This is a genomic window from Paenibacillus sp. ATY16 (assembly GCF_003399985.2).
GTDB lineage: Bacteria > Bacillota > Bacilli > Paenibacillales > Paenibacillaceae > Pristimantibacillus > Pristimantibacillus glycanilyticus.
The window spans coordinates 173,014-288,356 of sequence record NZ_NMOK02000014.1 but is presented as its reverse complement, the minus strand read 5'-3'; the positions used below and the strand labels follow the sequence as shown (position 1 = coordinate 288,356).

The following is a 115,343-nucleotide window of genomic DNA, read 5'->3' as shown; positions in this document are numbered from 1 at the left end:
GAGCGGCATCGTGGACCGGATGGTGAAGGCAGGCATCTTGGAGCGCGAACGAACGGAAGCGGATCGCAGGGCGATGACGATGAAGCTGACGGAGAAAGGCAAGGAGCTCTGGCGCGAGACCGATGCGACGCGCATGAATATGATGCGTCCCCTGCTGTCGATGACCGAGCAAGATCACCGCGAGCTGAGCCGGCTCCAGAACGAAGTATTGCGTTTACTAAAACAATCCAAGGAGGAAGCTTAAGCCATGACAACAGCTGTGTCCAATCAATTGCGCAAAGGGCCGATAATGGCCTCCTTGCTCATCGCGGCGTTCGTGGCTCTGTTGAGCCAAACCGTGCTTAACGTCGCGTTGCCGAAAATGATGGCAGATCTTGACGTCGGCGAAAGCACGATCCAATGGCTGTCCAACGGCTACATGCTGGTGAACGGCGTGCTGGTCCCAATCAGCGCTTATCTGATCAATCGGTTTACGACCCGGAAGTTGTTTCTGGTCGCCTCGTCCTTATTCGCGATCGGTACGATCGTATGCGCCCTGTCGGGCGACTTCAGCTCTTTGTTAGCCGGCCGTCTCGTACAGGCATGCGGCGCCGGCATTCTGATGCCGCTGATGACTATCGTCACCTTGACCATCTTCCCCGTCGAAGAGCGCGGCAAAGCGATGGGCCTGATGGGCGTTGCGATGATTTTCGCACCGGCCGTAGGACCAACGCTCTCCGGCTGGGTCGTCGAGCACTACGACTGGCATGTGCTGTTCTATATCGTATTGCCGCTCTCCATTCTCGCCGTTGTATTCGGCGCTTTCTCGATGAAGGACGTCATCAAGACGTCCCGGCCTAATCTAGACATTCTGAGCGTCGTGCTATCCACGCTTGGATTTGGCGGCCTGTTATACGGCTTCAGCGAAGCGGGTACGGAAGGCTGGGATTCCACCGAAGTCATCGTTTGCTTGGCCGTCGGCGCGATTGCGCTCATTCTGTTCATTGTCCGTTCGATATTGATGAAAGCTCCGCTGCTTGAGATGCGCGTATTCAAGTATCCGATGTTCTCGCTTACCGCGTTGATCAACGCCATTATTACCATGGCCATGTTCTCCGGGATGATTCTATTGCCGATCTTCCTGCAGAATATCCGCGGCTTTACGCCTCTCGAATCCGGATTGCTGCTGCTCCCGGGCGCTATTCTGATGGGTATCATGTCGCCCATCACCGGCATGGTGTTCGATAAAATCGGCGCACGCTGGCTGGCCGTCGTCGGCCTCGCCATTACTGCCGTTACGACGTACGAATTCAGTCATTTAGCAATCGATTCGTCATACAATCACATGATGCTCTTCTATACGCTTCGGATGTTCGGCATGTCCATGCTGATGATGCCCATCCAGACGGCTGGCCTCAACCAGCTGCCGCGCCGCCTGAATGCGCACGGCTCTGCCATGTCCCAAACGCTCCGGAACGTCTCCGGCGCGCTTGGCACCGCGATTCTCGTCACCATCATGACGAACAAAGCTGCGTCGCATGCGAAGGAGCTGATCATCGCCGGCAACATCGCGCCGTCCGACAAAGCCAAAATGGGCGAAATCACCATACAATCGACGATTTACGGCATTAACCAATCGTTCGTCGTTGCGACATGGTTGACGATTGCCGCGCTCGTGCTCGCCTTCTTCATCCGCAAAGTGAAGCCTGCCGAGGACGCGGTGCAGGTGCCGGACAAAGCGGCGGAGGCGGTGCAGATACCGGATAAGGCGGAGAAGGAAGCGGCGCCTGCCGCGGAATTGGCTAACAACGAAAATCGCACGAACCGGCAAAGCGCAGACGGCGAATTCCGCAACGCCATACGCGGGTTCCTTACGCCTGAACCGCCGAAAGACAAGAACAACGAACACTTTAACGATCAGGAATACCGGAAGGCGATTCTAAGGTTAAAAGGCACTCCCGAACAGGATGACCGCCAGGAAGAAGAAATGAACGATAAGGCATACCGGGAATCGCTTAAGAAGCTCAACAGACCGCAAAAAGAAAACGAGTGAGGAATCGCGCTTGATTTCAGAGCCAAGAGAGGAGATTAAACGATGAAAATTTATATTGTTTACGATAGCGAAGCAGGCCACACGGAACAGCTTGCCCGCTCCATTGCCAAAGGTGCCGAAAGCGTGGAAGGAGCAGAGGTCTTCATAAATCACGTCAAACAAGCGAGCGTCAAAGACCTCGCTCAGATGGATGCCATTATCTGGGGCTGTCCCGGGCACTTCGGCACGATCAGTTCCGGCATGAAAGAGTGGATCGACAAACTCGGCTATTTATGGGCCAACGGAACGCTGGTTGATAAAATCGGCGCCGTTTTCTGCACGACTGCTACCATCCACGGCGGGATAGAAGCCACCTTATTGAACTTGATTACGCCGATGCTGCACCAAGGGATGATCATCGTCGGCTTGCCGGCCAATATTCCCGCAAATGCGCTGTACGGCAGTTATTACGGGGTAGGCGTCACCTCGCCAGTTGAGGATACCCACGACCCGCTGAGCCAATCGCTCTTCTCGAAAGGGCTGGCGCTAGGCGAAGCTCTTGGAACACGCGTGGCTCATGCGGCGGGTACTTTTGCGGCGGGCAAGAAAACGCCGGGGACGACGGTTTAAGCAAGCGCGTTTAACGAGCTTACGAGGCATTCAGTACTGGCATTATGACAAGCGCGGCCCTTCCAGGGGTCGCGCTTTTATTGAATCGACTGGATTTTCCGCCCAGGCGTTTTCTGTTTCAATCACTGCCCTTCCTGAGGGTACAATCTTGGACCAAACCGCGAGAAGTCGATATCCTGCCAGCCAAGCCGGTAAGCCGGAGAAGCCGGCAGCAAGCGGTAGTCTCCCGCTGCTTCGTCTGCAAAACCGGCAGGTGCCAGAATCGTGTGCGCATCAAGCTTTCCATCCGCGAGCGAACGCCAGGAGTCCCAATGATACAGCTTCCCCCAGACCTTGCTCTCGCCAACCGCCGGAAACGGCAGCTCCTCGCTGGTCACAAGCGGAGGCTCGCCGCCTCGCCAGTATAAATTACAGTCAGCCGAGGCCAGCCGCTCTTCGCTCCAATTCACGTGAGCATACAAATAACCGGAGTTGGATACGATATTTGATCGGATAACAATATCCCTATTGCTCTCACCTACCATTTCCTGCGTGCCAAAGGCGCATTCCGATTCGTTATTCGCGATTAAGTTGTTGATAATCCGGTTGCCGATTCCTTTCGAGAATATAGCCATCCACAGCTTGCCTTCCCCCGTCTGGTACAAATGATCAAGGAGATTATGCGTCACCTCCACATCGCTAGAAGCATCATCCAGATAAATACCGAATCCGAAGGAAAAATGGATGCCGCTATGATGAAGGCGGTTGCCATGAATCGCGTTGCCCCGGCCGATTCCCCAAGATTCAATGATGCCTCCGTCCTGGCTGTCGGTCATGACATTGGACAGGTCGTTATGGCGAATGACATTGTTGCGGGTGAACAGAAACGAAGCATGATTATCCCAGGTTACGGGAACTCCCCAAAGCTCCTCCGGCATCCGCTGGTAGCGAAGACCCTTCATCGATATTCCGTAACGGGGCATGTTCGCTATCCGGTTATGGGCAATTTCGTTATCTCCGCTCTGATACAGCACAATGCCGCTGCCATGCCCAACAAGCTCGCCGCCATCCGTGATGATATTGTCCGTTATGCAATGCCCTTTGTTCCGATAAGCGGCAAGATGATCTTGAAAAGCTCCTTCTCCCGGCGCATAGCCCGAGGCATAGATGCCGGTATGCCCCATCCGCTCGATCCGGTTGCGAAGCAGCCGCACGCCTTCAACGCTGCGGTCGAGATAGACCCCGCATGTTCCGGAATTTCGAATAACGCAGTCCGAAATCTCGATTCCTTGGGCATTCCGCATGTATACGATGCCGTTCCGGTTCTCATCGGGCTCCGCGTTGTCCATGCCGGGCTCTTCCCGCATCATCCGAAAGTCCTCCGTAAAGTCCGTGCAGGCCAACGTCAGTCCCGAGAATGTAAGCCCCGACACTCTCTCCGCATCACTATCTCCTTGGATATGCAATATTCGGCCGACAGCCGGAGCAACCACCCGCTCATGAAGCGGCGACCCGCTTCGCGGCCGGTAATACAGCAAGCCTGCCGCCTCATCCAGATGGAATTGGCCATGCTCCCGCAGAAAGGCACGCGAGCCCTGCAAGTAATAACGGGAGCCTTCTCCAATCTCCCAGCAGCTAGGCCGTTTAAATAAAATCTTGCCCTCTTTCATTCCGTCCACCGGAATGGTCTCCGCGAACCAGTTCGCTTCGCCGCCGCCCGGCCATACATAAATCTGCAAGCTATCCGCGTCCTCCTTCGGAATATCCGGAAACTCCCCTTCCTCATAACGGATGCCGGCCCGTCCGTCTTCTTCGAGCGGAAGCGAGCGGTAATAACCGGAGGCAGGCATTCTCGCTTTCGAAATACGTCTGCCATCGGCGTACAAGGTATGAAACCGTACTCCCTTCGGCACCTGCGCGGTCCATACTCCATTCCCCGCATCCTTCCATTCGGACAGGACTTTCCCGCCAATCAACTCCGCTGTCCGCCCCTCCGCATTGCGGTATGTAACAAGGCAGCGTTCCCCTCCCGCGTCGCCGTTTCCAAAGCGGAGAGGTTCATCAAGCGTATAGGTCCCTTCTCCCACAATAACGGTTATTCCGCCGGTCACCCCTTTTTTCACCATAGAACGAACGGTCGCCTGAGCCTCCCGAATACTGCGAAACGGCTTCTCCCTGCTTCCGTCCCCATGATCATTTCCCAATGCGCTGACATAGATTTCAAGCATCTCCCCACCGCCTTTTGCCTGCTGTTTGACTTCACACTGCCACAGCATACGCCATACTGTAAACTGCACAAAACGCTAAAAAGCGTACGATATCCGGTTCACTGCTTTCTAAGGTGATTCCGGCCAAAATAACCCTTGCGCAACGGTTTGGCAGCGTTTACAACTATACATAGAGAGACTACATGCTGGATAAAGGGGCAGGATACTCATGAAAGCGTACGGCTACTTTACCTCGAAAAAATATTTCAAGCGCGTGTTATTTTCCATCATGCTGACGATGGCTCTCATCCTTACCGGCTTGTCCGCAGCCAATACTTACCTGCTCGAGCGGTCCGTCAAGCATGTCCAGGAGGACGCAAACCTCAAGGTGTTGACCCAAACCCAATATAACCTCTCTTATATGAACGAAATCATCGTTCACCTGTCTACCTTCGCTTTCCGCGATAACGCCTTGATTCCGTTGATGTTCAGCAACAACCTGCCCAAAATGGACTATATCCGCGGCTATCAGCAAATGTACAATATGCTGGAAAGCTCCTCGTTCCTGCATTCAATGGCAGTCTATAACGCTTCAACCCGGGAGTTGTACGGCTCCTCCAGCGATTTCCTGGTAGATGGCGGCACGACAAAAAGCAGCATCCTCGATTGGCTGCTCCATTCCTCGGAAGGTTCTTTGCCGGCATCCCGGCTCATCCCGTTCAGCTTCCAGCATTCCAACCAGATTGATGCCTTTGCGTTTATCGTCACGGATTCGTATGGTCCGTTCACCCCAAGCCAATCGGCTATTATATTGTTCATCAAGCCCGACTGGGTATTCGACAGCTTAAGCAAGCTGAACGGCATAAGCAGCGGGAGCAGCGGCGAGATTCTGATCCGAACGTCCGGCGGGCAGCTGTTCGACAGCGGCCATTCCGGGCAGACCCTGCCTCTCGATCAAGCAAGCATAGATAAGCTGATACAGGCTCCTAACGGGGAGACCGGAGCGGCGAACGATTCCGGCTTCGTGATCGGCAATTCCGGCGGGCAAAAGGTGATGGTTACGTACCTGCACGGCATTGGCGACTGGACGATTCTGTACATTCAGCCTTACAAGGAGATCATGAAGGCCGTCTCGGATATGCGGACCCGGAATTTCGTGCTGACCGGCGCTTTTATCCTGCTCTCCATCGGAATCTCCGTCTGGCTGAGCTACAAGCTGTACGGTCCAATCGAAGGGATGCTGAAGCGGATTCTCCCGCATATGAGGAATGCCGCCCCGGATTCGGGCAAGCGCAACGAATTGGATGCCATGGGCGATCTTTACGAGCAGCTCTCCGGACAGCTGCAGGAGATCAGCTCGGAGCAGATTGTTCGCAAATACTATATCCGCAAGTTTTTGACCGATAACCGCAGCCTTTCCGAGCTGGATATGAGGCAGCTGATCAGAAAGCACGAGCTGCAGCTGGCGCCAAGCGGGCCCTATATGGTTTGCACGCTCCGGTTCGACCGGTACGATGAATACGACCGAAGGACATCATCCGGCATGAAAAAGCTACATAGCTTTGCGGTTATGAATATCGCGAAGGAAGTGCTGTCGCGGGCTTTCCGCTGCGAGATGGTCGATATGCAGGAGGATCATTTCACCATCCTGCTGTCCGGCAAGGAAGAGTTGCTTGATCCGGCAGCGGTCAAACCCGCTATCTTCGATGTCCAGCAGATTCTGGAGCGTTATTACAATCTCTCTATCACCTGCGGGATCGGCGAGGCCGTTACCCAGCTGACCCAGCTGTCCGCAAGCTATTACCAGTCCTATCAGCTTAGCCAGTACAGTATTCTGATGGGCTACAAAGCGATTATAGAAGGGCAGGATATACGCGCAAATCTCGAGAACAAGCAAAAGTCTCTGCCAGGCGACGTGGAGAAAAAGCTGTCCGAGGCCATCAAGAAAGGCAAGCTGACCGAAGCCGGCAGCGAGCTGGAACGGGCCTTCGCCTTGCTGGCCGCGCTGCAGCTGGAGGATATGAGAAGAGCGATCGCCGATATGGCCTGGGTTATCAAAAACGCGGCAGCCGAGATTACGAGCAACCGCATTACCCAGCTGTCCGTCGACATCGAACGCATCCCGCTCCTGCCGCAGGATTACTACACGCTGGATGAGCTTCATCTCGCCTTTCTGTCCCTCTGCACTGCGATATGCGAGGAAGCGAAGCCCTCCAGCATGGAGCGCAACGAAATGATTATCGAAACCGTGAAGGAGCTCATCTGGCAAAAATACAGCGACTACAACTTGAGCCAGCAGTCCATCGCTTCCACCGTCAAGTTAAGCTCCGCTTACGTTGGCAAGCTGTTCAAGGATAGCTGCGGAATGACCATTACGGAATATCTCAACGACGTCCGCCTGCGCCGGGCGCAGGAGCTGCTGCTCAAAGAGGACGGCACCATTACCGAGATTATGGAGAAGGTCGGGTACGGCAACCAGAGCTATTTTTTCCGCTTATTCAAAAGCAAGTTCGGCACGACGCCTAAGGAATTCCGCATAAAAAAATCAATCTCCTGAAGCCAAGCCGCCTGCTTCCTCCCAAGGAAGCAGGCGTTTTTTTGCTGCCGCAAGCGGGATAAAACAGTAATTCGCAATAAGTACAGCACGCTTCTACAGTTATTCAAACAATGAACTCTACCCCGCCCGGTTCGGGTCATGGCATGCTGGACTCATCAAAGATTGGAGGAGATGCACTTGCCTAACATCCCGCCTGCCGGTCTACCAAGCAGCTACGAGCAGCCAGCAGCCCCTGTTCCCGTTAAACGCAAAAGCTGGCTTGCCAAAGAGCTCTGGCATATCCGGCGAAACCGCGAGCTGATCCTGCTTGCCCTCCCAGGCGTCTTATTCAAACTGGTCATTGCCTATTTGCCTATGGTCGGGCTAATCCTGGCCTTCAAATATTTCCGGTATGACCAAGGCATATTCGGCAGCAAATGGGTTGGCTTCGACAACTTCGAGTTTCTGTTCAAAGCGCAGGACGCCTTCCGCATTATACGCAATACGCTGCTGTACAACTTTACGTACATCCTGCTCACGATGGCGGTCTCGCTCCTCATGGCCCTTCTGCTTAACGAGCTGACCAGCAAGCTAATCAAGGTGTACCAGACGACCTTGTTCCTTCCTTATTTCATCTCCATGGTGCTGGTCGGCTATATCGGCAACGCTTTTCTCGACTTCCAGAACGGGTACTTGAACACGATCCTTGAATTGTTCGGCCAGAAGGGCCATAACTGGTACCTCGAGACAACGCCGTGGATCTTTATCCTTCCGCTTGTGGCCCTCTGGAAAGGAGTCGGCTTCTCCACGCTCGTCTACTTCGCCGGCATTACGGGAATCAGCACCGATTATTACGAAGCGGCCCGGCTGGACGGAGCCTCCCGCGTGCAGATGATGACCCGGATTACGCTGCCGCTTCTGAAGCCGCTCGTTATCATTTTGTTTATTTTAGGTCTCGGAAATATTTTCAGAGGAGATTTCGGGCTGCATTACTTTGTTCCGAATAACGTCGGGCCTAACTTCCCTACCACGGACATTATCGATACCTACGTCTACCGCGCCTTAACGAAGCTTGGGGACATCAACTCCGCCGCCGCGGTCGGATTCCTGCAATCCGTCGTTGGGCTTGTGACCGTCGTAACCGCGAACCTGATCGTCCGCCGCATTGACAAAGACAATGCGCTTTTCTGACCGAGGAGGCCTGCTTATCCATGAAAATCAAAATCGCCGATATCGTCATTAACCTGTATTTCCTGATTGTTTGTCTGCTTATTGCCATGCCTTTTGTTCTCGTTATCGCGATCTCGCTGAGCTCGGAGAACAGCCTGCATCAGTTCGGCTATCAATTCCTGCCCAAGGAATGGAGCCTTGAGGCTTACCGGATTGTGTTCGAGAAGCCCGAGCCTTTGCTTAGAGGGTACGGGGTGACGATTGCGATTACCGTCATTGGCACCGTGCTGTCGCTCTTCATGACCGCCTTGATGGCTTATCCGATCTCGCGCAGCGACTTCCGCTACCAGCGGCCACTTACGTTCTACGTCTTCTTCACGATGCTGTTCAACGGCGGACTTATTCCGTTCTATATTCTGATGACGCAATATTTGCATCTGAAAAACACGCTAGCCGCCCTGATCATTCCCGCCGTGATGAGCCCGTTCAACATCATGATTATGAAAGGCTTCCTCGACAAAATTTCGAGAGAAATCATCGAATCCGCGAAGGTGGACGGGGCAAAGGAATACCGGATTTTCTTCACCATCATTTTGCCGCTCTCCACGCCCGCCTTGGCCACGCTTGGCTTGTTCATTGCTTTCGGGTATTGGAACGAATGGTTTAACGCCCTGCTCTTCATCGACAACGACAAATACGTACCGCTTCAGCTGCTGCTCGTCCGGATCTTATCGCAAGCGGAGTTTCTGGCAAACTCTCCAATGGCCGAGGTGGCGGATAAGCTGAAATTTGCTCAGTTCCCTACGCTGACCGTTCGGATGGCGATGGCCATCGTGGCCAGCGGGCCGATGCTGGTGATCTTCCCCTTTTTCCAGAAGTATTTCGTCAAAGGGTTAACGGTTGGTTCTTTGAAGGGCTAAGCGCAGAGATTGTTAAGCTATTATCTGCTTATTCTTTTTAGGAGGTGATCCGCACTCTTTTGCGCGGCTTAAGCAGGTCTGCTTCACAAAGTGTAGTAATAATAAAACAGGAACGATAATTGGAGGGTTTACGGTGAACAACAACAAAAAAAGATTGTTCGCAACGCTGCTGTCCGTCATCTTATTGTGTGGCATTCTCGCAGCCTGTTCCAGCAACAATAACGGCAATAACAACAAAGCTCCAACGCCTTCGGCGGAACCGTCAACCGCGGCCAGCGATACGCCTGCCGAGTCAACGGAGCCGGCTCTGGACCCTGTTAAGCTTACGTTCCTTTATCCGGTAGCGGCCGATCCCGGTCCGGACCAAAAGCTCGTTAACGACGAGATTAACAAATACTTGAAGGAAAAGATCAACGCCACCGTCGAATTGAAACCGCTCACCTTCGACGAATACGAGCCAAAGCTGAACGCGATGCTCGCGGCGAACGAGAACTTTGACATTGCCTGGAGCTCCAAGGGCTGGCTTGGCAACTATCAGCCTTATATCGACCGCGGCGCTTATCATGAGATTACGGATGACATGATTGCCAAGTATGCTCCCGAAGCGCGCGCGAATATTCCGGATAAATTCTGGCCGGATATGCTTGCCGCCGACGGCAAGGTGTACGGCTTCCCGATCTATCAAGTAGCGGCGAAGCAAAAGAGCTTGATTATCCAGAAGCGTTTTATCGACAAATACAATCTTGACGTCTCCAGCATCCATACCTACAGCGATATCGAGCCGTTCCTGCAAACCTTGAAGGAAAACGAGCCGGATGTCGTGCCGCTTGGTCTCGCGCAAAACTCCAGAGGCATGTATATCGACCCAACCGTTGCAGGCACGGACGGCTCCCCTGTTTACTATAAAAAAGACGATTCGGCTTACACGCTATCGACGTTCCTGAACACGGCCAATGACCGTCTTCCATACTTCCAGAAGCTGCATGAATGGTACGAGAAGGGCTATATCAACCAGGACGCTCCCGTCCTCCAGAACATTAACGACTTGAAGGCAAAAGGCAACGTTGCGGTATCGATCGAGTTCACTTCAAAGCCGGGCGGCGAGATTGGCGAAAAAGCGATCAATGGCGGCAACGATGTCGTATATGTTCCAATCTCCGAGAGCTATTTCACGGGTATCGCAAGCGCCATGCATGTCATCAACAAAAACTCGAAAAATCCGGAACGCGCCCTTATGCTTATCAACCTATTGAATACGGATAAATACTTGTATAACCTGATCTGCAACGGGATTGAAGGCAAGCATTACAAAAAAGTCGACGACCAGTACATCGAGCCGATCGAAGGCTCCGGTTACGCGCCTAACGGCGACTGGGTATTCGGCAACCAATTTAACGCTTATCTGAAGCCGGGCATGGCTGCGGATACATGGCAGAAGACCATTGAGCTGAACGACAACGCCGTCGTTCTGGCGAGCAGCGGCTTTACGGTGAACGAGGAGAATTTCAAAGCGGAGGTTGCTAACATCAACGCGGTGAAGAACGAATACGAAACCGCGCTGGAGACCGGCGCCGTTGATCCTAACAAAGTGCTGCCGGAATATATCTCGAAGCTGAAAGCCTCCGGCGCGGAGAAGGTAGACGCGGAAGTGCAGAAGCAGTGGGATGCCTTCCTTGCGCAAAAAGGCCTGAAATAATAGAAACAGTCCCTCGGCATGCCGGGGGACTGTTTTTTGGGTCAGGCATGGTTGCCGAATCCTGTTTTGCGCTGTGCTGTGATTCTCTTTTAGCTGCAAAAGTTGTTTCTTACGGCTTCGACACGCTCTAGCGGAGCGCGCCATACTCCCGAAGCAGGCTCGCCACGTTCTCATGCCCCTGCTGAATAGCCAGCGACAACGGCGTGTCCCCGCCATCCGCCGAGGCGTTTATATCCGCTCCATGCTCCATTAACAGGCGAATCATCTCCAGATTGTCATCATGGAAAGCCGCCGAGTGCAGGCAGGTATGGCCATTGCTGTCCAGGATTGTTGGATTTGCCCCTTTTGCGAGCAGCAGCTTAATGACTTCGAGACTCCGTTCCCCCGCGATCGCCGCATGTAGGGCCGTATTCGAAGGAATAAACGAAATGCCGGAATGGGAGACGGCATTGACGTCCGCGCCTAACTCCAGCAATACACGAGCTACTTCCGCGTTGCCAAAATGCGCGGCATAGCCAAGCGGGGTAAGTCCGTCTCGATTCTCGGTATTGGCAAGCTGCGGATGGGCCTCAATCAGCTCTTGCGCTTTGGCTGCGTCGCCGCTCTGAGCCGCCTGGAACAGATCATTTATGTAAGATTGTAACTCCATTCGTATAACCTCCATCTGGAAGATAATGAGCCTATTTGAACTTCTCCCAAGAACCTTCCAATTCCTGCCTGATATTTGAGAAAGCCGGCCACTAAAGTGACCGGCCATTTCCCCTCACGACTTACGCATACCGGGCAATTGCCTGCTGGTACACATCCTTCGGACGGAGTCCGATATATTTGTCGACCGGCTCGCCGTTATGGAAGACGATAACCGTTGGCATCGACATCACGCCAAATTCGGAAGCAATCTCCGGCGATTCATCACAATCCACTTGAAGGATGGAGACACGCTCGCCTTCCTCCTGCTGAAGCTCATCCAGAATCGGCAGCAGCACCTTGCACGGCGGGCACCATGCGGCCCCGAACTCAACTAAAGTTGCTCCATTCGAGCGAACAGCCTGATGGAACGACTGCCCGTCTATTTTTCTAACGCTCATCTTCATTCCTCCGTTTCCTTCTGCTCTTCCAGAATCGACTGAATGCGGTCCTCCAGATTGCGTTTTATGCTGCTCAGGAGCTGAATCTGCGTCTCGATCTCCTCCAGCTTCTCGCGGTAGATCGGCAGCACCTCCTTGCAGAACGCCTCTTTGTTTTTCAAGACGCAGTGCAGGAAACCGGCGATTTGCTCCGTCGATAATCCAAGCTGGAGATACAGCTGAATCGTCCGTACCTGCTCCTCGGCAAGCGGCGAATATTCCCGGTACCCGTTCTCCAGCCGAATGGGAGTAAGCAGTCCCTGCTCCTCATAGTAACGAAGCGACCGCAGACTAACTCCCGTACGCGTCGCAAGCTCTCCGATTTTCATCCTTAACGCCTCCTGCATCGTCGATTCGAATCGATTATATACCCTCACACTAATGTGAGGGTCAAGATGAAACGGCTAAAGTAGACAAAAACCCTTCCTCGGTCGGAAGGGCTAGCTTCTATTATTGCTGGCGGTACGCCTGCGGGGTAACGCCGGTCATTTTCAGGAAAGCGCGGTGAAATTGGCTCGTGCTCGAGAAGCCGAGATCCACGCTGATCTGCCCGATCGTAGAATCGGAACGGCGCAGTCTGTTCATGGCCTCCGTAATGCGCAGCCGCAGCAAATATTGATATGGCGTCGTACCGGTTGCTTCGCGGAAGGAGCGGATAAAATGATAGCGGCTTTGAAGCGCGATTCCGGCAAGCTCCTCGATATTAATCGTATGGTCGTAGCAGTCATGGAGATAGGTCAACGCCCGCCGAATATGCGGATCGTTAATGCCCGGCGGCAGCAGCTCCTTCTGGCCAAGCTTAAGCATGCCGCCCAGATAGGCGAGCACATCCTGCTCCACCTCCTGCACCGCAATCGGATCGGCCAAAGCCTGCCCTTCCATCAGCGCCATCATCCATTGACGGAACCGGCCTATCATGTCTCCGGTATGGAATTCCTGCCGGATGTCCTGCCCAGCACCCGCCATGAAATGCGGCTGCAGGGATTCCATCCCGCCGTCTCCGCGTTCGCGGACTTTTATAATGATTACGGATGATTGCTCGCCCAGATAAAAATGATGTTCGGTCCCCGGCGGCTGGAGCAAGCCGTTGCCTTGCTTCAGCCCATAGCTCCGCTCTTCCTGCGTAAAGTGAACCGTGCCCTTGATCGGAAGCGTAACCTGCATCCAGTCCTCATGCTTATGGGGAACATTCTTGAAGCCATGGCTTCCTTGCCACAGCTCGATCCAGTTGGTCTCTGCTTTCATCTCCATGTCTCTTCACCTGCCATCATTATAGCAAAAGTTGCTCCATTTGCAGCACTTTTCGCAACGACCGTTTTCCGCCTCCCCCGCTATACTGAAAAAAATGAAAAGGGGGAACCGTTCCATGAATACGACCGCTGCTTTACAGGCGCAGCGCAATCCGGCGATCTGGATGCTGTTTGGCGTCAGCTTCGCCCATCTGCTGAATGACGCGATGCAGACTGCCGTGCCTTCCGCTTTTCCGCTGTTTCAATCCGAGATGCATCTGAGCTTCACCAAAATAGGCTGGGTAGCCTTTATGCTCAACATTACGGCATCCTTGCTCCAGCCGTTTATCGGATACGTATCAGACCGCAGGCCAATGCCCTTCCTGCTGCCGCTTGGCATGCTCTTCTCGCTGGCCGGCGTAGTTGGCTTCGCATATGCGGACAGCTTCTGGATGCTGCTCGTCTCTTCCGCCCTTATCGGGGTAGGCTCGTCCGTCCTGCATCCGGAATCCTCCCGGGTAGCCCGGATGGCAGCATCCGGCGGGAAAGGGATGGCGCAATCGGTATTCCAGGTCGGCGGCAACACCGGCCAGGCGCTGGCGCCGCTGCTGGTTGCTTTTCTGTTAATGCCGCATGGCCAAAAAGGCTTCCTGTGGTTTACGATTTTCGCCGTTGCCGGAATCGTCATACAACAAATCATCAGCCGCTGGTATGCCGGTCAATTAGCAGCTGCCTCATCGATTAAAAAAGCGGCTAACCGGATGCTGGATCAGCAATCGCCCCATTCCACGTTGTTCGTGACCGGCACGATGGCGCTCCTCATTATCCTGCTGTTCTCCAAGTTTGTGTATATTGCGGGCATGACCGGTTATTATTCGTTCTATTTCATCGATCATTACGGGTTGTCGTTCTCGCGCGCGCAAATTTGCTTGTTCGCTCTGCAATTCGCGGGCATGGTTGGCACGCTGCTTGGCGGACCGCTTGCCGACAAGTTCGGCCGCAAGACGATGATCTGGATTTCCATCGCCGGAACGGCGCCATTCTCGCTGCTGCTCCCTTACGCAAGCCCGGCAGTCGCCCTCGTGTTGTGCTGCGCGATTGGCCTGATTCTAATGTCCGGCTTCTCCGTTATCATCGTCTATGCGCAGGAGCTTATGCCAAGGCATATCGGCACCGTATCCGGTTTATTCTTCGGGCTCGCGTTCGGCATGGGCGGACTTGGCTCCGTTCTGCTCGGCTGGCTGACCGACGTGAAGGACGTTGCTTTTACGATCGAGCTGTGCTCCTTCCTCCCGCTGCTTGGACTTTGCGCGTTCTTCCTGCCGAAGGACTCGAAGCTGATGGGCAAGGGGTAGGTGAGGAGCTTCGCCAAGTTGATAGCTCCAGACCGAATAAGACCCTGTGAGGGTCTTATTTCGTTTATTGCCGCTCTGCTCGAATGCGATAAGACCCCGGCAGGGTCTTATTACTTGCTTTTTGTCCCTCAAGACACCAGTTCCCTGCACTACTAACAAAATAAGACCCTTGCGGGGACTTATTCGCTGCTTATCTACTCTACTAGAGCACAATAAGACCCCGCCAGGGTCTTATTCGCACTATCTATCTATCGTTCAAATCTCACCGGTGAACCAACGCAGGCCCCGTACTTTATTTATGTATCGTAACCTTTGTACCCGTAGGTACCGCATTATATAGCCACTCTACATCCTCATTCAGCATGCGGATGCAGCCCGCGCTTGCGTTCGTGCCGATGGATGAAGGGGCGTTGGTCCCGTGAATGCCGTACTTCGTTCCCAGGGTATTCGGGACGCTTAACCCCAGCCAGCGGCTGCCGAGCGGGTTCTTCGGATCCCCCCCGGGAATCCCTTTGGCGGAGTACCAAGGGTTCTCGATCTTTGTTAGAATCTCGAAAGTTCCGGTTGGCGTTAAACCCGCTTTTTTCCCGCTGGCGATATCGAATGTCTTCTTAATTGTCCCTCCGGATTTTACGTACAGCTTATTCTTCGTAATATCGATCTCTATGGAAAGCTTGGTCGAGGCCGTCGCAGCAGCAACCGTGCTGCCGGACTTCGCCGCCGCCATGTAATACGGATTAGGAATTTTCAGTTCTTGCCCCGCTTGAATGAGGCTTGTATCCGTGCCTACCCCGTTTGTCTGGGCAACCGCCTTCTGATAGTCCTGCGATTTGAAATATTTGACCGATAAGCCGTATAGGGTATCGCCCTTCACAACATGATGCCTGCCTTCACCCGACGGCAGCGGAATTCGAAGCGTCATTCCGATTTGCAGCTCGGTATTGGGATCGGTTATCCCGTTGTAGCTCATTAACGTGTCCATATAATGACCGCGGTTAAAATAACTTTTGGTAATCGAGAATAAAGTATCTCCAGGCAGTACCTCATAGTAGTCCAGAACAAGAGGGCTTTTCAGCTTGAGCACGGATCCGGCCTTCAAGGATACCTGCGGATTTAATCCGTTTACTTTCGCTACTTGCTCGTAATCGCCTGTAAGATAATATTTTTTCGAGATGCCAAACCACGTATCTCCCGGCTTAACGGTGTAAGGTACGGTAATGCCGGCAGCCTTCTCCGCCTCTGCCCCCAGATTCCCCGGATAACTCGCCAATGCCATCATAACCAAAATCATACAAAGGACCCACTTCGACAACCTGCTCAACGATGATCACACCTTCTGAAGGAATAATTGCGGCTCATCTGATTCGCTGTCATTCGTCGGGATTCCTTCTTATTCGGCAGCCTTCGGCAACAATTGGTGCGTACGTAGGAAACAAAAGCAAAAAGAACCGGCCGCTTCGGGTTCTTCCAGAACTACTATTTCCCAATGTGCCTAATAAACACAAGGATTCAAGAACTAGTCTTTATTTCATTCCCCAGCCAACTATACCTAGCATGACGGTTCGAATCGGCTCCATTCCCATGTTGATAAGCGCTACCGTTGTCCCAACGGCTACCCCCCGCCAATGGAGAACATAGCCCACCGCGATAACGGTACTCCAGGTCAGCAGAACCAGGTATACGGCAAAATCCTTGTACCATTTCTTGTGGATAAGCGGCTTTCCACCTGCAAACAACAGCACGATGTACGCCAGTACGATCACAATCGCGACGTATAACATAACTTACTTCTCCTTCTTTTCCGTCAAGTAATCAAAGGATTTGTTGCTTAATCCCATCCGAGCCATGCGGAACTTGACCTTCGGTTCTAGCGGAGCCTGCTTAAACACCCCGTCCCAATTCTTGCTCCATGCCTTCCACTGCTTCGGATATTTGCGATGGGTTTTCTCCGCCGCTCCGAATATGTCCGTATTTAACTGCTGCCCCTTCTTCCACGCCTCTTGCAGCAGAGAGCTAATCTGCGTTTGTCCTCCCTGTTCAAGCGACTGGATAATGCCGGGCTTATATAAGTCCTGCGCGCAAGTGGATTCCAGTAACGATCCGGTAACGTCGACCTCCGCCGTAAACGCGAGCTGATTGTTCTTCAGCTTAGGAGTAACCTTCGTGGAAGACTTCAAAATTTGAATGGTGTCATAGCCTTTCTTCCCTTTATCGTCTTCGCAAGGAACAACCACGTAGGATTGCTTCACGCTGTCCCGCAAATAGGATGCGCCTAGCGATTCCTTCCGGCTCATCCAGCCGATCATTTTATCATCCTTCATAACGGCGAGACGTCCCAGCTTCAGCTTGGAAGGAATGGAGGTGCTCCCGAACGAATCCAAGGAAGACGTATCCTCCGTTCCGGATACAAAAATCTCGGGAACAACGGCGCTCTTCGCATCCCCGGTCACTTCCATAGCCAGCTGATAGACCGGAATATTCGGCAATATAGAGGTGTTTTTCATCTCGGATAAAATAATTTCTTTCATACCCGCCCCCGAGATCGCCTGCAGCTGCATGAACTGCTCCAGAATCCTGCGCGCCGTGCCCGGTGTCGCAAGCACGCTTACGGTCTCCCTCGTGCCTGAATTACGGAAATACACGTCGATCAGCTCGTTTACGCCGTGCTGCAGCGCTTTTTCCCCAATTACGACAACGCGGTTATGCGCGAAAAACAGCTTGCGCGGGCTTTCCGAATAGCTATGCATAATCGCATCCCGGATGGTTTTTCCTTTCGTCGAATAAACAATGATTGGCGACTTTGGACCGCTGCCTCCCGATCCCCCCATTACCGAAGAGATTGCGGCAGGAATAACGACCTGGTAAGAAACAATCCAGCTGCTTCCGTCCCAATCGATGCCCGTTGCCGATGTGATGGCCACTTCGTTCAGCTCGATCCGGTTCCAGCAGCCGGTTGTCAGAGACGCAAACAGAAGAAGTAACACAGCACAGCAGATAGACTTAATCCGTAGTCTCATGGCTTCTGCATACCTCCTTGCCGCTTTCGTCTCCCACTCGTTACGAGAAGTCCCAACGCAATTAGAATAGGCAATACAATGTTGATAATGAGCAGCACCGGCATATTAACCATGGTTGCCATAAAGCTGCTTTCCATATTTTGCGGCCACTCGCCTGCTGACGTTACTATGGCCAGAATGCTGAGCCCGATCACCGTATGGCGCTCGCTGCGCAAACGAAGAGAATGAAAGATACAATGAACGGAGGCAAAAAGAAACAGCGCTAGTTTGACATACATAGTGAGGAACCAGACCGACACGGTAAAAACCTCGATACGCTCCAGAAATTCACCAACCTCGACGATGGCCATTACGTTAACGAAAGCGTAGGACATCAGCGGGACAAGCTGTTGCCCGAAAATGGTCAAGGCCAGCAATATGATAAGCACAAGCTGCGCGGAACCAAGGAGAGTACCGATTACGCTTGCCTTCATGCCGGATGCCGGATTTTTCATATACGGGCTTATCAGGAGCAGAATGGCAACCTCGGACATAAGACCAATGGGCGGAAAAGAAGCGATTGCCATTCTTAGCATGCTGGTATCGAACACCGGAATTAACCTCTCGAAGCCAATATCCGTATAAAGAACGAAGACAGATACAGGAATGACAACCAGAATCAAAATAAGTACTATAAAAGCCGATCGCGCAATTGCCTCAATTCCCTGCAAAACAATAAAAGCCGTAACGATCACCATCATGATCGTCAGCATATACAGCGGGGTAGCATCAAGAACGATATCGGATACAAAATCGGCAAACGCCCGGATAATGACGCAAAAGGTGTTGAAATAATAGATACCGATCAGCAATCCAACAGCCATGCCAATCGGTCTTCCAAAGCTGCTCTCCATCCATTCCACAAACAGCTGTCCTTTATTGGCATTGCAGATCATCGCGATTCCCAGAGCCATGATCATGCCGGCTATAGCCGCCATGATGCCTGAAATCCAAGCATCATGGTGAGCAATCGAGACCATTACGCTCGGTATGGCCAATACCAGCGTAGGCGTAATGGTACTTTGAATTAAGGCAACGGTCTGCAAGGTCGATATAGCCGGTTTCATGATTCTAGGCTCCTTCCTGATCAGGGCTGGGCTTCTGCCCCGCGCCTTCTCTTACTGTATTGTGGTCGCTTGCAATTTTTACCGGGCGTTTGCGCATCGCCCACCACGGCACGCGAATCAGAACATCCTTCAAATTGGAAGCTACAAAAGGCGAAAAGGGCATCATATACGGCTTGCCGAATGAGCGTAGTCCGCATAAATGGGCAAGCAGGATCATAAGCCCGGACATAATGCCAAACAGTCCGAAGGTACCTGCCAGAATCATTAAGACAAAGCGGATCAGCCGGGCGGCAATGCCCATATTGACAGCCGGAATTACGAAGCTGGCAATGGCCGTAAAAGACACCACAATTACCATGGCGGCGGATATAATCCCCGCCTGAACGGCTGCCTGTCCAAGCACGAGTGCTCCAACAATCGAGATGGCGGGCCCAATAATCCGCGGCATCCGGACGCCCGCTTCCCGTAAGATCTCGAAGGTAATCTCCATCAGGAACGCCTCGAGCAAAGCCGGGAACGGAATCCCTTCACGCTGGGCGGCCAGACTGATCAGCAGCGAGGTCGGCAGCATTTCCTGATGGAAGGTTGTGATAGCAATGTAGAGCGACGGCAGCAGCATCGATATAAAGAAGGAACCCATCCGAATAACACGCAGGAAGGTCGCAATATCGTAACGCTGGTAGTAATCCTCGCTCGATTGAAAGAACTTCACAAAGGTTACCGGTGCAATCAGGACAAACGGCGTTCCCGATACCATAATCACAACCTGGCCTTCCAGTAAAGCAGCGCTTGCGGCATCCGGGCGCTCGGTATTCTGCAGCAGCGGGAAAGGCGTAAATGCCCGGTCCTGAATAAACTCTTCGACGTACCCACTTTCCAGCACGCCGTCAATATCGATCTTATCTAACCGGCGGTGAACCTCCTTAACGATTTCCTCCTCCGCGATTCCCTCCATATAGACAACGGCTACATTGGTCCTTGTCTGACGCCCGATCATTTTGTAGTCAAACCGTATGTCCGGAGACTTGATAATTCTTCGGATTAGCGAGGTGTTGGTCCGCAGATTTTCGGTAAAGCCTTCCTTCGGCCCCCGAATCACCGTCTGGGTGCTTGGCTCCTCAACCGCCCGGCTTTTGCCTCCGGTTGTATCCATCACAATCGCCCGCAGGTTGCCATCCACCACAAGAATGGTGCTTCCTTCAAGTATGCTGTAGCCTGCTTGTTCGATCGTGCTGACTTCGCTAAGCTTGCCAATTGCGATGGACCGCTCGGTCAAATGATGATAGAGGCTGGACTCCTTGCCTCCCTCCTCATCCGTATGCGGATTATTGGCATCATCCAGAAGACTTAGCAGCAGCGTATTAATCGTTGTCCCTTCCACAATGCCGTCAATATAGAGAATCGCATACCGCGTATTGTCGAAAGATCGATGCTGAAGCGTACGGCATACGACGTCCTCCCCTCCGCCCAGGAAACGGTGCAGACGCTCAATATTGATATCCATATCCGGAAGCAGCACTTGCTCAGGCTGCCTGTCTTGCCCGGACGAAGAGGTCTGCTTGCCTGACTTAGATGAAGTCTTATCAATTAGCATGGTTGCTGTCCTCGCTAGATGGCTGGTTTTGACGCTTGCTGCGTGAGCGGACTCCGGATCGGAGAAGCATAACGATCAGCAGCAGGAGCGGAATGTACATCTGAAAGATGGGAAAATGATATTTGATATTTTGCTCGAAGCCGACGTTAACCTGGTGCATGTAGCTCTTAAACCAGAACGAGCCGAAAAATATGCCAATCCCGACCGGAATGGCCGCAATTCGAAGCGAAATGCGAAGCAAGTAGGCTAGGGCAAGCGATGCGCCAAGATAATAAGCCGTCAGCTTCACATATACCGCGGTGAAGAACAAGAGCGCGACAAACGGATCAAACCGCTCAAATACATCCCCGATTGTAACAAAGGTTGTGGCTTGCAGAAGCGGTACCGTACTCCACCCGGCTAACGAGCCTAGGCTCGCGATAATAATTACATTCATGACCGTAATAAACGCTCCGGCAAACAAATAGCTCTTCATGGTTACCCGCATTACCTGGCCAAAGCTGCTTTTGTCGATATAGCGCCAGAACATGAGAAATAGCACCATTTCGCCAAAAGGAAAGGAGATAATCTCCGGAATAGCGGCGTCCCAGACCGGCTTGAAGCCTTTTTCCAGCATCGGAAGAAGTCTTGCCAGATCAATAGTTCCTGTCATGATCAGCAGGAAATAGATTGCGACATAGATCAGAATAAGGAGCGGCAGCAGCACCTCCGCCATTCGGAAGAACACTCCCGGACCACCCATTACCGCATAACCGCCAATAATGCAAATGATGAGCATGATGACGGACAACGGCGTATCCGACAGCAAAAACATAATCGACAAATCCGCGAATTCGCGGACGTTGCGGGTGCATTTGTAGCAGAAATAAACGACATAGACGAGTCCAAAAACAAAGCCAATCACTTTGCCGAAATACAGCATGAATATTTCAATAAGGTTCCGGTCAGGCTCAAGCCTCTGAATCTGCAGCGTCACGAGACTGATGACCACAAAGCCGGCCAGCACCCCAACAGCCACCGATAACCACGCATCCCGCTCCGCCGTGCCGCCAAGCAGAAATAAAGAGGAGCTGCCGATTAAAAACAGAATGACCATCGTAGCCATCTGTCTCAACGTCACCATGACTAATCCCCTCCCGTCCGCGATGTGCCCAATTTTGCATTTCTTATCATGCCCGGCGGAATGGAAAATAATTCAGAACGAGGAAGCTGGAACCGGATAGGGAAATAAAAAAAGCTGTCCGGGTGGACAGCTTTTTTACTACTTTCGTTCGATAACCTCCGCTAGCGGATCCTTTGGCGGGATGTGGTTATGCTTGCGGAATGCGTAAACGCGGATGGCGATAATCTTGATAATCGCATAGACGGGAACTACGATGATCATCCCGAAAGCGCCGATAATGGAGCTTGCGCCAATAACAAGCAGCATGACGGTGAACGGATGAACGTTCATTTGCTTGCCGATGATCCGAGGTCCGATCAGGTTCGCTTCAATCTGGTTCGAGACAACAAGCACAACGCCAACCAGAAGCACCGTCATCGGAGAGACGGTAAGCGCAACAACAGCCGTCGGGATAAAGGCGATTAACGGCCCGATATAAGGGATGAAGTTCGTGATGGCGGCAATCAAGCCAAGCAACAACGGATAAGGCATATCGATAAGCAGGTAACCAACAAAGGTCAGCACGCCGATAAGGAGCGACGTGAGCACTTTGCTCAGGATAAACGAACCAATCGACGCATCGATCTCCTTGAGCGCCCCGCTTGCTTCCTTGTGGAAACGTTCCGGCAGCATCCGCAGGATATGGCCGGGCAGCTTGTCTCCCTCGCTCAGCAAGTAATAAATCATAAACGGAACGAGACCAAGCAGGAAGAAGAAGTTCATAATCACGTTAAAAATGCCGCGCACGCTGCCGATGACGGAATTAAGCAGTTCATCCAGCGATCCGGTCAGCTTGTTCGTCAGATTTTCCGTAGAAAGGGCATCCTTCTGCCCGATTTCCTTCAACCATTCATGCTGCTGCATGGATTCAAGCCATGTCTGGACGGAAGCGACGATCTGCGGAAAGTTGTCCACCAAATTAATGGACTGGTCCCGGATTGGAGGCCAGATCATCCAAAAGAACAAATAACAGATGCCAATCGCGCCTATGTAAACGAGCAAAATAGCGACCGCCTTGGGCAGCTTCATGGAAAGCAGCCTTACAAACGGCCGGAACAAATAATAGAACATGCCGGAGATCAAGAGCGGCACGAATAACGCGGCAAGCACCTTGCCGATCGGATTAAACACGAAATCTACTTTAGACGCCAGATAGGCGATCAATAAAACAACGATAATGCCGTAACCTATGCGAAACCACTTGCCTTGCGGCATACGGACAAAACTCCTTTTAACGATATTTTTTCCCTATTACTAGAATTAACGCAAAACGGGCGAAAATAAACATAGCAGATGCAATTATTCCTCCCAGATTCGCTGAATGCTAGGCTTATCCTCCGATGCGAAGGTAAGCTGAAACACATCGGGATTGGACATAGCTTCCCACTCTTTAAAGCCGATCCGATTGTCAAAATGCTTAAGCAGCAGAGAAATCAGATTTCCGTGCGAGACGATAACAATATTGTTCTTGCCGCTGCCCAGAGCTTCCGTAACGACGCATGCCGCGCGGCTCATTGCCGCGTTGCTGGACTCCCCTCCCTCGTAAAGCAAATCCAGATCTTCGTAGGTTAGTCGCAGCATCTCTCGCCAATCCGCATGATTGGCTCCGGACAGGACTCTCTCAGTTAAGCGGTCATCCGTAGCGATGTCCACACCAAGTCTGCCGGCGAGCGGTGCTATTGTTCTAAAAGCTCTTTCGAACGGACTTGATAGAATGACATCCACTTCCCTGCCGGAGAAAAAGTCAGCAAGCTCTTCGGCCTGCCGAACGCCCGCTTCCGTTAATGACGCATCCGGCTCCTGACCGGCAGCTTTGCAATGACGCACGACATACACTTGCTTCATGACGTTGCCTCCTCTCAAAAATACTTTATATGAAAATAATACCAAAATAAAAACCAGGAAGCTCTATGAACTTCCCGGTTGCCAGCACTCCAGCCCCACAACTCACCGGCAAAACAAAAAAGGCGGTCCCCAAGGAACCGCCCTAACCTCTCTTATCAGCCCTTCGCCGCAAGGAACGCGGAAGCCTGCGTTTCCAGCTCGGTTTTCACTTTGTCGACGCCCGCTGCCTTCATCTTGGAATTCAGCGAATCGATTTGCTTGTCGACATCCTTCACGGCCCCGATCGCAAGCGGCATGAAGTATTGCGTGGAGACGTTTTTCAGATTCGCAATCTCGGTCTTCACATTGTCCGTATTAAACGTGAAGCCCAGATACGGGATCGGCTGCAGGAAGTCCTTGATCTTGTTGTTCAGCTCGATGTAGGAATCCGTCCAGCTTGCGCTTGGCTTGAAATAATCCTTGTCGACGAACCAGAAGCCCGCCGCATCCGGCGGATACGTATTGTCGGCAGCGGTTACGCCGTCCGGCAAAGCCAGCTTGTCGTCCGCCGTAAGCACGTAGTTCTTGCCTTCGATTCCGTAGTAAGCATTAAATACGTAATCCTGATTCTCCATGATAAGATCAAGTGCTTCCATCGCGCGTTCAGGATGCTTGGAGTTGGCAGCGATCGCCACACCGTTGTTCAGCCAGCTGTTGGATGGCGCATGGCCTGTCGGAGACAGTACCGGCATAATGTAGGTGTCGATGTTCTTGTCTTGGCAAGACGACAGGGTAGCTTGAATATCGATGGAGTTGCCGAACGCTACGCCGGATTTCCCGTCGCAGAAGTTATCCTTCGAGCGGATCTTGTTGGAATATGGATTCTTGTTCACATACCCCGCATCGTACCACTGCTTCATAATGCCGGCTGCATATTTGAACGCGCCTTGAACCGGCTCGTCGGTTATGCTCAGGATTTTACCGGTTGCGTCCTCCTGATCGGTATAGTTGCCCACACCGGACGGGTCGCCGGAATCAAGCGGAGCGCCGGCGTAAGCGAACTTCTCTTGAACCAAAGCGCCAAACGGTGCCGGCAGGTCATATTGGGAGTCCAGATTCAGCGGAATCATGTTCGGGTAGTCTTTCTTAATCTCGGCAAAATAAGGCCCCAGCTCGGAGATCTTTGTCGGATTCGTCAAACCCGCTTTCTCCATAACGTCCTTGCGGAGCACGATAACGCCAACCTTGCGGTCCGGAGTTGTAGTCGGGATCATGTATTGTTTGCCGTTTACTTGCGCGGCTTTGTAGGCAGCCGGGTCTTGCTTCGCCGCATACTTCGGCATGTACTTCTGGAACATATCCTGCGTCAGTTCCTTGAAGGAGCCTTTATTGGCTTCAGGCACATAGAAGTTCCAGTCCGCCGTGAACACGAAGTCGACGTCTTCACCGGAAGCCAGAATAAGCGGGTATTTCGCGGCGATATCCCCCCAGCCGATATAGTTGATCTCAAGCGTTGCGTTGATGTCCTTCTTCAGCTTTTCGTTAAGAGCTGCCATGACGTCGGGCATGCCCTTTGGCGCTTCGCCCAGCAAATACCCGACCAGCTTCACTTCTTCCGAGTGATCATTGCCGGTATCTGAGGCCGCCGTTTCCTTGCTGTCCTCTGCCGGCGAAGCTGCAGCCGAAGGCTCTTCAGAGGCCTTGGACGATGCCTGCGTATGATTGGTATTATTGCTGTTGCTGCTGCAGGCGGCCAGCAAAAGCGCGATCATCGCGATCAGGGCCAGCATCGTAAACGGGCTTTTTGTTTTTCTTATCAAAATAAATCCCTCCCCTTATAATGGCCAAGCAAATAAAGCATCTATATAAATTCCAAGTCCAGCGGAATCTATATCATCCCTTAACGGCGCCAATCGTTACGCCGCTGACGAAATACTTCTGCGCAAACGGGAAGACGAGCAGAATAGGTCCCGTTGCAATCACGGTCATCGCCAGCTTAAAGGTCTCCTTCGGAGCATCCAAGCTTGTCACATGCTGCGCCATAGCGGAGGACAGATTGATGGAGGACAGCATTTTATAGAGCAGATATTGCAGCGGAATGAACGAGTCCTTCGTCGTAAACATCATCGCCGTCCACCAGTCATTCCAGTAAGCCAATGCGGTAAACACCCCAATCGAAGCAAGCGCGGGCTTGCTGAGCGGCAGAACCATCTGCAGGAAAATTCGCATTTCGCCCGCTCCGTCAATCCTCGCCGATTCGATCAGCGGCTCGGGAACGGAGCTTTTTATAAAGCTGCGAAGAATAAGAATGTACATCACGTTGAACATCGGACCCAGAATCAGCACCGCGTAAGTGTTCGTCAGATGCAGGTTGCGGCTGAGCCAAATATAGTAAGGAGCAAGTCCGCCGTTAAACAGCGTGGTGAAGAAAAGGAAGAAGGCCAGCTTATTGCGGTGCTTCAGTTCTTTTCTCCCCAGCACGTAGGCCGCCATCGTTGAGATGAACAGCGACAATACCGTACCCACCACCGTCACGATAATCGATACCTTGTAGGCCGAGAGCACATCGTTCGGATACCGGAAAATATACTTAAACGCTTCAAGGGATACCTCGCGCGGCCAGAACCAGTACCCGTCCGCAAGCACGGAGCTCTCAGAGGAGAATGCGCCTGCCAGAAGAACGATAAAGGGCAGCAGACATAGAAGAGCAATGATGGATACGACCGTATAAGAGATCGTTGTAAAAAGCGGAGCGGAATTCAGCTTCCGGCTGGAAGTTGGACTGCTCATCGTAACACCTGCTTTCTCGCGTAAGTGGAATAGGAAGCTTGCGGTTAGAACAGCGCCTGTTCTCTGTCATACCGGCGCACCAGCCAATTGGCGGTCAGAATAATAATGAGGGTCAGCACCGACTGATACAGCCCGACCGAAGAGGCCATGCCGAAATCGGCTGATCCCATTAAGGACCTGAAGGCCAGCGTATCGATAATATCCGTCGCGTCCATCAGCAGACCGTTGTTGCCGATCAGCTGATAGAACATATCGAACTCGCCTCTCATAATCCGCCCGAGTCCCAGCAGCAGCAAAATAATCATCGTTGGCTTGAGCAGCGGCAAGGTAATTCTCGTAATCCGTTGAAGCCGGGTTGCCCCGTCAATCGTGGCTGCCTCGTAAATCTCCTGGTCGATGCCTACAATAGCGGCCAGATACAGGATGCTGCCGTAGCCTACCCATTTCCACACATACAAGAAAGGAAGCAGGAAGTACCAATAGCTGGTGTTCGAATAAATATCAAGCGCCTGCACGTCCACGTAATGAAGAAGCTTGTTTACGATACCGTACTCGTAATTGAGGAAGTTATAGACAAAGGCCGACACCGTTACCCAGGAAATAAAATACGGGAGGAACATCAGCGTCTGACTGAGCTTCTTGAACGATTTGCGCCGGATCTCCGACAGGAATACGGCAGCAACAATGGAGAACAAGGTGTAGCACCCCAGGAACATCACGTTGTACACCATCGTATTGCGGGTAACAAGCCATGCTTTGCCCGAAGCGAAGAAATAATGGAAATTGTCAAAGCCCACCCATTCGCTCAGGAACATGCCGCCTTTCCTGGAATAAGATTCGAAGGCCATCACGACGCCGCCCATCGGGATGTAAGCGAATACGACAAAGTAAACGGCAACCGGTAAAAACATCAGATACAACAGCCAATTCTTTCGAATATCCTTCATGCGAGCAACCTCCGTAACATTCTCTCCAGCTATCTCTATCTGTTTCTATGTTATCGAATGCGGCTATGGCCTCACACGGGGTAAACCTACGATCATCTTTGAAAACCTATGAACGAAAAAAAGCCCGCCCGGCGTTCGCATACCCCGGACGGGCTTCTTCATTCTATCGATTAGCGGCTGGCGATATATTCCGCCGCCTGCTTCTGCACCTCTGCCTTCACCTTATTAATCCCTGCTTTCTTCAAATGCTGCACCAGGGTAACGAAGGCCGCCTCCACATCACTAACCGCACCGATATAGATCGGCTGCGCATATTGCGTCGAGACGCTTTTAAGATTGGCAATCTCCGATTTCACCTGATCGGAATTAAATAGGAACCCTACCAGAGGCGTTGGCTCCAGCAGCGGCTCAATCCGGTCCTGCAGCTCTTTATACGACTCGGTCGAATTGGCAACGGGCTTAAACAGGTTCTTGTTTACAAACCAGAAGCCAGCGGCATCGGGAGGATACGTATTGGACTCGGAGGTTACGCCTTCCGGCAGGCCAACCGTACCATCAGGCGTAATCGTGTAGTTAACCCCTTTGATCCCGTAATAAGCCAAATAGGCGTACGAAGGATCCTCCATAATCAAATCAAGCGCCTCCAGCGTCCGTTCCGGATTTTTGGAGGAGGCGGCAATCGCTACCCCGTTGTTCAGCCAGCTGGATTCCGCAGCCTTCCCTGACGGATACAGCATCGGGAACGGATAGACGTCTATCCCCTGCTCCTTGCAGGACATAAAGACATTCATCATGTCGATGGAATTGCCGAAAGCGATGCCCGATTTACCGTTGCAGAAATTATCCTTGGAACGGATGTTGTTGGCGTAAGGATTTTTGTTAATGTAGCCCTTGTCATACCAGTCCTTCATGATATACGCGGCTTCCTTCTGCCAGCCCAGAATCGGTTCTTCCGCCATACTGTACATCACGGCCGCGGGGTCCTCCATATCCGCCGTTATGCCTTGAGCCAGAGGGTCGCCCGAATCAAACGGAGCCGTAAACCAGGCGAACTTCTCCAGCATGAGATAAGCAAACGGAGTTGGAAGATCGTATTGGGAGTCCAGATTAAGCGGAATCATGCCCGGATAGTCGCGTTTAATCTCCGCCAGGTACGGCTCGATCTCCGAGAACTTCGTAATCTGCGTCATGCCGGCCTTCTCCATTACGTCCTTGCGGAATAAGGCCACATTCACCTTCCGGTCGGGAGAGGACGTCGGAACCATATAAGGCGTCCCGTTCACATCGGCTGCGCGAAGCGCTTCCGGCGCCATCGCCGCCATATGCCGCGGCATATATTGCTCCAGCATGGATTGGCTAAGCGGATAAAATGCTCCCTTGGTCGCCTCCGCCACATAGAAGTTCCAATCTGCCGCAAATATAAAATCCACGTCTTGGCCGCTCGCCATAACAAGCGGATACTTGGACGCGACATCATTCCATCCGATATAATTCAGCTCAATCGTTGCGTTAATGTCCTTCTTCAGCTTGTCGTTAATCGCCTGAAGCACTTGCGGCATCCCCTTTGGCGCCTCGCCAATCAGATAACCGATAAGCTTTACTTCCTTCTCATGGCCGGAACCAGCTGCAGCAACATCCTGCTTATCTGCATTCCCGGAACAGGCGGTTAATCCCAGCACGATTAACATGCACAGCAGAGCCGCACCCAGCCATAGCCGCCCTCTTATTCTCCGTCTCATTGCGCTCTCCCCCGTTCATCCAGTCTTCGTTCAGGCAGCCGCAGCAAGACGCGCGTTCCTTGACCCTCCGAGCTGTCGAACTTCAGTCCATACTGAAGACCGTAGGACAGCTGCAGACGTTCCTCGATATTGCGGACGCCGTAGCCGCCACGCTCGCCTTCTCCCGAAGGAGCCTGCAGAATGGCGCTCAGCTGCTCCGCATTCATCCCTACGCCGTCATCGCATACTTCGATGAGCAGATCTCCCTTGTCCGTCCAGGCGGAAATCCGGATTTCGCCTTCTTCGCTGTCCTTCTCCATAATGCCGTGCAGAATCGCGTTCTCGACAAGCGGCTGAAGCAATATTTTCGGCAACCGGCAGTCGTACAGATCCCTTGACACTTCAAATTCCAGACGGACGCTGTCGCCAAAGCGCATGTTCTGAATCCGCACATACGCCTCGATATGCTTCAGCTCGCTCTCAAGCGAGACATACTCCTGGCCGTTCGACAAGCTTAGCTTATAAAAAACGGCCAGTTCGTCCACAACCCGCTTGATGTCATTCGCGTTAGACTCTATCGCCATCGCATTAATCAGATCCAGCGTATTGTACAGGAAGTGAGGATTAATCTGCGCCTGCAGAGCTTTCAGCTCCTTGTTCTTCACCTCTCGCCCAAGCGACGACTTTTCTTCGATTAAACCCGAGATATTCTGGACCATCGTGTTGAAGTTATGCGTCAGCTCGCCAATCTCGTCATCGCTTGCCGGAAGAGGTGCCAGCTGGAAATGGCCATGCTTTACCTTCCTGACATGGATAATAAGCCTTCTTATCCTCTTTGTTGCCGATGCAGCGACAAAGAAAGAGAAAGGCAGCATAAACGGTACGACAATCAGGAAAATCGATATGATCCGGTTCCTCGCCTTCACGCTGGATTGCAAAATATCGGTATACGGCACGACAAGCGCAACCTTCATGTCGGTATGGGGAATCGCCTGCACCCCAAGCAGATGCCGGCTTCCGTCAATCGGATAATTATTGTTGTAGTAATTGTCTACCTCGTCGGAATGACGATAAAGGGCGCTGACTTCCATTGCGAGCTCATTCGAATAAATAAACCGGTCGGACTTGCCTAACAGCTCGCCTTCGTCGTTGAACAGAAAAGCCGCCGCATGAGGCGTCAGAATCGCATGGTTAAGCACCGAATCCATGGCGGCGGGCTTTACGCGCGCGCGTACAATGCCGTCGAACCGCTGAATGTCATGCTCATTCGGAATTTTACGCAATACCGTTAATTCCCGGCTGTCGGCATTGGAATCAACCGCTGTCGAAGGAAGCCAGGCTACAAAGGCTTTGGCCGAAGCAAATCGGGCGTACCAGGGCTCCGCCTCAACTTTCTTCATATCGAGAAAATCGGCATTTTCCGTAGCGCCCGCAAGCCCTTGTCTCATATAAATCTGAATGGAATCAATGTCGTCATTATAACGGAATTGATTGATAAGCCTCGACAGCTGCAGCGAAGCCATATGCCACACGTCAATATCCTCATACGGCTTGGAATCGGCATTAACCGCCGTCTGCACAAGCTCGTTGAAGGCGATAAAATTAAGAACCTCCGTAATCGCTTCTGATTTGTATTCGAGATAAGCCTTCGTCTCGTCCAGCATTTTGCGCGAAGCATAAATCGCCGCTTCCTTATTCTCCTGCTGCGTCGTGCTGATATGAATAAACAAGAGGAGCAGGAAAGGGATCATGATCACCAGCACGTAAGTCGCAAACAGCTTGTAACGGATGCTGAAGAAGAAAGGCCGCTTCAATCTTCTTCTCATCGGACGGCACGCTCCCTGAATTCGGAAGGGGTACAGCCCGCGTTCCGTTTGAAGAAGGTGGTGAAGTAATTCGCATCGGTCATGCCGATCAGGAGCGCTACCTCGATCATTTTTACATTCTGGTCGCAGAGCAGCTCCTTCGCCTTGTTCATTCTTGTATCCGTAATGTATTCCTTGATCGTCTGACAGCTATGCTTCTTGAAATAAGCGCATAGATAAGTCTCGCTTAACTGTACATGATCGGCTATGGCGCGGATCGTGAAGCCTTTCTCATGGAAATGGGCATGGATATAACGGTGAATCTCCCTCATCTTTCCGCTCCCCGCTCCTGCCTCATCCTCGCTAGGCTCAGCCATTGCCTCCAGGAACGATATCACATATTGCTCCAAATCTCCGAGACATGGAATACGGTCGATTTCCTTCCACATGTACCTCCGTTCGGTATCCTTCGATCCCTCCGCCAGCCCAAGCTGGATAGCCGTTTCCATAATCGCGATGAGGAATTGGAAATACGTATCTTTTAATCGCATAATATCGAGATCGATCTGCTTCCGGACATAAGCCGTCCATTCCCGAACGATTCGTTTGGCTTCCTCCACATGGCCTTTGCGGAGCTGATCGCGCATCAGCCGCACTTCTTCCCAGTTCGTTGCGACGGGAGCATGCGACGCAAGCACGTCCGAGAAGACGGGCTTTGATCCGTTGCCGTAATATTGATAGGCGCAAGCCAGGGAAGCCAAACGATAGGATTCCGGGATCTCCCGATAGGAGGCTGCCGGCTGCCCGATTCCAATCCGAAGGTCGATGGCCGGTCCCGCAATCTCGCGGAGCCCGGCAAAAATCTCCTCTATCTTCTCTCTGCCTTCCCGGTAGGAGCTTCCGTACTCGCCGGGCAGAATAAGCACCAGATGATGGCTCGAGTCAAACCCGGCAAGCGCTTTCATATCATAAAAGCAGTCACGGCTAGAGATCGCTTCCAGTATGCGCAACTGCGTCACGCCGGGATCCTCCGGCAAATCAAGCGGACTCCAGTAAAGGCTGGAGACGGCTACCGTATAGGAACCTTCACTTGGAAGCAGGAACGTCTCCCGGCTGCCCAATGCCGGAACGACATGCGGAGAGTCCGGATTCGATACCAGCCTGCGGACCATTTCCTGTCTAAGATAAGGCAAGCTATGGTCAAAGCCCTCCTGCAGCTTGCGCTCTTCCTCCTTGCGCTTCCGCTCCTCCTTGCGTTGCCGGATGGCCGCCTCCACCACGTCGCGCACTTCGTTCAAATTCACGGGCTTTTCGATATACGTAAACACCTTAAGCTGAATCGCGGACTTGAGGTACTCCTTATCGGAGAAGCCGCTGAGGAAAATAATCGGGCAATCGGGATCCGCATTCCTGTACGCGGTTGCGAATTCGATTCCGGTCATCTTAGGCATCCTTATATCGCAAAGTATAATATCCGGCTTCCGTTCCATCGCAAGATCCAGCGCTTGAAGTCCGTTGCGTGCCGTCTCTACCTCGTCGATTCCTACCGTGTCCCACGGAATATAGTTTTTCAACAATTCTCTTGTCCGGGTCTCGTCGTCAATAATTAATAACTTCAAGAGAATCCCTCCTGAATGGCGATGTGTATGGGCTTGCTGCAGACACGACTTTCGTCTTTCCATTATAGAAGGTAGTCTACAGCCTGCATACGGGAAAAACCTACGATTACCTTTGATTATTGAAGCCGTTCACTTCTGCCGTACATTTTTAATAGAGACACAAAAAGCAGCAAGCCCAGGAAAAGCTTCCCTGACTTGCTGCCCACTGTGGTTACGATTAGTTTTTGACCAGCGACCAATCGTCTACTCTGACCCAATTGCCCGCGTTAGCTACCGAATATAGACCAATCTGCGCCTTGCCGCTTGTCACCTGGATATTAGGGATCGTGATTTGCGTCCAGCTGCTAATAGAGGTGTTGACAGCCGCATCCAGCTCCGAGCCTCCATAGTTCTTCACGTAAATTTGCGCCGTGGATTGCCCGCCGCTGCTCTTCACCCATACTTTCAAGGTATACGTTCCATTCGGAAGACCGGTTATATTCTGGTACCGGCTTGCGCTGTAGGCCGCTGCTGCGTATTGATTGCCCGACCATCTTCCCGAATGCGCGCCGCCTTCAATATTCGAGTTAGGGTCCGCGGTCGTGTTAAACCACGTACTCCAGCCCGCCAGATCGATCTGCGATACCCGGTCGGCCTCATAGCTTGGATTCATGACATAGTTATTGCCGCTTCCTACGCTCCACGTTCCCGCTGCCGCATCCAGATTGAACTGGCTGAGCGAATTCAGCGTAGGAGTCGTTCCGCTGAAAGAGATCGGCATCCATTGGTTATAGCCGATGCCGTTGCCCGCGAAGTCGCTCCAGCGGTCGCCGCCAAAGAGAATGGTCGTCTGCGAAGTGCCTTGCACGGGAATAAACATCGAGGTCTGGGACACATGCGAGAAGTCGGCATCCGTTCCGTTCATCACAAACTCACTCGAGTAAGTACCGGTAATATTGGTTGAGGTAATGCAATAAGTATGGGAAGCGTTCCAACCGTGCAGGTCGGAGGAGCATAAATAATAGACGCCGTTATACTTGAACATCGCATTCCCCTCGCGGCCGCCTGCGCTGCTGTTATAGACGTTGACTGCCGGTTCCACGTTCAAGTAATCGGATGCCCGAAGCTCGGACACATACAGATGCGATCTGCCGCTGGCGTTGCTGAATACGAGATAAGCCTTCCCGTTGTCGTCGATAAAGGTAGACTGGTCGCCCGACATATTGTTAACGACGTTCGTAATCGTGGACTGCACATGATCAAAGGCGAACGTCCCCGTCGGCGTGCTGCTGGTTGCAAACGCAATCCCGCTGCCTGCCGGTCCCGAATATTGCGTAATCAGGACATATTTCTGCGTATTTGCGTTATACACGACGCCAAGACGACCCAGCCAATCGGCGTCCCAGGTGGAACCGTCCGTTGCCCCCGTAATGACATTGCCCCGGAAGGTCCAGTTCACGAGGTCCGTAGACGAATAACAGGTGACAGCCGCAAAGCTGGTGTCGCTGTTCTTGGACGTCGGATTATTATAGTAGGTCACCGCTCCGTTATATTTGACGCCATACCAGTAATACGTGCTGCCAACCTTTAAAATATTGCCGCCTTGCGAGTAGATGGGATTGACCGAGGTGTCCTTCCAGAATACGTCATTGTTGATTGTCTGGCTTGCCGCGTGCGCCGTCTGCGGCAGAGCAAACGCCAGCACCAGCGCAGCGAACAGAACCAGGCTTTGCATGGCTGACAGCCACTTTAACTGCATCCTCATTTTCAGCATCCTCTCTTTACGGTGTTGGTCCTTAATCCTCCTTCTATTCCTCCTTTCCGCGTTTGTCGTTGTTCATTTTATAGCGCTTACAATAGAAAAAACAGACGAAGAAGTTACGATTATCTTGATTAACCTACGTTTGCAAAAAAGAAGCGGCTCTTATCCGCTTCCTTTCATTGCCTTCTTTATTTCAGCCTGCATATATTCGGCGAGCTCAATGAGTTGTCTCTCATCCCGCTCCGGCAGGTTTCCTTGTCCAATGTAGTCATCCAAGCAGGCCCTTAAAACGGCATGATACTTGCTTGGCAATACCCTTATTCCCCATTCCCCGCCTTCTTGCTTGGAGGACACCTTGCCTTCCCGCAAGTAGAACAAAACCCTGCATAGATTTAAGGAATAATACACCGGTGAATGGGTAATCTCTTTAGATGCTGCGCTTATATCGCCAAGAATAGACTGTATGTAATAGATGCTCTCAACGGGCTCGAATAGTTCCGGGATTGGAACGCCCCATAAAGTCCTGCCCCTGTAATAAATAACCGTAAGATGCGCGGCTAGATCCGGGTCCTCGAATCCTCCGCAAACGTAGCCGGGTTCCGCTTGATAACGCTCGCGATGAGACTCCGAGTAGTGGTATTCGAATGGGGTCGGGTACGCAAACTCCTTTGCGTAAGACTCCAATATTATGCTTAGCTCTATCCCATTGCTGCCGGGCAAGTCATGATCCAGAAGCAAAATATGCCTCGTCATCAGCTGCAGCTCTTCCTTCGAGAGCTTATTCTTTACGACAAGGATGAGGTCGATATCGCTTTTCTGCGGGTTGAAACAGCCCATAGCCAATGAACCGTGCAAATAGATACCTGTTAAATTGTCTGATAATATCGACCGGAAGATGCTAACCGCCTTTTCCAAAAAAGCATCGATATCCGCCATGTCTCCCTTCAAATATACGACCTCCCCCTGAATCTCTCCCCCATTATTATCCAAAATAAAATCCTATGTCTACGGCCAAGATCGCAAACTCCAATATTAAGACATACTTCCTTCAAGATTGAGACAGTCCTTGGGCCTTTTATTTTTATTCAGCTAAACTTATAAAAACCCGTTGGATAATGGTTTATTTGTGATATAATCTCCATAGTTTTTTACCAATAAAGCATTTACACTAACACAGAAATCGGTGATCACATGTTTCAATTCAAGTGGCTTTGGCACAATCTGAATGGTGATCGGGCAAGGTACATAATTGCCCTATGTCTGTCCGTGATTGGCTCATCGCTCACGATTATCAACCCGTACATTGGTCAACGCATCGTCGACACCTTCATCGCAAGCGACAATGCCGTAAAAAACCTGACCGATGAACGATCCCTGCTGATCGGCTTATGCTTTGGCATGATCGGCTTCTCCCTGCTTCGCACGGGGCTGGCTTACTTCACTACCCTGCTTTACGAACGCGCATCTCAGAACATGCTGTTCCGCGTAAGGATCTACCTGTACAACAAAATTCAAGGCCAAGACATGCAGTACTATGACCGTAACCGTACCGGGGATCTGATGACCAAGATGACGGGCGATCTCGAGATGGTGCGCCACTCGCTCGCGTGGATCATCAAGACGATTATCGAGTCTCTTACGATCTTCTTGGCAGCGGTTGTCTACTTCTTCTTTATCGACGTATCGCTTACGCTGTGGCTGCTTATTCTGTCGCCGCCCATCCTAATCGTCGCTTTTATCTTCGCCAGACGCGTACGCCCGATGTATGTGGATCTCCGGGAGCGCCTGTCGCAGCTGAATACAACAACGCAGGAAAATATCGCGGGCAACCGGGTCGTCAAGGCTTTCGCGCGCGAGGAGTTCGAGATTCGGAAGTTCACCGAGAAAAACGTCAATTACTCGACGGCCAACAAGAAGGCCGCCTTGGTATGGCTTGATTATTTCCCTTATCTGGAGACCTTGTCCCAGGCCTTTAACGTTATTCTCATGATTGCGGGCGGCCTGCTCGTGATGGACGGCCGGATTACTTTCGGCGAGTTCTCCGCGTTCTCCGCGCTCATCTGGGGTCTATCCAACCCGATGCGCAACATCGGCATTATTATTAACGATATTCAGCGGTTTTTCGCCAGCCTTACCAAAATCATCGATGTGTACTACGCCCAGCCTCAAATCGTCAATGAGCACAACCCAGTTGTGAAGCACCGCTATAAGGGCAGCATCGAATTCGATAACGTCAGCTTCAAATACGACAGCGCTACGGTACTCGAAAATATCAGCTTTAAAATTGCGCCTGGCGAAACCGTTGCCATCATGGGTGCCACGGGCTCCGGTAAAACAACGCTGATCAATATGATTCCTCGCTTCTACGATGTCACGAAGGGCCGCGTTCTTGTGGACGGCAAGGATGTCCGCAAGCTTGAGCTGGATGAGCTTCGCGGCAATATCGGGGTAGCGACGCAGGACGTCCTGCTCTTCTCCGACACGATTGACGGCAATATCGCTTACGGCAATCCGGATATGCCGGAGGAGGAAGTCACGAAGTTCGCGAAGCTTGCCGCTGCCCATGACTTTATCCGCAAAATGCCGGAAGGCTACGACACGGTCGTTGGCGAACGCGGGGTGGGTCTGTCGGGCGGTCAAAAGCAGCGTATCGCTTTGGCGCGCGCGATGGCCGTGCAGCCTCCGATTCTCATTCTGGACGATACCACCTCGGCCGTCGACAACGAGACGGAAGAGCATATTCAGCGGAGTCTGAAGGAGCTGGAATTCTCCTGCACCAAAATTATTATCGCTCAGCGCGTGTCGACAACGTCGCAAGCCGACCGGATCCTCATTTTGGAGAACGGCCGCGTTATTGAAGAAGGAACTCACGCCGAGCTACTCGCAAAACGCGGGTATTATTACGGAGTATTTATGCTGCAGAACGAAGGCATCGAGAGAGAGGTGACAGCTCATGGCAAGGAATAAATTCGACATCGACGAGAATCTGGAGTCGCCCTTTAACATCAAGCACTTCAAGCGTGCTCTCGTCTATATCAAGCGCCAGAAGAAGCCGATGATTATCGCCTTCGTGCTGAGCGCCTTGTCCGCGGGTATCGCGCTCTCCGCGCCTCTGATCATGCAGCATGTGGTTGACGTTACGATTCCGGCCAAGGATAAAGGCGGACTTGTCTGGCTGTCGCTGTTAATGCTCGGCACCATTGTGGTCAGCGTTATTCTGGCGACGATCCGCTCCCGCATTATGACCCGCGTCGGACAGGATATTATCTTTGATATCCGCTCCGATCTGTTCAAGCACTTGCAGGAGCTGCCGTTCCAATATTACGACGACCGCCCGCAAGGCAAAATTCTGATCCGCGTTGTCAACTACGTCAACTCGGTATCCGATGTGTTGTCCAACGGTATCATCAACTTGATTCTGGAGATTCTCAACCTGATCTTTATCGCGGCGTTTATGTTCGCGGTTGACGCCAGATTGTCGCTTCTTATCCTGGGCGGCCTGCCGATCTTTATCGGCATTATGCTGCTCATTAAGACGAAGCAGCGCCGCGCATGGCAGGCGGTATCGAATAAGAGCTCCAATATGAACGCTTATCTGCAGGAGAGCATCAGCGGCATTCGCGTTACGCAAATCTTTACCCGGGAAAAGCATAACGAGGGCACCTTCACCCGCTTGTCGGAAAACTATCGCAGCGTGTGGATGAGAGCCATGTACTTCAACTTCCTTGTGCCGTTCTCGGTGGATAACCTGACGACGCTCGTAACGACGTCCATTTATTTCGTAGGTCTCCTGGCGTTAAGCCCGGCGGAAGTCACCTTTGGCGTCATACTGGCGATGAGCAGCTATGCGGCGCGCTTCTGGCAGCCGATCCTTAACATTTCCAACTTGTATAACAGCTTTATCAACGCTGTCGCTTATCTGGAACGGATCTTCGAGACGCTGGACGAACCGGTAACGGTAAGCGATGTGCCTAACGCGCGCGAGCTGCCGGCTATCAAAGGCCGGGTTACCTTCGACGACGTGACCTTCGCTTACGATCCTGGCGTCAACGTCCTTCAGAACCTGAAGTTTGACGTAAAGGCCGGCGAAAGCATCGCGCTTGTAGGTCCTACCGGCGCGGGCAAAACAACCGTCGTCAATCTGATCTCTCGCTTCTACAATGTCACCGACGGCAGGATTCTGATCGACGGGAATGACATTGCGGACGTGACGCTCAAGTCGCTGCGCAGCCAGATGGGTATTATGCTTCAGGACAGCTTTATTTTCTCGGGCACGATTATGGACAATATCCGCTACGGCAATCTGGACGCGACGGAAGAAGAAATTATTGCCGCAGCCAAAACCGTATGCGCCGACGATTTCATCCGCGAATTCGAGCATGGCTATATGACCGAGGTGAACGAACGCGGTTCGAAGCTTTCCCAAGGCCAGCGCCAGCTCATCTCGTTCGCCCGCACGCTGCTCGCGAATCCGCGCATCCTCATTCTCGACGAAGCTACTTCGTCGATTGATGCCCAGACCGAGCGCCTGCTGCAGAAGGGTCTGAACGAGTTGCTTAAGGGACGGACTTCGTTTATTATCGCGCACCGTCTGTCCACGGTTAAGAACTGCGACCGGATTATGTACGTAGCCGACAAAGGCATCGCCGAAGCCGGCTCGCATGACGAGCTGATGGCCCAGCGCGGCCGGTACTACAAGCTGTACACGGCTCAGAAGATGGAAGCCATGTAACAACGCAACGCAAAGCAAGGCCCCCGATCGGAATGGATCGGGGGCCTTTTCTATTATCGCGATAACTTGATAAGAAGCTTTTTCGCCGATTCGGTTTCGACCGTGATTTGGTAGCGCTCTTTTACTGCTTCAAAATAAATGCTGCCAGTCTCCTTGGAAGCTACGGTTTTCTCCCAGACGGTCTCGTCATCATGGCTGACCTTGAGGATAAACGTTCCCTCCTCCGAGGACGCCTCATACGGGATGCTTACCGTACCCGCTTCCGCGACGGAGAAATCATCTACCTTGTAAGTCCCTTTCAGCGAGCCGATCTTTAAGCTCAGCTTCCCGTTAATCTCGGTTTTTACGGTTGAGACGGCTACATTGGTTCCATCGGCATATTTGGACGCGACATTAATGACAACAACCGTCATAATGAACAAGGCTAAAAAGATCCAAAATCTGAATTTGGATTTAGACTTACCGATTCTCAAAATATATAACCCCCTGGCATTTTTGTCCGTCGGACAATAATTCGCCAGGGGGCTTGCAATCCCTCTTCTTGCCGTTATTTTGCCGATACGGTTCCATCCTCGTTAACCTTCACGTTGAATGAAATCTTGTTCAGCTTCGAGTATGTCGTTTCGTTATAAGCCTGCTCCCGCAGAATCGGTCTTGTATTATCGATTTTTACCGGCGTGATTTTACTGCTCACCTTATCCCCGTCGAACGTTAAAGTAGCAATCATGGAGTCGTACGCTTTATTTGAACGCTGCGTTGGGGTGAACACAAAGTTGCCGAGGGAATAGAAGATCGGTTTGCCCTTGTACGTCTCAATCCCCTGCAAGCAATGGCTGTGGCTGCCGATGACGGCATCTACCCCCGCGTCGATAAAAGCTTTCGCATACGTTCTCGCATAGTCCTCCGGGTAATCCTGGTATTCGTTATTCCAGTGAATATAGATAACCGTTATGTCCGAATATTTAACGGCGTTCTTAACGTAACGCATCATCGCGTCAAAATCGTAACCAGAGGCGATACCCGCCTTGTTATCCCCCGCATACCAGCTTGGACCCGAAAGCACCCGGCTGATGCCAACGATCGCTACCTTCTTCCCATTGACCTTCTTGGTGTAGGCGGTAAACGCCTCGTCGATATTGCTGCCGGCGCCGGTATGTCCAATCCTGTATTCGTCCAGATATTCTATCGTGTCGGTCAGCGCCTCCACGCCGTAGTCCAGCGTATGGTTATTCGCAACGGATACTCCGTCAATTCCGGAGTTTACGATCGCTTGCAGCGTTTTGGGAGCGGAACGGAAGGTGTACGTCTTGATCGCCTTTTGCCCGCGTGTCGAGATCGGAGTCTCCAGATTGGCGAAGCTGATGTCGGAGCCGGATAACAGCCCGCGTACCTTTTCAAACGGGTAATTCAAGCCATATTTATCCATGTTCGCCGCAACCTTCCCGTCCAGCAAAATATCCCCCGCAAAGCTGATCTCGATCGGCTTGTCCTCTGCGGCAGCCGGCTTTGCCGAAACCGCTGCAGAAGCGGCAGAAGAAGCTATTGCCGTCACATTGCCCGCCGCCTCCAGATTAAAGCCCAGAAAAAGAAGCAAAGCCATTACGTATTTAAGCACGGTCATTCGCATCGTACCCTCCATGGAATCTATGTATCTTCCAGCCAAAGACTACTAATGTGTATGCCGGAAGGAAGAAATAGATTACTAGAGGGAAAGACTTTTCTTTCGTTCAAACTTTTGATACAGTAAGAAAAATAACGTTGCATGCGACTGGCGAAAAAAGTGGAATCAACCACGGGGGAGCATGCAGCTTGGACGTTCCGTTCGCCTGGGAAAAGTATCTGAGGACAGACTCGCGTTTTTCGCGAGCCTTCCGCAGGTACTTTTTTTCGTTCATGAACAAAACGGCATGGAGGGATTGGAATGACGAAGCTCTTGAAAGCGAAGGAAGCAGCAGATCAGGTATACGAAGAAATAAGAACGAAGGTCGAAGAATGGAAGCGGATTGGGGTTCAGCCTCATATGGCGACGATTCTGGTCGAAGGAGATCCCGCATCCGCTTATTATGCCGGGGCCAAGCAAAAAATCGCAGAGAAGCTAGGCGTAGCGTTTACTCTCCACGCGTTCCCGGCAGGAGTTGCGGAAAAAGAGCTCCTTCAGCTTGTTAACCGATTGAACAATGATCCATCCGTTCATGGCATTATGCTGGAGCTGCCCCTGCCCCGGCATCTGTCGGCAAGCACCATTGAGAGGGCGATCTCCCCGTTGAAAGACGTGGACGGAGTTACGCCTGATAACAAGCTTGCTACGGTAACGGGTGACACCGGTCTCTATCCGGCTACCCCCCAATCCTGCATTCGTCTTCTGAAGCATTACGGTTTTACGCTTGAAGGCAAGAACGTAACGCTCGTGGGACGCGGCCAGACCGTCGGGCTGCCGCTGTTCCATATGCTTCAGCGCGAGAACGCCACCGTAACGGTCTGTCATTCGCGCACGCCGGATATCGCTTCCCATCTGGGCCATGCCGAAATCGCCTTCGTCGCGGTTGGCCGTCCAAGCGTCGTTACGCAGGAGATGGTTCATCCCAACCTCGTCATTATAGATGCCGGAATCAATGAAACGCCGGAGGGTAAAATGATTGGCGATGTTGCAATCGGCGTTCAATCAAGCGCAGCGGCGGTATCCCCCGTACCTGGCGGGGTCGGAACGTTAACGACGGCTATCCTGTACGAAAATCTGCTGAAGGCTATTGACCTTCAACTCGGGGAGGACAAATAGATGACTGCAACGATTTCGTGGGATGATTCCATCCGTCATTTTCTGGAGCAAGCCGGCAGCGCTAGTCCTACGCCGGGCGGAGGAAGCGTAGCCGCATTGATTGCTGCGCTTGCAGCCTCGATGACTTCGATGGTCGGTAACTTGACTCAAGGTGAAAAGTTCGCCGATGTTCAATCTACTATTGTTGAAGTCATAGAGAAGATGCGTCGCTTAACGACAGAATGCGAAGAGCTGCTCCAGGCGGACATCTCTTCTTTTAATGGATACATGGATGCGCTAAAGCTGCCAAAGAGCTCCGATGAAGAGAAACTTATACGCAAAAACGCGCTTCGCGAAGCTGCGATTCAAGCGATGGATGTTCCTCTGCGTCTCATTGAGGTGTGCCGGGATGGTCTGGTATTTACCCGCCGCATTGCGGAGTCTTCCAACAAAAACGTCATCTCCGATCTGGGGATTGGAGCGATTTTGTTCGAAGCTGCCGCGCAGTCCGCAATGCTGACGATCGAGATCAATCTGGCCTCCTTAAAGGACGCGGAGCTAAAGCAGCTCTACTTGGACAAGGTAGCCTCGCTAATGAACGAGATTCGGGAACTGAAAAGCAGCTCCCTTCAAATAACCCGTAATCGCATCCTCGGATAAAAAAACATGAATATTCTATCGCACGAAAAGAAGACGCGCAGGCGAATCCCTGGCGTCTTCTTCTATTTTTTATTTAGACGACTTGTCTTTTTTCCCGTTAGTCTTTAAGACAACGTCATAATCGTAAGGCACGCTGCTCACGGTGCCTTCAGGCGCGGCGTAAGTCGTCATCATAATAATGCGGTCGTATTTAGAACTGTGGAGCATGTCGGCAAGCTCGACGCGGCTCGACTCTGCCATGTTGATCGGGTCAGGCACCCGGATAACCTTAACCTGGTTGCCATGCTCCTTGTCCTTCTGCTTATCGTAGTTTTTCATAAGGCCAATGAACTCCACCTGATAATTGACGTATTGGCCAATCGTCTGCTCCAGGCTCTTAAAGCCGGAGGTATCCGTCATCGGATCAATGACGGTTCCGTTCAGCCTCAGATTGGATAAATACCAGCCTGCTTCGTTGTAGCCCCAGTCCGTCAGGTAACGGAACCCAAGCAGCACCTTTTTGCCGGCATAAGCGGACAGATCAAAGGTCTCCGTCTTCCAGCCTTCGGAGCTGCCCGTGAAGCCCGGCAGATTCGCTGCCGTCTTCGGATAGCCTCCTTCGACCAGATCGCTCCGCGTATCCTCGTTGGACAGCGAGGTCCAGGTCTTTCCTCCGTCTTCCGATATTTGCACCACGCCGAAATCCCATTGCTCCTCGATATTATAGCTGGTATCGAAGCTGAGCTCCGGTGTTGCCTGACCGGTCAGATCGAGTTCCCTGATGAGGAAATTGTCCGCCTGGTCGCCTTGATTGCTCCATAGGACCGTCCCTCTTTCGGGATCCTCTACGGGTATCCAGTTGGTGCGCAGGAAGTCGAGTCCCTGGAAATAGAGATGATCAATTTTGGAGTCGGGCTTAAGCACCTTAAAGTCCGTTCCCCATGCAGGCGTAACATTGTCCGACTTAACCGAAGAAGCAAAGTCGGGAGCTAGATCAATGGAATTAAACTTGTAGGTGGAGGAATCCCCCTTATAACCGCTGTCGAGCACAACGGCCGTCATGTAGTCGGCATATAAGTCGGCGAATGACTTATTGATTCCCGCTTCGGTCAGCGCAGCTTCCACACCGCTAATACCGGTATTAGGGTTATGGAACAAGGTTCGTATAAACGACTCACCGTAATGATCATAGAGATACAGCTGGAACAGATACGCGTTGCCGTAATCGGAAAGAATCTGGAGATCGGACTGATCGCCCCATAAAGTAAGCGAGTTGCGGAGATTGGACAAAAATTCGTTTACGTGGTCCGTGGAGTGGCCGTATCCGACCAGGTACTGGGCGAAATCGGACAACCCCTCATTGATGAAGCTTTCTTCCGCCGGATCGGTATCCCGGTGCAGCAAATGCTGAAACTCATGGGCAAATACGCCTTCATAGAGATACGGCTTTGCTGCGGTTGGCCCGGTTCTGTTAAGCCAATCCAGGCTGTCTATCGTCATCACGTTGCGGTCGGCAAAATCGCTGATTGTAGGGGAGAAATAACCGGCGATATAGCTCGGATAGTTAGGGTCATAGTAGCTTTGATCCTTAATGTTGTCGATCAGAATAACAACGCGCCCGCTGTCATCCTTGTACAAGCCGTTATACCCCTCTTCTCCTTTGCGTTCCGCCGGCGGCGCAAAGTATTCGATTTCTTTCGGATAAATGCGCGTTTCAAATTCGTTCAGCAGGTATTGTACCTGCTCGTCCGTAATTTGAACGGAGCCGTTTCGAGGATCGCCATCCGGGAATTTGAGGTTGTTCGCTACCCATACCTCGCCGCTCTTCCCGACGGCCCGAAGAGTAAAATTCGTCAAATAATATTGGCCGTTCACATCGTTATTCGTGAGCCACGGTTTGACAGTGCCCACATCCGCTTCCGTCAAGCCGGCCGCCTCTGACGACGAGCCTGGATTCCCGGAAGCCTCGCTGCCTGTCAGGTCCAGCCGTCCCTCGGCTTCGACGCTTTCCAAAGTATCGGCCCTAAGCTTAGAACCTACATCCAGTACACTGGGATTAGCGTTATAGCTTTGCTGCTTTGTTGGCGCTGCCGTTGCCGCAGCCGGCGCCAGAAGGCCGCCAACCAGAATAAACGACGATATCAGACCAAAAAGATTGCGTTTCACCACATACACTCCTCCTCAAAAGTTTTGCGAAGCAAAACTTGCTGCGTAAGCATAAACTTCAAGAATGATCATACAAGCAGCCCGGTATAGGCTGATTGCGATGATTCTTACGCTATGTCAACTATCATAACAAGGAGGAAAATATACGAAAGTGCCGCTGCTACCATACATGTCAGAGTAAGGAAGACTTGTGCCGCATAACTAACGCCCTAGCTTTTGTCAAATTCGGTCGGTTTCCTAATTACCGGAGGACGCGTCAGTCGAGAAACTCCAATCCCGTATTTCTCAGATCGACGCGGAACGAATAGCTGATCTCCGCATGCTTGAACATTTCCGGCCATTTCTCGTACTCCGACGGCTGAAGACGACTGCGGAAGCGATCGCCGAAACCGAACACATCCGCTCCAAGCCGCTGCGTTTTTTCAAACATCGATTTGGCATGCGCGTTCAGATCCGCTTCAAACTCGGCGACAACCTCCGAAGCATTTTGTCTCCGATAACGAGAGCTGTCAATGAGCGTAGTAACAAGGGAAGTATCCAGTCGAATAATCGGCTTGCCATCCTTAAAAGAGGTGCTTACACGGGTATGGTTATGTACGATACGGATATCCGATTTGCTCATCAGTTCTACCTCGGAGTCATGAAACCGGTGCGTGAAAATCTCGTAAAGCAGCGATTCATCCAGATTCAGCTCTCCAACGAGTTTGTCTTTGACGAATATCGCATTCCCTGCCAGTACATAGGAGTTCTGCTTTCCCTCCGTTAACAAAGGAATCAGATTTGAATGCAAGGGGTTATACAGCTTCGCGTATACCTCCCAGAGCATCGTTCTGTTCTTTCTCGGAATGCCTCCGGCGTACTTTTCGAAAAAGAGCTTCGTATAAATCCCCGTGAGCTCGCCGGTTGGATTTGCATGAGTGAATATCCGCTCCATGTTTCCCCTGATGACGGCAACAACCGCATCCAGCGGGACGGACCGCTCTCTGATCGCAAACTCCAAATAAGGATCCACGCCTGTCTTGGCCAAGGACTCATCGAGGAGTATTGCCCGGGTAGACGAAGGATCAAGCGCTTTGGGCAGCTTGTATCTTACTTTATTCATGGCATCCGATACCGTCTGCCCGTACTGGCTCGTCGTGAAAAAGTCTTGCTTGGACGTTGTCCCGTCCTGCGCTCCCTTGGGAAGAGGAAACCGGAACCATACATTTAGCGGGGAATCGGAGGAGCGTTTCTCGAGACCCATAACGCCAAGCATTAGGCGATTATCAATATCTTTGGAATCCCAGCATCCCGCAACAAAAACGATTGGCAGGCAGAGCAGCAGCATCATTGCCCTTCCATATCCGCTGGCGCTCACAGTGCCCCCTCCTTCCCGGCTCTCCGGCCATAAGCCAGTGCAAGCAAGCCAAGCAACGGAAAAACAAACATGACGTAGAGCCTTAGACCAATCGTTAAGATCGTAATGTTCTCAACTACTCTCCAGGAGACTAATAGAGTAGCTGACGCATAGACGACCAGAAATGCGCCTGAATGAATCAGCCGTTTGTTTGCCCAGGGCATTATAACGGCAACCATCTCTTCAATGGCATGGAGCTTCAAAGCAATAATGATAAATAGATAGAACATCGTCACCGATACAAAAATCGCCGTAAGATTCTCGAACAAAATCCAATAATGCGATATACTGTCCATTTTGGAGATAAACGGGAAGGTAAGCCTTTTGCTTAATTCTCTACCGAACGTCATAACCGGCAAATAGATATAACCCATGATTAGAGGAAGCGTGCATAAGAGGGCAGCCGAATACATTTTCCAATTGCGCTTTGCGGAATGCCGCGTATAAGGTCCGATAAGTGACGTGATGACGAAACCCATCCAAATGTACGAAGCCGCGTAGAATCGTTTGTCCGATAGAAAATCCCCGTTTGTGCGAATCCAGGGTGCCCCAACTATCCAATGAACGTCGCTCAGACCAACGATCAGCAGGACCAAGGTTAAAAGCAGCGTCAACAGAAAAAATACCTTGGCCGCCCGTACGATGGGCATCATCCCCGCTAAAGCAAGTAACGCCGGAGCAATCAGCATGCCGTTAAGAAATGCGATAGGCGTGGTCGGAAGCATCGTCATCGTAATAACCTCCGTATAAGCCCTCAGCATAATGACAAGCGCCGTCAGCAAGAAAATAATAACGGGCAAACAGATCACGCAGGTCCAGATTCCCCCGATAGAGGCACGTATTCCGGCTATAAGCTTCTCTCCGTTTAATTGAGCCAGTAACCTGCTGAAAATCCACGAGCTGAGCAGCGCGCCGGCGGCCCATACGGCAATTGGAATCCAATAGGCTCCTTCCGTGCTGCGAATGATAAAGTTAGGGTAAATAAAGCCTGCCACCGCTCCGGTGTATAGCATTTGAATGGCAAGCATATCATAGCCGCTGAGAGTCGATACACGCTTCATAGGACAATCCTTCCCTTTTCGATGCGAATTAGGTTACCTTATTCTTTTTTGACCATAAGGATGTGAGGTACGGCGTTCCAAAGGTCTCTATGCAGCTAAGGTAAATAATGAGGCAGGCAAAGCAGAAAACAATGCCAAGCAAGCCTGCTATGGAAGCTCCCGCTACAATGAAATATTTCAGAATTCGCTGGACGAGCCCCATTTGATAGTCGATTACAATAAAATTCGTAATGGCGGTAGCCGCCACCACGATAATAAGCAGATTGCTGACGATATTCGCCTGAATGATCGCTTGCCCCAGCACAACCCCTCCAACCATCGTAACCGTCGAGCTAACCGTCTTGGGCAGCCGCAAGCCTGCTTCCGTTATAAAGTCGATCATAATCAGCATGAGAAGCGTTTCCACAAACACGGGATAAGGCACGCCCTCGCGGCTTGCGGCAGCTGCCAGGCTGATCTCCAGACGATTGACGTCCACGTTGATGGAGGTAAGCGCTACGTACAGGGCAGGAAGGAATAAATTGATAAACATGGCCAGGAAACGCAGCGTAAGAAGGAAATTGGTTACAAACGGATTGACGTATTTATCTTCGGGAGAATGCCAGAAGTCGGTGTATACCGAAGGAACGCTCAAAGCAAACGGAGAGCCGTCAATCATAATGATGGCCTTTCCTTTAAGCAGATCCATGGAGACCCGGTCCGGTCTTTCCGTGGAGATTGCCAAGGGAAATAGATGGAATCGTTTTCTGGACATGAGAATCTGCAGGAACTGTGCGCTGTCCTGGATGGATTCGACCCGAATTTCGGCAAGCCGATCCTGCAGACTGGATAACAGTTCGGGATCAATGGCATCCGCATAATAAAACAGGGCAACACGCGTATGGCTGGCCGTACCAATTACGGTTTCCCACATTTTCAGCTTTGACGAATGGATCTGCTGCCTGATGAGAGCGGTGTTTACATCCAGGCTTTCGATAAAGGCGTTCATCGGGCCTTGGAGAACATTTTCGGTTACGGGCGATCCGATCGCCCTCTGTTGGTTTTCCGCTAAAGGCAGGATCAGCCCGGCAGAGGAGTTCTGCTTGCATATCACGGCAGCCCCGCTGCAAACCGCTGTTTCGCAGCGTTGAAACTCTCCTTCCATTAAGCTGGCTCCGCTATATCGGGAAAGGCGAAAGGATAAATCCCCGCCGTTGTCATCCCCGAGCAGAAATTCAAGCTTTTCAGTCGAGCACAAAGAATCCAAATAGCACAAGTACAATTCTTCGCCTTCGACCGCTCCTAGGAGCGATGCCCTGTAGTCGCTGGAATCCGCGAAGGCTTCGTTAAGGAGCCCGAGTAATGGCAACGAATCCGGCTGTTTGGTCAAACGGTAGACGGAAGCTAGAATATCGCGCATAAAGTTTGGCCTCCTTGGTTTAACGAATGGGGTATCCTTGTTGTATTGTTTCCAGTTAAGCCCAATACATGTAAAAAAAGCATCTCCAAAAAAAAAACAAAAAGCCACTTCGCGTGAAGTGGCTTAAAGCTCCCTGACTGAGTCTTGGTGAATTAAAAATTACATGCCGATAAACATATTCATGCTGAAAGGTCCCCAGTTCTCGCCGTTAAATCCTGCTCCTCCCTCCAGATTCACAAAGCAAGGAAGAACAATATAAAACGTGCGGGAAGGAATGTTGCTCCTGAACGTCATGAGAAAATGCATGCCTGAATTGTCCGCGGGCGTTATCATCGCCATATCCGGCCGGATGGCGTTCGAAGCCGTCAGCGCATCCCCCATATTCACGCTTGCGGCCGTATTCGTTCCGGCATTGCTGCGAATCCAATAGTTAGATAAACGTACGGCCGAATTAAGGTCAGCCCGCCGATCATACGTTAACAGAATTTGATTTGCGGCTATCTGCCTAGCACTCATTAGCACGGGATGATCATCCAGACGATCGAATGGATAGTTGTACAAGCCATAACCCCCTTATAAAAGAGTCGATTACCTATACATCTATACGTGCCAGCCTCTTGAACATGATTAAAAAAGCTTCCTTCCGCATCTCGGAAGGAAGCTTTCAGTTACATGCTTCGTTTCATCCACACAACAGACTCCACGTGCGAAGTCCATGGGAACATATCGACCGGCGTAACCTCCACCGTCTTGTAGCCGCCGTCTTCGAGCGTGCGCAAGTCGCGCGCCAGCGTGGAAGGATTGCAGCTGACGTATACCACCCGCTCCGGCTGCATCTTCAGAATCGTATCCAGCAGCGCAGGGTCGCAGCCCTTGCGCGGCGGGTCCACGACGATAACGTCGGGGAAAATTCCCTCTTCGCGCCAACGCGGGATGACCACTTCCGCCGGACCTGCCTCGAACGAAGCGTTGCCGATGCCGTTCAGCTCCGCATTGCGCTTCGCGTCCTCGATCGCCTCCGGCACAATCTCTACCCCGTAGACCCGGCCGGCCTTGCGTGCGAGGAACAGAGAGATTGTTCCGATGCCGCAATAAGCGTCGATAACGGACTCCTTGCCCGTCAACTGCGCATAATCAACCGCGGTCCGGTAGAGCTCTACCGTCTGCGCCGGGTTCACCTGATAGAATGAACGCGCCGAGATCGCGAACCGGATACCGTCAAGCTCGTCATAGATAACCTCGCTGCCCCATAACACCCGCGTCTCGTCGCCAAAGATGACATTCGTATCGCGCGTGTTTACGTTCTGCACAATGCTTTTTACTTCCGGCAGCGCCGCGCGAATCCGTTCCACCCATTGCTCGGCTTGCGGCAGCTTGCGTCCGTTCGTCACAAGCACGACCATAATCTCGCCGCTTACAAAGCCTGTCCGCGTCATCACATGTCGCAGCAGCCCTTGCCCGGTTTCCTCATTATAGGCCGAAACGCCAAGCTCGCGGCCGATCGCCTTCACGATCCGGACAACCTCATCGTTGCGGTCATGCTGAATATGGCATTCATCCGTATCGATAATACGATGGCTGCCCTTGGCGTAAAAGCCTGCAACCAGCTCGCCGTCGCCCGCCGAGGCCCCAACCGGCACCTGCGCCTTGTTGCGGTAGCGCCACGGATCGTTCATCCCTACCGTTGGATGAACGATAATTCCGGACGCCGCCTCTCCGTCGCCTGCAATCTGCAGCTTTCCGATGCGCGCCAGCGCATCGACGACATGCTGCCGCTTCCAGTTCAGCTGCGCGGCATAGTCCATATGCTGGAGCTGGCAGCCGCCGCATTTGTCGTAAATGCCGCATACCGGAACAACGCGGTCCGCGCTTGCCTCCAGCAGCTCTTGAAGGCGCGCGTAGCCGTATGCTTTTTTCACCTTCATCACTTTCGCCCGTACACGCTCGCCTGGCAGTGCTCCCTGAATGAACAAGGTATAACCGTCCGCCCGGCCAACCCCCTCGCCGTCATGGGTCAGACCGATGATGTCGACAACAACCTCATCGTTTTTTTGCACCGGCGCATCCACGGCTGCCTGCGAAGAAGCTCTTCCCGCTCCCCCGCTCTTCCGGCCGCCTTGCGTATGGCTTTTTCTATTTGAACCCGCATTACGCGTATGATTTCTATTCATCATTGCTCTCCGCTTCCTCATGCTATTATCCCTATAGTGTAATGCATCTGCATAAAGAAATAAACCTCCAACAACAGGCACAAGGCCTGCTATTAGAGGTTTATTCCAATTGCTACTATCAGCGATTGCGATAGGAAGCTTCGCCATGCTCGTCGGCAAAAATCTGTAGATGCGAAGGCAGCACCGAGAACGTAAACGGCAGCGTACCGCCGTATTCACCATCCAGGTTAATCTGCACATAACTTGGTGAAGTGACCTTCATCTTATTCGTGCGGAAATGAATCACATGCGAATCGTTCAAATGCTCGCCCCGGAGCGCCAGCGTAGCGATCCGAATAAACTCGGCCAGGTTGCATCTCCGGAGAAGCACGACGTCAAACAGCCCGTCATCCGGCTTCGCATCCGGCGCCAGCTTCTCGAAGCCGCCAACCGAATTGCTGTTGCAGATCAGGAAAAGCATAAATTCCTCGTGGAATTTGCCTACCCCTTCCGCTTCGATAATCAGCTCCGTCGGGCTTAAGCGGGTCATCTTCTCTAAGCCTTTCAAATAATAAGCCAGCTGCCCGATCATTGTCTTCAGCTTAATCGGCACATCGTAGGTCAGCTCGGTCAGCGAGCCGCCACCTGCGATATTAATGAAATAGCGCTCATTGGCTTGACCGACGTCAATCGGCCGCGTGTAATTCTGGATAATCAGATCGCACGCGTATTCCCAATGCTTCGGGATGCCCATCGCGCGGGCGAAATCATTCGTTGTTCCCAGCGGTAAAATACCAAGAGGAGGCCGGTTAGGCTTATTGGCCATTCCGTTAATAACCTCATAGATGGTTCCGTCGCCGCCTGCCGCGATAATCAGATCATAATCCCGCCCGGCTGCATCCGCTGCGGCGATCGTTGCATCTCCCGCTCCAATCGTCGCGTGGCAGCTGGTCTCGATTCCCGCCTGATCCAGCTTCTGCAGAATATCCGGGAGACGACGCTTCATCTCTTCTCTTCCCGATGTCGGGTTGTAAATCAATCTTGCACGCTTCATCGATTAACCCACCATTTCTTTCAAAAAACGGTCACTTACCTATCCTGAAGCCAAGCCGCCATACGCCGCTCCAGCCATCGCTCAATAGCCGGATGAGGCAGCATAGCCTGCCCGTTGTACCGGTAATCCAGACCCTTCAAGCGCGATGGAATGACCGTATTCGTAAAATAACCCTTGCTCAAAAATAAAGGAACGACGATTACCGCTTCATTTGGCCGCTCCTCTTGCAAAGCTCTCAAATGATCCGCCGCCTGGTCGGGCAGCAGCATCGCCGTGGCGGAGTGAGCGAATCCGCCCAGCTTCCGAAGCCGTTCCGCGAGCTGGTTCAGACCGTGCTGCCAGCGTTCATGGAAAACCTTTTCCCGGCTGCCATGCGCGATAAGCATAACCGTCTCTTCTTCAGGCTGAACGGACAGCGGCTTAATATTCGACAGCAGCAGCTCCGCTATATCGGGATCGTCGTCAATCGGCATGCCGTAATGAACCTTGGCGTTAACCCGGAAGAGGCCAAGATCGCCTTCAAGCTCAGCTACCGGCGGCAGGCCAAATGCCTGCCCGATCTCATCGACATGCGTGCTGCCGGACGAAAGGAACAAAGGAAGCACGAACAAATCCGTTACTCCCTGCTCTTCCAACGCATCTATGCCATCCTGAATCAAACGGCCTTCAACAATTTCGAGAAAAGAAGAATAGACCGGCACGCCTTGCACGCGCGGAGAGGCTGCCGCAGCGGCGACCGCCTCGTCAACCAGCCGAACCCATTCTACTTCCCTCGAACCATGACTTATCACGAGAATGCCCGGCTTCATGGCACTATCTGCCTAAACGCTCTAAAGTCATTTTATACCCATCGTTGCCATAATTCAAACAGCGCTTAACCCGGGAAATCGTAGCCGTGCTGGCGCCTGTCTCTGCTTCGATTTGGTTGTACGTGCTGCCTTTGCCCAGCATGCGCGCAACTTCCAGACGCTGCGACAGCGACTGGATTTCGTTTACCGTGCACAGATCATCAAAAAAGATATAACATTCCTCGACGGATTTAAGGGTAAGAATCGCTTCGAATAATTGATCGATTGCTTTATCGTTCAGCTTCTTAAGCTGCATTGTCATCCACTCCTCAGGGGCGTGATTACACGCGCATTTCAGGCATTGTCATTAATGTCTAATGCTCACATTGTAGCTTTTTTAGGGGGTTTTTTCAAGCATTACCGTATTCACGCTTTACAGGACGGAAGAGCATCCCGTAGGTAAATATCCGCATTATTTATATAAAAAAAGGGCATTCGTCCAATCGTCATGTTTGCCTATGCCATAGACTAATACCAAGAATACTTCCCTATACGGCATACGGGACCGGACCTGCGTGCAGGCTGATCCCCCATGTGGAAGCGGACGGAGTAGGGAAGACATTGTTCCATAAACTTTGAAAAAAGGTTGTGATCCGCGTGAATTACCGGAACTATCCTGGCGGGGGCGGACATTCGAACCCTCACCAGTATCCGCCGCACTCACCGCACAGCGGCCATCACCGGCGCGGCTATGCCCGTAACCAGACCAGTCAGGGATTTAACAGCTTCCAGAATCCTCTTGGCTTCGGTACGGACGGCGCCCCGATTCCACCTGCGCCTCCTGTCTTTTCGACGGAAGAGACTATTATACAACATGAGGAAAGCCTTCCCGTCGTCGTGCCGGCTACGGCGGCAGAATTGGTGGAGACGACAACACCGGCCAAAGCCGGCGGCTTTAGCATGCCAAGCTTGACAGAGATCAAAGGCTTTGTTGACCGGATTGGCGGACTGGATGGCATTCTGACCACGGTGGGCAAGGTTCAAAAGGTCGTATCCAGTGTGTCGCAGATGGCTCCTCTCGTCAAGGTCATTCTGGGCTCCTTCAAAAAGGACTCCGGCAGCGACGCGGCGGACGAAGATATCGAAGTTGTGCCGAAGAAGCGTAAACGCCGCAGAAAACCAACAGGCTCCGCCGGCAGACGCCGCAAGCGGAAGCGGCAGCGTTAATTAGCAATGCCTACTGAACCACCCCGATTGCAGCTCCGGCTGCAGGCGGGGTGGTTTTTTATTTGCCCGTTTGTCGAGTTATGGAAGATTAGTCCATGCTCCGCGATGACTATAGAACTAGCCGCATTGTCGAATCAACGCTTTCTGACGTCGGTTGTCAAATTCAACACTCGTTTTTGCACAGGCAGAGCTATATTTTGAACATAAATTTCATAATTTTGGAACTTTACTCCAAAAGACTCATGAGGATTTTCTTAACTTCAACTACAATCATTATAACCTTATAACTTTTAAAACAACTTTATCGCTGCAGCCATTGTACCCGATCCTTGTTTGCCCGATATAAGCTCCCCCCGAGTTTATATAAACAAATTATTAGGAGGTATGAATAATGACTGTATTACGATTATCGCGGCCTACTCCATTCAAGATCATGACGATTTGCGCTCTTCTCGTGCTTGCCGCCGTCTCCATGCTGTTCACGACGGCAAAAGCGTACTCGCATGGCTACGTGGAAGGACCGGCCAGCCGGGCAGCGCTGTGCAAAAGCGGAGCCAACACCGATTGCGGAGCAATCGTGTATGAGCCGCAAAGCCTGGAAGCCCCTAAAGGCTTCCCTGCAGCAGGACCTGCCGACGGCAAAATCGCAAGCGCGAACGGTGCTTTTCCCAAGCTGGATGAGCAATCCGCAACCCGCTGGGCGAAAGTGAACATTTCCTCGGGCACAAACACCTTCACCTGGAAGCTGACGGCCAATCATTCAACCGCAAGCTGGAAGTACTATATTACCAAGCCGACCTGGAACCCCAATGCCGCGCTTACCCGCGATTCCTTCGATCTGACTCCGTTCTGCTCCGTTGCTTATAACGGCGCGCAGCCGCCATTCTCCTACTCGAATACTTGCAACGTACCCGAGCGAAGCGGCTACCATGTCATCCTCGCCGTGTGGGAAGTAGCCGATACGGCCAATGCTTTCTATAACGTCATCGACGTTAACTTTACCGGCTCGAATCCCGTTGACACAACGGCTCCTTCCGCCCCAGCTTCTCTTGCGGCAACCGCTACGGCAGCGACAAGCGTAACCTTGTCCTGGAATGCTTCGACCGATAACGTTGGCGTAACCGGCTACAAAATTTATAGAGGCACTACGCTAGCCGGAACGGCCACGGGCACCAGCTATACCGTTACCGGCCTCACGGCAAGCACGGCCTATACGTTTACCGTAAAAGCGGTGGATGCCGCAGGCAACGAATCCGCCGCTAGCAACAGCCTGAGCATTACGACAACGGCGCCTCCGGCCATCGATACATCGGCACCTACCGCACCGGGAGGACTTCATATCATGGGTACTCCAACCTCCTCCAGCATGATGCTGATGTGGAGTCCGTCTACCGATAACGTAGGCGTTACGGGCTACAAAATTTATAACGGGTCCACGCTAGTCGCAACGACCTCAGGTACCGCAACATCCTATACCGTTACAGGTCTTGCGGCGAGCACAACCTACAACTTCGCCGTATATGCCATCGATGCGGCCGGCAATCAATCGTCTGCCAGCACGGTCAGCGGCACAACGGCAGCGTCTACGGGCGCGCCTGCCTGGGCGCCAAATACGGCTTATGCGGTAGGAACTCTGGTTTCGTATAACGGAGCTACTTATAAATGCCTTCAGGCTCATACTTCCCTCACCGGTTGGGAGCCTTCGAACGTACCTGCCCTGTGGCAGCTGCAATGAAGCATCAATAAGAAAACAAAAAGTGCCGGGAACCATCCCCGGCACTTTTTGTTTTCTTCTTACATAAATACCGTATCAATTACCCAATACACGCCTGCTGCAAAAAGCGCCGTGATCGGAATTGTAATAAACCATGCGATAACGATTTTCCCGGCAAGCGACCAGCGTACGCTGGAGAAGCGTTTTGCGGAGCCTACGCCGAGAATCGAAGAAGTGATAACATGCGTTGTGCTGACAGGCAGCTCGAGCATCGTTGCCGACAGAATAACGCCCGCCGAGCCTACGTCTGCGGCAAAGCCGTTAATCGGCTCGATCTTGAAGATCTTCGTGCCCATCGTCTTAATGATCTTCCATCCGCCAATGGATGTACCAAGAGCCATCGCAAGCGCGGCGGACATCTTAACCCACAGCGGAACCTCGAAGTGATCTTGAATACCGCCTGCCACGAGCGCAAACGTAATGATACCCATCGCTTTCTGGGCGTCGTTTGTACCATGGGAGAACGACTGGAATGCCGCGGTCAGGATCTGTCCGAACCGGAAGCCCTTGTTCACCTGATGCGGGCTTGTCCTCGCGAAGATTAGCTTCAAGATCCACATGATAATAAAACCGGCCGTGAAAGCAATCAGCGGCGAGAAGATAAGCGCCTTAACGATATCGACAAACCCGTGTGCGTTAATGGCATCAAATCCCGCTCCCGAAGCTACCGCGCCGGCAAGCGAGCCGATCAAGGCATGAGAGGAAGAAGAAGGAATGCCGAACCACCAGGTAAGCAGATTCCAGGCAATCGCCGAGATTAAGGCCGCGATAACGATCTCTACCCCGTTGGACAGATCCGCCGGATTGGCAACGCCGCTGCCGATTTTTTTCGCAACGCCCGTAAACGTGATTGCACCGATAAAGTTCATGCACGCCGCCATAATAATGGCAACCCTTGGTTTCAGGGCACGGGTTGATACCGTCGTAGCGATCGCGTTCGCCGTATCGTGGAAACCGTTAATAAAATCGAAACCGAGCGCAAGTATGACAACCATCCATAATGTGATTGAATCCATTTGAATTGACTCCTACTCTCCGTGTAAGCTTAGCTGTTGCGCATAATGATCGATTCCAGCGTGTTCGCTACGTCTTCGCAGTAGTCGGTCGTTTGCTCCAACATTTCGTAGATTTCTTTCCGCTTCATCAGTTCAATCGGATCAGTCACATTCGTGAACAGGCTCTTGATACAAACGCGCAGCAGGTCATCTGCCTGGTTCTCCAGCTCGTTGAGCGCAATGTTAGGCTCGCGGATCGCCAGCAGCTTTTTGTCGGTAAGGAGATAGATCGCTTTCTTGATCTGGTTCGCGGAACGAAGCAATATATCGCCAAACAGCGTTATGTACTCGTCTTTTTCCTGAATGTTGTACATTTCAAAGCGCGATGCGCATGCTTCGATGCCGTCAAGCACATCGTCGAGCGAACTTGTTAAAGCCATTATATCTTCCCGCTCAATGGGGGTAATGAACGTTTTGTTCAGTTCTTTCAGAATCGTATGAACGTACTGGTCGCCTTTGCTCTCATGCTCTTTCATGATTTTGGCGAACTGAGCGACATCCGACAGGTCCGAAACACCGTTTGCGAAATATTCGATTGCGTCAACCAGTGTATCCGCCATTTCTTCAAACGTCTTAAAGAAAATATCCTTTTTCTTAAACATCGTAATCCCCTTTACCCGACTGGATGGTTAGGCATCATTTCGAAATGAGCCCACAATATCTTAACACAGTTTACTTTATATTTGTTAAGGGAATGTAAAGGATTTATGAAAAGTTTTCGTTTTTGCAAAAAAAATATAAAAAGATGCGTTCCGCAAAGGAACGCACCGCTTCATATCTTTTTGCGGACACCCTCTACACCTAGTTAGAGTGTGTCCGACTTGTCTATTTTTTACCCATAAATCACATGCTCGGCGAAAGTTGGCGTATTCGGAACGACCTGGAAGAACGTTCTCCCCGGTACAAAAGGAAGCTCAACGCCATCCTTCATCAGCCTCACCATATTGTCGCTTGCGCGAACCCATTCGCATTCGACGACCTTGCCCTTCTGGAACAATAACGCCGAGCCTCCCGCATGAAGATCAACCGAAAGCCGCCCGACATCATCCAGCGTCTTGTGATTGGCGCCAAGCACAACCACGTTGGCCGCGCTCAGCTGCTCTCCGTTATTCAGGTCGGTATGCGGCTCATCATTGATGAGTCGTTTATACAAGCCGCTTGCCGTGTCATACTCATAGGAGACCTTGTAGTCCTTGAGCAGAAACTTGATCTGTATCGAGGACGCTGCCGCGCCCGAAGCGGTTGCTCCTTCTTCCGCAAAGGTATAGGCCGGAACTGTCACATCGCTGCGGTACCCCTTCTTCTCGGCTCCTGCCCGAAGCTTGTCCAGCTCAGAGTATAGATTATGTGGCGCCTTGCGGTCCTTGCTCCGCCAGAAGTACGGACCCGCGTTCGAGATTTCGTCCAGATAAGGCTTGTCCTGATGCTGCAAAATATCATAGGCGTCATTGCTGGCTCCCGAATGAGCCAGAATAGCGCCGTAGCTTTCCCCGATATCAATCAGGTACGGGCGAATGCTGCGGATTGGTCCAATCGCATCGGCACCCTTGTCCGTGCTTTGAAAGATCGCCACCAGCCGCGTAATGCCGCCTTCCGCGAGTACTTCCCATACCACGTCGGCATTGGTAAGTCCGGATTGCGGACGCGCCGGCTTCAGATTGTTGACCATAACCGCAACGGGCCGCGCCGCCGCGTCCGTCTCCCGCTTCAGCCCTGTAAGAGGAGCCGTGAAAGAAAGCTCCGGCGTTGGTTCAGCCGACGGCGTAGCCTCCGGCTCTTCGGATAATGTCGGAGAAGGTGCTGCTTCTCCCGCATTTTTGCCTGAACCGCTGCTGCAAGCGGATACGAAAACAAGTAGAATAACCAAGCTGACCAACCATGCCCTGCGAATACGACTTCCCATGAGTTCCCCGCCTTTTAGTAGAGAATGATAGCGTTCGATAAAACGATTACTATCATTTAAACATAAAAAGCGGGACATGTCTTCCTAAATACTTCCTAAATACTCCAGTTATGCCATTCCTGCTGCTTCTTATCAAGCCCTTCCAGCCATTCGGAGGTTACGCGGATCGCTTCCTCCTGATGATGGCGGGAGGAGTAAGTATGGTTCGCCTGGAAGATAATCTCCTTGTCGCATAACCCGTCGCTGCGCGTCCAGAATACCTTCTGGTACAGGAAGCTGTAATCGACCGGAATCAGATCATCGCTTGTGCCGTGAACAAGCAGCACTTCTCCGCCAAAGCGCGTCGCCGCTTGGAACGGCTGATGCTGCAGCAGCGATTCGAAAAATACCGGCTGAAGCGTAAAGCCCGCATAGTCCGTGCTGCCCTTCTGAACCGCCTCGTCATAGCCTGCGCGTCCGACGATCCGGACAATATCATTAAACGGATACGCAACCGGAGACCACATAACAAGACGCTTCACGCGTTTATCCCGCACCGCCGTCATAAGGGCAACCGCGCCGCCAAGGCTGTGGCCAAGCAGGACGATTCGTCTTGGGTCCACGCAATCCATGCCGGCAATGTAATCAATCACCGTGCGGGTCTGGTCAATCATGCTTTCAAAGCCAAGCGCTCCGTAATCCCCGTTGCTCTCGCCGCAGCCGCCGTAATCAAACCGGATCACGTAAGAGCCTTGCGCCGCCAGCGCTCTTGCCGTCTTAACGAACAACCGGTCAACCCCTACGCGGCTTCCGATAAAGCCGTGGCATATAATAATGGCCTGCTTCTTGGCATTGTCCTTCTGATGATCGCTCGGATAATGAAGCGTAGCGGTAAGCTCGAGCTCTTCATGACGCAGCAATAATTGTTTCTCCATAACGATAAGTCCTCCTGCGGTTCCATTCTTATTATCTATAATTCCTACCCGATTACTATGAATTGTGTTGGGTTCATATTATCATCCTTATGAGGATGGTGTCAATACCGTTATTCTGTCCGAATGATGAGGGTTCACCGCTATAAAATGCTCTTCGGGAGGAATAGTTGTGCGGCTCCTTGCTCAATCTATAATCAGTACATTAATGTCCAACCAAGGAGATGATTCCTATGCCGATGTGGATATCCTGGCTAACGGACCATTGGCTGACGATTCTATTGCTCGCCGGCATCGTGGTTGCCGTCGTATATATCATCCTTGAACGCAGCCTGTTGTTCTACAAGGAGTAACCGGTCTTAAGAAAAAAAAGACCTTCTTCCGCCCCGTTGGCTGGAAGAAGGTCTTTTTGCCGTCCGAAGAGCTTAGCCCTTCAGCGCTTTTGCCGCAATATCGGTACGGCTGTGCATGCCGTCGAAATGAATAACGCTAACCGCTTCGTAAGCGCGGGCACGCGCTTCCGCAATGTCGCGGCCGCGGCCTACAACGCCAAGCACGCGGCCGCCGCTCGTTACGATCTTGCCGTCTTTCTCCGCAGTTCCCGCATGGAACACGAGCGCGCCTTGCGCTTCAGCCGCATCAAGGCCGCTAATCTCGCGGCCTTTCGGATACGAAGCCGGATAGCCTTCCGATGCAACGATAACGCAAACAGCCGCTTCGTCGCTCCATTCCAGCTCCAGCTGGTCCAAGCGACCGTTCAGGGACGCCAGAACAACGTCAACCAGCTCGGTCTTCAGGCGCGGTAGAACGACTTGCGTCTCAGGGTCGCCCATACGTGCGTTGAATTCGATCGTTTTGGGACCGTCTTTCGTAATCATCAGACCGGCGAACAATACGCCGCGGAACGGACGTCCTTCGCTCACCATCGCTTTCGCCGTTGGCTTGATGATGTTCTCGATCGACTCTTCGATGATGGCCTGATCGATATGAGGCAGTGGCGTATAGGTACCCATGCCGCCCGTGTTCGGGCCTTTGTCGTTATCGTATACCGGCTTATGGTCTTGCGCCGGTACCATCGCTTTAACCGTCTCGCCGTCTACAAATGCCAGGATGGACATCTCTTGGCCTTCCAGGAATTCCTCGATAACGATCTGGTTGCCGGCTTCGCCAAACACCTTGTCGACCATCGCTTCCTTCAATGCTTTCTCCGCTTCCTCCATGGAATACGCAACCGTCACGCCTTTGCCTGCCGCAAGCCCGTCCGCCTTGATAACGATTGGAACGGATTGCTCGCGCAAATAAGTTAGAGCCGGCTCGTAGCTTGTGAACGTCTCGTATTTCGCTGTAGGAATGTTGTATTTGCGGAGCAGATCCTTCATGAAGATTTTGCTGCCTTCAATTTCGGCTGCCGCTTTGTTCGGACCGTATACCGGAATGTTATGCGCTTCGAACGCATCTACGATACCCGCCGCCAGCGGATCGTCCGGACCGATAAAGACGAGGTCAATCGCCGCATCCTTCGCAAACTTCACAAGCTCGTCGAATTGGTTAACCGCAATCGGCACGCAATCGGCAATTTGCGCAATACCCGCATTGCCCGGCGCGCAAAATACTTCCTTGACCTTCTCGCTTTTCTTCAGCGCCCAGACAATCGCATGCTCACGTCCGCCGCCGCCAACAACTAAAATTCTCATTGCTTCGATATACCCCCTGATATGATAGTGAGCGAATATAAATGCCTAATAGCGAAGCAGTCCTGCCGCCGCATGCCTTACCCGTGCACGCTGCGACAAGAAGCTCCGCTACCTTAAGCTTTGCTTATCTTAGTGTTTGAAATGGCGAACGCCCGTCATCACCATAGCGATGTTATGCGCATTCGCTGCGGCGATCGACTCTTCGTCCTTGATCGAGCCGCCGGTTTGGATGATTGCGGTGATGCCGTGTTTGGCGGCCAGCTCAACCGTATCGCCCATTGGGAAGAACGCATCGGAAGCGAGTACCGCTCCCGCAGCTTGCTCGCCCGCTTGCTCAATGGCAATACGCGCTGCGCCTACGCGGTTCATTTGACCTGCGCCTACGCCGATGGTCATGTTGTTTTTCGCCAGCAAAATCGCGTTCGATTTCACATGCTTCACGACTTTCCATCCGAACAGCAATTGCTTCAGTTCTTCTTCCGTCGGCTTGCGGTTCGTAACGAACTGCAGATCCGCTTCGGTCAGGCTGCGAACGTCGCTCTCTTGGACAAGCAAGCCGCCGTCAACCGTTGTCGACAGCCAGTCGGATTTGCGCTCAGCCGCGGAACCGGCCAGCTCGCCCAGCTTCAGAAGACGGATATTTTTCTTCTTCGTCAGCACTTCCAGCGCTTCAGGCGTGAAGTCCGGCGCAATGATGATTTCGAGGAAGATTTGGCTCAGCAGCTCGGCTGTTTCCGCGCCGATCGTACGGTTCGCCGCAACGATGCCGCCGAAGATCGAAGTAGGGTCGGCCGCGTATGCTTTTTGGTAGGCTTCATGGATGTCTGCGCCAATGCCAACGCCGCATGGATTCATATGCTTCACGGCAACGCAGGCTGGCTCGTCGAATTCCTTGACGATCGCAAGCGCTGCGTTCGCGTCGTTAATGTTGTTGTAGGACAATTCTTTGCCGTGCAGCTGCTCAGCCGTTGTAATGTTGCCGACAGGAGCAAGCGGTTTGCTGTAGAACGCCGCTTTCTGATGCGGGTTCTCGCCGTAACGCAGATCCTGCACTTTCTCGTAAGTAACCGTGTAAGACTCAGGCAGCTCTTCGCCAACTTGCTTCGTCAGGTAGTCCGCGATCAGCGCATCGTAGGCTGCTGTGTGACGGAATACTTTTGCCGTCAGGCGTTTGCGCGTTTCCAGCGTGGTGTCGCCGCCGGCTTTAATCTCTTCGATAACGCCAGCATAATCGTTAGCATCAACAACTACCGTTACGAATGCATGGTTTTTCGCAGCAGAACGGAGCATGGTAGGACCGCCGATATCGATGTTCTCGATTGCGTCCTCATATTCCACGTTAGGGTTTGCGATGGTTTGCTTGAACGGATACAGGTTAACAACCACAAGGTCGATGTAGTCCAGGCCAAGCTCCTGCATAACCTTTTGATGCTCTTCATTGTCGCGAATCGCCAGCAGTCCGCTATGGACCGCAGGGTGAAGAGTTTTAACGCGGCCGTCCAAAATTTCAGGGAAGCCTGTTACGTCGGAAATGCCGATAACCGGGATGCCTTCCTTCTCCAGCAGGTTAAACGTACCGCCAGTCGAAATGATTTGCACGCCTTGAGCTGCCAGCTCACGAGAAAATTCAACAATGCCAGTCTTGTCCGATACACTAATTAACGCTCTACGAATTGCCACGCGAAATTGCCTCCTCAAAATAGGTACATATATATTTAAAGTTTAACCGTTACGATACGATCTTCTAGAGTTACGCGTCCCTCTGCAATGGACTGCACAACCCGGGGCAGCAATTGCTGCTCGGCTGCATGAATCCGCTCGCCTAGCGTGTCCTCCGTGTCGCCCGTTTGCACTTCAACAACGCTTTGCGCGATAATCGGCCCGCTGTCCATTCCCCCGTCCACATAATGAACGGTAATGCCCGTCACCTTCACGCCGTATTCCAGCGCTTGGCCAATTCCGTTTACGCCGGGGAAAGAAGGCAGCAAAGCCGGATGGATATTAATCATTCTGCCGTAATAGGGCTCAACGAGCACGGAAGTAATAATGCGCATATAACCCGCAAGGACAACCAGCTCGATGCCGCGGCGCTGAAGCTCCGAGAGAATTTCCGTTTCGTAGGCCTGGCGGGACGGATACTCCTTGGGAACAAACACAAAGGTATCAATCCCGGCCTTGCGAGCCCGTTCCACAACCGGCGCCGCAGGCTTATCACAAACAAGAAGCTCGATGGTTGCATCGAGCCTTCCTTGCCGCACCGCATCGGCCAGGGCTTGGAAGTTCGTTCCTTGTCCTGACGCGAAGACGGCTATTCGGAGTGTTCCCATTAAACGTCCGCTCCCGTGAACGTAACTACGCGGCTGCCTTCCGTTACAGTTCCGATTCGGTATGCTTTCTCGCCAAGCTCGGATGCTGCTTGAAGAGCCTTCTCCGCTTGATCTGCTGGAACCACTACGACTAACCCGATGCCCATATTAAAGGTTGTGAACATATCGCGGTTGGTGATTGCGCCTTTGTCCTGCATAAGCTGGAAGACAGGCAGAATCGGCCACGAACCGTATTCGATATTGACGTTTACGCCTTCCGGAAGAACGCGCGGGATATTCTCGATAAAGCCGCCGCCCGTAATGTGCGCCATGCCTTTTACATTTACTTGCTCGATCAGCTTCAAAGCCGATTTCACATAGATGCGGGTTGGCTCGATCAATACATCGCCAAGAACCTCATCGTTCAATTCAGGCAGACGTTGGTCCAGCGCGTAACCGCACTCTTCGAGAAGAAGACGGCGTACCAGCGAGTAGCCGTTGCTGTGGATGCCGCTCGATGCGAATCCGAGAACAACATCCCCGGGAGCGATTGTCGTGCCGTCGATAATTTTTTTCTTATCCACTACGCCAACCGTAAAGCCGGCAATATCATACTCGTCGCCTTGGTACATGCCTGGCATTTCGGCCGTTTCGCCGCCAATCAGTGCGCAGCCTGCTTGCACGCAGCCGTCGGAGATGCCTTTGACTACCGCTTCGATTTTTTCCGGAACGACTTTACCGCATGCCAGATAATCGAGGAAGAAGAGAGGCTCGGCGCCTTGTACGATAATATCGTTTACGCACATCGCAACCGCGTCAACGCCAATCGTGTCATGCTTATCCATCAGGAACGCCAGCTTCAGCTTCGTGCCGACGCCGTCCGTTCCCGATACGAGCACAGGCTCCTCGTATTTGTCCTTGTTAAGGCCGAACAATCCGCCAAAGCCGCCGAGATCCGTCAGTACCTCCGGGCGGAACGTTTTCTTAACATGCTTCTTCATCCGTTCGACTGCTTCATTGCCGGCCGCAATATCGACACCGGCTTTTTTGTACGCTTCTGACACACCAGTCAACCCCTTTTTATACTATTAACAGCTGCAGCTCTTATCCGACTCTTCGTTTACCGGCGTTGGATAATCGTTATCGAAGCAAGCTAGGCACATGCCGCGGTTGTACGCGCCGTCATTGCCGCCTACCGAATCGATAAAGCCTTCTTGACTAAGGAAAGATAAAGAGTCCGCATTGATCATTTCGCACATTTCCTGCACCGTTCTCGAAGAAGCAACCAGCTCCTTGCGGTCCGGCGTATCGATACCGTAGTAGCAAGGGTTCTTGAATGGCGGCGATGTAATCCGCACATGCACTTCCGTCGCGCCAGCTTCGCGAAGCATGTTCACGATCCGGCGGGAAGTCGTGCCGCGTACGATCGAGTCGTCGATCATAACAACGCGTTTGCCTTCCACGACTTTACGCACGGCGGACAGCTTCATCTTAACGCCCTGCTCGCGAAGCTCCTGAGAAGGCTGAATAAAGGTACGGCCCGTGTATTTGTTCTTGATTAATCCAAGCTCGTATGGAATACCCGTTTGCTCGGCATAACCGATTGCCGCCGAAATACTCGAATCCGGCACGCCGGTTACGATATCCGCATCCACGAAGGACTCCATCGCAAGCTGCTTACCCATCCGCTTGCGCGCGGAATGGATGTTGATCGTATTAATATCGCTGTCCGGACGGGCAAAATAGATGTACTCCATTGCGCAGGTCGCCCGGCGTTCCACTTCCGCGTAACGGTCCTCGCGCATGCCGTCAGCATCAAGGTATAAGAGCTCGCCAGGCTGCACGTCGCGGACGTACTCGGCACCGATCGATTCGAATGCGCAGGATTCGGAAGAGAAGACGTATCCGTCACCCAATTTGCCCATTACGAGCGGACGAAGACCGTTAGGGTCGGAAGCTACCAGCAGCTTGTCATTGGTCATGATCAGGAACGCAAAGCCCCCGATAATGCGCTGCAGGGCATCTTTTGCCGCTTCCTCGAAGCTCTTGGGAGAACGAGCGATCAAGTGGGCAATAACTTCGGTATCGCTGGAAGTCTGGAAGATCGAGCCTTGGCTCTCGAGCTCTTTGCGGATCTCAGGCGCATTAACGATGTTGCCGTTTGTTGCGACTGCCAGATCTCCGTCCCGATAACGGAAAATAAGCGGCTGCGCATTAGCCAGCTTGCTCTCGCCAGCGGTCGAATAACGAACGTGGCCGATAGCGCGGTTGCCGGGAAGCGACTCAATCCGCTCTTTATCGAATACTTCCTTCACAAGCCCCATGCCGCGGTGGTAGGCAAAACGGCTGCCGTTCTCCGTATCCACAGCGCAGATTCCCGCGCTCTCTTCGCCGCGGTGCTGCAAGGCGTGAAGGCCGTAATAGCTGAGGGAGGACGCGTTCGGGACGTTAAAGACCCCGAACACGCCGCACTCCTCGCGCAGTTTATCAAAAATATCGTCACGGCCAATGCCTTCGTTATAATGATTTCCCGTCCACAGCTTCAGCTGTTTTATTTCATCAGACATGGAATCGCATCCTTCCAGACCTTCTCCAGTTGTTGTACCGGTGCGTTTACGCCGGATTTGCCGTTTACGTTGATGGTCAGGCTGCTGCCTTTGACAGTGCCGATTGCCGCATTCACTACGCCTTGCTCGTTCAAATGCGCTTGCAATGCCGCTGCTTTCTCAGGTGTTGCCGAAAGCAGAATACGGGATTGCGATTCGCTGAACAATAGGTGATCCGGACGAAGATCCGTTGCAACGTTTACTTCTGCGCCAATGCCGCCGCTAATTGCGGATTCAGCAAGCGCGACTGCCAGACCGCCTTCGGACAGGTCATGCGCCGAAGCAACCAGACCGCCTTGGATCGCTGTCAGAATAGCGTTCAGCGTTGTCTTCTCCGTTGCCAGATCAATTTGCGGCGGACGACCTGCCGCCGAGCCGTTCAGAGCGTAGAGCAGCTCGCTGCCGCCAAGCTCCGCTTTCGTCTCGCCCACGAGGATAATAACATCGCCTTCTTTTTTGAAGCCTTGAGTCGTGATGTGATCCACATCATGCACGAGACCAACCATGCCGATTACCGGAGTAGGATAGATCGCGCCTTTTGCGTTCTCGTTGTACAAGCTGACGTTGCCGCCGATTACCGGCGTATCAAGCACGCGGCAAGCTTCGGACATGCCGTCTGCAGCTTTCTCGATCTGCCAGAATACTTCCGGCTTCTCCGGGCTGCCGAAGTTCAGGTTGTCCGTAATCGCAAGCGGTTCTGCGCCGGAACACACGATGTTGCGGGCAGCTTCCGCTACGGCGATCTGGCCGCCTACTTCAGGATCAAGATATACGTAACGTCCGTTGCAGTCCGTCGTCATCGCAAGACCTTTACGGGTGCCGCGAATCGTAACCACTGCCGCGTCGGAGCCTGGTTGAACGGCCGTCGACGTACGAACCATGTAGTCATATTGGTTATATACCCACTCTTTGCTTGCCACAGTCGGCGAAGCGAGTACTTTTTCAAGAGCACCGTTAAGATCGGTAATTTCTTCGAAAGCAGCTGCATCCACGCTTGCGTTCTCGCGGTAGTAAGCAGGCTCGGAAGATGGCTTGTTGTATACCGGGCACTCGTCAACGAGTGCTTTAACCGGCATGTCGGCAACTTGCTCGCCTTGGTGGAACAGGCGGAGACGGCCGTCGTCGGTAACTTTTCCGACTTTCTTGCAGATAACGCCCCAACGGTCGAAAATTTCTTGCGCTTGCGCTTCATGCTGAGGCTCAACAACGAACAGCATGCGTTCTTGCGATTCCGACAGCATCATTTCGTAAGGCGTCATGCCTGTTTCGCGTTGCGGAACTTCATCCAGGTACAGTTCCAGGCCGTTCCCGGCTTTGGAAGCCATCTCTGCGCTCGAGCAAGTGAGGCCCGCTGCGCCCATATCTTGAATACCGAGTACGATGCCGGAGTTGATCAGCTCAAGCGTAGACTCCATAACAAGCTTCTCCATGAACGGATCGCCGACTTGCACCGCGGTACGTTTTTCTTCGGATTCTTCGGACAGCTCAACCGATGCGAATGTTGCACCATGGATGCCGTCGCGGCCCGTTGCCGGACCAACGTAGAATACCGGGTTGCCAACGCCTTTTGCCACGCCGCGCTGGATTTTGTCATGATCGATAAGGCCTACGCACATCGCGTTAACGAGCGGGTTGCCTTCGTAGCTCTCGTCGAACATCACTTCGCCTGCAACGGTAGGAATACCGATACAGTTGCCGTAGCCGGCGATGCCGCTTACGACGTTCTCGAACAAGTATTTCACGCGGTCATTTTCCAGCTTGCCAAAACGAAGCGAGTTCAGCAGAGCTACCGGACGTGCGCCCATGGAGAAAATGTCGCGGATAATGCCGCCTACGCCCGTTGCAGCGCCTTGGTAAGGCTCAACCGCGGACGGATGGTTATGCGATTCGATTTTGAATACAACCGCTTGGTTGTCGCCAATGTCCACGATACCCGCGCCTTCGCCCGGTCCCATCAGGACGCGAGGGCCTGTAATCGGGAATTTCTTCAGGATTGGCTTGGAGTTCTTGTACGCGCAATGCTCGGACCACATAACGCTGAATACGCCGATTTCCGTATAGTTAGGTGTACGGCCGAGAAAACCGCAGATAAGCTCAAATTCATAATCCGATACACCGAATTGTTGATAAATCTTTTGCTCGACGATTTGTTCGGCTGTTGGTTCCTTAGCCGTTAATTGCTGCGCCATGTTGTTCCCTCCATGCATTCAAAATCGATGTAAACATCCGTTTGCCGTCTTCCGAGCCGAGGATTTGGTCAACCGCGCGCTCCGGGTGAGGCATCATGCCCACGACATTGCCCTTCTTGTTGCTGATCCCCGCAATGTTCTCTACCGAACCGTTCGGGTTCGTGTCGCCTGCATAACGGAATACGATCTGGTTGTTTGCTTTCAGCTCGGCCAGCGTTGCATCGTCGCAATAGTAGTTGCCTTCGCCGTGCGCAATCGGAATATCGATAATCTCGCCCTGCGAGTATTGGTTCGTAAATGCTGTTCCGTTGTTTACCACTTCAAGCAGCTGCTGCTGACAACGGAATTTAAGGCCCGTATTGCGGATCAGTGCGCCTGGCAGAAGGTTAGCTTCGGTCAGGATTTGGAAACCGTTGCAGATACCAAGGATAAACTTGCCTTGCTCTGCTGCTTTTACAACTTCATTCATGACCGGAGCAAAACTAGCCATTGCGCCGCAGCGCAGGTAGTCGCCGTAGGAGAAGCCGCCCGGTACAAGAATCGCGTCGTAACCGGAAAGGTCAGTCGCCGTATGCCATACGTAATCAACCTCTTGGCCGATCGTATCTTCTACCGCTTTGAAGCAGTCAATGTCACAGTTGGAGCCGGGGAATACGAGAACCGCAAACTTCATCGATTATCCCTCCAATTCAAAACGGAAATCTTCGACTACCGTGTTTGCCAGCAGCTTTTCGCACATAACTTTCACGCGTGCTTCCGCTTCCGCGCGGTCGTTCGTGTCGAGCTGAAGCTCCAGGTATTTACCGATGCGGACTTTATCCACTTCCGCGAAGCCCATCGTGTGCAGCGAGCCTTGAACGGCTTGACCTTGCGGGTCGAGTACATTTTCTTTAATCGTGACGTAGACTTTTGCTTTCATAGTAGGGCCTCCTGAAAATGGTTTTTCCGGTCGTGGTTGTTTTGGCGCGGCGTTTGGGTGGGTCGCTCGGGTCGCTCGGTCGCAAGGGTGTCTGTCTACGTCGCTGTTGAAATCGGAAAATTTCATTTAATCTGCTAAGCGGATATTTTCCGAATTTCAAAGGCGAGCGCTGTCGCTCGAAGGCAGACACCCTTGCTCCCTCACTCCCGGCTCCCGCCGAGTCCAAAATATCACTCCCGGGTAGTCGTGTGAACAGCAGCTGGGCGTTTTGTGGCGCGTACCGCGCCTTTAACGCCAAAACCTATAAGAACAAAAGAACAAAAGAACAAAAGATAAATTCAAAAACCTATATAATTTCGATCTATACCAGCGAACGGCCGGTTAAACGGCTGTAAATGTCGAGGTAACGATTGGTTGTTTCGTTTACGACCGATTCGGGAAGAGGAGCCGGTTTGCTGTCTCGATCCCAGTCGGAGCCGAGAAGGTAAGTACGGACCGGTTCTTTGTCCATGCTGTCGATCTCGATATCGTAAGCGTAGTTGCTCTCCGCCCAGAAACGCGAGGAATCCGGGGTAAAAATCTCGTCGATCAGAATGACTTTGCCGTCGATCAGACCGAATTCGAATTTGCAGTCGGCAAGGATAATGCCATGCTTCGCGCAATAGTCGTGAGCGAATTCGTACAGCTTGATGCTGCGGTCGCGAAGCTCTTCGGCGAGCTCGGCGCCAACCATCTCCTGCATACGCTCGAACGGGATATCCTCGTCGTGGCCAACGTCATTTTTCGCTGCCGGCGTAAAGATCGGCTGAGGAAAGCGTTCGTTTTTGCGCATGCCTTCCGGAAGCTCGATGCCGTTGATCGCGGACGTTTGCTGGTATTGTCTCCAGCCGCCGCCGGTGATATAGCCGCGAACGACGCATTCAATGTCGATACGCTCGGCTTTTTTCGTCACCATGATCCGGTCCTTCAGAAGCTCGGGCGCCGTAACGATATCCCCAAGCTTTTCGACGTCCGTGTGTACGACATGGTTCGTCTGAATATCGGCCGTTTGCTCGAACCAGAAAGCCGACAGTCGGTTCAGCACGTTGCCCTTTTGCGGAACAGCCGGATCCAGTACATAATCGAATGCCGAGATGCGGTCTGTCACGACGATCAGGTAATGCTCGCCAAGATCGTAAAGCTCGCGAACCTTGCCTTTATACAGCAGCGGAGCTTTGATGTAGTCCGCCGCCGTGGATAAAGCTTGCGATTGTGCAGTCATTCTTCCTCGAATCCCCTTTGCCCTTTAGTTCAAGCCAAGACGCGTAAAGATGGTATTCACATGCTTCAGGTGCCAAGCCGGATTGAAAGCATCTTCGATCTCTTCCGCCGACAGAAGGCTAGTAATTTCAGGCGTCGATTCGATAATGTCGCGGAATTGGCGCTGCTCTTCCCACGCCTGCATCGCGCGCGGCTGTACCGTGTCGTAAGCTTGCTCGCGGCTGAGGCCTTTGTCGATCAGCTTTGTCATGACGCGGCCGGAGAACGGAACGCCAAATGTGCGCTGCATGTTTTTCTTCATATTTTCAGGGAACACGGTCAGGTTCTGAATGATGTTGCCCAGACGGTTCAGCATGTAGTTCAGAAGCATCGTTGCATCCGGCAAAATAACGCGTTCCGCAGACGAGTGGCTGATGTCGCGCTCATGCCACAGCGGTACGTTCTCGTAAGCGGTCAGCATGTGGCCGCGGATGACGCGGGACAAGCCGGAGATGTTCTCGCAGCCGATCGGGTTGCGTTTGTGAGGCATTGCGGAAGAACCTTTTTGGCCTTTTGCGAAAGCTTCTTCCACTTCACGGAATTCGCTCTTCTGCAAAGCGCGGATTTCCGTAGCGAATTTATCAAGCGATGTTGCAACAAGCGCCAGTGTCGCCATGTATTCAGCGTGACGGTCACGCTGCAGCGTTTGCGTCGAGATTGGAGCCGGGCTAATGCCAAGCTTTTTGCAAACAAACTCTTCAACGAACGGATCGATGTTCGCGTAAGTACCGACAGCGCCGGAAATTTTACCGAATTGAACGCCGTTTGCCGCATGCTCGAAGCGCTCGAGGTTGCGTTTCATTTCTTCATGCCACAGCGCCATTTTCAGGCCAAACGTTGTTGGCTCGGCGTGCACGCCATGCGTACGGCCCATCATAGGCGTATCTTTGTATTGGATCGCTTTCTCGCGAAGGATCGAGATGAAACGCTCGATGTCTTTTTTGAGAATCGCGTTTGCTTGAAGAAGCAGGTAGCCGTTTGCCGTATCGACAACGTCAGTCGAAGTCAGGCCGTAGTGAACCCATTTGCGTTCCGGACCAACCGTCTCGGATACCGCGCGAGTGAACGCGATTACGTCATGGCGGGTTTCTTGCTCGATTTCGTAAATGCGGTCGATATTGAAAGTAGCCGCTTTGCGAAGCGCTTCTACGTCTTCTGCCGGAATAACGCCAAGCTCAACCCAAGCCTCGCAGGAGCAAAGCTCAACCTCAAGCCATGCCTGGAATTTATTCTGCTCCGTCCAAATTGCTCTCATTTCCGGTCTGCTGTAACGCTCTAACATGTACCGTTCACACCTTCCAAATAGTTGTCTCTTCTATCCAATCAAGCGCCTGCTGCACATCGCCGGCAAGCACGTTTACATGGCCCATTTTCCGTTTGAATACGGCGTCCTTCTTGCCATACAGATGAACCTTCGGAGCAACGTTTAATCTTGCCGCCGCTTCATCATGCTTCGCCATCCGCGCAAGCAGCGGCTCTACATGCTGACCAAGGACGTTCACCATAACGACCGGCGTAAGCAGCTCCGTATCGCCCAGCGGCAGATTGCATACCGCGCGAACATGCTGTTCGAACTGCGAGGTCCGGCATGCTTCCATCGTATAGTGGCCGCTGTTATGAGGGCGCGGTGCCAGCTCGTTAACGAACAGCTCCCCATCGGCCGTCAGGAACAGCTCTACGGCGATCAAGCCAACTACGCCAAGCCCTTCCGCGATCTTGACCGCCAGCTTTTCCGCTTCCTTCTGAACGCTCTCCGCAATGCGTGCCGGAACGATCGACAGATGCAAAATATTCTCGACATGAATATTTTCCGCAGCGGGGAACGCTTTTATCTCGCCTTGAGGACTTCTTGCCGCAATAACGGATAATTCTTTGTCAAACTTAATGAATTGCTCCAGCACTAGCTCTACGCCGGCACGGCTTAACGTCTCGTACGCTTCTTCGATCTCGTCAAAGCTCCGAATCACCCATTGCCCTTTGCCGTCATAACCGCCCATTGCCGTCTTCAGCACGCATGGAAGTCCAAACTTTTCAGCTGCGGCTCGCAGCTCTTCGCTGCTCCGGATTTCGCTGTACGGGGCAACCCGTACGCCCGCCGCTTCGATCGCACGCTTCTCGCGAAGCCGGTGCTGCGTCGTATAGAGCAGCTCGCTGCCCTGCGGCACGTACGATTCCGACATGAGCATCGCCGCCACATCGGCATCGACATTCTCGAACTCGTACGTGATGACATCCGCCCGGCGCGCCAGCTCGCGGGCCGCTTCGCGGTCGTTGTAAGCAGCGACGATCTGGTCGGCTACTTGTCCGCAAGGCGCATCGGCTGTCGGGTCAAGCGCTACGAAGCGGTAACCCATCGCGCTGCCTGCGAGCGCCATCATCCGGCCAAGCTGTCCGCCGCCTAGCACGCCAATGGTGCTGCCCGGCAGAAGCGTTCGCTTGTTATCTTCCATCATCATAATGTCTCACTGCTTTCCAGCACTTCCTGCTTGATCCGCTCGCGCCGCGCTTCCACCCGGGCTTGTACTTCAGGATCGAAAGCACCGAGCATTTGAGCGGCCAGCAGTCCGGCATTTGTACCGCCGGCATTGCCGATGGCTACCGTCGCAACCGGAATGCCGCCCGGCATTTGCACGATCGACAGGAGCGAATCAAGACCGCTCAGATTCGAGGATTTGACTGGCACGCCGATTACCGGCAGAATCGTCTTCGCAGCAACCATGCCCGGCAAATGCGCGGCACCGCCGGCACCCGCGATGATTACTTTAAGGCCGCGTTCTGCAGCCGTCTCCGCATATTCGAACATTAAATCCGGTGTCCGGTGAGCGGAAACAACCTTTTTCTCGTAAGGAATTTGCAGCTCTTCTAACACGTCGCAGGCAAGTTTCATTGTATCCCAATCCGACTTGCTGCCCATGATGACGCCTACTTTCGCAGACATGCGTTCAAACCTTCCTTCATCTATAAATTGTGTATATCCCGCGAAACGTAAAAATCCCGCGCCGCAACCATACTTTCTATGGATGCTGCCGGGACCCGAGCAGATGGCAACAATTGTTGTCTTTACTTCAATTACAAAAGTTTCGCAATGCAAAGACAGCATAAGGCTGCCCTGTTAAAGGGGCAACCTGTCTATTTGTTCCATCAACTCGTAGTCCGAAAAATATGGTTTTCGGGTAGATACTTTCGGGCCTTTTTCCCGAGGATATACGAGATCTTTCAACCTATTTACGGAGCATTCGACGAATGTTCCGCCTTAACCTATTTCAGTTTATCCAATCCCCCTATGTCTGTCAATGAAAAGCGTATAAAATACGAACATTAAAATAAATGAGTTCAAATAAAGTTCGTTTTTGTCTTAAATTGCAAGGAATTCGCTTTCCTTTTTCTGCCGTTATCAATTTATTTGGCATGGTTTTAAGTTAGGGGACCTGCCGAATAGAATAGTAGGAGAAGATTCCGAATCATTAAAGGAGGCGAGAGGCGATGTTGATCCATACCGTCAAAGGGCGGGACACCGTACAGAGTCTGGCGCAGCAGTATAGCCTGTCCCAGGAAGCTGTCCTTGCCGCCAATGGCATGCAGGCAACCGAGCCTCTCGCCGCCGGGCAAGCGCTCATTATCCCCCTCGAGGCTGACAACCATCAGGTCATACCGGGAGAAACCTTATGGACGATCTCGCAAAAATACGGCATCACTCTGCAGGAGCTGGCCAGAGTTAACCATATTACTAATCCCGCCCTTATTCTTCCCGGCATGCGGCTCCGCATTCCGAGTCCGCGCAAGATGGCGATCGAAGCGAACGGCTATGCCGAGCCTGCCGTCTCGACTTCGGGCATCACCGCCAGCGCGGCTGCTGCAGCCAGACATTTAACCTTCCTTAGTCCTTTCAGTTATCAGGTTAGGCCGGACGGCTCGCTAAGCGCCTTAAATGATTTGCCGGCTATTCAGGAAGCTTACCGCGGACGGGCTGCGCCCATGATGGTGATTACGAATTTTGACGGCTATGCGTTCAGCCCGAGCCTGGTCCATTACATTTTAACGAACGAAGCCGTGAAGGAACGGCTGATCCAAGGGATCATATACGTTATGCGGATGAACAAGTATTGGGCTCTTAACGTAGATTTTGCTTTTATTCCGGCGGCCGACCGCAGGCTGTATCATCAGTTCCTGGAACGGCTTGCCGGCTCTCTACATGCCATCGGATGCCTTGTTTCCTCGACCCTGCCGCCGGTTAGTTCACCCGATCAGGACGGACAGCTCTTCGAAGGGCAGGATTACGCCGAGCAAGGCCGGATTCTCGATTTCGTTATTCTTATGACTTACGAATGGGGATGGGCGGGCGGACCGCCAATGGCGGTTGCTCCAAAGAATGAAGTAGCCAAAGTGTTGAACTATGCGATATCTCTGATTCCGTCCACCAAAATTATGCTTGGGATGCCTCTTTACGGCTATGACTGGACGCTTCCTTATATCCCGGGTCAGGATTGGGCGATGTCCGTCAGTTCGGGCAATGCGGTGCGAAGGGCTGCCAGGTATGGCGCTGCTATTCATTACGATCCAATCGCCGAATCGCCGTATTACGGTTACAGGGATGAGTACGGGCGCGACCATCAGGTCTGGTACGAGGATGCGAGGAGCGTGCAGGCGAAGCTTGATCTGGTCAAATGCTATCATCTGCGAGGGGTGAGCACCTGGGTGCTTGATGTTCCGTTCCCTGCCTTCTGGCAGGTGCTGGAGCATAACTTTCATGTTTATAAGCCTGTGAGGTAAAGGCGGCAAGTGTGAACATACTGCCCTAATACGTCCGGACCCGCCCGTTCTAGAAATCCCTTAACGATGTCGCACATCGTTAAGACCATTAGATGGCGGCCTTTCCAGAGCCTTAACGATGCGGCGCATCGTTAAGAATCGGAAAAGCCGCCGGTTTTATCTTTTTTCCTTCCAATATAAGCTTCTTAACGATACCGCGTATCGTTAAGGCTTCCGATATACTACAAAAAACAAAACGGCCGTGCAGAAATGAATCTGCACGGCCGTACCCTTTATATTCACCTATCGGTTAAATCCAAGCGCAGCTTGGCGCTTAACCAACCCTTATTTCGATTGGGTCGCGGCAAGCTGAGCTTTCGCTTGACCTTCGGAAGATGCGTTTACTACGGTAGCCGGTTCTTGATGCGGCTTCACTTTGCGGATGAAGAAGGCCAGCACGAGTGCCGCAACGGCGAACCAAGTTGCCACAACGAACGAGTGGTTGATACCGGTAATCGTCGCTTCTTGGATCACATGAGCCATTGCCGCTTTATCGTTAGGGTCGATACCTTGCGTTGCAACCATATGCTTCGTTTCCGAAGCCGCTTTGTTCGTCATCAGCGTAACGAGGAACGCCGTACCCAAAGCGCCCGCTACGTTACGCAGCGTTTGCGACATCGCCGAGCCGTGGGCGTTCAAGCGCTGCGGCAGCTGGTTCATGCCTGCCGTCTGGATCGGCATCATCAGCATGGACATACCGAACATGCGCAAAGTGTACATCGTGATCAGATAACCGTATGTCGTATGATCCGTCAGCTGGCTGAATTCATAAGACGAGTAAACGGTAATAATAAGACCGGTAACCGCCAGCCAGCGAGCGCCGACTTTATCGAAGATCATACCGGTGATTGGCGACATAATACCCATCAGAATTGCGCCCGGCAGCAGGAGCAGACCGGATTTAAGCGGCGTGAAGCCCATAATATTTTGCAAATAAATCGGAAGCAAGATCATACCCGAGAACATAGCCATTGTAATAATGACGTTGATGACGGTAGTCAGGGAATACATGCCGAACTTAAAGACGCGCATTTCAAGGATTGGCTTTTTAACAACAAGCTGGTACCATACAAAACCAATCAAGGCAACAACGCCAACGATCAAGCTTGTGTACACGGTAGCGTTATTCCAGCCGTCCGTACCTGCGTCACTAAAGCCGTACAGCAGGCCGCCAAAACCCAGAGTGGACAAAATAACGGCGAAAATATCGAGCTTGGATTTCGCGGTCTGCGTAACGTTCTTCATCGATATAGCGCCGTAAATCAAGCCGAACAGCGACAGCGGCAATACGATGTAGAACAAAACGCGCCAGTCGTAATGCTCAACAACCCAACCCGACAGCGTTGGGCCAACGGCAGGCGCGAAGATCATCGCAATCCCCATCATCCCCATTGCCTTACCGCGTTGTTCAATCGGGAAAATCGTCAGGAAGATGATGGACATCAGCGGCATCAGAATACCTGCGCCCGCCGCCTGAATAATACGTCCTGTGAGCAGGGTCTCAAAGTTCGGCGCCAAGGCGCTGACGATGGTACCTGCCGTAAATAAACTTGTGGCAACTACGAATAATGACCTTGTTGAAAACCGGCTGATCAAATAAGCACTAATTGGAATAAGGACGCCATTAACAAGCAAATAACCGGTGGACAGCCATTGCACCGTATTCGCGCTGACCTTCAGGTCAGTCATGATACTCGGGAGCGCAACGTTAAGGAGCGTCTGGCTCAAAAGCGCTACGAAGGCTGCAATAAGCACCGATGCGACGATCGGGCCTCTTTTTAATGCCGCTACAGCATTACTCATAGGGTCTTTCTCTCCTTTTTCTATGTTTCTGTGATTCAAGCTGAAATGCTATTTGTTATCCATATTCGCAAGCAGCTGGGTAAAAATTCTCCTCAGATGCTGAATATCTTCTTCCGGCAATACATTGAAAAAGGAGGAAAATGTCTCTTTCTGCGACTCGAGAATGTCGTCAACCACATCCTTGCCCTTAGCCGTTAACTCAATGTATACGACCCTGCGGTCGTCATTTGCCCTCTCGCGGCTGATCAAATCTTCCGCCACCAGCTTATCGGCAATACCCGTAATAGCACCGGAGGTCAGTCCGAGAATATCGGCAAGTTCGGAAACCTTGAGGGAGCCCGATGTATGAAGGGTAAACAACAGCTTGAACTGGGTATAGTTCATGCCCGTCATTGTTTTCCGGCTCCATTCGTTGTTTACGTTTTTCAGGAACGTCTTGAATTGTCCCATGAAACCAATCAGCTCTTCATTGGCATTCGTCATTGCCTCTCCCCTTTCCCACCGATTGCATGAATCGATAATCTATTAGCATTTAATATTTTAATACTAAATAAATTATTAACAAAGCATTTACTACTATATATCTTTTTTATGAATCAGTCAATCCGTCCATAACAAATTATTTTCCCAGCTTGCCTTCATCCATATTGGCCGTCAGCTTCGAGAAAATTCTTCTCAAATGCTGAAGATCTTCTTCCGGAAGTCCGTTGAAAAAGGAAGAAAATAATTCTTCGTGACATTCCATCACCTGGTTAACGAGCTTATCGCCTGCCGAAGTCAAAGCAATAATGACCACTCTCCGGTCATCGGCTGTTCGTTCGCGGCTGATCAAGCCTTCCGCCAGCATCTTGTCGGCAATACCCGTAATGGCGCCGGACGTCAATCCAAGCAATTCGGCAAGCTCCGATACTTTCAAGGGACCGGATGAATGAAGCGTGTATAACAGCTTGAACTGCGTTGTGTTCATGCCGGACATCGTCTTCTTGCTCCAGTCGTTCGCGACATTTTTCAGGAACAATCGGAACTGGCCGATAAGATTAATTAACTCTTCGCTGGCATTTGTCATTCCCCTCACTCCTTTCGGGCCAGTCAGTACATGGCACAAAGCAATTTTATTAACTCTAAATATTTTAACACTAAATTAATTATAAATAAAGTATTCACAGCTAAAAAAATCGTTGCAACTCGTCCACTATTATTTTCCCCAATTGGACAACAAAAAAAAGCGCCCTTGCGGGCGCCTTGTTTCGCTTAAGATTAAGATTAAGATTAAGATTAAGATTAAGATTCAAGCCAGGTTGTTTTTTTCGCGGCCGGCGTGCGCTTTGGTTCCGGCGGAGTCATATCCGGATACCCCATATACACCAGCGCTACGATTTTCTCGTTCTCAGCCAGACCAAACGTATCGTTCATAAGCGGATGATACATCGGGTCGCCGGAACGCCAGATCGCTCCCAGTCCGTTCGCGTGCGCGGCAAGCAGCAAATTCTGCACCGCCGTATGCGAAGCAGCAATTTCCTCCACCAATGTAGCCCGCGGATCAGCGGACGGCGAGCAGACAACCGCAATAACTACCGGCGAGCGGTACGCTTTAACGCGCTCCTTGCGGAGACGTTCTTCCAGCTCGGGGCTTTCCCCTGCCCCAAGCGTTGCAAGCGCGACGCGCGCATAACCTTCGCCAAGCTTGGCCCGGCCGTCACCGGTCATGACGATAAATCTCCAAGGCTGCGTGTTATGATGGCTTGGCGCCCAGGTTGCCGCTTCCAGCACCTTCTCAATCAGATTTCGATCAACCGGATCTTGCTTGACGCGCCCAATGGAACGTCTCGTTCGGATCGCTTCTTCAATATGCATCGTTTCTCCCCCAATCGCTTATTTGAAATAGTTGACGTACTCGCCGTAACCTTCCTTCTCCAAATCCGCTGCCGGGATAAATCGGAGCGAAGCGGAGTTAATGCAGTAGCGGAGTCCGTTAGGTCCCGGACCGTCGTCGAATACATGGCCCAGATGGGAATCTCCTTCTTTGCTGCGCACCTCTGTGCGGACCATGAAGTGACTGGTATCGAGCACTTCCGTAATGGCCGCTTCCTTCACAGGTTTCGTAAAGCTAGGCCAGCCGCAACCGGAATCGTATTTCTCGCGGGATGTGAAGAGCGGCTCGCCCGAGACGATATCGACATACAAGCCCTCTTCCTTATGATCCCAAAATTCGCCCGTGAAAGGACGCTCCGTCGCATTGTTCTGCGTGACTTCGTACTGCAAAGGAGTAAGACGGGAACGAAGCTCGCCTTCATCCTTCTTAACCGTCCAATGCTTATTGATGAAGGCATCTCGGCCGGAGCCTTTGCGGTACATTTTATAACGGAACGGGTTCGTCCGGTGATAACCTTGATGATAGTCCTCCGCCGGGTAGAATTCCTTCGCCGGCTCAATGGCTGTAACAATCGGCTTGTCGAATCTGCCGCTTGCCGCCAAAGCCGCCTTGGAAGCCTCCGCCTTCCGGCGCTGCTCTTCATTATAATAGAAGATAGCCGTCCGGTAGGATTCCCCGCGGTCATGGAATTGGCCGCCCGCGTCGGTCGGATCAATCTGATGCCAGAACACGTCCAGCAGCTTCTCATAGGAATAAATCGCAGGATCAAAAGTAATATGGACAACTTCCGCATGCCCGGTTGTTTCGGAACACACTTCTTCGTACGTTGGATTTGCTTTATGGCCTCCGGAATAACCTGATACAACGGACAAAATACCCGGTGTTTCTTCAAACGGCGATACCATGCACCAGAAGCATCCTCCGGCAAACATGGCTTGTTCTACAGCTGTGGTCATGTTTCGATTACCTCCTTCAAGCGTAATTGTTATTATTATACCTTATCCTTCAATTCCCACAAAATGATTGGCTCTTTCCCTAACAATCTTTGTTACAATGTAGTGACAGCCTTAACCTTGGGCATCGTTCGTTCGTCTAACATGATAGACTAGCTTAAATGCTGTTTTTGCAGTCCGTTCACTTCCTTATTAACGGAAAACGAGGTGAACGCCCATGAGCAATACCGCTTTAGAAACAAATGCTTCTTATGAAACGAAATCGCGCAAGGCTACCAAGCAGCGTGCTTTCGTCATCTTTGTATGTGTATGGGTTATTCTGATTGCCGCCGGCATTACCGGTGCCAAGCTGTACAGCGAGCATGTCCAGAAGCAGATTGCTGCTGACGTGGAACGCCAGACAGCCGCGCAAATTGCCGAGATGCAAAAGCAATACGATGACCGGATTGCCAAAGTGGAAACCGGCTATAAAGAAGAGCTGTCGCAATTGGAATCCAAGGTAGAAGCCCTTAACGAGCTGCTTACCTTCACGAAGGATAATGCTGATGTCAAAACCGATAACAGCAATAAGCTTTACACGCAATTAAACGAAGTGAAAAAGAAGCTGAACGAACTGCAAAAAAATCTGGATGTGCTCAAATGACGTTATCCATCCGAGCACTGAACCGAACGATGCTGCTGGCCTGCACACCGTTTGTCGCGATGTTGTTATGGCTTATGGTCACGAATATTTCCATCGTCCTACCGGACAGCATTTTCCCGGAGGCCGGCACTCCGCAAGAGACTGCCGCAGACCATGCGAAATCTGTCGCCAGCGGACTCGACCAGGCCCGTCAGACCGCCGCGGCGACAAGCGCCTCCATTAAAAAGCAGCTAAAGCTGTATAACCAGACAAACGCCGATATGAAACAGATCGTCAATACGGCAACCGCCCAGGCTAACCGCCCGTTAGTCATTTACGACAGAATCATTACCGGACGGCTAGGCCCCCCTTCGGGAACGATCAGCTCGGACAAGCTGACCGCGCAGTTATACTACATAAAGGCCGACAACTTCCAAAGCTATGCGATGAAGATTAAGCTCAAGTCAGGCGACGCGATGAAAATGGTGCTCGGCAACGATAAGGTAGGCGGTGCCGAAACAACGCTGGCTGCCGTACAACGTTACGGCGCCGTGGCCGGGGTCAATGCGGGAGGCTTTGCCGACGGCGGGGGCAAGCGGTATCCGCTAAGCACAACCATTTTGAACGGCGACTATGTAGAGGGCTTCGAACCAACCCGGGCCGACCTGTTCTTCGTTGGTCTTAACGCCAGCAACAAGCTGGTTGGCGGGAAATTCACAAGCAAGCAGCAGCTTGATCATCTTAACGTCAAATTTGGCGCGTCGTTTGTACCCGTGCTTCTGAAGAACGGCCGTCCAACGGCGATACCAAGTAAATGGCAAAGCAGTCCAACGCGTGCGCCCCGCACCGTTATTGCCAACTACAAGGACGGACAGCTACTGATCATCGTAGCGGACGGCCGCAACGAAGGCGGCAGCTCCGGCGCAACGCTGGCCGAGATGCAGATTCTGCTGCAGCGGTTTGGCGCCGTAGACGGCTACAACCTGGACGGCGGAGGCTCCTCGTCGCTGATCTGGAACGGACGCGTTATTAACAAGCCTTCCGACGGGCAGCTTAGAAAGCTTCCTACGCACTTCTTATTTTTTAAATAATCAGCCGCTATGGCTGTCTCAAAAGAAGGCTCGTTGAAGAAACGGCTCGCATAAGTAAAAAAACTCATAAAAATAGCGTTGCAGGGATTATCCCTGCAACGCTATTTTTTGTTTTTGATTGGGCACAGAGCGGTAGAGGTTGCTCTATCACTCCGATTTACCGGATTCGGGCAACAAAAAAAAGCAGCGCCGGTCCAGCGCTACTTTCTGTTTCTTCTATTATAATACTATTCGGTTCCCATGATCACGTAGCGGCCAACGATAAGGATGGCCAGAATCCACATGAGCCAGTGAACTTTGTATTTGCCTTTGTTCGATACGTTAGCGACTGTCGCCAGAACCACGTACGATACGATACCAAACGAGATACCGTTAGCGATGCTGTAAGTGAACGGCATAAGCGCCAGCGTCAGGAACGAAGGAATCGCGTATACCATATCGGAGAAGTCGATTTCCTTCACCGATTGAAGCATCAATACGCCAACGATGATCAGCGCGGCGTTAGTTGCAGCCGCGGGAACCAGCGCCACAACCGGCGACAGGAAGATCGCAAGCAGGAAGCAGACGCCCGTAGTAATCGAAGTCAGACCCGTACGACCGCCTTGCGCAACGCCGGCGGAGCTTTCCACGAAAGCCGTTACCGTGCTTGTGCCAAGCAATGCGCCGCCGCTTACGGCCACGGCGTCAACGAACATCGCTTTACCGACGCGTTTTTTGCCTTCAACCGGATCTTTCATAAAGCCTGCACGGTTCGCCGTACCAACCAGCGTTCCGAATGTATCAAACAATTCAACGAACGTAAACGTCAGGACGACCGTTACGATACCAACCTCGAATACGCCAGGGAAGTCGAAGTGACCGATGTTCATGGTGGAGAAATCAGGCACCCACGTTTGATTCGTAAAAGTCTTCTTGAAATCAACTTGACCAAGGATGATCGAAAGCACGGTAGTGCCGAGGATACCCCACAGGATTGCGCCCGGTACGCGCATAACCATCAGGATCCCGATAATGAACAGGGCAACGACGGTCATGATAACCGTTTCGTTTGCGAAGCTGCCGATATGAATAACCGTTTCCGAACCGGAAACATCCGTATAGGCATTTGCTTTAATATCGCCAAAGGCTGTTACGGCAACCGTCATCAGGCCGCTGCCTTTCAAGCCTACAATGGTAATAAACAAACCGATACCAACCGTAATCGCATGCTTCAAGCTGTCCGGTACAGCCGTAATGAGCATTTGACGAATTTGCGTCAGCGTCAGGATGATAAAGATAATACCCGAGATAAATACCGCTGTCAGACCCATGGCAACCGAGATCGGCTTATCTGTAGCCTGCGAAGCAATAACGGTTGAAGCGAAATAAGCGTTAAGGCCCATGCCAGGCGCCAAAGCGACCGGGAAGTTAACGAACAAGCCCATTGCAATCGTGAAAATGCCTGCCGCAATTGCCGTAGCCAGGAATACTGCCGTCCAGTCGAGACCTGTAGGCGTCAGGATGATCGGATTGACTGCCAGGATGTAAGCCATCGTCATAAAGGTAGTTAGACCCGCCATAATTTCCGTTCTGAAGTTTGTACCATGTTCCTTGAACTTAAAGAACCGTTCCATTTTCCCATTAACCCCCCAAAAATGTGTACAAGCAACAAAGCCTAGGAACAGATGCGCAAAATACGCATTTATCTCCTAGGCTTTGCAAAAAGGGGAAAAGTATACCGCGGACCGAATCATTGTCATTTTATTACTATCATAACGGAATGACAATGCGCGGCAACTCTTCCACTGTTTCGTAGCCTGATCATTTACGGTGATCGAGTAGAGACTCTCAAGCCAATTCTTGAGATTATACGAAAAGTTATTATTAAATTCGTTGTTATCCGTAAATTAATATAATAAGGAACCTGCAGCTTGTCAATGAATTTTTACGAACGTTCGTCTTGTTTCGAAAAGCTAACATTCGTCTTTTACCGAAAAACTGGTAGTCCATTCGTCCCGGTTCTGGTATAAAGTTACATCCATGAGCGATTGTTGGGGCGTATGGTCGTTTGTGAGGACAAAAAAAGCCGCAGTTAGGCGGCTTTAGAATAATCGTTTAAGCTTCGAAAAAGTTCGGCAGGTACTTCTTGTTCGCTTCCAGCATTTCGCCAAGCAAAGCTTTCGCGACGGAGACGCTTGGCACCAGGGGATGATGCACCATGGCCTGAAGCGCAACCCCGCGGTCTCCCGTCACCGCGGCTTCAATGGTAAGCGACTCGTAGGTTTTTACCGCGTGAAGAAGGCCCTTGATCTGCTCGGGAACCCGCTGCAGCGGCAATGGAATAGGACCTTGCGCCGTCACCACGCAGTTCACCTCAATGCTCGCATCCTCCGGCAAGAAGCCGATAATGCCGCCGTTACGCACGTTTAACGTCTGAATGTCTTTGCGGTCCGTGTACAGGGAAAACATCAGATTGACCGCCGCCTCGGAATAAAAGGCTCCGCCCCGCTTCTCCAGCTGCTTCGGCTTTTCCTTCAGGTTCACATCCTTGTACAGCTCGAACAGCTCTTCCTCCACCCGGCTGACCACATCGGCGCGCGTGCCATTCTTCTCAAGCGATTCTTTCATCTCGGCGTACATCGTATCGGTCATGTAGAAATAACGCAGATAATAGGTTGGAAGTGCGCCAAGCGAGCGCAGAAACTCCGGATCCCAGTCGAAGGCGGTGACGTTCGTGGCAGAGTAATCTTTGCCACCCCCGATCATCTCCTGAAGCTTGTCTTCGCCGTTCACGTAGGCCGACGTAATCCAGTGCAGATGGTTGATGCCCACAAACTCCGGCAGCACTTCGCTCTCCGGGACGCCGTATTGCTTGGCGAGATATTTCTGGAAGTTGATCGGCGAATTGCATAGCCCAACCGTCTTCACCTTGCTGTGCTTCAGCACCGCTTCCGTCACAATACCCGCGGGATTCGTAAAGTTCAGCATCCAGGCATTTGGCGCAAGCTCCTCGATATCCCGGCAAATATCCAATATAACCGGCACCGTACGAAGCGCCTTAAGCATCCCGCCCGGACCCGTCGTCTCCTGGCCGATAACGCCAAGCTTGATCGGAATATGCTCATCCCGGCGTCTTGCCTCCAGAAGGCCGACGCGCATCTGCGTCGTGACAAAGTCCGCTCCGGCGATCGCTTCTCGGCGGTTCAAGGTTAAGCGCACATCCATTGGCACACCTGCCTGCTCAACCATCCGCTGCGCCAGCTTCCCGACAATCTCCAGCTTATGGCGTCCCTCTTCAATATCAACAAGCCACAGCTCGCGAATCGGCATCTCGTCATACCTTTTGATAAAACCCTCTACCAGTTCCGGCGTATACGAAGAGCCTCCTCCGATCACGGCAACCTTTAATCCTTGTTTGGTTATAGTCATGGACATTATCTCCTTAAAAAGAATGATCGCTCAATCTTTAAAACGTAATCCGGCGCAGCGCCGCGTCCGTCTCCGCCGAAATCGCGATGCCGCTGCTGTCCATCGCGCTCATTAACGCGCCAATGACCGGATCGATCGTGAGCTTTACGATGTTTGCATGGGGGGCGGTTGCGGCAACCGATGCTTTGATCGCATCAACCATATGCGGGGAGCTTCCTTTCGCGAGCACGCTTCCCGTTAGGACAACGTCGAAGCTGTCCTGCTCCATGCCAAGCCTTCGAATCAAGGCATTGACGGCATTCCCGTGTTCGTCTCCGGCCTCTTCAAGGATCCGGATGGCCACCTTGTCGCCTAGCGAAGCCGCTTCAAACATCGTTTGCGAAAGCGACTTCGCTGGACGAACTCCGTTATCGAGCGCATCGTCGTACATCTCCCGGACGGAGGAATAGCCCATCTGACGGGGCACCAGCTCCGTCAGAATGGATGGGAGCTCACGCCCCTCCCAGCTTCGCACCGCCGAGCGAAAAGCATGAATCGCCAGATCCGTGCCGGAACCTTGGCCGTCTCCGAACAAATAACCGAACCCGCCGTACTGCAGCTCTTCTCCCTTGGCATTACGAGCCGCGGCGTTAAAGCCCGTGCCGCTGATAATGACCGCGCCGTAGGATTGATGCGTACCCGCGCGCATACCGATCATCGTATCGCAAGCAATGTCGTGGCGGGGGAATTTCAGAGAAGCGATCATCGGACGAAGAATCGCGTAATCCGGTTCGCGGTCCGCCCCGGCAAGGCCGAAATAGGCGAAGTCTATCTCTTCTTTGGCTGCTCCAGCCTGCCGAAGCGCTTCCGCGCAAGCCCGGTCAATCTCGGTTCTTGCCGCTTCAAAGGCCGTCTGATGATTGCCGTTGCCGCCACTCCCCCTGCCAAGCACGCGGCCGTTCTCATCCGCAAGCAAAGCATGCGTCTTGCTTCCGCCCGCATCAATTCCAAGAAACAACATCCTAGCCACGCTCCTTACCGCTTTATTAAAGATATATATTGAGAATAAAAGAAAAGAACATCGCTCCTCTACTGATAAAGAACGATGTTCTGATACGATCTTACTGTTTTATGAGATTAGTGATGGGACCGAAGCTCCGACGGCAGCTTCCCGATATGCTGCTTGAACAGCCTGTTGAAATTGGATAAATTGCGAAATCCCGTAGATTCCGCCACTTCGATAATTTTCTTGTCCGAGGACTCCAGCAGACTAACAGCCGCGGACAACCTTAACTGAATCAAATAGTCCATCGGCGATGTGCCAACCGTCTGTACAAACAAGGCGCTGAAGCGAGACGGACTAAGATGCGCGGCAGCAGCCAGTTCTTTTAACGTCCAAGGATAAGCAATATCTGCTTCTACGGTATTCAATACTAAGCGCACCGTATCCATTCCCCGAATATGGGACGAACGGCGCTCCCGCTCCTTCGCGAAGTAACGGTTGACGAAAGCCATAAACTGCACCAGCTGCGACCGGATTACCGCTTCGTAATGTGGCTCCCGGCAGGCGAATTCGCAGCGCATCTCCTCTATCGCCGCACCTAGCCGAGGCAGCATCGGATGACCCCGGTCGAGCAGGTTATCGAACCGCTTTCCGATCTCCCGGAAGGGAATGAAAAGCTCCGTATCATAACGCTGCTCCAAGGCAAAATACGCCGGATCAAACATAATGATCGTCATGACCAGCGCTTCGTTCTCGAAGGCGCGGTGCAGATCATTCGAGTTGATAAGAAGAATATCCCCTTCCCGGAAGTCATGCCTCGTACCGTTAATCAGATAGTAGCCGCTTCCCCGGTTGATATAGTTAATCTCCAGAGCCGTATGCCAATGCAGCCGCTGAAACAGCGGGCTGACGCCTTCCGACTGCGAGATGACGATCGGAAAAGCCGGCGGCAGCTCAATCAAATCGCGGGAGACGGTAGGAATCGGCTTCATGGCAGGACCTCCTGGGAGAGTAGTTACTAGTAGTATATTTTACATTCAACTAACATAACAACTCCATCGCCTAACACCCTCTTGATGTTAGACTTGTACACTTGATCATGCCCCTACTTCCTCTTGGGCAACACATTTGCAGACTGGTGGTGTACTAACGTTTTGAAATTTAACAAGCAAGCTCGAATCGTATTCCCCATGGTTCTCTCGGCTAGTATCCTGTCTACTGGCCTTGCAGTTCCCCTTCCTAAAGCTGCGGCTGCCGATACAATCGCCACGCAGGATCAGGGGCAATGGTTAACCGGCGAATTCCACGCTCACACCTTCGAATCCGACGATGCCCAAAGCTCGCTCGAATCGGTGCTGGATCACGGTTTGACAACCTACGGCCTTGATTTTATTATGCTGGCGGATCATTTGCGCTCGTCCAAACGGGACGATACGGGCGCAGACATTCCCGGCGGTCCTATTCCTTTATCGAAAGGGCTGCTAGAATACCAGGTTCCAAAAATAAAATCTTTGCAGGATGCAGGAAAATACGCCGGCAAGACGATATTCTCCGGCTTCGAATGGGATATCCCTTCGCATGAGCATGGCTCCGTTGGCATTCTTACGGATGAACCCGGCTCCGAAGCAGCGCTGAAAGCCGCGAACCAATTCGAATTCTTGTTCACAAACCGCGATGCATCCTGGTTTAACCCTGCCGATGTTCTGCAGTGGCAGGCCGCCGATAACCGGGCGTACAGCACGCACGCAGACAGTTTATCCGCGATTAACTGGCTCAAACGCAATTATCCCGAGACCAGCTACATGATTGTGAACCATCCGTCCAGGGGTGTAGGCAAATACAAGATTTCTGACTTCCGCGACTTCAACAATGCCGCTCCGGACATCGCGTTTGGCTTCGAGGGAATGCTAGGCAATCAAATGGAGCCGGACCGCGGCGGGTATAACTCGGCTTACGATCCCGCTAACCCAACGGCTAACGACAACTACAAGAACCGTTCCTACGGCGGTGTCGATTACATGGTAGCAAAGGTTGGCGGCGTATGGGATTCCCTGCTTGGCGAAGGCCGCAAGTTCTGGAATTTCGCAAATTCGGACTACCATTTCAAAACCATCGATACCAATTCTAGCGGCTACTGGCCGGGCGAATACGCTAAAAACTATATTTGGAGCGAAGGAAAATCCACGCAGGATATTCTGAACGGCATGCGCTCGGGTAAATCGTTCTCCGTTTTTGGCGACCTGATTAACGCCCTGGACTTCCGCCTTGCGGACGGTGGCACCAATGCCGAGATGGGCGGAACCCTGCAGGCAACCGAAGGGGATAAGCTTACCCTTACGATCAAGTTCAAGAGCCCGGAGGCCAATAACTACGAGAATCCGATCAACAGCGGACAATCCGGCGGCATGAAGCCGGCGGTTGACCATATCGATCTGATTGCAGGCGATGTGACCGGCCCGGCGGAGAAAGGAACTCCGGCTTACGACAAGGATACAAACGATTCCACCCGCGTCGTTGCCACTTTCACCAGCGAGGATTGGACAACGGACGCAAACGGCTACAGCGTTATCACTTACGACCTGCCGAAAGCAAGCAAGGATCAGTATTTCCGTCTAAGAGGCACGAATCTCGGAATGAACGTGCCGGGCGAGACGCTGGACGGCAATCCGCTCATCGATCCAAAAACAACAACCGCCGATGCAACGGCCCGATTCAACGAGATTAACAACCGCAACTATCAGGATCTGTGGTTCTACTCGAATCCCATCTTCGTGGATACGGCTGCATACACGGATGAGCAAGCGGTGCAAGATACGCTCGACAAGCTGACGCTTGGCCATACGAATGCGGTTACCGAAAATATCACTCTCCCTTCCGAAGGAGAGCATGGTGCGGCAATTGCCTGGGAGGAAACGGCTGACCAAGCCAATGCAATTGCAATTGAAAATGGCATCGCCAAAGTAAGCCGTCCTGCGGCGGGACAGCCTGACGCGTCGGTTACGCTTAAAGCAACCGCTTCGCGCGGCGATTCGTCGGATTCCAAAACCTTTACCATCACGATCAAAGCGATGCCGTCAACTTCGACTCCGGGCGGCGGAAACACAACATCACCGGGCAACACGCCGGCAGCGTCCGTTTCCGTTACCGTTGATCCGGCCAAAGGCGCGGAAGGCAGCTTGAAAGACGTGATCGCCTTCAAGATACCGGCAGGAGCATTGTCCGCAAGCGGTACAATCACAGCACAGGTTCTCCCATCAGGACAACAGCCTCCACTTGGCAATCTGCAAGCGCTGAGCTCAATCGTAGAGATGACAAGCAGCGCCGGTACAACGTTCGGCAAGCCGGTTGAATTATCCTTTAACTACGCGATAAATTCGGCGGCACCAAACGGCCAGCCTGCCGTGTACTACTATAACGAAAAGCTGAAGAAATGGATTTTCCTCGGCGGCCAAGCAAACGGAAGCAGCATTACGGTCAACGTTAAGCATTTCACGAAATTCGGCGTGTTCGGCTACGCGCCTCAAGCCTTCCCGGATCTGACCACATCGTGGGCAAAACCGTATGCTGACCGCTTGATCGGCATGGAGGTGATTTCCGGATACGAAGACGGAACGTTCCGTCCGGACCAGCCGGTCACGCGCGCAGAGTGGGTAAAGCTTCTGGCAGACTCGCTTAGTCTACCTGCCGCAACCGGTACAACCCGCTTCGCCGATGACAGCCGGATTCCGGCTTGGGCCAAAGCGCAAGTGAAAGCGGCTGCCGATGCCGGCTATGTGACCGGCTTCGATACGAAAGACGGCTCTGTCTTTAACGCATCGCAGCGAATCACACGCGCCGAAATCGCGGTAATCGCCGCGCGCGTTCTGAAGGCTGGCGGCATCGCTCCGCCTGGCGCCGGCAAGACCATCAGCGATGCAAATGCTATCCCAGCCTGGGCCCTCGATGCCGTAAGTCAAACGACTGCCGCGGGTATCGTGAGCGGTTATCCGGACGGCAGCTTCCGCCCGAATGACACCCTGACGCGCGCCGAAGCCGTGAAGGTCGCTTATGCCTTGCTTGATGCTCTAAATATTTAATCAAAAAAACTCCCTTCCGGCTGCTATATCGCAGCTTGAAGGGAGTTTTTTCACCTGTTATGAGCGCTTTCTACCGTATTTACGGGTACGGTCGTCTTCGATAACGCCTTGCCAGTTCATGCCGAAGCCAAAATCATACGCATGCTGCTGGTCATCAACGTGGCACGCCATGTCATGGGGTACATCCTCGAACTGCTCTTCTACGGTCCTCATATTCGCCGGAAGCTGCAGCGGCAGCAAGCCGGATGGCTCCGCTTGACCGGACAGCAGCTCCAGCATCGCCTTGTCGCTGGAACCGAAGTGAACGAGAATCGCATCTGCGGAAGTCTCGAACTCTTCCAACACGGTTGGATTAACAAGGAACAATGTGACGATAACCGGCTTTTCCCCCATCCTGCTCTTCGTTTCCAGCACAAGATCCAGATCGGACTCGTTATGCGTCGTTACGGTTTTGCCTTGGTACGAACGGTTTAACACATCCCGTTCCCTGGCATCCCCCGCAAGACTTGTCTCCCGCGCATGCTCTGCCGTATAAGGCCTGTACTGAAGGCTGATCGGCACGTAGCCGTTTCCGCCGGCAGCCGCATCCTCCCGGCTGTAGCCCAATCCCGCTTTCGCTCCGCGAATCGCCACGATTGCGAAATCCGCATCGTCCGGATTCTCAACGATATCGAAAAACTGTTCGGCTAAAGCAAGATCAATTGGAGATTCATCGCGCTCCGGAATCGTAAATCCGATAAAATGCTTCTCCGGCGCCGTGTATCTGTTAGGAATATACACTCTGCTGCGTGGCTTAAGCGGCAGCACCTGATCTTTATTCTTAACCATCACAACCGATTTGAGCTGCGCTTCGTGGCCTGCGCTAACGAAAGGCTCGCTTGCGACAAGCTTCTCGCTTTGCTCCGCGTCGAGGTAAGGATTCTCGAACAGACCAACGCGGAAAATATTCTTCAGCAGGCGTACCGCCGATTTCTCGAAGCGTTCACGCATATAGGCCTCTCCGTGTTCAACGACGCCCATCCGGTAGGCTTCCAACACGGGCAGCGAATCGTTATTGCCGCCGAACTGGTCGACGCCGGCCATAAGAAGCTTGTAATGGCGTTCGGCGACGGATAGCCCTTCTACGCCCCATGATTTTCCGCCAAACATGGATTCGATGGCTGCTCCCTCGTCGGCCGTAATGTTCCAGTCCGTACAGACAACGCCGTCATAGCCGTATTTCTCGCGAAGCAGGTCGGTAATCAGATACTTATTGTACGAATTTCCTACGTTCTCTCCATTAACGTTATCCCGTCCATGCGAAATCGTATAATAGGGCATTACCGCGGATGCTTCGCCGGTCTTGCCTTCCAGCTTAAAAGCTCCGTTTACGAACGGCTCGAGATGCTCCTCGAAGTTATTGCCTGGATAGACAGCGTATTTGCCGAATCCGAAATGCGCATCCCTTCCGCCTTCTCCCGAACCGCCGCCCGGCCAATGCTTCACCATCGCGTTGACGCTGCCTTGCCCCCAGCCATCCGACGATCCGGCATCCGAGGTCTGGAACCCGTCCACGTACGCTCTAGCCATGTCCGTGGAGAGAAGAGGATCCTCGCCAAACGTGCCGCTGAACCGGAACCAGCGCGGATCCGTCGCGATATCGATTTGCGGCGACAAGGCCGTGGCGATGCCAAGAGCGCGATATTCCCGGGAAGCAACTTCCCCGAACTGCCGGACGATGCTTGGGTCGAAGGTTGCGGCGAGTCCAAGCGTCTCCGGCCATTTCGAGATACGGCTTCCCGCTCCGCCGGTAAACTCCGCGCCGATATCGATGCCGTGACGGGGATCCGAGCTGATGTTTACCGGGATACCCAAGCTTTCGGCTTCCGCAAAAGCCTGCATCTGGTTGCTCCAGAGCGCGCCGTCCCTATTGCTGCTAATCGCCATGACGAGAACATGCCGTACGTAATCCTGCGACAGAAAGGCTGCCTGCTGATCGCTAAGCGTCCACGCTTTTACTCCCGCTTCCTCGAATGGCTTGCCTCCATAGGTTCCAGTAAAAAATCCGACGTTTGGAGAGGGCACGTTCTGATGGCTGCTGTACAGCATAAGCCCGGCAATCTGCTCAATCGTCATCCGTGAGGCGAGATCCCTTGCCCGTTCGTCCGCAGTCAGCCTCCAATCCTCGTAGGGATGCAATTGTCCGTCTTTGCTTAAATCCTTAAACTTAAGTCCGTCCTGTTCAATAATTCGGGCACCGGACGCTGGGCAATACCCCAGCGTAGGACCGCCGTCATTTTGCACATATTGAATATTCGCCTGCTCAAGCGTTGCAGCGATCGGGTTCTTCATTCAAGGGACCTCCTAGCCGTTTGATGCAGCCCATGCATCCAGCTGCTTTTGCTTTTCCGCGATAATTTTATCGATACCCGCTGCTTTTAACTGATCAATAAATTTCGGCAGCTGGGTCTCCGGATCAACCGTACCCGTTTCAAGGGCGACCTTGTATTGATTCGTTACGTTGGTTACGGCTGCAATTTCCGATTTCACGGCATCCGCGTTAAAGATAAAGCCCATCGCTTTTGATTTCGTAGCATTCTTATTGAATGCCATTAAATCGTTCCACAGATCCGGGCTGTCTCCATTCCAGATGTAGGAAAGCGACTGATTGCCGAACATCCAGCCCAACTGAAGGTTATAGCCGGAGTTGGTCGCATCGACGCCTTGAGGGAAATCGATTACGTTCTCCGATACTTTCGTGTAATGCTTGCCTTCAATCCCGTAGTCAAACAGATTAATGAGGTCTTTGTCCGTATACATCAGATTAAGCAGCATCATAGCCCGCGAAGGATCCGCGGAGTTTCTCGCTACGCTCCACATAATGGAGGTAATATCGCTCGTTGTTGAGATCGCCGGTTTGAAATGTACCGATATCATCTCTCTAGCCGTATTTCTGGACTCCTGCGTTTCAATACCCGGCTTCATATGGGAAATGAACGAGAACGCTTTACCCGCTTTCACCATGTTGTATTGCGTTTCCGTGCTTGTCGCGGCATCCTTCGCAATGTAGCCGGCCAAATACCATCTTCTTACCGTATTCAGCATTTCTTTATATTCCGGCGCTTCGTACATGTCAACAAGCTTCAAGTTATTGTCATGACCGGGAAGGACGCCAAACCCGTCGCTTAAGGTGTCAAACGCGCTTCGCACGTAAATGTCGATGATCGAATTGCCATACTTCACTGTCGGAACGATGTCCGGCTCATTGTCCTTAATCGTTTTGAAGATCGCATCCAAATCGTCAAGCGATTTGATCGAGGTTGTATCGATGTTATATTTGTCTACCAGATCCTTGCGCATCGTAATGCCGAAGTCCGCCGCCAAATCCCTGATGCTCGGAACGGCGTATATTTTGCCGTCGATCTTCGTTGCGTTCAGAAACCCGGGATCCAGGTTGTCCAGCGCTTGCTTAATGCCATTGCCTTCATTCTCCAAGTAATCGTTAAGCTCCAGGAATTGGCCCTTCGCGACATCCTGGCTGTAAGTTCCGAGGCCGCTCAGAATCAAGTCGACTTGCTCCTTGCCCGACATCATTAACGTTCTTTGCTGCGTCCAGGCTCCCCAGCCGATCGGTACAAGCTTAACCGTCGCGTTGATTTTCTCTTTCGTAATCTTGTTGATCTCGTCGGAGACAAGCTGCAAATCCTTCGGTTCTCCGGCAGCCGGAAAGACCATCACCAGCTTCACCGGCTTCAGCGCTTCCTTTCCGCCTCCATTGGAACTGCTTGCTTCCTTGCCTGAACCGCTGTTTGTTGTGCCGCCATTTCCGCCGTTGTTACCTCCGCCGCTGCATGCGCTAAGCGCCGTAACGGACAACGTCAGCGCTAAAGCCAAACTTAAGGAACGCATCTTTTTCATCCCATTGACCTCCCGAAAATATTCATCTATAAGAGCACTTGCATGGACAACCCTTATCCTTTTACGGCTCCGACCGTCAGGCCTTTCGCAAAGTATTTCTGGAAGAACGGATAAGCAACAAGCAGAGGAATAACTCCGATCACCGCCATCGCCATCCGCATCGAGGCGAGCGGAATTCTGGCTGCAAGATCACTGGTCTGGCTGCCCGCTTGGGTTGAAGACTGCAAATATTGAATATCCAGCAGAATCCGGTTAAGCAGGTTCTGCAAGCTGTAATACTTGCTGTCCGTCAAATAAATGAGGCCGTTAAACCAATCGTTCCAGTACAGAATGACATAGAACAGGCCTACCGTAGCGAGCACCGGAGTCGACAGCGGAAGCACGATCCGGTAGAAGATTTTCCATTCCTTCGCCCCGTCGATATAGGCCGATTCGATAATCGCCGTCGGGATGGAGGTCGCAAAGAAGGTGCGCATCAGAATAATGAAAAATCCGTTCATCAGCAAGCCGGGGATAATGAGGGCAAGCAGCGTATTTTTAAAATCAAAGTAGTTCGTATACAGCAGGTAGCTGGGCACAAGCCCTCCGTTAAACAGCATCGTGAAAAAGACGTAGAACGCGAGCGAGTTCCGGAATGGCATCTCTATTCGCGAAAGCGGGTACGCCACCATGGCGGTAAGCGTCAACCCGGCTGCGGTGCCAATAACCGTCGTAAGGATCGTAATGCCGTATGCTCTAGCAATCTCGGAGGAAGTATTCCACAAATATTCATAGGCCGAAAAGCTGATTTTATCGGGGAAAAACGCATATCCGCTGCGGACAAGCTCCATATCGTCGGTCAAGGAGGAAGAGAACAGCAGCCAGATCGGCATCAGGCAGAACAGCGTAAAGACAAGCATGACAAGATTGAGGAGCCATTGATAAACTTTACCGGATGATTGCATGTAACGTTCCCCTTTCTAGAACAACGCGTTGTCCTTGTTGAATTTGCGCACGACCGCATTGGAAACGATAACGAGGATAAAACCAACCAGAGCCTGATAGAGACCGGCAGCCGAGGACATTCCGATATCCCCCAGATTAATCAAAGCGCGGTATACGTAAGTATCGATCGTATTGGTTACCGGCATTAGCGAGCCCGTATTCAGCGGTACTTGATAGAACAAGCCGAAGTCGGAGTAGAAAATCCGGCCGATAGCCAGCAGCGTCATGATCGTGATGACCGGCAATACAAGCGGAAAAGTAATTCGAACCACCTGCTGCCACCGGTTCGCTCCGTCGATCGTAGCCGCTTCGTAATATTCCTGGTCGATGCCGATGATTGCCGCCAAGTAGATGATGCACAAATTGCCGACGCCTTTCCATACGTTAACGATCGTCAGGATCCAAGGCCAATACTTCGTCTCGGAGTACCAGGAGATCGGCTCCATGCCAAGCATGGGAAGCAAGGTTTTATTCATAAAGCCGTTCTCCACATCCAGGAAGCCAAGCACCAAATAACCGACGATAACCATGGAGATCAGATACGGCAGCAGGATAAGCGTCTGATACGTTCTGGATAAAAAACGCTTGCGTATCTCGTTAAGCATAATGGCAAGGGCAAACGCAATCGTTGTATTCAGCACGATAAACACGATGTTGTAAAGCAGCGTATTCCTTGTAATGACGTAAGCATCTTTCGTCTTGAACAAATATTCGAAGTTTTTGAAACCGATCCAATCGCTTCCCATTATTCCTTTTGCAAAGTTGATGTCTTTGAAGGCGATCACGATGCCAAACATCGGCAAATAGTTGTTAATGAACAGATACAGCAGACCCGGCAGCGCCATCAGAATGAGAGCCCGGTATTTCATAATCCTCTTCAGCCTCACTGCAAAGGCCGAGCGCTTCTCCGTCCGCATCGAGACCTGCTCCACGGCAGCAATTCGGGTATTGGCATTCACGGACTTGACCACCTCGTTTTAGGATGATTGTTCTTCATAGCTTCATAGTAGCTTAAGGAATGAAACCGGGCTTCCAAGAATCCGTCATCCTGTTTTCGAGTTTCCGACATGAGGCAAGTCTACTTGCAGACCCTGATTGCCGGCTGCGTCTCCCTCCGATATTCCTGAGGCGTCATCGCCACTTCCTTCTTGAACAACGTGGAGAAATACGAGAAATTGTAGAAGCCAACCGCAAGGGCAACGTTGCTGACCGTTGTATCGGTTTTGGCCAGCAGCTCTTTGGCAAACTTGATCCGCTCGGTCAAAATATAATCGGATACCGATAAACCCGTCTCCTTCTTGAACAGCTTCACGATATAGTCCGGGCTTAGCCCGACATAATCGGCAATATATTGCCTCGACAGCTCCTGATCGAGATTGAGGGCAATATACCGCTTGATCTTCTCGATAATCGTCTCGCTCGCATCCACCTTATTGATATGATCAAGGGCTGCCTCAAGCATCCCTTTCACCCAGCTCTGCAGATCTCTTACGCTTCGGGTTGCGGCCAAAGCCCGCGCGGGCGTCAAATGATCCGAGAAGATATCATCCGCGCGTATTCCGTGCTGCTGCAGCGCATAAAGCATCATCTGCAGAAAGTTCTGATAGAAGCGCTGCAGCCCCTTCACCCCCAGGTTATCGATCCGCTTCCAGTCATCCAGATAACGCTGCGCCTCATCGATGACCTGCTTCATCTTCCCCTGCTTGATCAGCTCCGACCATACGGGGATGGGAGGCAAAGGAATCTGATGGCCTTCGCATTCGTCCTTCAATTGCCCGTTATAGAAGACTACCCGGTCCACGATATTAACCTGGCATTTCTTGAACGCCATCAATTGCTCGGCCATATTCCGCACTTCATGCATCGGAACGGGCTTGCCGAAATAACAGGACAAATGGCAGCCCAAATATTGATTGCAGCCTTTAATAAAATCGATGCAGCGGCCGTGAATTTCCTTCCGGAAGCGATCATGGTCCTCCGCCCTCTCATGCGGGAAAACAATCATGAAATACTCCGGGCTGATCCGGACGATTTGAGCATGGGGACAACGCAGCACGACAATCTCCTCCATGGCGTTGCGAAGCGCGTATTCCATCAGCTGCGCATCGCGGATGGATAAGGGCTTCTCCCAATGCGAGATCGGAATCAAGACGGGCAGAAATTGCATCGATCCGGTATAAGACAGCTTCTGCTTCCGGATGATCTCCATCATTTTATCCTTAGTTGAAGGGATAGCCTGAATCAGCACATCCTGCCAGAACCGCTCAGCCTCTCTGCCGGCCGCTTCCCGTTCATCCCTGATTTTGTTAATCAGCCTCGTCATGACGAGCATCAGCTCATCCGGAGGGACGGGCTTTAACAAATACTCAAAGCTGCCTAGCTGCAGCGCCTTCTTCGCATACTGGAAATCGGCATGACAGGTGATAAAGATACATTCCGTCTGCGGATGGTATTCCCTCACCCATTCATAAAGCTCCAGCCCGCTGCCCTGCGGCATCTCGATATCGCAGATCATCATGTCAAAGGGCTGCTCCATGAATTTCTCCTTGGCTTGCCTGGCATTATTCGCAATCGTTACGGAAGTAACCCTGACGCAATTCCAATCCATGCTCGCTTTAATGCCATTTGCAATGATCGCTTCGTCATCCACAATCAATAACCGGTACATAGCGCTTACCCCGTTTCCTTGTACAGTGGCAAAATCATATCGATAACGGCACCCCGATCGTTCGAGAACGTAATTTCCGCCTCCGAACGGTACAAAAGACGCAATCTGCGCCGGACATTCCAGATTCCGATATGCTCTCCGCCCTCATTCGTCAGATTCATTCCTTCGCTCAGCTTGCTTAAGACGTCCTCGGAAAAGCCGCAGCCCGTATCCCGGATCCGGATATGCAGCTTCCCTGACTCCGTCTCTTTTCCGATCGCGATCTCGATATGGGTCGGCTCATCCGTATTTACCGCATGCTTGATGGTGTTCTCGGCAAAGCTTTGGATAATCAAAGGCGGAATAACGCAATCCTGCAGCCCGTCCTCGGCAGTTACGGTGTACGACAAGCTGCCGGGAAACCGGAAGCCTTGAATTTTCAGGTAGTGCTCGGTCAGACTAAGCTCGTCCTGCAGCAGCGCATAATCGGTCTGGCTGCGGAACATGAACCGGAAGTAACGAATAAGCGACAGGGAAAGCTCCTGAATCAGGTCGTACTTCTTTTCCTGGGCCATATAGTAGACGACGTTCAGGCTGTTCAGGAAGAAATGCGGGTTGATTTGCAGCTGAAGCTGTTTAAGCTCCGCGCGCTGGCTGTTCAATTGCTCCTCGTAAACGTCGATCTTTAATTGCTGGAGCTCGCCGACCATGCTGTTGAAGGTTTTATTCATCAGCTCGAATTCATTGGAGGTTGGCCGGTCGGGTATTCTCGCCTCGAGGTAACCCTCCTTGATTTTGCGCATCGCGGTAACAATCCGGCGGATGGGCAGCAGGACTACCCTGCGAAGGAAGTAGATCGAAGCAAGCAAGATGAGAATGGAGCCGGTAGCCATAAGCAGAATAACCCTCTGCAAGTAAGGCAGCCGCTCCAGAATCGTATCGCTCCGAACTACTGCCGCCAGGCCAAAGTCCCCGATGCTTGAATTTTTCCCAATGACGAGATATTGCTGCTTGTTGCCGGTAAGACGGTATTCGTCCGACTGAAAGGCCAAGTCGAGCCCATGCTCGTTAATGAAGGCCTTGTCTTGCACGGCTTCATGGTCTCCATCCACAAGCAGCGCCCTTCCCTCGTCTCCCAGATCCAGAAGATCAAGAGGTCCCATAACCTCGGAAGCGTTCACTCCTGCCCCTATGTACAAGCCGCCGACCTTTTGAATGTGAAGAAGATAATCCTGCTGCTGCATGGGCAGTACTGCCCAACGATCGAAAGAAATCCTGGCGTTCTTCGAAGCTTGAGTATCATGCATGAATCCGATGATCGCCTTTTGGATCGGTTCGTTACCCGAATCGGCAGACCCCGCAACCTTCGGGGCGAACAGCAAATCATCGTTCATCGGCGAATAAACAAAAAAGTAATCAAGCCCTTTGTAGTAAATCGTGTTGTCTCGCAATTTGCTGAACAGCCAGATCCGCTCCAGATTGTACCCGTCCACATCCGATTTGGAGGGGCTCTCGAGAAGAATCAATCCCGATTCCTCGGCGGCGAATTTTAACAGGTATTGGTCGATATCGTTCAGCTTGTTGTCGATGATGCCCATATACAGATTGAGCATATTGCTGTTCGACTGCGCAACCTGATTGCGGACAACATCCATCGAATAGAAATTGTTATAAATCAAAAAGGAAACCATCGGAGCGATAATAAGGAAGATTCCGGCTATAAGCTTAATGTGCAGCGAATTAAACACAGTCCGGTTGAATGGTTTCAAGCGGCATCCATCCCCTTGCGCCTTTGGAGTATAAGCATGAACATGTCTGGCAAAAAACAAAGGAACCTTCCCGTGTAATGGAAGGTTCCAGGAACGGGAGGTTGATTAGAGCTCTACAACTTTTCCTGTTTCAGCCGATTTATAGATCGCTTCTAAGATTTGCGTCACCACGTAAGCCTGTTCGGGCTTCACGAGCGGTTCCGTGTCATTCAAAATACATTCCAGCCATTGTCTTGCTTCTTTTACGCCATCCTCTTCGGCTCCGGGCCCGAAATAGGCAATGCCTCCGCTGACGGACGGCTTTGTCTCCACCAGCTGCCCATGCTTCACGCTGTTAAAGATAACATCCGACTTGCCCATGACGGAGCTAGCTCTCATCTCCGCTCCGCCCTCCGTGCCGCAAAGCGTTGTCATCGCTTCTCTCGAATCGGTTGTATTTAACGCCCAAGCCGACTCCAGGAAGATGGTAGCGCCGTTCTCCATCTTAATAAATCCGAAAGCGGAATCCTCTACCTTATAGCTTTCCGGGTCCCAAGGGCCAAGCATATTGCCTTCGAATTTATCGGCCATCTTATGGAATACGGAGCCGGATACGGATACGGGCTTATAGTTGTCCATGAACCATAACGCCAAATCCAGCGCATGGGTACCCAAGTCGATCAATGGCCCGCCGCCCTGCTGCTCCTTGTCGAGAAATACGCCCCAAGTCGGAACCCCGCGTCTGCGGACGGCATGCGCTTTGGCCACATAGATATCGCCTAACTCGCCTTCGCGGCAAGCCTTATAAAGCGCCTGGGAATCGTTGCGGAACCGGTTCTGGTAGCCAATCGTCAGCTTCTTGCCCGTTCGATTCGCGGCATCGACCATTTTCTTCGCTTCGATGGAGTTAATCGCCATCGGCTTCTCGCACATGACATGTTTGCCGGCTTCAAGAGCATCCACGCTAATATAGGAGTGCTGCAGGTTAGGCGTGAGCACATGCACAACATCGATGGAGCTATCCTTCAGCAGCTCCTTGTAATCGGTATAAACTTTGGCATTCTCCCCGCCGAAATCCTTGGCGGCTTTCAAAGCGCGTTCCTCCACGATATCGCAGAACGCGACCATTTCTCCCAAATGCGGCAGCTTGGCCAGCGACGGCATATGTTTTTGGACGGCGATACCGCCGCAGCCGATAATGCCGATTTTTAATTTTTGGTTTGTCATATTGTCCCTCCTCCTATATGTACTTTCTGATCATCTCTAAATCTTGACGGATGCTGGCGAACTTATCGGCGGACTCTCCTTCGTTCTCTACCAAGGCATAACGTACATGTCCCATCGAGCGAATCTGTTCGTAAACGCCCGCGAAATCGAACCGGCCGGTGCCAAGATCAACAAAATCCTGAGGACCCACATATTTCTGATAAGCCTCGAACGGACTTTGCATATTGTCGCCTTCCCGCTCCGCAGCCTCCAATATATTAAGCTGGCCTTTAAGCTCGTGAGCCAAATCCTTCTGGTGAATGATATCGCAGCGCTCTCCCAGCTTCTGGAGGACGGCAACGGGATCAAGCCCCGCACGCATCACCCACGCCAGATCGACCTCGAATTTCAGATAAGCGGGATCCGTATTTTCCAGCAGGACATCAAACAGCGTTTCGTTACCGATGGATTTGAATTCATGAGCATGGTTGTGCAGATAGAACCGGAAGCCGTTATCCTTCATCTTTTTGCCGATCTGGTTCATTTGCTCCGCGGCTCTAAGCGTGTCCTCCCGATTGGAAATCCAGACGGAAGGCAGCACGATCCGTTCGCAGCCGATTCCGCCGTAATAACTCATCAGGCCATCCCAATCATTCGCCAGCAAATCTGCCCCCGGTTGCGCGCCTTCGTGAACCGCTATGGCATTAAGGCCAAGCTCCCGGCATTTGTCCCGCAGCGATTCCATCGGAATCTCGTCGATATAACGCGTGAAGGACTTCATGTTGAAGCCGATCAGCTCGATATTCTCATACCCTGCTTCCGCAACCTTTTGCAAAGTGCCAAAGTAATCCTCGCCAAGCTCCCTGTACACCGAAAAAATATTAATGCCCGCTTTCATCGTCATTTCCTGGCCAGCCTCCTAAAAAGAATTGTGAAGCAATTCTTACTTCGTAAGCATCAACTCTATCGTGATCGGTGATTTATCGTTCATCTGTATCATAACGAACTGGAGCCTCACTCTCTTTCGCGTAACCGACATCATCCTTTCGAATTTCCGCACATTACGATTATTAGAGCTGATTCAGCTGTGCCAGGAGTCCATCCAGCATCTCGTCCGTAAAGGCGCCCTGACTGAAAGAGACCATCGCCCGCAGCGGCATATATTTCATCATCTCGGCAAACATCTCGCCCATGCCTTCGCCCATCGCGTCTTTCATCGAATCGCTGTCCATCGAAGCGCCCATGCCGGACTGGAAGCTCTGAATAAGCCCTTGTACAACCGGCGCCCGGTCCGGGTCGTTCATCAGATCGGCAAGCAGCGTGCTGCGGTCGACTTTTGTTTTCACTTTAACGGTTGATTCGATGTTCAGAGTGTCGCTCAGCACAATATCCTCGGAGGAACGCCCAATCAGAATTTCATATTGGCCGGACTCCACATGCCAGTCTTTTAATTGCGTGTTGTAATAAGCGAAGGAGCGTTTGTCCAGCGTCATCGTTACCGTTGTTGTCTCGCCCGGCTGCAGGTCGACCTTGACGAACCCTTTCAGCTCTTTCGCTGGGCGCATGACGGTGCTCTCCACATCCCGCACGTACAGCTGCACGATTTCTTTGCCCGCCCGGTCGCCGGTATTCCGCACGGTTACCTGTACCTCCAAGGTATCCGTGTCCATCATTTCCTTGCGGCTCAGCAAGAGGCCGGAATAAGCAAACGACGTATAGCTAAGCCCATGTCCAAAAGGAAACAGCGGCTTTACCTGCTTCGTGTCGTAATAGCGGTACCCGACAAAGATCCCCTCGCGGTATTCGACGCGGTTGCCTTCGCCAGGAAAGAACAGGAACGAAGGGTTGTCGCTGAGCTTCACCGGGAACGTCTCGGCCAGCTTGCCGCTTGGATTTACGATGCCGAATAATACATCCGCAATCGCGCCGCCAACGGCTTGACCACCCAGATAGGCTTCAAGCACCGATCCCGCCTTGCCAATCCAAGGCATCTCGACCGGGGAACCGCCCAGCAGAACAACCACCACGTTGCTTTGCACGGCGGCAACCGCCTCAATTAGCGCATTCTGATTGGCGGGCATCCGCAGGTGCTTGCGGTCATAACCCTCGGATTCATAACGGTCCGGCAATCCCGCAAAAATGATGGCGGCATCCGCAGCTTTCGCAGCTTCAACGGCCTGTTCCAACAAGCTCTCGTCGGTGTCGTCTCTATCCGCATGATAGCCTTGCGCGTACGCAACGGAAGCGGCATCACCCGCAAGCTTTTGAATTTCATCTAACGGCACGTCAATCCGGGTCGGTTTAATATGGGAGCTGCCGCCGCCCTGGTATCTTGGCTTTTGCGCGAATGCGCCAATAACGGCCAATTTACGGTTTTGCTGCAGCGGGAGCAGATTTTGTTCGTTTTTCAGCAGCACCATCGTTTCCCCGGCAACCTTCCGGGCAAGGGCATGATGCTCCGCACGGTCGTAATCGGCCTCCGGTTTCCTGTTATCCACGCTCTTGAAAATAATGTTCAGAATCCGTTCAACCGCGCGGTCGAGCACCTCTTCGGACAACTGACCGTTCCGTACAGCCGCAACGATTTTCCGGTCGTTAACGCCGCCGCTTGACGGCATCTCCAGCTCTTGACCGGCAGCGAGGCCGTCCACGCGGTTATTGTTCGCGCCCCAGTCCGTCACGACAAGGCCCTCATGGCCCCATTCATCCTTCAAAATATCGGTAAGCAGGTAAGGATTCTCGGAAGCGTACGTGCCGTTCACCTTGTTATAAGCGCTCATAACCGTCCAAGGCTGGGCCTTGCGTACCGCGCCTTCGAAGCTGGCCAAATAAATTTCGCGCAGCGTGCGCTCATCGACTACCGCATCGACGCCCATCCGGCGGTGCTCCTGATTGTTCACGGCGAAATGCTTGAGCGAAGTGCCAACGCCCTGGCTTTGCACACCGTTTATATGGCTGGCCGCAATCTCCGAGGATAGATAAGGGTCCTCCGAAAAATATTCGAAGTTGCGTCCGCATAGCGGCGACCGTTTAATATTAGCTCCCGGTCCAAGCAAGACGGCGACATCTTCGGCCTGACACTCTTCGCCTAGCGCCATGCCAACGCTTGCGATCAGCTCGCGGTCCCAGGAGCTTGCCATCCCGGCCGCGGAAGGGAAGCAGGTGGCAGGCACGCTTTCGAAAATGCCGAGATGATCCGTCCCACCCTGCTGCTTGCGCAGTCCGTGCGGTCCGTCCGTCACCATGATGCTTGGAATGCCTAATCGCTCCACCCCTTTAAGCCTCCAAAAATCGAGGCCCGAGCACATCCCTGCTTTTTCTTCCAGTGTCATTTCGGCGATCAGTGCCTGAATATCGCGCTCCATCTGAAATCCCCCTTTAGGACATCTTCACCATTCTCGCCTTCATTTTCGCATGAATGCGCTTACTTTTATGGTATAATAGTCAGAAAAATTGTACCGTTCCGAGGTGGGTATAACGTGGAGCATGCCATTTATTCACGCGATCTTTCTCAATTATGCAAGCTCATTCAGGAAAGCTGCCGCCTTCCGGTTTTTTACGCCCAGAACAATCGGATTTCCATCGATGCAGCTGCCGCCGCAGCCATTCCGCTAAGTCCTCTCTTTCCCGATCTGGAGGGGCTGGCTCAATCGCTTCTCGCGCCGGAGACGGATTTCCCCTCGATTCGCACGACCAACTTTTGGGAGCAGTTCATCATTATCCCCGTCAAGCGTGAAAGCATGAACAAGGCTTTTATTATAGTCGGCCCGTCCATTGAAGAGCTTCCGGCAGAAGAGCATAGGGCCAAGCAGCTGAACGATTATCAAATTCCTTTCCGGGAAAAGCCTAACTGGGCCGATTATTGGGAATGCTTGCCGAAAGTCAATCGGATGCGCCTGCTTCATATCTGCGTGCTGACCAACCTGCTTGTTAATCAAGAGTCACTGGAGATCACCGACGTGCTTCAATATTGCTTCAAATACGCGCAGCCTCAGGCTTTCAAAAGAGATGTCGAACGGACCCTCTCCGCCCATCGGGAGTCGCTCTCTTTTCACCAAAGCATGATGGAGGAAAAAAAGTTTTTTAATCTGATCCGGGTAGGAGATCCGGCGGGGCTGATGATCAAACTAGCGGAGTTTTCCTATGACGGGGCCGGCGTGTTATCCAAACGCAGTCCTATCCGCAGTCTCAAAAACCTGGCGATTTGCGGTATCGCGCTTGGGATGCGGGCAGCGATTGAAGGGGGCCTATACGAGGAGCAGGCTTACATGCTGAGCGATTTGTACATTCAGCGAATTGAGGAGCTTCACGACATCCAGACGGTGAAGGCCGCCATGGAAGGCGCGCTGCTGGATTTTGCGGAGAGGGTCGAGCAATGCCGTATCCATGTTTTGTCCAAACCGGTCAAGGCATGCCGGGAATACATCTACACCCATCTTTACGAAGAAATCACGGTAGACAAGCTGGCGGCCGTATCGGGGCTGAACAGCGGTTACTTAATGCATTTGTTCAAAAAAGAAACCGGCCAAACCATCGCTTGCTATATTCAAAAAGAGAGAATCGAGGAAGCCAAAAAGCTACTCCAAATGACCGGGGACAACATCTCGTCTATTGGATCCCGCTTGGGCTTTTACGATCAGGCGCATTTCATCAAGGTGTTCAAAAAACACGCGGGAACGACGCCGAGGCATTATCGGGCTACTATATAGAAAAGAGGCGTCCCCTCAGCCATTGGCTTTGGGACGCCTCTTTCCTTAGTTATATTTTATTCCCACTCGATCGTTGCAGGTGGCTTCGACGTTACGTCGTAAACGATACGGTTAACGTTGTCCACTTCGTTAACGATACGAACGGAGATTTTCTCGAGAACATCCCAAGGGATACGAGCCCAGTCCGCTGTCATGCCGTCGATGGACGTTACGGCGCGGATGCCGACCGTGTACGAATACGTACGAGCGTCACCCATAACGCCGACGGACTTCATTCCGGGCAGAGCCGTGAAGTACTGCCAGATCTCGCGGTCAAGACCGGCTTTTGCGATTTCGTCACGCAGAATCGCATCGGATTCGCGAACGATGTGCAGCTTGTCTTCCGTCACCTCGCCAAGAACACGGATCGCAAGACCAGGACCCGGGAACGGCTGACGGTGAACGATTTCGTCCGGAAGACCGCATTCCGCGCCTACTTTACGAACCTCGTCCTTGAACAATGTTTTCAGCGGCTCAACGAGCTGGAATTTCATATCTTCAGGCAGCCCGCCAACGTTGTGATGCGACTTGATCGTCTGCGCCGTAGCCGTACCGCTCTCGACGATATCGGTGTACAGCGTGCCTTGCGCGAGGAAATCGAACTCGCCAAGCTTAGCCGACTCTTCGTCGAACACGTAGATGAACTCGTTACCGATAATTTTACGCTTTTGCTCAGGGTCGGTAACGCCTTTCAGCTTGCCAAGGAAGCGCTCGCTTGCGTCGATCTTCACGACTTTCATATCGAACTTGCCGACGAACGTCTCCATTACGCTCTCAGCCTCGTCCTTACGAAGCATGCCGTGATCGATGAACATGCATGTCAATTGATCGCCGATCGCTTTGTGAATCAGCATCGCAACAACCGAGGAATCTACGCCGCCGGACAGACCGCACAGCACTTTTTTATCGCCAACTTGGTTACGGATATCACGAATGGTATCTTCAATAAACGATTCCATCGTCCAGTTGCCTTCGCAGCCGCAGATGTTGTAAAGGAAGTTGCGAATCATTTCGTTGCCGTACACGGAGTGGCGAACCTCCGGATGGAATTGTACCGCAAAGAATTTACGGTCAGGATGGCTCATAGCAGCGATTGGAGCATGCTCGGTGCTTGCGTCGACGCGGAAGCCCGCAGGCGGCTCGACTACAAGATCGCTATGGCTCATCCATACCGTTTGACGCGCGTCCAGGCCTTTTGCCAGGTGGCTGCCTTCCGCAAAGTCCACTTCCGCTTTACCGTACTCGCGTTTGCCGGCACGCTCTACTTTGCCTTCGAGCTGATGCGACATCAGCTGCATGCCGTAGCAGATGCCAAAGATTGGCACGCCGAGATCGTAAATAGCCGGATCTACCAACGGGGAATTTTCTTCGTATACGCTTGCCGGTCCTCCCGAGAATACGATGCCTTTCGGCTGCAGTTCGCGGATCCGTTCTACCGACGTGTTAAATGGCAGCAGTTCGCTGTATACGCCCAAGTCGCGGATGCGGCGCGCGATCAGCTGATTGTACTGTCCCCCAAAGTCGAGTACAATGATAATTTCATTCTTGTTCATTACCGAGCCTCCCTCAATTAATGTAGTAATTATATCTATAGCCCTTTGGACGAGTCAAGGTAGGAGAGCGTGGCAAATCCCGATTTATGTCGACTTTTCGGTGGCATTATCGCAAATGAATGAGATCTGGTACGGTTACGAGCTCCATATCCTTTTCCTTCAGCTTGGAAATGACCCGTCCTAACGCCTCCACGGTCCCTGTCAGATCCTCGCCTTCGCCACCCGCGGAATGCTGCAAAACGATACTTCCGTTTTTGGTCGCATCCATAATATTGGCATACACTTCGTCAGCGTTTAACCCTTTCCAGTCCAGAGAATCCACGTTCCAGTTAATGATTTTTTTCTCCATGCTGGCCAGCCAGTTGATCTGCCCCTCCGTGACTCCGCCGTACGGCGGTCTTACGAGAGACGGAAGATGGCCGATGTAGGTTTTGATGAGACGGTCGGTTTTCTCGATTTCTTCTCTGAATTGTTCATCGGACAGCTTCAAATAGTTGGGATGGCTATACGAATGATTGCCAATCGCATGTCCTTCGCTTACCATCCGCTGAAAAATATCCGGGTTCGCTTCAATCCGGTTGCCCACGACAAAAAAAGTCGCTTTGACGCCGGCCTTTTTCAGCTCGTCCAGCACGAGCGGCGTAAAAGTCTCATCCGGACCGTCGTCAAAGGTCAGCGCCACGCGCTTCTCCTTGGAGTCGCCCCGCAGCAAAAACGTGCTTCTATACTTTTCTCGGAGCTCAGCCAACGTCAGCGGCTCTTCCTTGCGGACGGCATCCTCCGGACCGCCTACCAGCTCGGGCGTATCGTCTTCATTTTGTATTTGAATCGGCATTTCTTCCTCGGAATACGCATTAGGCTCAGGCTGCGCGTTCCTGCCCTGCTCCGTCTCTCGATGACTGGCGCAGCCCGCTAACGCAGAAACAAGCAGGATGCTGATTACGAAAGCCGCGAATAATCGATGCATTGGAAAATCCCCCTTCTGTACGCAATCTCGCTGTAGTTTTCCATTTTTATTAGCATGGCAACTGTCGGGGAGAGTATGCATATTAGTGGGAAATGTGAGATTCAAGGTCCCTGAGGGACCTTAAACGCCCGAGCAGCTGCTTCTTTTTTAGTGTTAAGGTCCCTAAAGGGCCTTAACCTCTTTAAACTTACTCATTGAGTTGCCCAATTTGCGCTTTAAGCAAAAAAGCCCGTCCCCCGGTTACAATCGGGGGACGGGCTTTGATTAGTCGGCGGCTTGCACAGAGGCCGCCGGAACGCTTTTGCGGGGCTTGCCGAGCAGCGCGTTCATCGCGGCGGCAAGCTCCTCCGGAGGCGGGGCGATCCATTCGCCCCGCTGCCCGAACCGGGCGGCATCGTCCCAGGCGATGAACCGCCGAAGCGCATCGGCGCGCGCGCCGGGCATCGACGCCGACACGGCGTCCGCGTATTCGCGCGCGGTATGATGCGGCGGTCGCGCCATCATGCGGCGGCCGAGCAGGACCCACGCCGCGGCGGATACCGCGGCGAACTGCTCTTGCGCGGCCGCGGCGCGGCCTGCGCCATGCGCTGCGGCGTACCGGCGCAGCGCGAGCGCGAGGCGCACCCGCCTGCGCTGCGCCGCTGCCGCAAGGCCGGCCGCGAAGAGCAGTGCGGCCGCGCCTGCGGCGGCCAGCGCGGCGGGCGAAGCCGCCGCCGCGCCATGGGCGGCGCTCCGCGCCGCCTGCGCGAGGGCATCCGCCCCTCGCGCGACGGCCGAGGCGGCGTGGTCCACCGCCGCCTCAAACCGCGCCAGCATGCCGTCCGTTCCGGCATCGGCATGCTCTGGCGCACCCGCATCATCGGCAGCTCCGCCGGCCGATGACAGCCCGCCGGACGCCGATGCCCCGGCGTCAGCACCAGCTGGCCCCGTGCCGCCGGCAAAGCCCGGCGTCGGGTCGAACGGCACCCAGCCTGCGCCGGGGAAGTACACCTCTACCCATGCGTGCGCATCCTTTGCCCGCACATTGTAGAGGGTCCCGGCTGCGCTGGCAGCGTCCGCTCCCGCCGTGGATACCGGCGTCCCGGATACAAAGCCTTTTACCCATCTAGCCGGAATCCCTTCCTCGCGGAGCAAGACAACCATAGCGCTGGAGAAATGCACGCAATAACCTCGCTCCTTCTCAAACAGGAAGTAGTCGACAAAGTCCGCTCCCTTTGGCGGAACCGTACTGTCCAGCGAATACGTATAGCTGTTTTTCAAATATTGCTCGACCGCTTTCACCTGATCGTAACGGTCGGCCCGTTCGTCTCCGACAATCTTGTCTGCCAGCGTCTTCACGCGGTGCGGCAAAGAATCCGGCAGCTGCAGGTAGTCCGTCAGATCCGTCTCTTCGGTTTGCGCAAGCGCCGCGGTTTCTCCCGCAAAAGCAGAGCTGTCAGCCTCACGCAACAAGGAGGTATCCGTTACCGGAAGCCGGCTCTCGACGGTGTACCGCTCCACCTGCGCTTTCTTATCCGCCGCATACAGAGCGCCCGCCAGCTCATCCTCCACATACGTGCTTAATTGCCGGTTGGGATCAATGGCCGACAGACTAAGCACGCGTCCCCCGCTCCCCGCGAAAAAAAGCGGCAAGCTCTGCGATGCGGAAGGCTCGGTCATAATGACAGTCTGCCGGATGGTCCGGTTATCCCCGGTAGGGCTGGCCGCAAGCTCGGATGGCTTATCACCGTATTCCACCGGATGCAGCACTTTCCCGCTCCAGCTGCTGTCCCAGCCGCGTCCGTTATAGACGGCTTTGGATTCACCTCTCCAATAGGTTTGAACCGGCGAAAACCCGCTGAACACCACCGTATCGTCCTGGGATAGGGAAGCTCCAAGCTCCCGGTCGTCGAAGCCGTACCCGGTCATGCCGCGGCCTTGCCCCGCCGTACCCATCGCCGCCTGCATGGCAGCCGAATAATTTTCCTTGTCAAGCTCCGCCATCGCCTGTTCAAGCCGATTCGCAGCGTTTACCGTCCATGCCGAAGGCTCCGTTTGCCTAGGCTGCCCGCTGGACAACAGCATTCCGACGCCCACGCATAAAAGCACCAGAAATTCGCCGGCAGCCAGCCATTTCGGATGGAGCTGACGGTCGAATTCGCTGCCGCCGCCCTGCATCCGCCTTACCCTGGCCATCGTTACGACGGCTCCGAGCAGCAGGCCCTCCGCCGTTGTGCGAAGCAAGCCGTTAAACACGTCGATGCCCACCCAAGTATGAAGAATCAGCAGGTAAGAGACCGTAATCGCCGTCAGACCCAGAGCAACCTGCCTCATCCATACAAGGGCCTGCAGCGCGGGAGCCAGCATAGCCCAGCCTGCGAAAAGCAGCAGCGTCCTCAGCTCGCTGGTCATCGTCCACATGCCGTAAGTGAACAGCTCTTTAATATCTCCGGCCAGCATGCCGGGGTAATTCGCCAGCCACTGCAGCGCGTTTTCGTCATTTCCTTTAAATAGAAGCATGATGGTTATGACGCATAAGAAGCCGTTCATGAGGAGCGACATATACCAGGCCGGGCGAAAAAGCCCCATAACCATTACGCATCCAACCACCGTCAGCAGCGGGCCAATCTGGTAGACATCCGCCCATTCCTTGTAGTGGAGCCAAGGCAGAAGCCATTCGGCCAATAGGCCAAATAACAAGGCGGTCGTCAGTACGCGGAAGCCCAGCGACCCGTTATCGGGAGTATTATCTCGCATGCCGGCTGCCTCCTTCCGCCGTTTGCGTCGGCCGGTTCATTTTATCCGGATAAGCGAGCCAGTTGACGGACAATCCCGCCTCTTCCAGAAGGCGCTGCTGCTCGCGCATCGCAAACGTGAGAACTGTTTGCTTCGTGACGACATGCAGACGGATTCCGCATTTCTGATCGGCCGCATAAGCGGCAAGTTTAATCCAGCTTTGACCGCTTTTCCAGTCCGCGGTATAGACATGGATTACGCCTCCGGCCTTCAAGCCTCCAAGCTCCGTCCGGAGGCTGTCAACGGAGACTGCCGTTTTCGTGAGCTTCAGCCTCGCCAGCCGTTCCAGCAGTTGGTTAACCTGCTGGCCGGCTTGGCCGCCCCGCTTTTGCTTCTCCTTTGCCCCTCCTGTACCAACTGTCCCCGCAAGGAGCCGGACATCGCAGCCGTCCGCTGCCGCCTGTTCCATTCCTCTTGCGAGCCATGCCAGAGAAGCGTCAAATAGCCGCCCGTCATGATTAAAAGCAGCGCTGTGCGTATCCGCGATCATTATAATCTCGGCCGGCTGCTCGAGCAGATGCTGCTTTGTGAACATCCCTCGTCCTTTGGCCGCAGCCCGCCAATTAATATGCCGCATCGAGTCCCCTTCCCGGTACGGTCTGCTGTCCGGCCCGATTCCGGCCTGCTGCAGCAGCCTGTCCGCGGTAATGGCGCTGATCTCTCCGCCGTCGCTTATAAAAGCCGCCGAAGAATCGCCCGATACCTGCTCCGCCATAGCTCCGTGCAGCTGCTCTGCCCGGCGCCTTTGCTGCTCCGGAAGCGCGGGGACGGCTACTAGGGTGCCCGGACATTCCAGCTTTTTGTGAAAAGCCGTAAGTCCAAGCCAATCGCCAACCGTTACCGTCACCTGGCCGAATTGATGCTCCCCGCGCCTGACGGCAAGAACGGAATAGCTGATCTCTACCTCTTTGCGCAGCAAAGGCGCCACAAGATAACGATAGTCCAAGCTCGTCCTTTTTGCCGTGCTGGTATTGGTCATTCCATCGTGAACGGCTATCCATACGAAAGGTACAATGGAAGAACGCCTTAACGTCAGCCGTATAACCGCCTCGTCCCCGTCTTTGATTTTGGCTTCCGGGATAATCCGGCTGACCGTAAGGCCAAGGGTCGAGAGCAGCGGCATAACAATCGATAACAACGGAAGCAGACTCAGCACAATAAGCATAAAAGTCTCCACCGCCCCGCCCCGGGTAAGCATGCCGCCCAGACTCATCAGCCAGCCGGCCGCTATGAGGAGCCAAGCTCCCCAGCGGGTGCGGTATACCGAAGGACGCGCAGACTGCGCCGGTTCTTCTACAACCGTTTCCTGCGCTCCCGTTCCGGTCATTCCTGCTCCGGCCGGCTTCGTTTTATTGCCGGCTGAAGGAGGGAAGCCTTGTGCCGGCTGTCCTTTGGCCGCTTCCGCCAGCATGACATTCGAGTCGTTTCCCCGCCTCTTCATTTCTGCCTCCCTGCGATTTGACCGGGGGCAATTGACGCGGGCAGAGGCGTGCTTCTCATAATCCGGGTCAAAGCTTCGGATACCTGTCTTCCGCCGGCGCTTACGCCGTTCAGCCGATGCGCCAGCACAGCCTCCCCGGTGGCGAACAGATCATCCGGCAGGACGTATCTTCTTCCCTCCACGTAAGCTCTTGCCTGTGCCGCGCGCAGCCAGTCGCGTCCCGCCCGCGGACTTAATCCCAGCTCCAACTCGGGCGCGCGTCTAGTCGCATCCGTCACCTTGGCCATATATTCGAGCAGTCCGGGATGGACATGCGCCTGCCGAACCTCCCGCTGCATCCGCAGCCACTCCTCCAGCATAAGGACCGGACGAACCTGATGAGGCTCCAGCCTCGAGCCCGACGCATACTGCTCCAGCATTTTCGCTTCGTTCTCCATAGAAGGGTAACCAATGGACAACCGCATCATGAAACGGTCCAGCTGCGCTTCCGGCAGCGTATTGGTTCCTTCATAGCTTAGCGGATTCTGCGTCGCGATAAGCACAAACGGCTCGGGCAGCCTGCGGGTTTCCCCTTCCACGCTGATTCTCCGCTCCTCCATCGCTTCGAGCAGCGCCGATTGCGTTCTTGGCGAAGTCCGGTTAATCTCGTCCGCCAGAACAATGTTGGCCATAATCGGCCCGGGCCGGTAGACAAGCTCGCTGATCCGGCTGTCCCAGACCGCTCCGCCGATCACATCCGCAGGCAGCATATCCGAGGTGAACTGGATCCGCTTGAATTCTCCCCCCAGCACGCGGGCAAAAGCGCCCGCCAGCATCGTTTTCCCCACGCCCGGCACATCCTCCAGCAGCACATGGCCGCCGGCCAGCATAGCCGTCAGAAGCTGGGTAACCGTTTCTCTTTTTCCTAGCAAAACCTGATCTACTCTATGAATAAGCCTTTGCAGCAGTACCTGCGGCGGCTCCGGCCAAGACTGCGCTTCCGCTCTTCCCTGCAAGCCTTCGAATTTCGGCACGATCATCTCTATCATCGACCTCCTGAAAAATAGCTTCTCTATCTTTCAGTATCGCCACGCGCCTCTCTATTTAGACCTGCTAGACGGAAGACGGCTCAACCCAAATCTCTCTTTTGCCTTCCGTAACCGTTATTCTGCTTATTCCAAAATGAAACCGCTGAAGCGTCTCTCTTAACGGCACCATAATCCGGCTCGGCAGGGACGTTCCGCTGCCTCCTACCTCCGCTGCCGTCCAGCTTGCGCTTTGATTGTTCACCATGGCCTCGACGACTCCGCTTGCCATGTCGAGACGGATAATGCCATGAAGCCCTAAAGACAGCTGCCGCAAAGGAACATCAATGGTGCCGTTTAACATCCTGTAATCCTGCGGTGCAAAAGGAATGTCTTCTCCGCCGGCATGAATGATTAAGCTTTGGGTATTTTGCCGGGGCAGAGTTGTTCTCGTCCGGGCCGTATATTGAACGAGAGTCAATGTCTCCGCAGCCGTCACTTTGGGACGCTTCCACTTCATCGATGGGGAGAGGCGGAATTGGATCGGCTTGACCTGGTCGGTTAACACCGCGAACTGATATCCTTTGTTTTTGAAAAAATCGATCACTTCCGGCAGCGCCTTTACCGATTCCCCATGGATGGAGCTGTCATGCATCAGCACAACTACCTTACTGGATAGCCTGGAGCCTTTAACGGTGTTGATGATCTCTTGGGCCGGCACGCCTACCCGCGTCGAGTCGCCGCTGTCCACGTTCCAGTCGTTGACGATATAGCCGGCCTTGGCAAGCGCGTCGTAATACCCTTGGTCAAAGTTGCCAAACGTCCCTCCCGGCGCACGCAGCAGATTGGTCCGTATTCCCGTCACTTTATAGATTTCATCGTCGGTATCCATAACCTGCTTGGCGAATGCCGAGAAGCTGCTGTACAGCTCTTTATACACATGATCGTACGTATGATTGCCGATGGCATGGCCTTCCTTCACGACCTGCCTCGCGATATCCGGATATTGCTTCACTTCCTTGCCCAGCATAAAAAAGGTTCCCTTCACGCCCTCGCGCTTCAGGATGGCAAGAACCTCCTTGGTTTTCTCGCTTGGGCCATCGTCAAACGTCAAATAGACGGTTGGCTTGGCCGCCGCCGTTTTCGCTTCCTCCGCGCTATAGTTAACCAGCTGATCCGCTAGAATCGGACTTCCCGCCCCTTCTTCCTGATGCACGGCGGGTCCTTCCGCAGATCTCCCGGCAGCCGCGGCTACCTCGCTCGCCAGCCCCGCATGCGCCAGCTCGCTTGCCGCCTCCCCCTGATCCTCCGTTACCGGACCGGCTCCAAGCAGCCCAAACCATAACACAACCAAACATAATCCCGTCTGCACCAGCAATCGCATCACATTTGCCACCCTTCTCTACTCTCGTAAGTAATCAAACTAGTAGAGTATATGAACGGCAAATCTAGCAAATGCCCCGTTAATCATTCATTTCGTATATTGTTTTTCTGCCGCGCAAACAAAAAAGACGGGTCCACAGGACCCGTCTTTCAATCGTTATAGCTTGGCCGCCTCGCCTGCCACCTGCTGGACATGGCCTTTGATCTTTACGCCGCGCCACTCGCGGACAAGCTTGCCTTTCTCATTGATGAGGAAGGTGGAGCGGACTACGCCCATGTACTCGCGGCCGTACATCTTTTTCATCTGCCAGACGCCATACTTCTCGCATACCTTATGATTCTCGTCCGACAGGAGAAGGAACGGCAGGCTTTGCTTGCCGATAAACTTCTCATGCGACTTGACCGGATCCGGGCTGATGCCCAGCACGACCGTATTACTGTCCACCATAGCGGGATACGCATCGCGGAAATCGCAAGCCTGCTGCGTACAGGTAGGCGTATTGTCCTTCGGGTAGAAATAGAGGACAATCTTTTTCCCGCGGTAATCGCTAAGCTTCACCGTCTCGCCGTTTGATGCCGGCAGCTTGAAATCCGGCGCTTTTTTGCCTACTTCAATCGTACTCATGCCACTAAACCTCCAATACCTGCCTTAACCTGCCGGGCCTACGAGCCCGCCCCGCGGTACCGCTTGACGCCATGATTCCAGAGCGCCAGCCCCAGTCCGAACACGATCACGCCCATAACCGGCGTAAACCAGGCCAGCTGAGACAAATCATCGGCCTTATTATCCAGGAAATACGATGCCGGAATTACGCCTACAAAGGCAAAGGGCAGCAGCCATGTCAAGACGAACCGAATCGTTTTGTTATAAATGTTGACCGGATAACGGCCATAGTTCTGTACGTTGTAAATAAGCGGTACGATGCCCGTCGGCGCATCCGAGAAGAACGATATCGCCGACAGCGCCGTATAAATCCCGCCATACACAAGCACGGCGCCAAGCACGAACAACAGCATAATCAAGACATAATACCAGTGGAACGCTAGCCCAAGATCATTCCAGCAGACGGCCATAATAACCGCACCTACCACGGAGCCGATCAGGGACGGCGGATCCACGTTTTCGAGCAGCACTTGAAACAGGTTATGGGCAGGACGCGTCAGGAT

Annotated in this window: 93 protein-coding genes and 3 riboswitches (2 of these 96 only partly in view); of the genes, 19 read left to right on the top strand and 74 right to left on the bottom strand. The window is 52.6% G+C overall.

Annotated elements, in window-relative coordinates; translation table 11 throughout:
* The 3 genes in view from CFI03_RS08215 to CFI03_RS08205 are tightly spaced (at most 42 nt apart) and all read left to right on the top strand, a layout consistent with a single transcriptional unit that may run on beyond the window.
* A protein-coding gene (locus tag CFI03_RS08215) for a MarR family transcriptional regulator (protein ID WP_116394188.1) crosses the window boundary here: on the top strand, positions 1 to 244 show its 3' portion. The gene continues 197 nt to the left of window position 1, outside the view; the window shows 244 of its 441 coding nt (coding positions 198-441); its start codon lies beyond the left edge, outside the window; the stop codon is at positions 242 to 244.
* Positions 245 to 247: 3 nt separating this feature from the next.
* Complete coding sequence (locus CFI03_RS08210) at positions 248 to 2,032, top strand: DHA2 family efflux MFS transporter permease subunit (protein WP_116394187.1); 1,785 nt, start codon at positions 248 to 250, stop codon at positions 2,030 to 2,032.
* A 42-nt stretch (positions 2,033 to 2,074) separates the two neighbouring features.
* The gene (locus CFI03_RS08205; RefSeq protein ID WP_116394186.1) at positions 2,075 to 2,641 is read left to right on the top strand and encodes an NAD(P)H-dependent oxidoreductase; all 567 of its coding nucleotides are present in this window, start codon (positions 2,075 to 2,077) and stop codon (positions 2,639 to 2,641) included.
* Between the two features lie 122 nt (positions 2,642 to 2,763).
* On the opposite strand, the gene CFI03_RS08200 is transcribed toward CFI03_RS08205, so the two are convergent.
* Positions 2,764 to 4,848 (bottom strand): right-handed parallel beta-helix repeat-containing protein, encoded by a 2,085-nt coding sequence (locus CFI03_RS08200; RefSeq protein ID WP_162862774.1) that lies wholly within the window; start codon positions 4,846 to 4,848, stop codon positions 2,764 to 2,766.
* 208 nt (positions 4,849 to 5,056) lie between these two features.
* Between CFI03_RS08200 and CFI03_RS08195 the strand changes: the two genes are divergently transcribed.
* The 4 genes from CFI03_RS08195 (at position 5,057) to CFI03_RS31300 (ending at position 11,149) form a co-directional block, all read left to right on the top strand.
* Entirely contained in the window at positions 5,057 to 7,384 is a 2,328-nt protein-coding gene (locus tag CFI03_RS08195) for a helix-turn-helix domain-containing protein (RefSeq protein WP_116394184.1), read from the top strand.
* 177 nt (positions 7,385 to 7,561) lie between these two features.
* On the top strand, positions 7,562 to 8,554 hold the full coding sequence (locus tag CFI03_RS08190) for an ABC transporter permease (protein WP_116394183.1): 993 nt from the start codon (positions 7,562 to 7,564) through the stop codon (positions 8,552 to 8,554).
* Between the two features lie 20 nt (positions 8,555 to 8,574).
* The gene (locus tag CFI03_RS08185; protein WP_116394182.1) at positions 8,575 to 9,453 is read left to right on the top strand and encodes a carbohydrate ABC transporter permease; all 879 of its coding nucleotides are present in this window, start codon (positions 8,575 to 8,577) and stop codon (positions 9,451 to 9,453) included.
* A gap of 133 nt (positions 9,454 to 9,586) precedes the next feature.
* A complete protein-coding gene (locus CFI03_RS31300; protein WP_116394181.1) occupies positions 9,587 to 11,149 on the top strand; it encodes a DUF3502 domain-containing protein in 1,563 nt (520 codons plus the stop codon).
* Positions 11,150 to 11,276: 127 nt separating this feature from the next.
* Here CFI03_RS31300 and CFI03_RS08175 read toward each other — a convergent pair whose 3' ends face one another.
* The 4 genes from CFI03_RS08175 to CFI03_RS08160 form a co-directional block, all read right to left on the bottom strand.
* Positions 11,277 to 11,798, bottom strand: coding sequence for an ankyrin repeat domain-containing protein (locus tag CFI03_RS08175; RefSeq protein WP_116394180.1), 522 nt, complete (start codon positions 11,796 to 11,798; stop codon positions 11,277 to 11,279).
* Positions 11,799 to 11,919: 121 nt separating this feature from the next.
* Positions 11,920 to 12,237, bottom strand: a complete 318-nt coding sequence (locus CFI03_RS08170; protein ID WP_116394238.1) for a thioredoxin family protein — start codon at positions 12,235 to 12,237, stop codon at positions 11,920 to 11,922.
* A gap of 2 nt (positions 12,238 to 12,239) precedes the next feature.
* Positions 12,240 to 12,605, bottom strand: coding sequence for a MerR family transcriptional regulator (locus tag CFI03_RS08165; protein WP_116394179.1), 366 nt, complete (start codon positions 12,603 to 12,605; stop codon positions 12,240 to 12,242).
* A gap of 121 nt (positions 12,606 to 12,726) precedes the next feature.
* A complete protein-coding gene (locus CFI03_RS08160; RefSeq protein ID WP_116394178.1) occupies positions 12,727 to 13,527 on the bottom strand; it encodes an AraC family transcriptional regulator in 801 nt (266 codons plus the stop codon).
* 115 nt (positions 13,528 to 13,642) lie between these two features.
* On the opposite strand from CFI03_RS08160, the gene CFI03_RS08155 reads away from it, so the two are divergent.
* The gene (locus tag CFI03_RS08155) at positions 13,643 to 14,860 is read left to right on the top strand and encodes an MFS transporter (protein ID WP_116394177.1); all 1,218 of its coding nucleotides are present in this window, start codon (positions 13,643 to 13,645) and stop codon (positions 14,858 to 14,860) included.
* 292 nt (positions 14,861 to 15,152) lie between these two features.
* On the opposite strand, the gene CFI03_RS08150 is transcribed toward CFI03_RS08155, so the two are convergent.
* From CFI03_RS08150 to CFI03_RS08075, 16 genes are all read right to left on the bottom strand, one after another.
* The gene (locus CFI03_RS08150; RefSeq protein WP_116394176.1) at positions 15,153 to 16,151 is read right to left on the bottom strand and encodes a LysM peptidoglycan-binding domain-containing protein; all 999 of its coding nucleotides are present in this window, start codon (positions 16,149 to 16,151) and stop codon (positions 15,153 to 15,155) included.
* Positions 16,152 to 16,383: 232 nt separating this feature from the next.
* Positions 16,384 to 16,641 carry a hypothetical protein gene (locus CFI03_RS08145; protein WP_116394175.1) on the bottom strand — a complete coding sequence of 86 codons (258 nt, stop codon included), beginning with the start codon at positions 16,639 to 16,641 and terminating at the stop codon, positions 16,384 to 16,386.
* 3 nt (positions 16,642 to 16,644) lie between these two features.
* The gene (locus tag CFI03_RS08140; protein WP_116394174.1) at positions 16,645 to 17,877 is read right to left on the bottom strand and encodes a Ger(x)C family spore germination protein; all 1,233 of its coding nucleotides are present in this window, start codon (positions 17,875 to 17,877) and stop codon (positions 16,645 to 16,647) included.
* Positions 17,874 to 18,983, bottom strand: coding sequence for a GerAB/ArcD/ProY family transporter (locus tag CFI03_RS08135; RefSeq protein WP_116394173.1), 1,110 nt, complete (start codon positions 18,981 to 18,983; stop codon positions 17,874 to 17,876). Before CFI03_RS08135 ends, CFI03_RS08140 begins: the two co-directional genes overlap by 4 nt.
* A gap of 4 nt (positions 18,984 to 18,987) precedes the next feature.
* Positions 18,988 to 20,577: a spore germination protein gene (locus CFI03_RS08130; RefSeq protein ID WP_116394172.1), complete on the bottom strand. Its 1,590-nt coding sequence runs from the start codon at positions 20,575 to 20,577 to the stop codon at positions 18,988 to 18,990.
* On the bottom strand, positions 20,567 to 21,700 hold the full coding sequence (locus CFI03_RS08125; RefSeq protein WP_116394171.1) for a GerAB/ArcD/ProY family transporter: 1,134 nt from the start codon (positions 21,698 to 21,700) through the stop codon (positions 20,567 to 20,569). The genes CFI03_RS08130 and CFI03_RS08125 overlap by 11 nt, the downstream gene beginning before the upstream one ends.
* A 138-nt stretch (positions 21,701 to 21,838) precedes the next feature.
* On the bottom strand, positions 21,839 to 22,954 hold the full coding sequence (locus CFI03_RS08120) for an AI-2E family transporter (RefSeq protein WP_116394170.1): 1,116 nt from the start codon (positions 22,952 to 22,954) through the stop codon (positions 21,839 to 21,841).
* An 84-nt stretch (positions 22,955 to 23,038) separates the two neighbouring features.
* The gene (locus CFI03_RS08115) at positions 23,039 to 23,584 is read right to left on the bottom strand and encodes a histidine phosphatase family protein (protein WP_116394169.1); all 546 of its coding nucleotides are present in this window, start codon (positions 23,582 to 23,584) and stop codon (positions 23,039 to 23,041) included.
* 155 nt (positions 23,585 to 23,739) lie between these two features.
* Positions 23,740 to 25,383 (bottom strand): ABC transporter substrate-binding protein, encoded by a 1,644-nt coding sequence (locus tag CFI03_RS08110; RefSeq protein ID WP_116394168.1) that lies wholly within the window; start codon positions 25,381 to 25,383, stop codon positions 23,740 to 23,742.
* Positions 25,384 to 25,456: 73 nt separating this feature from the next.
* Positions 25,457 to 26,353, bottom strand: coding sequence for a carbohydrate ABC transporter permease (locus CFI03_RS08105; protein WP_116394167.1), 897 nt, complete (start codon positions 26,351 to 26,353; stop codon positions 25,457 to 25,459).
* Positions 26,354 to 26,397: 44 nt separating this feature from the next.
* Positions 26,398 to 27,300, bottom strand: coding sequence for an ABC transporter permease (locus CFI03_RS08100; RefSeq protein ID WP_116394166.1), 903 nt, complete (start codon positions 27,298 to 27,300; stop codon positions 26,398 to 26,400).
* 170 nt (positions 27,301 to 27,470) lie between these two features.
* Positions 27,471 to 29,039, bottom strand: coding sequence for an extracellular solute-binding protein (locus tag CFI03_RS08095; protein ID WP_116394165.1), 1,569 nt, complete (start codon positions 29,037 to 29,039; stop codon positions 27,471 to 27,473).
* Positions 29,036 to 30,844: a cache domain-containing sensor histidine kinase gene (locus CFI03_RS08090; protein ID WP_116394164.1), complete on the bottom strand. Its 1,809-nt coding sequence runs from the start codon at positions 30,842 to 30,844 to the stop codon at positions 29,036 to 29,038. The genes CFI03_RS08095 and CFI03_RS08090 overlap by 4 nt, the downstream gene beginning before the upstream one ends.
* Complete coding sequence (locus tag CFI03_RS08085; protein WP_116394163.1) at positions 30,841 to 32,442, bottom strand: response regulator transcription factor; 1,602 nt, start codon at positions 32,440 to 32,442, stop codon at positions 30,841 to 30,843. The genes CFI03_RS08090 and CFI03_RS08085 overlap by 4 nt, the downstream gene beginning before the upstream one ends.
* A gap of 217 nt (positions 32,443 to 32,659) precedes the next feature.
* Positions 32,660 to 34,186 carry a family 43 glycosylhydrolase gene (locus tag CFI03_RS08080; protein ID WP_116394237.1) on the bottom strand — a complete coding sequence of 509 codons (1,527 nt, stop codon included), beginning with the start codon at positions 34,184 to 34,186 and terminating at the stop codon, positions 32,660 to 32,662.
* A 159-nt stretch (positions 34,187 to 34,345) separates the two neighbouring features.
* The gene (locus CFI03_RS08075; protein WP_248756980.1) at positions 34,346 to 35,131 is read right to left on the bottom strand and encodes an aminoglycoside adenylyltransferase domain-containing protein; all 786 of its coding nucleotides are present in this window, start codon (positions 35,129 to 35,131) and stop codon (positions 34,346 to 34,348) included.
* A 243-nt stretch (positions 35,132 to 35,374) separates the two neighbouring features.
* On the opposite strand from CFI03_RS08075, the gene CFI03_RS08070 reads away from it, so the two are divergent.
* Both CFI03_RS08070 and CFI03_RS08065 read left to right on the top strand, forming a co-directional pair.
* The gene (locus tag CFI03_RS08070; RefSeq protein WP_116394162.1) at positions 35,375 to 37,150 is read left to right on the top strand and encodes an ABC transporter ATP-binding protein; all 1,776 of its coding nucleotides are present in this window, start codon (positions 35,375 to 35,377) and stop codon (positions 37,148 to 37,150) included.
* Entirely contained in the window at positions 37,137 to 38,915 is a 1,779-nt protein-coding gene (locus tag CFI03_RS08065; RefSeq protein ID WP_116394161.1) for an ABC transporter ATP-binding protein, read from the top strand. The genes CFI03_RS08070 and CFI03_RS08065 overlap by 14 nt, the downstream gene beginning before the upstream one ends.
* A gap of 53 nt (positions 38,916 to 38,968) precedes the next feature.
* Here the strand turns inward: CFI03_RS08065 and CFI03_RS08060 are convergent, their stop codons facing one another.
* Both CFI03_RS08060 and CFI03_RS08055 read right to left on the bottom strand, forming a co-directional pair.
* Positions 38,969 to 39,388, bottom strand: coding sequence for a hypothetical protein (locus tag CFI03_RS08060; RefSeq protein ID WP_116394160.1), 420 nt, complete (start codon positions 39,386 to 39,388; stop codon positions 38,969 to 38,971).
* Positions 39,389 to 39,462: 74 nt separating this feature from the next.
* Positions 39,463 to 40,536 carry a CapA family protein gene (locus CFI03_RS08055; RefSeq protein ID WP_248756979.1) on the bottom strand — a complete coding sequence of 358 codons (1,074 nt, stop codon included), beginning with the start codon at positions 40,534 to 40,536 and terminating at the stop codon, positions 39,463 to 39,465.
* 133 nt (positions 40,537 to 40,669) lie between these two features.
* Positions 40,670 to 40,754: riboswitch (ZMP/ZTP riboswitch) on the top strand.
* An 82-nt stretch (positions 40,755 to 40,836) separates the two neighbouring features.
* On the opposite strand from CFI03_RS08055, the gene CFI03_RS08050 reads away from it, so the two are divergent.
* The gene (locus CFI03_RS08050; protein WP_116394158.1) at positions 40,837 to 41,691 is read left to right on the top strand and encodes a bifunctional 5,10-methylenetetrahydrofolate dehydrogenase/5,10-methenyltetrahydrofolate cyclohydrolase; all 855 of its coding nucleotides are present in this window, start codon (positions 40,837 to 40,839) and stop codon (positions 41,689 to 41,691) included.
* A complete protein-coding gene (locus CFI03_RS08045; RefSeq protein WP_116394157.1) occupies positions 41,692 to 42,330 on the top strand; it encodes a cyclodeaminase/cyclohydrolase family protein in 639 nt (212 codons plus the stop codon).
* A 69-nt stretch (positions 42,331 to 42,399) separates the two neighbouring features.
* Here CFI03_RS08045 and CFI03_RS31295 read toward each other — a convergent pair whose 3' ends face one another.
* The 9 genes from CFI03_RS31295 to CFI03_RS08000 form a co-directional block, all read right to left on the bottom strand.
* Entirely contained in the window at positions 42,400 to 44,475 is a 2,076-nt protein-coding gene (locus CFI03_RS31295) for a choice-of-anchor J domain-containing protein (RefSeq protein ID WP_162862773.1), read from the bottom strand.
* Between the two features lie 256 nt (positions 44,476 to 44,731).
* A complete protein-coding gene (locus CFI03_RS08035; protein ID WP_116394155.1) occupies positions 44,732 to 45,832 on the bottom strand; it encodes a Ger(x)C family spore germination protein in 1,101 nt (366 codons plus the stop codon).
* On the bottom strand, positions 45,829 to 46,932 hold the full coding sequence (locus CFI03_RS08030) for a GerAB/ArcD/ProY family transporter (protein WP_116394154.1): 1,104 nt from the start codon (positions 46,930 to 46,932) through the stop codon (positions 45,829 to 45,831). The genes CFI03_RS08035 and CFI03_RS08030 overlap by 4 nt, the downstream gene beginning before the upstream one ends.
* 28 nt (positions 46,933 to 46,960) lie before the next feature.
* Positions 46,961 to 48,331 carry a spore germination protein gene (locus CFI03_RS08025; protein WP_116394153.1) on the bottom strand — a complete coding sequence of 457 codons (1,371 nt, stop codon included), beginning with the start codon at positions 48,329 to 48,331 and terminating at the stop codon, positions 46,961 to 46,963.
* A 159-nt stretch (positions 48,332 to 48,490) separates the two neighbouring features.
* Positions 48,491 to 48,892 carry a hypothetical protein gene (locus CFI03_RS08020; RefSeq protein WP_248756977.1) on the bottom strand — a complete coding sequence of 134 codons (402 nt, stop codon included), beginning with the start codon at positions 48,890 to 48,892 and terminating at the stop codon, positions 48,491 to 48,493.
* A 107-nt stretch (positions 48,893 to 48,999) separates the two neighbouring features.
* On the bottom strand, positions 49,000 to 50,505 hold the full coding sequence (gene rlmD / locus CFI03_RS08015; RefSeq protein WP_248756976.1) for a 23S rRNA (uracil(1939)-C(5))-methyltransferase RlmD: 1,506 nt from the start codon (positions 50,503 to 50,505) through the stop codon (positions 49,000 to 49,002).
* A gap of 115 nt (positions 50,506 to 50,620) precedes the next feature.
* Complete coding sequence (locus CFI03_RS08010) at positions 50,621 to 51,535, bottom strand: diacylglycerol kinase (RefSeq protein ID WP_116394152.1); 915 nt, start codon at positions 51,533 to 51,535, stop codon at positions 50,621 to 50,623.
* A gap of 35 nt (positions 51,536 to 51,570) precedes the next feature.
* Entirely contained in the window at positions 51,571 to 52,344 is a 774-nt protein-coding gene (locus CFI03_RS08005; protein ID WP_116394151.1) for a sirohydrochlorin chelatase, read from the bottom strand.
* 4 nt (positions 52,345 to 52,348) lie between these two features.
* Positions 52,349 to 52,639 carry a YerC/YecD family TrpR-related protein gene (locus CFI03_RS08000; protein WP_015842506.1) on the bottom strand — a complete coding sequence of 97 codons (291 nt, stop codon included), beginning with the start codon at positions 52,637 to 52,639 and terminating at the stop codon, positions 52,349 to 52,351.
* Positions 52,640 to 52,980: 341 nt separating this feature from the next.
* Between CFI03_RS08000 and CFI03_RS07995 the strand changes: the two genes are divergently transcribed.
* Complete coding sequence (locus tag CFI03_RS07995) at positions 52,981 to 53,550, top strand: hypothetical protein (protein WP_162862772.1); 570 nt, start codon at positions 52,981 to 52,983, stop codon at positions 53,548 to 53,550.
* A gap of 391 nt (positions 53,551 to 53,941) precedes the next feature.
* Positions 53,942 to 55,285, top strand: a complete 1,344-nt coding sequence (locus CFI03_RS07990) for a lytic polysaccharide monooxygenase (protein ID WP_116394149.1) — start codon at positions 53,942 to 53,944, stop codon at positions 55,283 to 55,285.
* Positions 55,286 to 55,344: 59 nt separating this feature from the next.
* Here CFI03_RS07990 and CFI03_RS07985 read toward each other — a convergent pair whose 3' ends face one another.
* The 16 genes from CFI03_RS07985 to purE form a co-directional block, all read right to left on the bottom strand.
* The gene (locus CFI03_RS07985; protein WP_116394148.1) at positions 55,345 to 56,340 is read right to left on the bottom strand and encodes an inorganic phosphate transporter; all 996 of its coding nucleotides are present in this window, start codon (positions 56,338 to 56,340) and stop codon (positions 55,345 to 55,347) included.
* Between the two features lie 29 nt (positions 56,341 to 56,369).
* Positions 56,370 to 56,981, bottom strand: a complete 612-nt coding sequence (locus CFI03_RS07980; RefSeq protein WP_116394147.1) for a DUF47 domain-containing protein — start codon at positions 56,979 to 56,981, stop codon at positions 56,370 to 56,372.
* 230 nt (positions 56,982 to 57,211) lie between these two features.
* Entirely contained in the window at positions 57,212 to 58,282 is a 1,071-nt protein-coding gene (locus CFI03_RS07975; protein WP_116394146.1) for a DUF3048 domain-containing protein, read from the bottom strand.
* A gap of 95 nt (positions 58,283 to 58,377) precedes the next feature.
* Entirely contained in the window at positions 58,378 to 59,196 is an 819-nt protein-coding gene (locus CFI03_RS07970) for an alpha/beta hydrolase (RefSeq protein WP_116394145.1), read from the bottom strand.
* 422 nt (positions 59,197 to 59,618) lie between these two features.
* Complete coding sequence (purD, locus tag CFI03_RS07965; RefSeq protein WP_116394144.1) at positions 59,619 to 60,887, bottom strand: phosphoribosylamine--glycine ligase; 1,269 nt, start codon at positions 60,885 to 60,887, stop codon at positions 59,619 to 59,621.
* Between the two features lie 129 nt (positions 60,888 to 61,016).
* Positions 61,017 to 62,567 carry a bifunctional phosphoribosylaminoimidazolecarboxamide formyltransferase/IMP cyclohydrolase gene (gene purH / locus CFI03_RS07960; protein ID WP_116394143.1) on the bottom strand — a complete coding sequence of 517 codons (1,551 nt, stop codon included), beginning with the start codon at positions 62,565 to 62,567 and terminating at the stop codon, positions 61,017 to 61,019.
* A 35-nt stretch (positions 62,568 to 62,602) separates the two neighbouring features.
* Positions 62,603 to 63,214 carry a phosphoribosylglycinamide formyltransferase gene (purN, locus tag CFI03_RS07955; protein WP_116394142.1) on the bottom strand — a complete coding sequence of 204 codons (612 nt, stop codon included), beginning with the start codon at positions 63,212 to 63,214 and terminating at the stop codon, positions 62,603 to 62,605.
* Positions 63,214 to 64,257 carry a phosphoribosylformylglycinamidine cyclo-ligase gene (purM, locus tag CFI03_RS07950; protein ID WP_116394141.1) on the bottom strand — a complete coding sequence of 348 codons (1,044 nt, stop codon included), beginning with the start codon at positions 64,255 to 64,257 and terminating at the stop codon, positions 63,214 to 63,216. The genes purN and purM overlap by 1 nt, the downstream gene beginning before the upstream one ends.
* Before the next feature lie 24 nt (positions 64,258 to 64,281).
* On the bottom strand, positions 64,282 to 65,760 hold the full coding sequence (gene purF, locus CFI03_RS07945; RefSeq protein WP_116394140.1) for an amidophosphoribosyltransferase: 1,479 nt from the start codon (positions 65,758 to 65,760) through the stop codon (positions 64,282 to 64,284).
* On the bottom strand, positions 65,745 to 67,988 hold the full coding sequence (gene purL, locus CFI03_RS07940; RefSeq protein WP_116394139.1) for a phosphoribosylformylglycinamidine synthase subunit PurL: 2,244 nt from the start codon (positions 67,986 to 67,988) through the stop codon (positions 65,745 to 65,747). Before purL ends, purF begins: the two co-directional genes overlap by 16 nt.
* Positions 67,966 to 68,661: a phosphoribosylformylglycinamidine synthase subunit PurQ gene (gene purQ, locus CFI03_RS07935; protein WP_116394138.1), complete on the bottom strand. Its 696-nt coding sequence runs from the start codon at positions 68,659 to 68,661 to the stop codon at positions 67,966 to 67,968. Before purQ ends, purL begins: the two co-directional genes overlap by 23 nt.
* Before the next feature lie 3 nt (positions 68,662 to 68,664).
* Entirely contained in the window at positions 68,665 to 68,907 is a 243-nt protein-coding gene (gene purS / locus CFI03_RS07930) for a phosphoribosylformylglycinamidine synthase subunit PurS (RefSeq protein ID WP_015842490.1), read from the bottom strand.
* A 361-nt stretch (positions 68,908 to 69,268) separates the two neighbouring features.
* Positions 69,269 to 70,168: a phosphoribosylaminoimidazolesuccinocarboxamide synthase gene (locus tag CFI03_RS07925; protein WP_116394137.1), complete on the bottom strand. Its 900-nt coding sequence runs from the start codon at positions 70,166 to 70,168 to the stop codon at positions 69,269 to 69,271.
* 24 nt (positions 70,169 to 70,192) lie between these two features.
* Positions 70,193 to 71,488, bottom strand: coding sequence for an adenylosuccinate lyase (gene purB / locus CFI03_RS07920; RefSeq protein WP_116394136.1), 1,296 nt, complete (start codon positions 71,486 to 71,488; stop codon positions 70,193 to 70,195).
* Positions 71,489 to 71,495: 7 nt separating this feature from the next.
* Positions 71,496 to 72,662, bottom strand: a complete 1,167-nt coding sequence (gene purK / locus CFI03_RS07915; RefSeq protein ID WP_116394135.1) for a 5-(carboxyamino)imidazole ribonucleotide synthase — start codon at positions 72,660 to 72,662, stop codon at positions 71,496 to 71,498.
* Positions 72,659 to 73,144: a 5-(carboxyamino)imidazole ribonucleotide mutase gene (gene purE / locus CFI03_RS07910; protein WP_015842486.1), complete on the bottom strand. Its 486-nt coding sequence runs from the start codon at positions 73,142 to 73,144 to the stop codon at positions 72,659 to 72,661. Before purE ends, purK begins: the two co-directional genes overlap by 4 nt.
* A gap of 191 nt (positions 73,145 to 73,335) precedes the next feature.
* A riboswitch (purine riboswitch) is annotated at positions 73,336 to 73,436 on the bottom strand.
* A 253-nt stretch (positions 73,437 to 73,689) separates the two neighbouring features.
* Between purE and CFI03_RS07905 the strand changes: the two genes are divergently transcribed.
* Positions 73,690 to 74,976: a LysM peptidoglycan-binding domain-containing protein gene (locus CFI03_RS07905; protein ID WP_116394134.1), complete on the top strand. Its 1,287-nt coding sequence runs from the start codon at positions 73,690 to 73,692 to the stop codon at positions 74,974 to 74,976.
* Between the two features lie 324 nt (positions 74,977 to 75,300).
* Here CFI03_RS07905 and CFI03_RS07900 read toward each other — a convergent pair whose 3' ends face one another.
* The 5 genes from CFI03_RS07900 to msrB all read right to left on the bottom strand — a co-directional run bounded on the left by CFI03_RS07900 (position 75,301) and on the right by msrB (position 79,647).
* Entirely contained in the window at positions 75,301 to 76,818 is a 1,518-nt protein-coding gene (locus CFI03_RS07900; protein ID WP_116394133.1) for a DHA2 family efflux MFS transporter permease subunit, read from the bottom strand.
* A gap of 48 nt (positions 76,819 to 76,866) precedes the next feature.
* Entirely contained in the window at positions 76,867 to 77,301 is a 435-nt protein-coding gene (locus CFI03_RS07895) for a MarR family winged helix-turn-helix transcriptional regulator (protein WP_116394132.1), read from the bottom strand.
* A gap of 136 nt (positions 77,302 to 77,437) precedes the next feature.
* Positions 77,438 to 77,884, bottom strand: coding sequence for a MarR family winged helix-turn-helix transcriptional regulator (locus tag CFI03_RS07890; RefSeq protein ID WP_116394131.1), 447 nt, complete (start codon positions 77,882 to 77,884; stop codon positions 77,438 to 77,440).
* 215 nt (positions 77,885 to 78,099) lie between these two features.
* On the bottom strand, positions 78,100 to 78,672 hold the full coding sequence (locus tag CFI03_RS07885) for a nitroreductase family protein (protein ID WP_116394130.1): 573 nt from the start codon (positions 78,670 to 78,672) through the stop codon (positions 78,100 to 78,102).
* Positions 78,673 to 78,690: 18 nt separating this feature from the next.
* Positions 78,691 to 79,647 (bottom strand): peptide-methionine (R)-S-oxide reductase MsrB, encoded by a 957-nt coding sequence (gene msrB, locus CFI03_RS07880; protein WP_116394129.1) that lies wholly within the window; start codon positions 79,645 to 79,647, stop codon positions 78,691 to 78,693.
* Positions 79,648 to 79,861: 214 nt separating this feature from the next.
* Between msrB and CFI03_RS07875 the strand changes: the two genes are divergently transcribed.
* The gene (locus tag CFI03_RS07875) at positions 79,862 to 80,287 is read left to right on the top strand and encodes a hypothetical protein (RefSeq protein WP_116394128.1); all 426 of its coding nucleotides are present in this window, start codon (positions 79,862 to 79,864) and stop codon (positions 80,285 to 80,287) included.
* On the top strand, positions 80,284 to 81,357 hold the full coding sequence (locus CFI03_RS07870; RefSeq protein WP_116394127.1) for a phosphodiester glycosidase family protein: 1,074 nt from the start codon (positions 80,284 to 80,286) through the stop codon (positions 81,355 to 81,357). Before CFI03_RS07875 ends, CFI03_RS07870 begins: the two co-directional genes overlap by 4 nt.
* Before the next feature lie 227 nt (positions 81,358 to 81,584).
* Here the strand turns inward: CFI03_RS07870 and CFI03_RS07865 are convergent, their stop codons facing one another.
* The 4 genes from CFI03_RS07865 to CFI03_RS07850 all read right to left on the bottom strand — a co-directional run bounded on the left by CFI03_RS07865 (position 81,585) and on the right by CFI03_RS07850 (position 86,739).
* Positions 81,585 to 82,970, bottom strand: a complete 1,386-nt coding sequence (locus tag CFI03_RS07865; RefSeq protein ID WP_116394126.1) for an NCS2 family permease — start codon at positions 82,968 to 82,970, stop codon at positions 81,585 to 81,587.
* Between the two features lie 159 nt (positions 82,971 to 83,129).
* Positions 83,130 to 83,230, bottom strand: a riboswitch (purine riboswitch).
* A 221-nt stretch (positions 83,231 to 83,451) separates the two neighbouring features.
* A complete protein-coding gene (locus tag CFI03_RS07860; protein ID WP_116394125.1) occupies positions 83,452 to 84,765 on the bottom strand; it encodes a 6-phospho-beta-glucosidase in 1,314 nt (437 codons plus the stop codon).
* 37 nt (positions 84,766 to 84,802) lie between these two features.
* The gene (locus tag CFI03_RS07855) at positions 84,803 to 85,765 is read right to left on the bottom strand and encodes an N-acetylglucosamine kinase (RefSeq protein ID WP_116394124.1); all 963 of its coding nucleotides are present in this window, start codon (positions 85,763 to 85,765) and stop codon (positions 84,803 to 84,805) included.
* Positions 85,766 to 85,881: 116 nt separating this feature from the next.
* A complete protein-coding gene (locus CFI03_RS07850) occupies positions 85,882 to 86,739 on the bottom strand; it encodes an AraC family transcriptional regulator (RefSeq protein ID WP_116394123.1) in 858 nt (285 codons plus the stop codon).
* A 162-nt stretch (positions 86,740 to 86,901) separates the two neighbouring features.
* On the opposite strand from CFI03_RS07850, the gene CFI03_RS07845 reads away from it, so the two are divergent.
* Positions 86,902 to 89,823, top strand: a complete 2,922-nt coding sequence (locus CFI03_RS07845; RefSeq protein ID WP_248756975.1) for an S-layer homology domain-containing protein — start codon at positions 86,902 to 86,904, stop codon at positions 89,821 to 89,823.
* Positions 89,824 to 89,880: 57 nt separating this feature from the next.
* On the opposite strand, the gene CFI03_RS07840 is transcribed toward CFI03_RS07845, so the two are convergent.
* The 9 genes from CFI03_RS07840 to CFI03_RS07800 all read right to left on the bottom strand — a co-directional run bounded on the left by CFI03_RS07840 (position 89,881) and on the right by CFI03_RS07800 (position 103,670).
* Positions 89,881 to 92,154 carry a glycoside hydrolase family 3 protein gene (locus CFI03_RS07840; RefSeq protein WP_116394122.1) on the bottom strand — a complete coding sequence of 758 codons (2,274 nt, stop codon included), beginning with the start codon at positions 92,152 to 92,154 and terminating at the stop codon, positions 89,881 to 89,883.
* 12 nt (positions 92,155 to 92,166) lie between these two features.
* The gene (locus CFI03_RS07835) at positions 92,167 to 93,720 is read right to left on the bottom strand and encodes an ABC transporter substrate-binding protein (protein ID WP_116394121.1); all 1,554 of its coding nucleotides are present in this window, start codon (positions 93,718 to 93,720) and stop codon (positions 92,167 to 92,169) included.
* Between the two features lie 53 nt (positions 93,721 to 93,773).
* On the bottom strand, positions 93,774 to 94,664 hold the full coding sequence (locus tag CFI03_RS07830; RefSeq protein ID WP_116394120.1) for a carbohydrate ABC transporter permease: 891 nt from the start codon (positions 94,662 to 94,664) through the stop codon (positions 93,774 to 93,776).
* 15 nt (positions 94,665 to 94,679) lie between these two features.
* Positions 94,680 to 95,621: an ABC transporter permease gene (locus CFI03_RS07825; RefSeq protein ID WP_116394232.1), complete on the bottom strand. Its 942-nt coding sequence runs from the start codon at positions 95,619 to 95,621 to the stop codon at positions 94,680 to 94,682.
* A gap of 161 nt (positions 95,622 to 95,782) precedes the next feature.
* Positions 95,783 to 97,372 (bottom strand): response regulator transcription factor, encoded by a 1,590-nt coding sequence (locus CFI03_RS07820; RefSeq protein ID WP_116394119.1) that lies wholly within the window; start codon positions 97,370 to 97,372, stop codon positions 95,783 to 95,785.
* Positions 97,373 to 97,377: 5 nt separating this feature from the next.
* A complete protein-coding gene (locus CFI03_RS07815; protein ID WP_116394118.1) occupies positions 97,378 to 99,120 on the bottom strand; it encodes a sensor histidine kinase in 1,743 nt (580 codons plus the stop codon).
* A gap of 105 nt (positions 99,121 to 99,225) precedes the next feature.
* Entirely contained in the window at positions 99,226 to 100,326 is a 1,101-nt protein-coding gene (locus CFI03_RS07810; protein ID WP_116394117.1) for a Gfo/Idh/MocA family protein, read from the bottom strand.
* 13 nt (positions 100,327 to 100,339) lie between these two features.
* The gene (locus tag CFI03_RS07805) at positions 100,340 to 101,209 is read right to left on the bottom strand and encodes a sugar phosphate isomerase/epimerase family protein (RefSeq protein ID WP_116394116.1); all 870 of its coding nucleotides are present in this window, start codon (positions 101,207 to 101,209) and stop codon (positions 100,340 to 100,342) included.
* A gap of 166 nt (positions 101,210 to 101,375) precedes the next feature.
* The gene (locus tag CFI03_RS07800) at positions 101,376 to 103,670 is read right to left on the bottom strand and encodes a beta-glucosidase (protein WP_116394115.1); all 2,295 of its coding nucleotides are present in this window, start codon (positions 103,668 to 103,670) and stop codon (positions 101,376 to 101,378) included.
* A 114-nt stretch (positions 103,671 to 103,784) separates the two neighbouring features.
* Between CFI03_RS07800 and CFI03_RS31290 the strand changes: the two genes are divergently transcribed.
* A complete protein-coding gene (locus CFI03_RS31290) occupies positions 103,785 to 105,014 on the top strand; it encodes a helix-turn-helix domain-containing protein (protein ID WP_116394114.1) in 1,230 nt (409 codons plus the stop codon).
* 56 nt (positions 105,015 to 105,070) lie between these two features.
* Here the strand turns inward: CFI03_RS31290 and guaA are convergent, their stop codons facing one another.
* The 8 genes from guaA to CFI03_RS07755 form a co-directional block, all read right to left on the bottom strand.
* A complete protein-coding gene (guaA, locus tag CFI03_RS07790) occupies positions 105,071 to 106,606 on the bottom strand; it encodes a glutamine-hydrolyzing GMP synthase (RefSeq protein ID WP_116394113.1) in 1,536 nt (511 codons plus the stop codon).
* 106 nt (positions 106,607 to 106,712) lie between these two features.
* Positions 106,713 to 107,573 (bottom strand): polysaccharide deacetylase family protein, encoded by an 861-nt coding sequence (locus tag CFI03_RS07785; protein ID WP_116394112.1) that lies wholly within the window; start codon positions 107,571 to 107,573, stop codon positions 106,713 to 106,715.
* Between the two features lie 264 nt (positions 107,574 to 107,837).
* On the bottom strand, positions 107,838 to 110,309 hold the full coding sequence (locus tag CFI03_RS07780; protein WP_116394111.1) for a transglutaminase TgpA family protein: 2,472 nt from the start codon (positions 110,307 to 110,309) through the stop codon (positions 107,838 to 107,840).
* Entirely contained in the window at positions 110,299 to 111,789 is a 1,491-nt protein-coding gene (locus tag CFI03_RS07775) for a DUF58 domain-containing protein (protein WP_116394110.1), read from the bottom strand. The genes CFI03_RS07780 and CFI03_RS07775 overlap by 11 nt, the downstream gene beginning before the upstream one ends.
* Positions 111,786 to 112,808 (bottom strand): AAA family ATPase, encoded by a 1,023-nt coding sequence (locus CFI03_RS07770; protein WP_116394109.1) that lies wholly within the window; start codon positions 112,806 to 112,808, stop codon positions 111,786 to 111,788. Before CFI03_RS07770 ends, CFI03_RS07775 begins: the two co-directional genes overlap by 4 nt.
* Positions 112,809 to 112,881: 73 nt before the next feature.
* Positions 112,882 to 114,177: a polysaccharide deacetylase family protein gene (locus CFI03_RS07765; protein WP_116394108.1), complete on the bottom strand. Its 1,296-nt coding sequence runs from the start codon at positions 114,175 to 114,177 to the stop codon at positions 112,882 to 112,884.
* A 156-nt stretch (positions 114,178 to 114,333) separates the two neighbouring features.
* The gene (gene bcp / locus CFI03_RS07760) at positions 114,334 to 114,801 is read right to left on the bottom strand and encodes a thioredoxin-dependent thiol peroxidase (protein ID WP_116394107.1); all 468 of its coding nucleotides are present in this window, start codon (positions 114,799 to 114,801) and stop codon (positions 114,334 to 114,336) included.
* Positions 114,802 to 114,839: 38 nt separating this feature from the next.
* Positions 114,840 to 115,343: the 3' portion of an ABC transporter permease gene (locus CFI03_RS07755; protein ID WP_116394106.1), read on the bottom strand. Its footprint extends 288 nt past the window's final position; the window shows 504 of its 792 coding nt (coding positions 289-792); its start codon lies off the right edge, out of view; its stop codon occupies positions 114,840 to 114,842.

Coding starts and splice junctions, on each gene's coding strand:
- CFI03_RS08210 (WP_116394187.1), top strand. CDS start 248: ATGACAACAGCTGTGTCCAATCAATTGCGCAAAGGGCCGATAATGGCC.
- CFI03_RS08205 (WP_116394186.1), top strand. CDS start 2,075: ATGAAAATTTATATTGTTTACGATAGCGAAGCAGGCCACACGGAACAG.
- CFI03_RS08200 (WP_162862774.1), bottom strand. CDS start 4,848: ATGCTTGAAATCTATGTCAGCGCATTGGGAAATGATCATGGGGACGGA.
- CFI03_RS08195 (WP_116394184.1), top strand. CDS start 5,057: ATGAAAGCGTACGGCTACTTTACCTCGAAAAAATATTTCAAGCGCGTG.
- CFI03_RS08185 (WP_116394182.1), top strand. CDS start 8,575: ATGAAAATCAAAATCGCCGATATCGTCATTAACCTGTATTTCCTGATT.
- CFI03_RS08175 (WP_116394180.1), bottom strand. CDS start 11,798: ATGGAGTTACAATCTTACATAAATGATCTGTTCCAGGCGGCTCAGAGC.
- CFI03_RS08170 (WP_116394238.1), bottom strand. CDS start 12,237: ATGAGCGTTAGAAAAATAGACGGGCAGTCGTTCCATCAGGCTGTTCGC.
- CFI03_RS08165 (WP_116394179.1), bottom strand. CDS start 12,605: ATGAAAATCGGAGAGCTTGCGACGCGTACGGGAGTTAGTCTGCGGTCG.
- CFI03_RS08160 (WP_116394178.1), bottom strand. CDS start 13,527: ATGGAGATGAAAGCAGAGACCAACTGGATCGAGCTGTGGCAAGGAAGC.
- CFI03_RS08155 (WP_116394177.1), top strand. CDS start 13,643: ATGAATACGACCGCTGCTTTACAGGCGCAGCGCAATCCGGCGATCTGG.
- CFI03_RS08150 (WP_116394176.1), bottom strand. CDS start 16,151: ATGATTTTGGTTATGATGGCATTGGCGAGTTATCCGGGGAATCTGGGG.
- CFI03_RS08145 (WP_116394175.1), bottom strand. CDS start 16,641: ATGTTATACGTCGCGATTGTGATCGTACTGGCGTACATCGTGCTGTTG.
- CFI03_RS08140 (WP_116394174.1), bottom strand. CDS start 17,877: ATGAGACTACGGATTAAGTCTATCTGCTGTGCTGTGTTACTTCTTCTG.
- CFI03_RS08135 (WP_116394173.1), bottom strand. CDS start 18,983: ATGAAACCGGCTATATCGACCTTGCAGACCGTTGCCTTAATTCAAAGT.
- CFI03_RS08130 (WP_116394172.1), bottom strand. CDS start 20,577: ATGCTAATTGATAAGACTTCATCTAAGTCAGGCAAGCAGACCTCTTCG.
- CFI03_RS08125 (WP_116394171.1), bottom strand. CDS start 21,700: ATGGTGACGTTGAGACAGATGGCTACGATGGTCATTCTGTTTTTAATC.
- CFI03_RS08120 (WP_116394170.1), bottom strand. CDS start 22,954: ATGCCGCAAGGCAAGTGGTTTCGCATAGGTTACGGCATTATCGTTGTT.
- CFI03_RS08115 (WP_116394169.1), bottom strand. CDS start 23,584: ATGAAGCAAGTGTATGTCGTGCGTCATTGCAAAGCTGCCGGTCAGGAG.
- CFI03_RS08105 (WP_116394167.1), bottom strand. CDS start 26,353: ATGAGCAGTCCAACTTCCAGCCGGAAGCTGAATTCCGCTCCGCTTTTT.
- CFI03_RS08100 (WP_116394166.1), bottom strand. CDS start 27,300: ATGAAGGATATTCGAAAGAATTGGCTGTTGTATCTGATGTTTTTACCG.
- CFI03_RS08095 (WP_116394165.1), bottom strand. CDS start 29,039: ATGAGACGGAGAATAAGAGGGCGGCTATGGCTGGGTGCGGCTCTGCTG.
- CFI03_RS08090 (WP_116394164.1), bottom strand. CDS start 30,844: ATGAGAAGAAGATTGAAGCGGCCTTTCTTCTTCAGCATCCGTTACAAG.
- CFI03_RS08080 (WP_116394237.1), bottom strand. CDS start 34,186: ATGAGGATGCAGTTAAAGTGGCTGTCAGCCATGCAAAGCCTGGTTCTG.
- CFI03_RS08070 (WP_116394162.1), top strand. CDS start 35,375: ATGTTTCAATTCAAGTGGCTTTGGCACAATCTGAATGGTGATCGGGCA.
- CFI03_RS08065 (WP_116394161.1), top strand. CDS start 37,137: ATGGCAAGGAATAAATTCGACATCGACGAGAATCTGGAGTCGCCCTTT.
- CFI03_RS08055 (WP_248756979.1), bottom strand. CDS start 40,536: ATGACCGTGCTTAAATACGTAATGGCTTTGCTTCTTTTTCTGGGCTTT.
- CFI03_RS08050 (WP_116394158.1), top strand. CDS start 40,837: ATGACGAAGCTCTTGAAAGCGAAGGAAGCAGCAGATCAGGTATACGAA.
- CFI03_RS08045 (WP_116394157.1), top strand. CDS start 41,692: ATGACTGCAACGATTTCGTGGGATGATTCCATCCGTCATTTTCTGGAG.
- CFI03_RS08030 (WP_116394154.1), bottom strand. CDS start 46,932: ATGAAGCGTGTATCGACTCTCAGCGGCTATGATATGCTTGCCATTCAA.
- CFI03_RS08025 (WP_116394153.1), bottom strand. CDS start 48,331: ATGCGCGATATTCTAGCTTCCGTCTACCGTTTGACCAAACAGCCGGAT.
- rlmD (WP_248756976.1), bottom strand. CDS start 50,505: ATGATGAATAGAAATCATACGCGTAATGCGGGTTCAAATAGAAAAAGC.
- CFI03_RS08010 (WP_116394152.1), bottom strand. CDS start 51,535: ATGAAGCGTGCAAGATTGATTTACAACCCGACATCGGGAAGAGAAGAG.
- CFI03_RS08005 (WP_116394151.1), bottom strand. CDS start 52,344: ATGAAGCCGGGCATTCTCGTGATAAGTCATGGTTCGAGGGAAGTAGAA.
- CFI03_RS08000 (WP_015842506.1), bottom strand. CDS start 52,639: ATGCAGCTTAAGAAGCTGAACGATAAAGCAATCGATCAATTATTCGAA.
- CFI03_RS07990 (WP_116394149.1), top strand. CDS start 53,942: ATGACTGTATTACGATTATCGCGGCCTACTCCATTCAAGATCATGACG.
- CFI03_RS07985 (WP_116394148.1), bottom strand. CDS start 56,340: ATGGATTCAATCACATTATGGATGGTTGTCATACTTGCGCTCGGTTTC.
- CFI03_RS07980 (WP_116394147.1), bottom strand. CDS start 56,981: ATGTTTAAGAAAAAGGATATTTTCTTTAAGACGTTTGAAGAAATGGCG.
- CFI03_RS07975 (WP_116394146.1), bottom strand. CDS start 58,282: ATGGGAAGTCGTATTCGCAGGGCATGGTTGGTCAGCTTGGTTATTCTA.
- CFI03_RS07970 (WP_116394145.1), bottom strand. CDS start 59,196: ATGGAGAAACAATTATTGCTGCGTCATGAAGAGCTCGAGCTTACCGCT.
- purD (WP_116394144.1), bottom strand. CDS start 60,887: ATGAGAATTTTAGTTGTTGGCGGCGGCGGACGTGAGCATGCGATTGTC.
- purN (WP_116394142.1), bottom strand. CDS start 63,214: ATGGGAACACTCCGAATAGCCGTCTTCGCGTCAGGACAAGGAACGAAC.
- purF (WP_116394140.1), bottom strand. CDS start 65,760: ATGTCTGATGAAATAAAACAGCTGAAGCTGTGGACGGGAAATCATTAT.
- purL (WP_116394139.1), bottom strand. CDS start 67,988: ATGGCGCAGCAATTAACGGCTAAGGAACCAACAGCCGAACAAATCGTC.
- purQ (WP_116394138.1), bottom strand. CDS start 68,661: ATGAAGTTTGCGGTTCTCGTATTCCCCGGCTCCAACTGTGACATTGAC.
- purS (WP_015842490.1), bottom strand. CDS start 68,907: ATGAAAGCAAAAGTCTACGTCACGATTAAAGAAAATGTACTCGACCCG.
- CFI03_RS07925 (WP_116394137.1), bottom strand. CDS start 70,168: ATGACTGCACAATCGCAAGCTTTATCCACGGCGGCGGACTACATCAAA.
- purB (WP_116394136.1), bottom strand. CDS start 71,488: ATGTTAGAGCGTTACAGCAGACCGGAAATGAGAGCAATTTGGACGGAG.
- purK (WP_116394135.1), bottom strand. CDS start 72,662: ATGATGATGGAAGATAACAAGCGAACGCTTCTGCCGGGCAGCACCATT.
- purE (WP_015842486.1), bottom strand. CDS start 73,144: ATGTCTGCGAAAGTAGGCGTCATCATGGGCAGCAAGTCGGATTGGGAT.
- CFI03_RS07905 (WP_116394134.1), top strand. CDS start 73,690: ATGTTGATCCATACCGTCAAAGGGCGGGACACCGTACAGAGTCTGGCG.
- CFI03_RS07900 (WP_116394133.1), bottom strand. CDS start 76,818: ATGAGTAATGCTGTAGCGGCATTAAAAAGAGGCCCGATCGTCGCATCG.
- CFI03_RS07895 (WP_116394132.1), bottom strand. CDS start 77,301: ATGACGAATGCCAATGAAGAGCTGATTGGTTTCATGGGACAATTCAAG.
- CFI03_RS07890 (WP_116394131.1), bottom strand. CDS start 77,884: ATGACAAATGCCAGCGAAGAGTTAATTAATCTTATCGGCCAGTTCCGA.
- CFI03_RS07885 (WP_116394130.1), bottom strand. CDS start 78,672: ATGCATATTGAAGAAGCGATCCGAACGAGACGTTCCATTGGGCGCGTC.
- msrB (WP_116394129.1), bottom strand. CDS start 79,647: ATGACCACAGCTGTAGAACAAGCCATGTTTGCCGGAGGATGCTTCTGG.
- CFI03_RS07875 (WP_116394128.1), top strand. CDS start 79,862: ATGAGCAATACCGCTTTAGAAACAAATGCTTCTTATGAAACGAAATCG.
- CFI03_RS07870 (WP_116394127.1), top strand. CDS start 80,284: ATGACGTTATCCATCCGAGCACTGAACCGAACGATGCTGCTGGCCTGC.
- CFI03_RS07865 (WP_116394126.1), bottom strand. CDS start 82,970: ATGGAACGGTTCTTTAAGTTCAAGGAACATGGTACAAACTTCAGAACG.
- CFI03_RS07860 (WP_116394125.1), bottom strand. CDS start 84,765: ATGACTATAACCAAACAAGGATTAAAGGTTGCCGTGATCGGAGGAGGC.
- CFI03_RS07855 (WP_116394124.1), bottom strand. CDS start 85,765: ATGTTGTTTCTTGGAATTGATGCGGGCGGAAGCAAGACGCATGCTTTG.
- CFI03_RS07850 (WP_116394123.1), bottom strand. CDS start 86,739: ATGAAGCCGATTCCTACCGTCTCCCGCGATTTGATTGAGCTGCCGCCG.
- CFI03_RS07840 (WP_116394122.1), bottom strand. CDS start 92,154: ATGAAGAACCCGATCGCTGCAACGCTTGAGCAGGCGAATATTCAATAT.
- CFI03_RS07835 (WP_116394121.1), bottom strand. CDS start 93,720: ATGAAAAAGATGCGTTCCTTAAGTTTGGCTTTAGCGCTGACGTTGTCC.
- CFI03_RS07830 (WP_116394120.1), bottom strand. CDS start 94,664: ATGCAATCATCCGGTAAAGTTTATCAATGGCTCCTCAATCTTGTCATG.
- CFI03_RS07825 (WP_116394232.1), bottom strand. CDS start 95,621: ATGCGGACGGAGAAGCGCTCGGCCTTTGCAGTGAGGCTGAAGAGGATT.
- CFI03_RS07820 (WP_116394119.1), bottom strand. CDS start 97,372: ATGTACCGGTTATTGATTGTGGATGACGAAGCGATCATTGCAAATGGC.
- CFI03_RS07810 (WP_116394117.1), bottom strand. CDS start 100,326: ATGACAAACCAAAAATTAAAAATCGGCATTATCGGCTGCGGCGGTATC.
- CFI03_RS07805 (WP_116394116.1), bottom strand. CDS start 101,209: ATGACGATGAAAGCGGGCATTAATATTTTTTCGGTGTACAGGGAGCTT.
- CFI03_RS07800 (WP_116394115.1), bottom strand. CDS start 103,670: ATGGAGCGCGATATTCAGGCACTGATCGCCGAAATGACACTGGAAGAA.
- guaA (WP_116394113.1), bottom strand. CDS start 106,606: ATGAACAAGAATGAAATTATCATTGTACTCGACTTTGGGGGACAGTAC.
- CFI03_RS07785 (WP_116394112.1), bottom strand. CDS start 107,573: ATGCATCGATTATTCGCGGCTTTCGTAATCAGCATCCTGCTTGTTTCT.
- CFI03_RS07780 (WP_116394111.1), bottom strand. CDS start 110,309: ATGCGAGATAATACTCCCGATAACGGGTCGCTGGGCTTCCGCGTACTG.
- CFI03_RS07775 (WP_116394110.1), bottom strand. CDS start 111,789: ATGAAGAGGCGGGGAAACGACTCGAATGTCATGCTGGCGGAAGCGGCC.
- CFI03_RS07770 (WP_116394109.1), bottom strand. CDS start 112,808: ATGATCGTGCCGAAATTCGAAGGCTTGCAGGGAAGAGCGGAAGCGCAG.
- CFI03_RS07765 (WP_116394108.1), bottom strand. CDS start 114,177: ATGCGATTGCTGGTGCAGACGGGATTATGTTTGGTTGTGTTATGGTTT.
- bcp (WP_116394107.1), bottom strand. CDS start 114,801: ATGAGTACGATTGAAGTAGGCAAAAAAGCGCCGGATTTCAAGCTGCCG.